General features: G+C 69.6%; 105 protein-coding genes, 1 tRNA gene and 1 pseudogene (1 of these 107 running past the window's edge). 59 read left to right on the top strand and 48 right to left on the bottom strand.

Annotated features, from left to right (window positions below; genetic code table 11):
- Positions 1-526: 526 nt before the first annotated feature.
- Genes LX16_RS23655 through LX16_RS23665 form a run of 3 tightly spaced genes read right to left on the bottom strand, consistent with a single transcriptional unit; the run spans position 527 to position 5140 of the window.
- A complete protein-coding gene (locus tag LX16_RS23655) occupies positions 527-2890 on the bottom strand; it encodes a transglutaminase TgpA family protein (RefSeq protein ID WP_147143647.1) in 2364 nt (787 codons plus the stop codon).
- Positions 2887-4179 (bottom strand): DUF58 domain-containing protein, encoded by a 1293-nt coding sequence (locus LX16_RS23660; RefSeq protein WP_147143650.1) that lies wholly within the window; start codon positions 4177-4179, stop codon positions 2887-2889. Before LX16_RS23660 ends, LX16_RS23655 begins: the two co-directional genes overlap by 4 nt.
- 7 nt (positions 4180-4186) lie before the next feature.
- Entirely contained in the window at positions 4187-5140 is a 954-nt protein-coding gene (locus tag LX16_RS23665; RefSeq protein ID WP_147144100.1) for an AAA family ATPase, read from the bottom strand.
- A 524-nt stretch (positions 5141-5664) separates the two neighbouring features.
- On the opposite strand from LX16_RS23665, the gene leuS reads away from it, so the two are divergent.
- Positions 5665-8502, top strand: a complete 2838-nt coding sequence (leuS, locus tag LX16_RS23670) for a leucine--tRNA ligase (RefSeq protein WP_147143653.1) — start codon at positions 5665-5667, stop codon at positions 8500-8502.
- A gap of 45 nt (positions 8503-8547) precedes the next feature.
- Here the strand turns inward: leuS and LX16_RS23675 are convergent, their stop codons facing one another.
- Complete coding sequence (locus tag LX16_RS23675; protein ID WP_425304441.1) at positions 8548-9147, bottom strand: lytic polysaccharide monooxygenase auxiliary activity family 9 protein; 600 nt, start codon at positions 9145-9147, stop codon at positions 8548-8550.
- 727 nt (positions 9148-9874) lie between these two features.
- Between LX16_RS23675 and LX16_RS23680 the strand changes: the two genes are divergently transcribed.
- The gene (locus tag LX16_RS23680; RefSeq protein ID WP_147143658.1) at positions 9875-12676 is read left to right on the top strand and encodes an AfsR/SARP family transcriptional regulator; all 2802 of its coding nucleotides are present in this window, start codon (positions 9875-9877) and stop codon (positions 12674-12676) included.
- Between the two features lie 13 nt (positions 12677-12689).
- Here the strand turns inward: LX16_RS23680 and LX16_RS23685 are convergent, their stop codons facing one another.
- The 17 genes from LX16_RS23685 to LX16_RS23765 form a co-directional block, all read right to left on the bottom strand.
- Positions 12690-13259, bottom strand: coding sequence for a phage tail protein I (locus LX16_RS23685; protein WP_147143662.1), 570 nt, complete (start codon positions 13257-13259; stop codon positions 12690-12692).
- Position 13260: 1 nt separating this feature from the next.
- The gene (locus LX16_RS23690; protein ID WP_147143665.1) at positions 13261-15198 is read right to left on the bottom strand and encodes a putative baseplate assembly protein; all 1938 of its coding nucleotides are present in this window, start codon (positions 15196-15198) and stop codon (positions 13261-13263) included.
- On the bottom strand, positions 15195-15617 hold the full coding sequence (locus LX16_RS23695) for a GPW/gp25 family protein (RefSeq protein ID WP_147143668.1): 423 nt from the start codon (positions 15615-15617) through the stop codon (positions 15195-15197). Before LX16_RS23695 ends, LX16_RS23690 begins: the two co-directional genes overlap by 4 nt.
- Position 15618: 1 nt before the next feature.
- A complete protein-coding gene (locus LX16_RS23700) occupies positions 15619-15900 on the bottom strand; it encodes a PAAR domain-containing protein (RefSeq protein WP_147143671.1) in 282 nt (93 codons plus the stop codon).
- A gap of 12 nt (positions 15901-15912) precedes the next feature.
- Positions 15913-17694, bottom strand: coding sequence for a VgrG-related protein (locus LX16_RS23705; protein ID WP_147143674.1), 1782 nt, complete (start codon positions 17692-17694; stop codon positions 15913-15915).
- 5 nt (positions 17695-17699) lie between these two features.
- Entirely contained in the window at positions 17700-18443 is a 744-nt protein-coding gene (locus tag LX16_RS23710; RefSeq protein WP_147143677.1) for a CIS tube protein, read from the bottom strand.
- Positions 18444-18447: 4 nt separating this feature from the next.
- Positions 18448-18888 (bottom strand): phage tail protein, encoded by a 441-nt coding sequence (locus tag LX16_RS23715; RefSeq protein WP_147143680.1) that lies wholly within the window; start codon positions 18886-18888, stop codon positions 18448-18450.
- A 19-nt stretch (positions 18889-18907) separates the two neighbouring features.
- Positions 18908-21181, bottom strand: coding sequence for a hypothetical protein (locus LX16_RS23720; protein ID WP_147143683.1), 2274 nt, complete (start codon positions 21179-21181; stop codon positions 18908-18910).
- Between the two features lie 3 nt (positions 21182-21184).
- Positions 21185-21343, bottom strand: a complete 159-nt coding sequence (locus tag LX16_RS23725; protein ID WP_147143686.1) for a DUF6760 family protein — start codon at positions 21341-21343, stop codon at positions 21185-21187.
- Positions 21340-21780 carry a hypothetical protein gene (locus LX16_RS23730; protein ID WP_147143689.1) on the bottom strand — a complete coding sequence of 147 codons (441 nt, stop codon included), beginning with the start codon at positions 21778-21780 and terminating at the stop codon, positions 21340-21342. Before LX16_RS23730 ends, LX16_RS23725 begins: the two co-directional genes overlap by 4 nt.
- Positions 21781-21784: 4 nt before the next feature.
- Positions 21785-22228 (bottom strand): phage tail protein, encoded by a 444-nt coding sequence (locus LX16_RS23735; RefSeq protein ID WP_147143692.1) that lies wholly within the window; start codon positions 22226-22228, stop codon positions 21785-21787.
- A 71-nt stretch (positions 22229-22299) separates the two neighbouring features.
- On the bottom strand, positions 22300-23811 hold the full coding sequence (locus LX16_RS23740) for a phage tail sheath family protein (RefSeq protein WP_147143695.1): 1512 nt from the start codon (positions 23809-23811) through the stop codon (positions 22300-22302).
- A 119-nt stretch (positions 23812-23930) separates the two neighbouring features.
- On the bottom strand, positions 23931-24638 hold the full coding sequence (locus LX16_RS23745) for an eCIS core domain-containing protein (RefSeq protein WP_147143698.1): 708 nt from the start codon (positions 24636-24638) through the stop codon (positions 23931-23933).
- Positions 24639-24777: 139 nt separating this feature from the next.
- Positions 24778-26775 carry an ATP-binding protein gene (locus tag LX16_RS23750; protein WP_147143701.1) on the bottom strand — a complete coding sequence of 666 codons (1998 nt, stop codon included), beginning with the start codon at positions 26773-26775 and terminating at the stop codon, positions 24778-24780.
- Positions 26772-27431, bottom strand: coding sequence for a Pvc16 family protein (locus LX16_RS23755; protein ID WP_147143706.1), 660 nt, complete (start codon positions 27429-27431; stop codon positions 26772-26774). The genes LX16_RS23750 and LX16_RS23755 overlap by 4 nt, the downstream gene beginning before the upstream one ends.
- Positions 27431-28054, bottom strand: a complete 624-nt coding sequence (locus tag LX16_RS23760) for a helix-turn-helix transcriptional regulator (RefSeq protein ID WP_147143709.1) — start codon at positions 28052-28054, stop codon at positions 27431-27433. Before LX16_RS23760 ends, LX16_RS23755 begins: the two co-directional genes overlap by 1 nt.
- A 412-nt stretch (positions 28055-28466) precedes the next feature.
- Positions 28467-30629: a DUF11 domain-containing protein gene (locus tag LX16_RS23765; protein WP_147143712.1), complete on the bottom strand. Its 2163-nt coding sequence runs from the start codon at positions 30627-30629 to the stop codon at positions 28467-28469.
- Positions 30630-30785: 156 nt separating this feature from the next.
- Between LX16_RS23765 and LX16_RS23770 the strand changes: the two genes are divergently transcribed.
- The 3 genes from LX16_RS23770 (at position 30786) to LX16_RS23780 (ending at position 35778) form a co-directional block, all read left to right on the top strand.
- Complete coding sequence (locus tag LX16_RS23770) at positions 30786-32069, top strand: COG1470 family protein (protein ID WP_147143715.1); 1284 nt, start codon at positions 30786-30788, stop codon at positions 32067-32069.
- Entirely contained in the window at positions 32066-33082 is a 1017-nt protein-coding gene (locus LX16_RS23775; RefSeq protein WP_147143718.1) for an NADase-type glycan-binding domain-containing protein, read from the top strand. The genes LX16_RS23770 and LX16_RS23775 overlap by 4 nt, the downstream gene beginning before the upstream one ends.
- A 335-nt stretch (positions 33083-33417) precedes the next feature.
- Positions 33418-35778 carry a HelD family protein gene (locus tag LX16_RS23780; RefSeq protein WP_147143721.1) on the top strand — a complete coding sequence of 787 codons (2361 nt, stop codon included), beginning with the start codon at positions 33418-33420 and terminating at the stop codon, positions 35776-35778.
- On the opposite strand, the gene LX16_RS23785 is transcribed toward LX16_RS23780, so the two are convergent.
- From LX16_RS23785 to LX16_RS23805, 5 genes are all read right to left on the bottom strand, one after another.
- The gene (locus tag LX16_RS23785; RefSeq protein WP_211354735.1) at positions 35691-37712 is read right to left on the bottom strand and encodes a beta-galactosidase; all 2022 of its coding nucleotides are present in this window, start codon (positions 37710-37712) and stop codon (positions 35691-35693) included. The genes LX16_RS23780 and LX16_RS23785 overlap by 88 nt on opposite strands.
- 49 nt (positions 37713-37761) lie before the next feature.
- A complete protein-coding gene (locus LX16_RS23790) occupies positions 37762-38496 on the bottom strand; it encodes a Clp protease N-terminal domain-containing protein (RefSeq protein WP_147143723.1) in 735 nt (244 codons plus the stop codon).
- 31 nt (positions 38497-38527) lie between these two features.
- Positions 38528-40231, bottom strand: a complete 1704-nt coding sequence (locus tag LX16_RS23795; RefSeq protein WP_147143726.1) for a BCCT family transporter — start codon at positions 40229-40231, stop codon at positions 38528-38530.
- 227 nt (positions 40232-40458) lie between these two features.
- Entirely contained in the window at positions 40459-40659 is a 201-nt protein-coding gene (locus LX16_RS23800; RefSeq protein ID WP_147143729.1) for a hypothetical protein, read from the bottom strand.
- Positions 40656-40925 (bottom strand): hypothetical protein, encoded by a 270-nt coding sequence (locus LX16_RS23805; protein WP_147143731.1) that lies wholly within the window; start codon positions 40923-40925, stop codon positions 40656-40658. Before LX16_RS23805 ends, LX16_RS23800 begins: the two co-directional genes overlap by 4 nt.
- Before the next feature lie 344 nt (positions 40926-41269).
- Between LX16_RS23805 and LX16_RS23810 the strand changes: the two genes are divergently transcribed.
- Together LX16_RS23810 and LX16_RS23815 are read left to right on the top strand one after the other, a co-directional pair.
- On the top strand, positions 41270-42082 hold the full coding sequence (locus tag LX16_RS23810) for a helix-turn-helix domain-containing protein (protein ID WP_158645718.1): 813 nt from the start codon (positions 41270-41272) through the stop codon (positions 42080-42082).
- Positions 42079-42255, top strand: a complete 177-nt coding sequence (locus LX16_RS23815; protein ID WP_147143738.1) for a DUF397 domain-containing protein — start codon at positions 42079-42081, stop codon at positions 42253-42255. The genes LX16_RS23810 and LX16_RS23815 overlap by 4 nt, the downstream gene beginning before the upstream one ends.
- Before the next feature lie 250 nt (positions 42256-42505).
- On the opposite strand, the gene LX16_RS23820 is transcribed toward LX16_RS23815, so the two are convergent.
- Complete coding sequence (locus LX16_RS23820; protein ID WP_211354736.1) at positions 42506-44053, bottom strand: gamma-glutamyltransferase family protein; 1548 nt, start codon at positions 44051-44053, stop codon at positions 42506-42508.
- 157 nt (positions 44054-44210) lie between these two features.
- On the opposite strand from LX16_RS23820, the gene LX16_RS23825 reads away from it, so the two are divergent.
- Positions 44211-45014 (top strand): HAD family hydrolase, encoded by an 804-nt coding sequence (locus LX16_RS23825; protein ID WP_147143741.1) that lies wholly within the window; start codon positions 44211-44213, stop codon positions 45012-45014.
- Positions 45011-45508 (top strand): hypothetical protein, encoded by a 498-nt coding sequence (locus tag LX16_RS27295; protein ID WP_211354737.1) that lies wholly within the window; start codon positions 45011-45013, stop codon positions 45506-45508. The genes LX16_RS23825 and LX16_RS27295 overlap by 4 nt, the downstream gene beginning before the upstream one ends.
- A gap of 9 nt (positions 45509-45517) precedes the next feature.
- Here LX16_RS27295 and LX16_RS23830 read toward each other — a convergent pair whose 3' ends face one another.
- Positions 45518-46240: a phosphotransferase gene (locus tag LX16_RS23830; RefSeq protein ID WP_211354738.1), complete on the bottom strand. Its 723-nt coding sequence runs from the start codon at positions 46238-46240 to the stop codon at positions 45518-45520.
- Complete coding sequence (locus tag LX16_RS23835; RefSeq protein ID WP_147143744.1) at positions 46237-46725, bottom strand: GNAT family N-acetyltransferase; 489 nt, start codon at positions 46723-46725, stop codon at positions 46237-46239. The genes LX16_RS23830 and LX16_RS23835 overlap by 4 nt, the downstream gene beginning before the upstream one ends.
- A 163-nt stretch (positions 46726-46888) precedes the next feature.
- On the opposite strand from LX16_RS23835, the gene pta reads away from it, so the two are divergent.
- The 3 genes from pta to LX16_RS23850 all read left to right on the top strand — a co-directional run bounded on the left by pta (position 46889) and on the right by LX16_RS23850 (position 51268).
- Positions 46889-48937: a phosphate acetyltransferase gene (gene pta / locus LX16_RS23840; RefSeq protein WP_147143747.1), complete on the top strand. Its 2049-nt coding sequence runs from the start codon at positions 46889-46891 to the stop codon at positions 48935-48937.
- On the top strand, positions 48934-50151 hold the full coding sequence (locus LX16_RS23845) for an acetate/propionate family kinase (protein ID WP_147143751.1): 1218 nt from the start codon (positions 48934-48936) through the stop codon (positions 50149-50151). The genes pta and LX16_RS23845 overlap by 4 nt, the downstream gene beginning before the upstream one ends.
- Positions 50152-50470: 319 nt before the next feature.
- Positions 50471-51268 (top strand): GNAT family N-acetyltransferase, encoded by a 798-nt coding sequence (locus tag LX16_RS23850; protein ID WP_147143754.1) that lies wholly within the window; start codon positions 50471-50473, stop codon positions 51266-51268.
- A gap of 4 nt (positions 51269-51272) precedes the next feature.
- On the opposite strand, the gene LX16_RS23855 is transcribed toward LX16_RS23850, so the two are convergent.
- Together LX16_RS23855 and LX16_RS23860 are read right to left on the bottom strand one after the other, a co-directional pair.
- On the bottom strand, positions 51273-52232 hold the full coding sequence (locus LX16_RS23855; protein WP_147143757.1) for an HpcH/HpaI aldolase/citrate lyase family protein: 960 nt from the start codon (positions 52230-52232) through the stop codon (positions 51273-51275).
- 32 nt (positions 52233-52264) lie between these two features.
- Entirely contained in the window at positions 52265-52960 is a 696-nt protein-coding gene (locus LX16_RS23860; RefSeq protein WP_147143760.1) for a TetR family transcriptional regulator, read from the bottom strand.
- A 276-nt stretch (positions 52961-53236) separates the two neighbouring features.
- Between LX16_RS23860 and LX16_RS27815 the strand changes: the two genes are divergently transcribed.
- The 4 genes from LX16_RS27815 (at position 53237) to LX16_RS23875 (ending at position 57160) form a co-directional block, all read left to right on the top strand.
- Positions 53237-54307: a DMT family transporter gene (locus tag LX16_RS27815; RefSeq protein WP_244615960.1), complete on the top strand. Its 1071-nt coding sequence runs from the start codon at positions 53237-53239 to the stop codon at positions 54305-54307.
- Positions 54219-55376: a glycosyltransferase gene (locus tag LX16_RS23865; protein ID WP_244615964.1), complete on the top strand. Its 1158-nt coding sequence runs from the start codon at positions 54219-54221 to the stop codon at positions 55374-55376. The genes LX16_RS27815 and LX16_RS23865 overlap by 89 nt, the downstream gene beginning before the upstream one ends.
- A gap of 5 nt (positions 55377-55381) precedes the next feature.
- Positions 55382-56095: a DUF998 domain-containing protein gene (locus LX16_RS23870; RefSeq protein ID WP_147143763.1), complete on the top strand. Its 714-nt coding sequence runs from the start codon at positions 55382-55384 to the stop codon at positions 56093-56095.
- A 108-nt stretch (positions 56096-56203) separates the two neighbouring features.
- Positions 56204-57160 (top strand): metallophosphoesterase, encoded by a 957-nt coding sequence (locus LX16_RS23875; protein WP_147143766.1) that lies wholly within the window; start codon positions 56204-56206, stop codon positions 57158-57160.
- Between the two features lie 558 nt (positions 57161-57718).
- On the opposite strand, the gene LX16_RS23880 is transcribed toward LX16_RS23875, so the two are convergent.
- Positions 57719-58027 (bottom strand): hypothetical protein, encoded by a 309-nt coding sequence (locus LX16_RS23880; protein WP_147143769.1) that lies wholly within the window; start codon positions 58025-58027, stop codon positions 57719-57721.
- Positions 58028-58487: 460 nt separating this feature from the next.
- Between LX16_RS23880 and LX16_RS23885 the strand changes: the two genes are divergently transcribed.
- Both LX16_RS23885 and LX16_RS23890 read left to right on the top strand, forming a co-directional pair.
- Entirely contained in the window at positions 58488-58730 is a 243-nt protein-coding gene (locus tag LX16_RS23885) for a DUF397 domain-containing protein (RefSeq protein WP_147143772.1), read from the top strand.
- Between the two features lie 291 nt (positions 58731-59021).
- On the top strand, positions 59022-59852 hold the full coding sequence (locus LX16_RS23890) for a Scr1 family TA system antitoxin-like transcriptional regulator (RefSeq protein ID WP_147144113.1): 831 nt from the start codon (positions 59022-59024) through the stop codon (positions 59850-59852).
- 108 nt (positions 59853-59960) lie between these two features.
- On the opposite strand, the gene LX16_RS23895 is transcribed toward LX16_RS23890, so the two are convergent.
- Complete coding sequence (locus tag LX16_RS23895; RefSeq protein ID WP_147143775.1) at positions 59961-60806, bottom strand: SAM-dependent methyltransferase; 846 nt, start codon at positions 60804-60806, stop codon at positions 59961-59963.
- 771 nt (positions 60807-61577) lie between these two features.
- Between LX16_RS23895 and LX16_RS23900 the strand changes: the two genes are divergently transcribed.
- A complete protein-coding gene (locus tag LX16_RS23900) occupies positions 61578-61775 on the top strand; it encodes a hypothetical protein (protein WP_147143778.1) in 198 nt (65 codons plus the stop codon).
- A gap of 168 nt (positions 61776-61943) precedes the next feature.
- Positions 61944-62138, top strand: coding sequence for a hypothetical protein (locus LX16_RS23905; protein WP_147143782.1), 195 nt, complete (start codon positions 61944-61946; stop codon positions 62136-62138).
- A gap of 48 nt (positions 62139-62186) precedes the next feature.
- Here the strand turns inward: LX16_RS23905 and LX16_RS23910 are convergent, their stop codons facing one another.
- A complete protein-coding gene (locus LX16_RS23910; protein WP_147143785.1) occupies positions 62187-62687 on the bottom strand; it encodes an ArsR/SmtB family transcription factor in 501 nt (166 codons plus the stop codon).
- 51 nt (positions 62688-62738) lie between these two features.
- On the opposite strand from LX16_RS23910, the gene LX16_RS23915 reads away from it, so the two are divergent.
- The 4 genes from LX16_RS23915 (at position 62739) to LX16_RS23930 (ending at position 65161) form a co-directional block, all read left to right on the top strand.
- On the top strand, positions 62739-63653 hold the full coding sequence (locus LX16_RS23915) for a S41 family peptidase (RefSeq protein ID WP_147143787.1): 915 nt from the start codon (positions 62739-62741) through the stop codon (positions 63651-63653).
- Between the two features lie 336 nt (positions 63654-63989).
- Positions 63990-64066: transfer RNA gene (locus tag LX16_RS23920), tRNA-Ile, on the top strand.
- A gap of 144 nt (positions 64067-64210) precedes the next feature.
- Positions 64211-64618 (top strand): hypothetical protein, encoded by a 408-nt coding sequence (locus LX16_RS23925; protein ID WP_147143789.1) that lies wholly within the window; start codon positions 64211-64213, stop codon positions 64616-64618.
- A gap of 42 nt (positions 64619-64660) precedes the next feature.
- Positions 64661-65161: a hypothetical protein gene (locus tag LX16_RS23930; RefSeq protein ID WP_147143792.1), complete on the top strand. Its 501-nt coding sequence runs from the start codon at positions 64661-64663 to the stop codon at positions 65159-65161.
- 833 nt (positions 65162-65994) lie between these two features.
- On the opposite strand, the gene LX16_RS23945 is transcribed toward LX16_RS23930, so the two are convergent.
- A complete protein-coding gene (locus LX16_RS23945) occupies positions 65995-66855 on the bottom strand; it encodes a TRM11 family SAM-dependent methyltransferase (RefSeq protein ID WP_147143796.1) in 861 nt (286 codons plus the stop codon).
- Positions 66852-67535, bottom strand: coding sequence for a hypothetical protein (locus tag LX16_RS23950; RefSeq protein ID WP_147143799.1), 684 nt, complete (start codon positions 67533-67535; stop codon positions 66852-66854). The genes LX16_RS23945 and LX16_RS23950 overlap by 4 nt, the downstream gene beginning before the upstream one ends.
- Positions 67536-67931: 396 nt before the next feature.
- Here LX16_RS23950 and LX16_RS23955 point away from each other — a divergent pair, with 396 nt between their 5' ends.
- Genes LX16_RS23955 through LX16_RS23965 form a run of 3 tightly spaced genes read left to right on the top strand, consistent with a single transcriptional unit; the run spans position 67932 to position 70542 of the window.
- Positions 67932-69341: a helix-turn-helix domain-containing protein gene (locus tag LX16_RS23955; protein WP_147143803.1), complete on the top strand. Its 1410-nt coding sequence runs from the start codon at positions 67932-67934 to the stop codon at positions 69339-69341.
- Positions 69338-70252 (top strand): phosphotransferase enzyme family protein, encoded by a 915-nt coding sequence (locus tag LX16_RS23960; RefSeq protein WP_211354740.1) that lies wholly within the window; start codon positions 69338-69340, stop codon positions 70250-70252. The genes LX16_RS23955 and LX16_RS23960 overlap by 4 nt, the downstream gene beginning before the upstream one ends.
- Positions 70253-70311: 59 nt before the next feature.
- Positions 70312-70542 (top strand): hypothetical protein, encoded by a 231-nt coding sequence (locus tag LX16_RS23965; protein ID WP_147143806.1) that lies wholly within the window; start codon positions 70312-70314, stop codon positions 70540-70542.
- Between the two features lie 47 nt (positions 70543-70589).
- Here LX16_RS23965 and LX16_RS23970 read toward each other — a convergent pair whose 3' ends face one another.
- The 5 genes from LX16_RS23970 to fxlM all read right to left on the bottom strand — a co-directional run bounded on the left by LX16_RS23970 (position 70590) and on the right by fxlM (position 77050).
- Entirely contained in the window at positions 70590-71552 is a 963-nt protein-coding gene (locus LX16_RS23970; RefSeq protein WP_158645719.1) for a thiopeptide-type bacteriocin biosynthesis protein, read from the bottom strand.
- Complete coding sequence (locus LX16_RS23975) at positions 71534-72733, bottom strand: lanthionine synthetase C family protein (protein ID WP_147143811.1); 1200 nt, start codon at positions 72731-72733, stop codon at positions 71534-71536. Before LX16_RS23975 ends, LX16_RS23970 begins: the two co-directional genes overlap by 19 nt.
- Positions 72730-75543 carry a lantibiotic dehydratase gene (locus LX16_RS23980; protein WP_147143814.1) on the bottom strand — a complete coding sequence of 938 codons (2814 nt, stop codon included), beginning with the start codon at positions 75541-75543 and terminating at the stop codon, positions 72730-72732. Before LX16_RS23980 ends, LX16_RS23975 begins: the two co-directional genes overlap by 4 nt.
- A gap of 75 nt (positions 75544-75618) precedes the next feature.
- Positions 75619-75801, bottom strand: a complete 183-nt coding sequence (locus LX16_RS23985; RefSeq protein ID WP_147143817.1) for an FxLD family lanthipeptide — start codon at positions 75799-75801, stop codon at positions 75619-75621.
- 34 nt (positions 75802-75835) lie between these two features.
- Positions 75836-77050, bottom strand: a complete 1215-nt coding sequence (gene fxlM / locus LX16_RS23990; protein WP_147143819.1) for a methyltransferase, FxLD system — start codon at positions 77048-77050, stop codon at positions 75836-75838.
- A 95-nt stretch (positions 77051-77145) separates the two neighbouring features.
- On the opposite strand from fxlM, the gene LX16_RS23995 reads away from it, so the two are divergent.
- Positions 77146-78501, top strand: coding sequence for a helix-turn-helix transcriptional regulator (locus LX16_RS23995; RefSeq protein WP_147143822.1), 1356 nt, complete (start codon positions 77146-77148; stop codon positions 78499-78501).
- Positions 78498-79301, top strand: coding sequence for a class I SAM-dependent methyltransferase (locus tag LX16_RS24000; protein WP_147143825.1), 804 nt, complete (start codon positions 78498-78500; stop codon positions 79299-79301). The genes LX16_RS23995 and LX16_RS24000 overlap by 4 nt, the downstream gene beginning before the upstream one ends.
- Positions 79302-79322: 21 nt before the next feature.
- Here the strand turns inward: LX16_RS24000 and LX16_RS24005 are convergent, their stop codons facing one another.
- Both LX16_RS24005 and LX16_RS24010 read right to left on the bottom strand, forming a co-directional pair.
- Positions 79323-79865: a hypothetical protein gene (locus tag LX16_RS24005; protein WP_147143828.1), complete on the bottom strand. Its 543-nt coding sequence runs from the start codon at positions 79863-79865 to the stop codon at positions 79323-79325.
- Positions 79866-79869: 4 nt separating this feature from the next.
- Positions 79870-80070: a DUF397 domain-containing protein gene (locus tag LX16_RS24010; RefSeq protein ID WP_147143831.1), complete on the bottom strand. Its 201-nt coding sequence runs from the start codon at positions 80068-80070 to the stop codon at positions 79870-79872.
- A gap of 190 nt (positions 80071-80260) precedes the next feature.
- On the opposite strand from LX16_RS24010, the gene LX16_RS24015 reads away from it, so the two are divergent.
- The 11 genes and pseudogenes from LX16_RS24015 to LX16_RS24065 all read left to right on the top strand — a co-directional run bounded on the left by LX16_RS24015 (position 80261) and on the right by LX16_RS24065 (position 91430).
- Positions 80261-80758, top strand: coding sequence for an SUKH-4 family immunity protein (locus LX16_RS24015; RefSeq protein ID WP_147143834.1), 498 nt, complete (start codon positions 80261-80263; stop codon positions 80756-80758).
- A 250-nt stretch (positions 80759-81008) separates the two neighbouring features.
- A complete protein-coding gene (locus LX16_RS24020; protein ID WP_147143837.1) occupies positions 81009-81713 on the top strand; it encodes a hypothetical protein in 705 nt (234 codons plus the stop codon).
- A gap of 48 nt (positions 81714-81761) precedes the next feature.
- Positions 81762-81918 (top strand): annotated as a pseudogene (locus LX16_RS28325) (SDR family oxidoreductase); the annotation flags it as partial.
- Between the two features lie 72 nt (positions 81919-81990).
- Positions 81991-82386, top strand: a complete 396-nt coding sequence (locus LX16_RS24030; RefSeq protein ID WP_147143840.1) for a hypothetical protein — start codon at positions 81991-81993, stop codon at positions 82384-82386.
- 101 nt (positions 82387-82487) lie between these two features.
- The gene (locus LX16_RS24035) at positions 82488-83510 is read left to right on the top strand and encodes a nitronate monooxygenase (RefSeq protein ID WP_211354741.1); all 1023 of its coding nucleotides are present in this window, start codon (positions 82488-82490) and stop codon (positions 83508-83510) included.
- A 437-nt stretch (positions 83511-83947) separates the two neighbouring features.
- Positions 83948-85042 (top strand): FecCD family ABC transporter permease, encoded by a 1095-nt coding sequence (locus LX16_RS24040; protein WP_147143843.1) that lies wholly within the window; start codon positions 83948-83950, stop codon positions 85040-85042.
- Entirely contained in the window at positions 85039-85833 is a 795-nt protein-coding gene (locus tag LX16_RS24045; protein ID WP_147143845.1) for an ABC transporter ATP-binding protein, read from the top strand. Before LX16_RS24040 ends, LX16_RS24045 begins: the two co-directional genes overlap by 4 nt.
- A gap of 5 nt (positions 85834-85838) precedes the next feature.
- Entirely contained in the window at positions 85839-86834 is a 996-nt protein-coding gene (locus tag LX16_RS24050) for an ABC transporter substrate-binding protein (protein WP_147143848.1), read from the top strand.
- Positions 86835-86942: 108 nt separating this feature from the next.
- On the top strand, positions 86943-87719 hold the full coding sequence (locus LX16_RS24055) for a class I SAM-dependent methyltransferase (protein ID WP_147143853.1): 777 nt from the start codon (positions 86943-86945) through the stop codon (positions 87717-87719).
- Positions 87720-87843: 124 nt separating this feature from the next.
- On the top strand, positions 87844-89595 hold the full coding sequence (locus LX16_RS24060; RefSeq protein ID WP_147143856.1) for an ABC transporter ATP-binding protein/permease: 1752 nt from the start codon (positions 87844-87846) through the stop codon (positions 89593-89595).
- Positions 89592-91430 carry an ABC transporter ATP-binding protein gene (locus tag LX16_RS24065; protein ID WP_147143859.1) on the top strand — a complete coding sequence of 613 codons (1839 nt, stop codon included), beginning with the start codon at positions 89592-89594 and terminating at the stop codon, positions 91428-91430. Before LX16_RS24060 ends, LX16_RS24065 begins: the two co-directional genes overlap by 4 nt.
- A gap of 84 nt (positions 91431-91514) precedes the next feature.
- Here LX16_RS24065 and LX16_RS24070 read toward each other — a convergent pair whose 3' ends face one another.
- On the bottom strand, positions 91515-92225 hold the full coding sequence (locus tag LX16_RS24070; protein WP_147143862.1) for a hypothetical protein: 711 nt from the start codon (positions 92223-92225) through the stop codon (positions 91515-91517).
- A gap of 101 nt (positions 92226-92326) precedes the next feature.
- On the opposite strand from LX16_RS24070, the gene LX16_RS24075 reads away from it, so the two are divergent.
- On the top strand, positions 92327-93058 hold the full coding sequence (locus tag LX16_RS24075) for a TetR/AcrR family transcriptional regulator (RefSeq protein ID WP_147143865.1): 732 nt from the start codon (positions 92327-92329) through the stop codon (positions 93056-93058).
- A gap of 93 nt (positions 93059-93151) precedes the next feature.
- Here LX16_RS24075 and LX16_RS24080 read toward each other — a convergent pair whose 3' ends face one another.
- On the bottom strand, positions 93152-93967 hold the full coding sequence (locus LX16_RS24080; RefSeq protein ID WP_147143868.1) for a class I SAM-dependent methyltransferase: 816 nt from the start codon (positions 93965-93967) through the stop codon (positions 93152-93154).
- A gap of 72 nt (positions 93968-94039) precedes the next feature.
- On the opposite strand from LX16_RS24080, the gene LX16_RS24085 reads away from it, so the two are divergent.
- The 3 genes from LX16_RS24085 (at position 94040) to LX16_RS24095 (ending at position 96816) form a co-directional block, all read left to right on the top strand.
- The gene (locus LX16_RS24085) at positions 94040-94636 is read left to right on the top strand and encodes a TetR/AcrR family transcriptional regulator (protein ID WP_147143870.1); all 597 of its coding nucleotides are present in this window, start codon (positions 94040-94042) and stop codon (positions 94634-94636) included.
- 307 nt (positions 94637-94943) lie between these two features.
- Positions 94944-95252 carry a hypothetical protein gene (locus LX16_RS24090; RefSeq protein WP_147143872.1) on the top strand — a complete coding sequence of 103 codons (309 nt, stop codon included), beginning with the start codon at positions 94944-94946 and terminating at the stop codon, positions 95250-95252.
- Between the two features lie 19 nt (positions 95253-95271).
- Positions 95272-96816, top strand: coding sequence for an alpha/beta hydrolase (locus LX16_RS24095; RefSeq protein ID WP_147143876.1), 1545 nt, complete (start codon positions 95272-95274; stop codon positions 96814-96816).
- On the opposite strand, the gene LX16_RS24100 is transcribed toward LX16_RS24095, so the two are convergent.
- Positions 96767-97633 carry a spermidine synthase gene (locus tag LX16_RS24100; protein ID WP_211354742.1) on the bottom strand — a complete coding sequence of 289 codons (867 nt, stop codon included), beginning with the start codon at positions 97631-97633 and terminating at the stop codon, positions 96767-96769. The genes LX16_RS24095 and LX16_RS24100 overlap by 50 nt on opposite strands.
- 131 nt (positions 97634-97764) lie before the next feature.
- Positions 97765-98325, bottom strand: coding sequence for a TetR/AcrR family transcriptional regulator (locus LX16_RS24105; protein WP_147143879.1), 561 nt, complete (start codon positions 98323-98325; stop codon positions 97765-97767).
- A 74-nt stretch (positions 98326-98399) separates the two neighbouring features.
- On the opposite strand from LX16_RS24105, the gene LX16_RS24110 reads away from it, so the two are divergent.
- The 11 genes from LX16_RS24110 (at position 98400) to LX16_RS24160 (ending at position 109332) form a co-directional block, all read left to right on the top strand.
- A complete protein-coding gene (locus LX16_RS24110; protein ID WP_244615962.1) occupies positions 98400-99404 on the top strand; it encodes an alpha/beta hydrolase in 1005 nt (334 codons plus the stop codon).
- Positions 99401-101233, top strand: coding sequence for an ABC transporter ATP-binding protein (locus LX16_RS24115; protein ID WP_211354744.1), 1833 nt, complete (start codon positions 99401-99403; stop codon positions 101231-101233). The genes LX16_RS24110 and LX16_RS24115 overlap by 4 nt, the downstream gene beginning before the upstream one ends.
- Entirely contained in the window at positions 101230-102939 is a 1710-nt protein-coding gene (locus tag LX16_RS24120; RefSeq protein WP_147143883.1) for an ABC transporter ATP-binding protein, read from the top strand. Before LX16_RS24115 ends, LX16_RS24120 begins: the two co-directional genes overlap by 4 nt.
- A 231-nt stretch (positions 102940-103170) precedes the next feature.
- Positions 103171-103893 carry a hypothetical protein gene (locus LX16_RS24125; protein ID WP_147143886.1) on the top strand — a complete coding sequence of 241 codons (723 nt, stop codon included), beginning with the start codon at positions 103171-103173 and terminating at the stop codon, positions 103891-103893.
- Between the two features lie 76 nt (positions 103894-103969).
- On the top strand, positions 103970-105583 hold the full coding sequence (locus LX16_RS24130) for an SMI1/KNR4 family protein (protein WP_158645720.1): 1614 nt from the start codon (positions 103970-103972) through the stop codon (positions 105581-105583).
- A 15-nt stretch (positions 105584-105598) separates the two neighbouring features.
- Positions 105599-106225: an SMI1/KNR4 family protein gene (locus LX16_RS24135; protein ID WP_147143892.1), complete on the top strand. Its 627-nt coding sequence runs from the start codon at positions 105599-105601 to the stop codon at positions 106223-106225.
- Complete coding sequence (locus LX16_RS24140) at positions 106222-106644, top strand: hypothetical protein (protein ID WP_147143895.1); 423 nt, start codon at positions 106222-106224, stop codon at positions 106642-106644. Before LX16_RS24135 ends, LX16_RS24140 begins: the two co-directional genes overlap by 4 nt.
- A gap of 89 nt (positions 106645-106733) precedes the next feature.
- Positions 106734-106943 carry a hypothetical protein gene (locus LX16_RS24145; protein WP_147143898.1) on the top strand — a complete coding sequence of 70 codons (210 nt, stop codon included), beginning with the start codon at positions 106734-106736 and terminating at the stop codon, positions 106941-106943.
- Between the two features lie 94 nt (positions 106944-107037).
- Complete coding sequence (locus tag LX16_RS24150; protein WP_147143901.1) at positions 107038-107778, top strand: hypothetical protein; 741 nt, start codon at positions 107038-107040, stop codon at positions 107776-107778.
- Positions 107779-107819: 41 nt separating this feature from the next.
- Positions 107820-108551, top strand: a complete 732-nt coding sequence (locus LX16_RS24155) for a hypothetical protein (protein ID WP_147143904.1) — start codon at positions 107820-107822, stop codon at positions 108549-108551.
- Positions 108552-108600: 49 nt separating this feature from the next.
- Positions 108601-109332 carry a hypothetical protein gene (locus tag LX16_RS24160; RefSeq protein WP_147143907.1) on the top strand — a complete coding sequence of 244 codons (732 nt, stop codon included), beginning with the start codon at positions 108601-108603 and terminating at the stop codon, positions 109330-109332.
- A 37-nt stretch (positions 109333-109369) separates the two neighbouring features.
- Here LX16_RS24160 and LX16_RS24165 read toward each other — a convergent pair whose 3' ends face one another.
- Entirely contained in the window at positions 109370-110719 is a 1350-nt protein-coding gene (locus LX16_RS24165) for a GntR family transcriptional regulator (RefSeq protein WP_147143910.1), read from the bottom strand.
- Between the two features lie 144 nt (positions 110720-110863).
- Between LX16_RS24165 and LX16_RS24170 the strand changes: the two genes are divergently transcribed.
- The 4 genes from LX16_RS24170 to LX16_RS24185 form a co-directional block, all read left to right on the top strand.
- Entirely contained in the window at positions 110864-112561 is a 1698-nt protein-coding gene (locus LX16_RS24170) for an ABC transporter family substrate-binding protein (protein ID WP_147143913.1), read from the top strand.
- A gap of 82 nt (positions 112562-112643) precedes the next feature.
- On the top strand, positions 112644-114140 hold the full coding sequence (locus LX16_RS24175; RefSeq protein WP_158645721.1) for an ABC transporter substrate-binding protein: 1497 nt from the start codon (positions 112644-112646) through the stop codon (positions 114138-114140).
- A 39-nt stretch (positions 114141-114179) separates the two neighbouring features.
- Positions 114180-115163, top strand: a complete 984-nt coding sequence (locus LX16_RS24180; RefSeq protein WP_147143919.1) for an ABC transporter permease — start codon at positions 114180-114182, stop codon at positions 115161-115163.
- A protein-coding gene (locus tag LX16_RS24185) for a dipeptide/oligopeptide/nickel ABC transporter permease/ATP-binding protein (protein ID WP_147143922.1) crosses the window boundary here: on the top strand, positions 115153-115343 show its 5' portion. It continues 1576 nt past the right edge of the window; 191 of the gene's 1767 nt are visible here — the first part of the coding sequence; it begins with the start codon at positions 115153-115155; its stop codon lies beyond the right edge, outside the window. Before LX16_RS24180 ends, LX16_RS24185 begins: the two co-directional genes overlap by 11 nt.

Consider the following 115343-nt stretch of genomic DNA (forward strand, 5'->3'; position numbering starts at 1 on the left):
CGCCCAGCCCTCGATCAACTTCGGCGACGACAAATCGAACTGGCGGGCAAGCTCCACCTTCGTCTCGCCCGCCAGGAACCGGCGAACGACTTCAAGCTTGAACGCAAACGAGAACGACCGCTTCGTCGCCTTGGCCACCAACGCTCCTCTACCGCGCACTTGCCAACGGTGATACAACCGCTTCACCGCCCACTCACTCACCGCCAACCGTGTTGCGACAGAACGTTCACCCCAACCGGCCTCAAACAAACCTATCGCCGCGACTTGCTGCTCCTGCGACAACGAACTCTGTCCAGCCATGACACTGCTCCCCAGAAATCGGAACTGAATTTCTCAGTCCAACTTCAGGGGAGCAGTTCATACAGAGGGCGGCCCTTTCTTCGCGTGAGGTGGCGCGCGGCCCGCGTGCCGCCACGGCAGCAGAACCGTCGAGGTCATCGCCGGCACCGCCGGCATTTGATGAGTCCGCCGTGATCCGAGACGTGCCGGCCGGTGGGGCGCCGCGTCAGGGCGACGCCCCACCGGCTCAGCCTGACCGGCGGCGCGTCAACCCGCTCAGTGCCGTGGGGATCCGGCTCGACCGTTCACGGAACCGGCCGACACCCGTCTGGAACCCCCGGCGCCAGCGGCTCAGGAGTGAATGCGGGAGCAGGTCGGCACGGACCCGGTTCAGGAGTGGTACGGCACGGATCATGCCGTGGCGTGCCTCCCGCAACGCGGTCGCCAGCGTCGTCCCGGAGGCCGGCCGCGGTGCGTACCGGGCGCGTTCCTCGGCGGCCGCCAGATGCCGCACGCCCGCCTCCGCCGCGCCGGAGAGACCGGCGGTGGTGATCAGGTCGCCCGAGGCCGCTCGGGGCGATCTGCCCGGGTCGATCGGTATCCCGAGGTCCTGGGCGGTCTCCAGCAGCTCGCGCCACGCGTTGGCCGAGGCCGGTACGGGCGCGCCGTCGGCGGTGGCGACCCGCCGTCGTCGCCGGACCACTCGTGCGGTTGCGGGTGTCAGCAGGACCACGGCCACGACGCCGGCGCCGGCGGCCCACCAGTGCCACACCGTCGGCAGCGGCCGTCCCGTGAACACCGACGCGGAGGCGTTCTGGCCGTTGGGCGCGGTCGGATCGGTCGGGTTCTGGCCGGGGTTGTCGGCCGGGTCGCCGTCGGGGCCGTTGGGGTTCTCACCCGGTTCCGAACTGTCCGGACGATCCGGGTCGGGGGCCCACTCGTAGTCGGCGGGGGTGCGGATGTTCGCCGACGGTGTCGGGTCGAACGGCACCCAGCCGTAGTCCTGGAAGTAGACCTCGACCCAGGCGTGGAAGTTGAAGTTGGTGAGGCGGAAGCCCTCCCTGACGATGTTGCCGCGGGTCAGGCCGATCGCGACCCGCGCGGGGATGCCCGCCTCGCGGACCATCCACGCCATGGCACCGGCGTACTGCTGGCAGAAGCCCTGCTTGTTCTCCAGGAAGTCGACGATCGCGCTGCCGCTCCAGCCGTCCTCTGTCGTCAGTTCGTACCGGAACCCGTTCGTCTGCGAGAAGTGGTTGTGGATCGCCATGACCCGGTCGTACGGGGTGTCGGCGCCCTCGGTCAGGTCCGCCACGAGTGCGGCGACCGTCTCGTTCTCGGGTACCGAGGTGTTGCTGCGGTACACCGGGCTGGAGTCGGGGACCGGTTCGGCGGTGTCGAGTAGCTCGGGGGTGTACTGGTAGTCGGTGTACTCGTACCGATAGCTCATGCCCTCGGTGGTGGAGGTGGACGAGGTCGCGGTGTTGCTCCGGGGGTCGTAGATCCACTCCTCGCCGGCCTCGATGAACACCGGGATGCCGTACAACGGCAGCGCGACGTCGGCCAGTCCGGTCGACGTGAAGGTGGCCTCCCACGTCTGGGACGGGACGTCGGCGGACACCTCCGGGGGGTTGATGCCCACCGTCACGGGTGTCGCGTTCTCGGAACGTTGCAGGTCGGGTTGGAAGCCGTCCTCCGTCAGCACCGACGCCGACCACATCTTCATGTAGCCGGGGCTGGGGTTGTCGGTGGTGACGATGCCCAGTTCGGTGGTCTGGCTCGCCTCCAGCGCGCCCTGGAGGGCGGCCACCGGGTCGACCCGCACGGGGGTGGTGGTGCCGTTGCCTCCCGGGCCGGAACCTCCGGGACCGTTGTAGAACGCGTCGATCAGGCCGGAGGTCATCCCGGGCAGCAGTCCCGGCAGGATCAGTGCGATCGGGATCGCCACCAGGGTCAGCCAGCGGCCGGTCGTGGCCAGCGGCGAGGGTTCCCAACGGTCGATGCCCCGGCCGTCACCGGAGAAGCGGCGGCCGAAGCCGCGCACCCGTTCGACGTTGTCGGTGAGCAGGACCCACAGGTATCCGGCGGCACCGGGGATGAAGAGCATCCACGGCACCTCGTCGGGGACGGTCGCCACGACGGCGACGTACAGGATCAGCAGCGGCAGGCCCGTGAGCGCGGCACTGCGCAGGATCGACACGCACAGGTCCATGAGGATCGCGAGGACGCCGGTGCAGATGGCCAGGAGGAACACCAGGCCGTCCGAGGCGACCACGGGGATGACCTGGTCCTGGATCTCGAGTCCGGCGCTCTGCAGCAGGGCCGCGAAGTGTTCCAGGGTGGCGTCGGTGGGGATCACCAGCAGGATCTCGCCGCCGCTCTGGAACATCAGCGTCAACAGCAGGACGAACGCGATGATCATCCCGGCCATCTGGACGACCGGCCCGCGCCGGAGCCGACGCAGTCCGTACGCGGTGCCGATGACACCGGCGACCATGATCAGGATCGGGCCGAACCACTCGAACAGCCCACGGAACAGCATGACGAGTGGTGCGGTGCCGAGCAGTAGCGCGCACCCCGCGACCAGGGCGGTGCTGCGACGGTCGGTCATCGGGGACCTCCTGAGACGGTCTCCGCCAACGCGGCGCGGTGGGTGAACCCCTGCGGCCCGTTGGCGAGGCTGCGCCAGACGTGGTCGAGCCGGTCACCGTGCCGGATCGGCACCACCCGCCACCCGGCCCGCAGCAGGTTCAGCATGCTGTCGTAGAACGCCTTGTCGGCGTCGGCGCGCGCGGCCTCCGGCAGGCTCATCCACGTGCTGGAGTCGATGAGTACCGCGACGCAGGTGGCGCCGCCGGCCCGGACGGCACCGAGCGCGGTGGCCTCCTCGGGGGTCATCATGCCGAAGACGCCCACGATCAATCCACTGTGGTCGCCGCGCCGGATCTGCTCCACGAGCGTCTCCATCTGGCCGTGCCGGCGGCTGCGTACCCCGGCGAGATGGTCGAGCATGACCCCCGACGAGTCGAGATCCGGTGACAGATCGACGGACTCGGACACCATCCGCATCTTGTAGCCCGACAACCGCAGGTGGTCGGTGATGCTGGCGACCGCCGCCACGGCCCACTCGAACGACGACGCCGGACCGTCACCCCGGAACCCCGCGGCCCGCAGGTCCATGACCACCGTGGCGCGTGAGTCCCACGGTTGCTCCTCCCGCCTGACCATGAGTTCGCCGGTGCGGGCGGTGGACTTCCAGTGGACCCGGCGCAGGTCGTCGCCGTGGCGGTACTCGCGGGTGGCGGCATCGTCCTCACCGTGTACCGCCACGGCCCGGGAACGGCTGTCACCGGCCCCGGCGAACTCGCCGGGCAACCGGATCGACGGCAGCGGCGTGATCGTCGGAATCACGGTGAGCCGGTCCACGCCCGGATAGGTGTGGGTCAACTCGATCAGCCCGAACGGATCGGTGATCCGGATGACGAGCGGTCCGACCTCGTATCGTCCCCGCTGTTCGGCCCGCACGGTGTAGGCGACCGCGCTCCCACCCCCGCCGGGCAGGCGTTCCAGCACCAGGCGGGGACGTTCGCCCAGCGTGTAGGGCAGCCGGTCCTCCAGCATCATCGTGCCGGTGGAGACCCGCGACTGGTTGCGCAGCCGCAGCGTCACCCTGGCCTCCTGGCCCATCTCGACCCGCGACGGGTCGAGGACCCTGGCGGCGTTGATCTGGTATCTGGTGCGGGCCATGACGGCGGCGGCCAGCAGCGGCAGGAGCCCCACCAGCAACGCCACCCGCAGCATGTCCTTCTCACCGATGACGAAGGACACCAGCACCAGCGCCAGGCCGATGGATATCAGCGACTTGCCTCGGAGCGTGAGGCCGCGCAATGCTTCGGCCACGGCGGCCTCAGCGCCCCGGCTCGGCGTTCACGGGCAGTCGACGGACCACGTCGGCGATGATCGCGTCGGTGGTGCGGCGTGCCAACTGCGCGTCCGACGTGGGGATGACCCGGTGTGCCAGCACCGGGACCGCCAGGTGCTGGATGTCGTCGGGTAGCACGAAGTCGCGGTGTTCGAAGGCGGCGACGGCCCGCGCGGTGCGGAGCAGTTGGAGGGCGGCGCGGGGGCTGGCCCCCAACCGCAGGTCCGGTGCCTGGCGGGTGGCGGTGACCAACGCGACCGCGTACTGCTTGATCGCCTCGGAGACGTGGATGCCCCGGACGGTCTGGATCATGCGCGCGACGGTGTGGGCGTCCACGACGGCCCCCAGGCCGTCGAGCGGGTCGGAGGCACCGTGGACGTCGAGCATCGCCAGCTCGGCCTTGGCGTCGGGGTAGCCGATGGCGACCCTGGCGGTGAAGCGGTCCCGTTGCGCCTCCGGCAGCGGGTAGGTGCCCTCCATCTCGATGGGGTTCTGGGTGGCGATCACCATGAACGGCGTCTGGAGGCGGTAGGTCTCACCGTCCACGGTGACCTGTCGCTCCTCCATGCACTCCAGCAGCGCCGACTGCGTCTTGGGCGAGGCCCGGTTGATCTCGTCGCCGACCACGATGTTGGCGAAGACGGCGCCGGGCTTGAACGCGAACTCGTGACTGTCCTGATTGAAGATCGATACACCGGTGACGTCGCTGGGAAGCAGGTCCGGTGTGAACTGGATCCGGCGGACCGAGCAGTCGATCGAGGTCGCCATGGCCTTGGCCAGTTTGGTCTTGCCGACTCCCGGGACGTCCTCGATCAGCAGGTGCCCTTCCGCCAGCAGCACAGACAACGCCAGGCGGACGATGGCCGTCTTGCCCTCGATGACCCGTTCGATGTTTCCGACGACCGCGTCGGTGGCCTCGTTGAACTCCCGGGCTGTCATCGCCGTGACGTGGGTCTGCGCCGTCGAGCCGATGGGGTGTGCTGTCACCGGCGTCCTCCTTACGAGTGTGGGGGTGGGCCGGTATGGCCCGGTGCGGGCCGGATCGGCCCTCGGGCCGCCGGGTCGGTTCGTGGTGGGTTCGCGCTTGCCGTCTGGATTTCCAACCTTCAAGACGCGTTGAGACGTGTTTCTGGTCGCACGTGGCCAACATTATGGCCGGAATGGTCATTTTTCAATAACGAGACGGCCGAGAGCCGGAGTAGCGGCAGGCACGATACGAACACGTTTCCGGCGTCCGCCCGCCGGACCGGCTCGTCCGCCGCGGGGTAGTGGCGTGGCCGGCGTGCCGAATCGTCGGCCGCCCGGCCGGAGGGGGTGAGGTACACTGACCCCATGACCAGGCGTGTGCTGCTTCTTATCGGGCCGTGCTGACGCGCAGCGTTACGGCGACAGCACGGCGACCCCTCCTATGCGAGGGGCATTTTTATGCCCGGAGAAGAAAACACCGACAAAGAGGACGAACGATGAGTGACACACGCGATGAGGCGGTGCCGCAGTATCGCTACGACGCGGCGATGGCGCAACGTATCGAGATCAAATGGCAGGACAAGTGGGAGCAGGCCGCGCCGTTCAACGCCTCCAACCCGGTGGGGCCGCTGGCGGCTCCGAACGCCCCCCGCGCCGACGGGCCGAAGCTGTTCGTGATGGACATGTTCCCTTATCCGTCCGGGGCGGGACTGCACGTGGGGCACCCGCTGGGCTACGTCGCGACCGACTGCTACGCCCGTTACAAGCGGATGGCGGGCTACAACGTCATGCATCCGATGGCCTACGACGCGTTCGGTCTGCCGACCGAGCAGTACGCGATCGCCACCGGTGAGCACCCCGCCAAGATCACCGAGGCCAACATCGCGACCTACCGCCGGCAACTGCGTCGCCTGGGGATGGGCTACGACACCAACCGCACCTTCGCGACCTCGGACCCGCGGTACTTCAAATGGACTCAGTGGATCTTCCTGCAGATCTACAACTCGTGGTACGACACCGAGGCCGACCGCGCCCGCCCGATCGGGGAGCTGGTGTCGCTGTTCGAGTCCGGCGCCAGGCCGGTGCCGGACGGCCGTGACTGGGCGGCGTTGACCGATGTGGAGCGCCGCGCGGTCGTGGACGATCATCGCCTGGTGTACATCAAGGAGGCGCCGGTCAACTGGTGTCCCGGCCTGGGGACCGTCCTGTCCAGTGAGGAGGTCACCTCCGACGGGCGCAGCGAACGCGGCAACTTCCCCGTCTTCACCCGCACGATGCGGCAGTGGATGATGCGGATCACCGCCTACGCCGACCGGTTGGCGGACGACCTGGACCTGGTCGACTGGCCCGAGTCCACGAAGCAGATGCAGCGTAACTGGATCGGCCGTTCCACCGGCGCGCACGTGGACTTCGCGACCGACGCCGGGCCGGTCCGGGTGTTCACCACCCGTCCCGACACGCTGTTCGGTGCCACGTACATGGTGCTGGCGCCGGAGCACGAACTGGTGGACCGGCTGACGCCGCAGAGCTGGCCGGCGGACGTGCCCGAGGTGTGGACCGGCGGGTACGCCACGCCCGCGGAGGCGGTTGCCGCGTACCGGGCGGAGGCCAAGTTCAAGTCCGATGTGGAACGCCAGGCCGACGCCAAGGAGAAGACCGGCGTCTTCACCGGCGCCTACGCGGTGAACCCCGCCAACGGCGAGTCGGTGCCGGTGTTCATCGCCGACTACGTGCTGGTCGGCTACGGTACCGGCGCGATCATGGCGGTACCCGGACAGGACGAGCGGGACTGGGCGTTCGCCGAGGCGTTCTCGCTGCCCGTCATACGTACGGTCGAGCCGCCGGAGGGCTTCGACGGCGGCGCCTACACCGGCGACGGCTCCGCGATCAACTCCACCGCGCCCGACGGGTTCAGCCTGAACGGCATGGCCGTGACCGAGGCCAAGGAGGCCATGATCGCGCGGCTGACCGCGCAGGGCTCGGGCGAGGGGACGGTCACCTACCGGCTGCGGGACTGGCTGTTCTCACGGCAGCGGTACTGGGGCGAACCGTTCCCGATCGTCTACGACGAGGCCGGCATGCCGGTCCCACTGCCGGAGTCGATGCTGCCGGTGGAGCTGCCGGACATGGACGACTTCTCGCCCAAGACGTTCGCGCCCGACGCGGCGGACACCGCGCCGGAGTCGCCACTGAGCCGGGCGGTCGACTGGATCGACGTGGAACTGGACCTGGGCGACGGCGTCCGCAAGTACCGGCGTGAGACCAACACCATGCCCAACTGGGCGGGTTCGTCCTGGTACGAACTGCGGTACATCGACCCGCAGGAGGACGACCGGATCGCCGACCCCGTCAACGAGCGGTACTGGATGGCGCCGGCCCGGCCGGGCGGCGGCGGTGGCGTCGACCTGTACGTCGGCGGCCAGGAGCACGCGGTCCTGCACCTGCTGTACGACCGGTTCTGGCACAAGGTGCTGTACGACCTGGGGCACGTCTCCAGCGTCGAGCCGTTCGGAAAGCTGTTCCACCAGGGCATGATCGAGGCGTACGCCTACACCGACTCCCGGGGCGTGTACGTGCCCGCGGAGGAGGTGGAGGAGGTCGACGGCGGATACGTGTGGAACGGTGAGCCGGTCACCCGTGAGTACGGGAAGATGGGCAAGTCCCAGAAGAACGTCGTCACGCCGGACCAGATGTGCGAGCGGTACGGCGCGGACACGTTCCGGCTGTACGAGATGAGCATGGGACCGCTGGACGTGTCGCGTCCGTGGGAGACGCGCGCGGTCGTCGGTTCGCAGCGGTTCCTGCAGCGTCTGTGGCGCAACGTGGTCGACGAGCGGACCGGCGAGGTCACCGTGGTGGACGAGGCGGCCGACGAGGAGACGCTGCGCCTGCTGCACCGCACGATCCGCGACGTCCGCGAGGACATGGACGACCTGCGGATGAACACCGCGATCGCCAAACTGATCATGTTGAACAACCACGTGGTCGGCCTGGAGCGGGTTCCCCGCGCGGTGGTGGAGCCGTTGGTCCTGATGACCGCGCCGTTCGCCCCGCACCTGGCCGAGGAGCTGTGGCAGCGGCTGGGCCACGACGGGATGCTGGCCAACGTGGACTTCCCCGAGGCGGACCCGGCGTACCTGGTCGTGGAGACCGTCACCTACCCGGTGCAGGTCAACGGCAAGGTGCGTGACCGTGTGGAGGTCGCCGCGGAGGCGTCTCAGGAGGACGTCAAGGCCGCCGCCCTGGCGTTGGAGAAGGTCGCCAACGCCCTGAAGGGCGCGGAGCCGAGGAAGGTCATCGTGGTCCCGGGCCGGATGGTGTCCATCGTGGTGTGAACCCGGGGACGGCCCGGCGGTTCGCCGCCGGGCCGTCGTCGTGTGTCAGGAGAACCGCACGTCGGAGCACTGGTAGAAGGCGTTGCCGGTGTCGGCGATCGTCCACACCGCGAGGATCAGGTGCGTACCCGAGCGGGACGGCATGGTGCCGGAGTGCGTGATGTCGTACGCCGGGCGGCTTCCGCCGTAGGGGACGGTCAGGAACGGCGTCAGGTCCAGTGCGGACCGTGTGAGCTTCTGCGCGGGGTTCCAGCCGGGTTTGGTGATGTAGTAACGGAAGTCGGTGGTGGCGTGGTTGACGGTCAGGTGCCACTTGAACTGGTAGGACTGGCCGCTGCGGACGCTGTTGGTGGGCCAGGCCCCGCCGCGCGGGTCGTCGAGCTGTGAGAAGCGGGAGAGTCCACCCGCGCACAGTGTGCCGTCGACCGGACCGGCGGACGGGAAGCCCTTCGGTCCCTCGACGCTCTGCGGTTCCCATTGGATCGGGCCGCAGTTGGTGACGACGCCCTGTTTGCAGAACAGTGAGCGGCTGATCGGGGCGTTGGTGTAGCCGTGTGCGGAGGCGGGGGGTGCGGCCACCAGTGCCAGGGCGGTGACCACGACGAACGCGAGGCCGACGACTGCGAGTCGGCTCAGTCTTCTTATTGCCATGGGCGAGATCTCCTCGTCTGCGGCCGTGCGCCCGGGTGGCGCCGGCGGCTCGGGAGGCCGGTGGTCCGGATGGCGGGACACCGGCCGCCAGAGATAGATGAATGTAAAGCTACCTAAGAATAGGGGCTGCCGGCCTGGATGTCCAGGGTGTCGGTGCGCGGCGTGGCGCCCGCCGGTGTCTGATCATCCACGTGCCCGCTCGTCCGAACGGGCCGACTCTCGAATACACACGGTGACCGTATTGTCAAAACCGGTCCCGCGCTGCTTCAATGGGAACAGACGCGACGGCCGCGCCGCACCGGGGCCGCCCGGGCCCCACAGTCCAGTGGGGACCTCGTCCGGTGCCGCGGCGGGCGTTCCGGCACACCTGATCGTCGATCGGCGCACGGGACACTCCTGACACACCGTGTTCCGGCCGGCGAGGGGCGTAGAGGCTCCCGTGTGGATGATCGGCGTCGTCCGCGTGCGAGCCCCACGGTTCCGGCCACGCCCCGAATCGGACCGATGTGTCAGGGGGGCCAGGGCGTGGCGGCGGATTCGGCACCCGCCCTGTCCAGGAGACTGCCGACCTGTGTAGGTGTGGACGGCGACGCCGTCCGGACGCACGGCGGGGCGCGACGGAGCGGTGTGCTCCCGGCCGTGTCCCACGGTGCGAGCCGGAACGGGCCGCGCCACCGGCCGACACAGCACTCGCGCACAGGACCTAAGTGGGGTGGACCTCATGCGTGGACCCGGACGCCCGGGCCGGGTCGGCCTGATACGGCGACGACTGCTCGACCGGATGGCCGCGTCACTCGACGGCGGTGCGGTCGTACTGTGCGCGCCGTGCGGGTTCGGCAAGACCACCCTGCTGGACCAGTACGCCTCGCTGATGGCGCAACCGGTCGCCTGGCTCGTCGCGGGTCCCCGGCACGTGGAACCCCACGGCTTCACCGTCGATCTGGTGCGCCGGCTCCGGCAGGCCCGGCCCGACCTCCCCGACACCTCCGACCTGGAGGAACTGCTCGCCGCCGACTCCGGTCCGGTGCTGCTGGTCATCGACGACGCGCACTGCCTGGGCGGCACCCCCGCCGAGGCCGTACTGGAACGACTGCTCGTCATGATGCCCGAATGGCTGCAGGTCGCCGTCGCGACCCGCCACACCCCGGGCATCAACCTGACCCGGCACGAACTGTCCGGTGTGGAGGTCATCACGTCGGAGCAGTTGCGGTTCCGGTTGTGGGAGACCGCGCAACTGCTCGACGAGGTGTACCGGGAGCCACTCCCGCCTTCGGACCTGGCGGCGCTCGACCGGCACACCGGCGGCTGGCCCGCCGGAATCCACCTGTACCACCTGTCGACCCGGGGCCGGGCGCTGCCGCAACGCCGCGCCGCCGTGGCGGCCCTGGACGGACGGGCGTCGGTGACCCGCAGCTACCTGGCCCGCAACATCCTGGCGGACCTGCCGGGACCGCTGCGGGACTTCCTGATCCGGACGAGCGTCTTCGACACGCTCACCGCGGCGCGCTGCGACCGGCTGCTGGGCGGCGACTCCAGTTGGCGGCATCTGGCGGAACTCGAACGCCGCCAGGCGTTCACCACCGGGGACGGTTGCGGCGGCTACCGCTACCACCAGGCCATGCGCTGCCACCTGCTCGCCAGCCTCGTCGAGGACCTGGGACACGAGGCGGCCCGCGCCTGGCATCGCAGGGCCGCCGAGCTGCTGCGGGAGGACGACGCGCTCGCCGAGGCCGCCCGCGCCTACGTCCGCGCCGACGACTGGGCGATGGCGCGCGCGATGCTGGAACGGATCGGCGTCGACATCGTCGTCGACGAACTCGAACCGTGGCGTGAACTGTTCCCCGACGCGCTGTTGGCGGACGACCCGTGGCTGTTGCTGGCCGAGGGCCGGCACCTGCTCGCGCAGGGGCGACTCCGCCCGGCCGTGCGCTGCCTGGAACGGGCGGCCGGACTGTTCAGCGACGAGGCGGGCCGGGCCCACTGCCACCGCAGCATCGCCACCGCGAGGATCTGGCTGCCCGGACCGTCCCGGGGCTTCGGCGAGTGGTCGGCCTGGCTGCGCGCCGCGACACAGCGGCACCCGGGCCTGATCGCCGCCCAGGCCGAACGGCTCGGCGGCGACCGGGGCCGCCTGGTGCGCGCGGTCGCCGGACTGCTGGCGGGCTCACCGGACGGCGAACGCCCGGTGCCGGACGGCGACTCCGAACCGGGGGGACCGGTCGCGTCCGCACTGCGGCTGTGCCGGTCGGTGCGGGACGTCGCGACGGGCCGGCTCCCCACCGGCACCGTACTCGCGGAACTCGCCGGTGACCTGGCTCCCCGGCTGCCCTGGCTCGCCCGGATGGCACGGCTGGCCGCCACCGTGACCGGCACCGAGCCCGACGTCAAGGCGGCCAGGCACATCGCGGAGGAGTGCGTACGCGACGACGACGACTGGGGAGCCGCCATCGCCATCGGAGTCGGGCTCTGGCTCGCACTACGCACCGGTACCGTGCAGCCCGACACCGACAGGTACGTCGCCGAGGACCTCGTCGCGCGATGCCGCAGGCTCGACGCGGCGGTCCTGGAGGCGTGGGCGCGGGCCCTGGAGGTGCGGGTGCTCGCGGCCGACGACGCCGACGACCTCACCGAGGCGGCGCAGTCGGCCGCCGCGTTCTGCCGGAAGGCGGGGGTGCCGGGGGCCGTGGCCCTGATCGAGGCCGTCCGCCGTCCCGAGACGGTGCCGGTCCCGGTGGTACGGGCAGCCGTGGCGCCCGCGCCCGCAGAGCCGGCGCGGAACGCCGTGTCGGTGTGGTGCCTGGGCGGTTTCCGGATGGAACGGGCCGACGGTCCACTCCGGTGGGACGCCGTGAAGCCCCGGGTGAGGGCACTGCTGCGGTTGCTGGCGTTGCACTCCCCGGGCGCGGTCCACCGTGAGGTGTTGGCGGAGGCGTTGTGGCCGGCGGCCTCCCCGCGGGTCGCCGCGCACAGTCTCCACGTGGCGTTGTCGAGCCTGCGGCAGTTCCTGGACCCCGGGGCGCCACGGGGACGATGCCGCTGGCTGGAACGGGAGGGCGAGGCGTACCGGCTGGTGTTGCCGGGTGGTGGACGTACCGACGTCGCCGTGTTGCGCGAGGCGATGCGGGCGGCGGCGGCCTGCGGCACCGACGCCCCGCACGCCGCCGGGCTGCAACGGGCGGTGCTCCAGGCGTACGGCGGTGATCTACTGCCCGAGGACGGTGCGGCGGAATGGGTGGTCGCGGAACGCGACCGGCTCCGGCGCGCCACGGCCGAGGCCGCGGTCACCCTGGCGCGCATCGAACTGCGCAACGGATCACCGGCGGCGGCGGCCTCGGCCGCCGGCCGGGCGGTCGCCGTCGACCGGTATCACGACGCAGCGTGGCGGTTGTTGGTCGAGGCACTGGATCGGCAGGGCGCGCACGCGGCGGCGCGGGACGCCCAGACCAGGTACCAGTCGGTGTTGGCGGAACTGGGCATCGCGTCCCCGGTCGCGGCGGGGCGCCGCCGCCCGGTCCGCGCCTGAACCGGCTCACCGGTCACGACGGCGGGCCGGGCACCTCCGCCCGGCCGTGAGCGACGATCCGCACCCGTACCGGGACGTGCGCGGGCACGGCGTCCAGGATCGCGGCCCGCAACCGTTCGGGGTGGACCCGCGACCCCGGAGCCGGGCGCACCCGGACCTCCACACCCGGAAGTTGGTCACCCGGCGGGTCGGCGCCCGGCTCACGCGACCACGTGCAACCCCCCGAGTCGACCACCTCCACCTCTCCGCCGGTCATCAACCTCACCTGGGCGGCCAGGCCACGGGAGGTGCCGCGCCAACGGTGCAACTCGACCGCGTTGCCCACCACCTCGCGTCGCCGCGCGTCGTCCCACGCGCCGTCCAACGGGAACGCCACCCAGCCGGCCAGCCACTCCAGGAAGTCCGGTGGGCACAGCGCCGGATCGAAGTACTGCGGCAGGCAGTCCAGGACGGTGAACAGCGGTGCCAGCACCTCGTCGAACGCCTCGGTGAACCGGGTCGTGAAGTCGTCGCCCAGGTACACCGAGGGAAGCCGGGCCGACAGTGGATGGGGCGTCGGTAGGCCCGGTATCGCGCCTCGCACCTCAGTCCCCCTCCGCGACGCGGACCTGGTGGCCGTAGGAGAACGCGAGGGCGTGCGGCGGCAGGTCGATCCGGGGGACGTTCCCGCCGCGCCTGCCGGTGATCGGGTCGGCGCCGAACAACTTGAGGTCCTCCACCAGGTCCACGCCCGGAACCCGTTGCAGCACCGCGTACACCTCGCCGGCCTGTACCGGCCGGCCGAACGGCCACCCGGCGTCGTCGGGTCCGCCGACCAGCGGGTTCAGGTACCGGTACAGGGCCGTCGTCGCCTGTTCCTCCAGCGACTCCGGGGACGTCCTGGGACGTGGGCGGAGCCTCGCCACCACCGTCACCCCCTGGTAGAAGGGCGGTTCCACACTGATCCGCGCCCCGAGGCAACGCCGCGCGTCGAGGTGTTCGGCGATCCGGGCGAGTGTGTCCTCGCGCGGGTCCAGTTCGGCGAACCGCGCCCGCACCGGATCGGCCACCGCGGGGACCACCAGCAGCCGCACCGCGCCCGGTTCGGCCTCGATCGGTACACACCTGACCCGGGCCGCGTCGGGCGCGGCGGCACGGGCGAGCTGTTCGTAGTCCTCCACGGTCACGGCGCGGTCCTTGGACCGCAGCACCAGGGGGCCGCGGATCGCCGCGTCCCGGACCGTCTCGCCGTCCACTCCGCCGGTCGCCGGCCTGCGGTTCGTGACGGCGGTGACGAAGGTGACCGGGTCGCGCTGCACCCGCAACCGGCCGCGCGCGACGTTGCCCGCCCGACCGCCGCCGACCCGGTACGCCACCACCCTGACCGGGGAACCCTTGGGCGGCACGGCACCGTAGTACCGCAGCGCGCCGTCGGGTTGACGCACCGCCGGACCGAACACCAGTTCACCGGCGACCCGGTCGACGGTGAAGTGACGGTCGTCCGGACCGGAGTCGGTGAAGCCGTCCACCTCCGACCACGCCTGCCGGCCGTCACCACCGGCGACCTCGACCACCGGCGAGTCCGCGGCGATCACCGGCCGATGCGCCAACCGGAACCGCTGACCGGGAACCCCCTCGGACAGTCCCACCACCTCGTCGGTGACCAGGCGGCAGTGTGTCGCCGGAACGGATCCGCCGATGACGGTCGCCGACGCGGAGGTCAGTCGCGGCGGCGCCTGGTAGAACGGCTGCCCCTCGGCCGGTTCGGCGAGTACACACCGGATCCAGCCCGCGCGGTGCCGGTCGACCAGGGAACCGGTGTGGCCGCCGGGAAGGTGCACGACGACGTCGCCCGGCCGGTTGAAGCCGCCGGTGGTGTCCCGGTCCAGTTCGCAGTCGCGCCACTCCTCACCGGTCCACGCCTGCCACCGCCACGGCGGATCCCGAGGATCGACGCCGACCCCCTCGACCCGGCAGTCGACCTGCAACAGCACGGCACAGCGCGGCGCCGCGTCGTCCAGACCGAAGTAGACGGCGTCCCCGGGGGCGGGGGTCTCGGCGAAGCAGGTGACGCCGGCCCGATCGGTCAGCGCCTCGGTCTGGTCGGTCGGGCGGCCACCCGAGGCGGCGGTCACCAACCGGGTCAGGGACCGCGGCGGTATGACCAGTTCACGGTCGGTCTGGAACACCTGCGGCGGCACCGCCCCGGACGCCTCCGAGGCGATCTGGCTGCCCTCGGGCACCGTGACCGGGGTCGGCTGCGGTGCCGAGAGCCAGTAGGTGACCTCGGTACGCGCGGCGGTGGGTGGGTACAGCCGTACACCGATCAGGTCGAGGAACCGCAGGTAGTTCGACTCGGGGATCCGGTTGACGCGGTACGTCAACTGATCGACCATCATCGCGAAGGTCTCGATGAGCGTCACCCCCGGATCGGAGACGTTGTGGTCCGTCCATTCCGGGCACTTCTGCTGCACGAGGCGTTTGGCCTCGTCCACCAGGTCCTGGAACCGGCGGTCGTCGAGGTTGGGCACCGGCAGGCTCACGTCGCGGCCTCCTTGTCGGGGGTGTCGTGGGAGGGGATCACGTAGAACGGGAACACCAGGTTCCGGCGGTCGTTGCCGCCGCGCACCGTGTACTCGACGTCGATGAACAGACAGCCGTCGGCGACCGCGTCGAACCGGACGACGACGTCGGTGACGGTGATCCGCGGTTCCCAGCGGTCGAGGGCACGGCGCACCTCGTAGGCGATCCGTCCGGCGGTGGCCGCGTCGGCGGGCGCGAACACCAGATCCGCGAGCGCGCAACCGAACTCCGGTCGCATCGGCCGCTCACCGGGGTTGGTGGCCAGGATCAGGTGCATGCTCTCCACCAGTTCCCGGTGCCCGGCGACCAGCGCGATGGAACCGGTCGAGTCGGTGCGCATCGGGAACGCCCAACCGGCGCCGACGAACTCCTCCGCCATGTCAGCCTCCTATCAAGACGGTCGGGCAGCCGGACAGGATCGGTGCGCCGCAACCGGACATGTCGCCCATCCTGGCCGCCGGCTTCCCGCCGACGAGTACCGTCGGGCAGCCCGGCGGCACGATCGGTGTCGGTGGATGCGGTGGCGTACCGGGGAACCCGCACGCGTGCATGTCGCCGACCGTGGCGGCGGGCATCCCACCGATGAGCACGGTCGGGACGCCCGGCCCGGTCACGTTTCCCGGGTGTCCGGTGGGGTCTCCGACCCTGGCGGCCGCCGGCATGGACTACACCTCTCAGTTGATCTTGACGATTCCGCCGCGCACGGTGAGCTGCCCGCTCGCGGACACCTCGCCGGTGGCCTGCGCGGCGACCTTGACCTGTTGGCCCGACACCTCGACCGACGTCTGGCCGGTCAGCTTCACCGACTGCCCCTTCAGTTCCAGCACACCGGTTCCGGCGTCCACCGTGACACCGACACCGGTCACCTTCACCGGTCCGTCGCCGAGCAGTTCGATCGTCTTGCCGGCCGGGTCCAGTCGCAGCTTCAGACCGCCGTCACCGGTGGCGACGAGCACCCCCGCGCCGTCCGGCGCGTCGACCAGCTCGACCCGGTGGCCGGTGCGGGACACCCAGCCGCGTACCGCGATCCGGCCGTCGCCCCCGTCCACGACCGGCACCCCCAGCGCGGGCGGCGCGTCCTCGCCGTTGTACAGGCCGCCCAGTACGTAGGGGCTGTTCAGGTCGCCCATGGCGAAGCCCGCCAGGACCTCGTCGCCCACCTCGGGGAGCAGCAGCGCACCCCGGTCGGCCCCCGCGCCCTGCTGCACCGTCCGTGCCCAGCCGGAGGTGAAGTCCTCCGCCAGCCAGGGGAACGTCAACTTGACGCGGCCCAGTGCCAGCGGATCCCGCACGTCGGTCACCACCGCCGGGACGAGACCCGTGAACGGCGCGGCCGGCACCGGCCGGTCCCCGTCGGTGATGCCGGTCAGTGACCGCACCCGGCGGCCCGACACCGTGAACGCCGTCGTGTACCCGTCCAGTTCACCGAACACGTGGCGACAGGTGGCCAGGGTGTACTTGCCGGTGAACGGTTCCCCCACCCCCGAGAGCGCCACGGCCGCCCCGGGAAGGAGCCGCGGGTTGCCGCGCGCGACACCGTCCAGCTCCACCGCGGCGTCCCCGATGAGTTCCGCGAGCCCGTCGGCGGTCGCCTGCAGGGTCTTGGGATCGTGCCGGGCCGGGTCGGCGTCTCGCAGCGGCGCCGCCCCGAACCGGTTCGCCAGCCCGACCGGGTCGGCCGCCGGCACCTCCGAGGACACCGCCGCGGGCACCGCGGTCGCCGAGAGCGGCTGCTTGTGCTCGTAGTCCCAGCCGCGCACCTCCACCTGCGGTACCTGCGCGGTGGCGGTCATGCTGGCCCGCAGCGAGATCAGGTTTCGGCCCTCCTCCAGCACCAGCGGGTCCGACGTGGCCGAGGCCGAGCGGCCGGGCGCGGCGGCGGGCGACCGGGGGAGCCGGAAGTGGAGCCTGCCCTCCGAGGCGGTGACCTGGGCGCCCACCGTGTCGGCCAGGTCGGTCAGGAACTCCCAGTCGCTCTGGTTCCGTTGGCTCAGTTGGGTGTGCGGGCGGCCGCCACCGGGAACCGGATCGACGGTCCCGACGGTCAGCCCGGCGCGGGAGCACACCTTCCGTACCACGTCGGGTATCGACATGTCCGGATACGCGGCGGTGCGCCTGCCCCGGCACAGCCGGTGCGCCAGGTCGAGTCCGCGCACCTCGGTGACGCTGCCGTGGACGTCGATGTCGAGTTCCACGGCGGTGATCTCGCCGGTCATTAGCGTCACCGGTGCCCCCGGTTCGGAGGTGTTGACCTTCACCGTCACGGTCGCGCCGATCTCGATCCCGGCGTCGGCGAGCACCCCGCGGTGGGGGTCGCGGAACCGCAGCAGGCACGAGTCCGGCAGGTTCAGGCTGCCCTCCACCCGGGTGTAGGCCAGTTGGTGGGCGACCGGAGCGGACAGCGGCCGTCCGCCGATCTCCACCAGGGGCGCGTTGGCGAAACTCTCGTTGGGCACCGGGCTCACTCCTCGGAGTCGTCGGCGGCCGGGATGAGCAGCCTGGTGCCGGTCGGCAACCGCAGCGGGTCGTCGATGTCGTTGAACACGGCGATGCGCCGCCACGCGCCGGCGTCGCCGTACGCCTGGTACGCCAGCGAGGGCAGCGTGTCCCCGGCGACCAGCACGTGCGACCGGCTCGCCACCCGGGATCCCGAGGTGGGGTTCTGTCCGGCGGTCTCGCCGGATATCTCCTCCAACGTGACGGTGCACAACGCCCGCACCGGGGTCCCGCCCGGGGTGAACAACGTGTACTTCGCGGTCACCTTCGACACGTAGGACGGGAAACCCGTCATCCCTCCCCAGTGGAATATCACCCAGGGCGGGACGCCGTTGCGGTCCTGGAGGCTCTTGGCGGTCGGGACGCAGCAGGCGAAGAGACGTTCGACGGTCTTGACGACCGTGTCGTCCATCCGTTCGGTGGCGTCGAGGAACATCTCCAGGTTCAGCTTCGACGGATCCGAACCGGTGAACTGCGGCGGTCCGCTGGAGGACGCGTTGCGCTGCGCGTCGCGCTGCCACTTCGCGTTCTTCTCCAGCGTCAACTCCTTGGGGTTGAACTGGAACTCGATCACGCCGAGGGAGCCGCCGGGCTGCGCGGCCGCCGAGCCGCCCGGCGGCGGCTCCAGCAGTTCCAGGTACGCCTTCTGCAGGCTCGCCTGCGCGTCCCCGCCACCTCCGGCGGCGGTGAAGGTCACCGGTGAGGTCATCGCGTCAGCCGCCCGCCCCGGGCGCCAGGAAGCCGTGATGTGCCAGTTCCAGGGTCTCGGTGGCGACCTTGGCCGACTCCGCCGACAACTGCGGACCGGTCCAGCGCACCGGCACCACGTCCACCAGCGACCACCGGGCGATCACGGTGCCCTCCAGGTTACGGGCCTCGATGGTGGCCGTCTTGCGGGTGACACCGGACGCCAGGGCCGCGAACCACCCCGTGATCCGGGAGCTGGCCTGGGTGACCGGCCGGGACAGTTTCACGTTGGAGTACTTGATCCGGGTCGGCAGTTGCCACACGGCCCCGTTGTTGCCGCCCTCCTCCCGCTGCTCCATGACGAACTCGCATCCGAGTCCGTCGCAGCTGTTGAAGGCGCCGAGGCTCTCGTCGTCGATGCTCACGACGAAACTCACCGCGACGGCGTCGGTGTCGACGTATCCCATGTGTCCTCCTGTCCCACGGTCAACCGAGTCGGCCGTGACGTTCACGTTCCTGTCGAAGTTCGACGCGCAGCCGCCGCAGCAGCGGCTCGAACAGTCCCGCCAGCAGCGCGGCCGTGTCCGGTGGCGACCCGCCGCCCGGCGCCGGGACCGCGTGGGTGTCTCCCGGTGCCGTGGCCGACCGGCCGGTGGTGTCGATCGGTGGCGACGCCGACGTCTCGCGCTGCACCGTCACCTCGACCGGCACGGCCGGGGTCACCGTGGCCGTACCGGCGACCGGTGGAGCGGGTGCCGGTGCCGGGAGCACGAGCGGCGTCGGCGGTGGAGCCGTCACGGGCGGCGAGGCCGCCGTCCTCGTGGCGGTGGCGGCCAGCAGCGACACCGAGACCGGGGGACCCGGCGTGATCGGCGGCCCGGCGGTCGGGCGGGCCGCGCCGGTGACCGCGCCGGGGGCGTGCCCGTATCGCTGTTCCCCGCCGGCGCCCGGCGTGTCCGGGCCGGAACGGCCGGTGGGAGGTGCGGCGGGCCACCCGATGACGGGTGCGGGATGCGGGGTGAGCGCGGGATGCGTCATCGCACGGTTCACCGACAGCAGCGGTGCCACCGGGCGGGGCGGCGGGGGGCTCGTGACGACGGCGGCCGGATCCGGTGCCCGGTCTGCGGTGACCGTCGTGACGGGCGGTGGGGCGCCGGCCGACCCGGCGCTCCCCGGCGCCTCCGCTGGGACGACCGGGGGCGGTGAGGCCATGACGAACGCGGCCGGTGCCTCCGCCGACATCGTCACGCCGCGTGGCGGATCCGGCGGGTCGGCGGCGGTGGTGGGTGGCGCGATCGACGACTCGCCGGGGGTGAGCGGTGGCGTGTCCATGACGCGTGAGATCACCGTCATCGGCGCGGCCTCGGCGACCGCACCGGTGCCTGGTGCGTCCGGCGGCGTGGTGGTGGTCGGGTCGTTCCCCCGGCGCAGCCGTTGCACCACCGGTGGTGCGGTGACCGGCGTCGGCGTCGGCGGTGCGCTGCCGGTCACCGGCTCGCTCACGAGCGCCGGATCCACTGCCGCACCGTCGATGCCGGAGCGGTGGCCGGGCGGCGTCGTGGTGAGTGGGACGACCGTCTCGGGGGCGGCGGGCGGTGAGGCGAGTGGTTTCGGCGCGACGGACACGGTCGGGTCGGTGAAGACCGGAGGGCCGATGCCGAGCCGGTGGGGGGTGGCCCGTTGCACGGCCGTCGGTGGGCGCGACGGTTCGGGGACGGGCCGGGGTGGCGCGGGGCGATTCGCCGGCCGTGGGACCGGCGGCGGCTCCGGTATCCGATGGACCGTCACCGGACGGTCCGGCGAGCTGGGGCGCGGAGTCGCGGCGGTCTCGGGCGGACCGAGCCCGGTGGACCCGATCGAGGGTGCCGGGGGTGGCGCCGGCGGCGTCGGGGAGACGACCGGTGTGGCCTCGGTCGGCGCGACCTCCGGAACAGACCGGCCACTTCGGACGGTCGGGGCGGTGGGCGTCGGCGGTACCGGTGGCGGCGGAACTGGAACTGGTGGGCCACCGACGTTCCGTTGCGCGACGGCGGGGACGGACGGCATCGCGGTGAGCGGGACGCCGTCCGTGGCCGGCGGCATCGCGGTGTGGTCGCGCGTCGTGCCGGGCGCCGTCTCGGTGGCGGCGGGCTCGTCGGCCGTGGGGGCGGCCGGTACCGGGGCGGGAACGCCCGCCGACACCGGCGGCACCGGCGTCACCGTCCCGCGCGACTCCGGCGCCGCCGGGCGCCGTACATCCGCAGTGGACGCCGGGTGTCGCGATACGACGACGGGACGCCCGGCCGGACCGGCCACCGGAACCGGCGGCGACGGCACCGTGCCGGACTCCCCGGCGGCGACGTGCGGCGGCTCCGGCTCCGTCGCCGTCGCGCCGTGGGGGCCCGGGGTGGCCGGCGACAGTACGGAACGGATCCTGCCCAGCAGTCCGGCGCCACTGCGCTGCACCGGGGTCCTGCGGGGCGGGACCGCCAGCGGGAGCGCGGGCGCGGGTTCGGCCGGTGTCCCGGTGCCCTCGGCGGGCGCGATCACACCGGAGGGCCCGTCGGGATCGCGGTCGTGCCCGAGCGGGGCGAGGTAGGCGGGTGATCGCCAACTGGCAAGCGAGTCGGTCATCCGCTGCACCGGATTGACCACCGGGTGGGCTCCCAGTACCGGGGTGATCGGGGGCAGGCCACGCCACTCACCCCGGTGCACCGGAAGCGGATCCGGTGCGGCACCGTCCTCACCGGAACGCCGGAACGGCCACCATGCCGGTGCCATGACTCACCTCCCCTCGCTGATGCGGGTGTTGATCCTGCCGATCTCGGTGACGTACCTGAGCCGGTCGGCGTGCTCCATGTCGAGGATCTCGTCGAGTCCCCAGTGGAAGTGGTAGGCGACGTACGCGATCTCCTCGTGCAGTCGGTCGCTCGCGTACGTCACGATTCCCCCAGGCGACCGCCCGACACGTCCACGTGGAAGCGGTGGCGGCACTCGGGGCAGTCGACGGCCGCCCGGGTGTGGCCCTCGGAGTTGATCCGCCGGTACATGTCCTGCAGGAACGCCAGGTCCGAGGCGAACAGGTTCTCGATCACGCCGACGTGCACGTCGGAGACGCCGCCGATGCGGGTCACCACCCTCGCCAGGAGGACCACGGTCAGATACGCGGAGTTCTCCCGGACCCGGTCGTCTCGCAACGGGACGAGTTCGTCGCGGGCGGTCGCCAGCCGCATCACGCCGTCACGGTGCAGCCTGCCGGTGTCGTCCACATAGCCGCGTGGCAGGACGAACCCGAACTCCGTGCGCATCGGCTCGGCCGGTGCGGCGGCGTCCGGGACGGAGGAGGCGGGTTCGTCCCTGACCGTCATGGTGCGCCGCATCGGCCTACTCGACTTCCATCATCTCGTAGGTGATGACCAGCTTCTCCGTCAGGACGCTGGTGTCGCCGGCCTTCAACGCCCCGATCTCCAGGCTCTTCGGCCAGGCGTTGGTCAGCTTGTAGCGTTTGAGCGGGTTGCCCTCGTAGTCGTAGACGATGACGGCGCCGCCCTTGCGGGCACTGGACATCTTGCCGAACTGGGAGTCCTGGACCCACTTCTCGAAGCTGGTGTCCTCGGTGAGGCCCCGCGTGAGGGTCACCTCACCGGCCTTGGGGCGGCCGGGCAGCTTCTTGAGCATGTACTTGCCGTCGGGGGAGTTCTGCTTGAGTTCGATGACGTCCTGTTCCATCTTCAAGCCGCTGACCTCGGAGATCTGCTTGATGACGATGCCATCCATCTCCAGTCCGAAGGAGTGGCCGACCGACGTGTCGAGTTCGGGGAGTGCCATTCGTTGTCACCTTTCGGGTGTGAGTCGGGCCGCCCGCGGCGGCTTCCGGGCGCCGCCGGTTACCGGGCGGGTCATTCGCTGACGAGGCTGGTGCCGCCGGACATCTGGGAGAGCCGGAAGATCACGAACTCGGCGGGCTTGACCGGTGCCACCCCGATCTCGCAGATGACCTGACCGGCGTCGATGCTCTCGGCGGGATTGGTGTCCCGGTCGCACTTGACGAAGTACGCCTCGTCGGGAGTGAGACCGAACAGGGATCCCTTCCGCCACTCCATGACCAGGAAGGCACTGATCGTGCGGCGGATCTTCGCCCACAACGCGTCGTCGTTCGGTTCGAACACCACCCACTGCGTGCCGCTGAGGATCGACTCCTCCAGGTAGTTGAACAGCCGTCGCACGTTGAGGTACCGCCACGCCGGGTCGCTCGACAGGGTCCGCGCGCCCCACACCCGGATGCCCCGGCCCGGGAACGCCCGGACGCAGTTGACGCCCAACGGGTTCAGCAGTTCCTGCTCCGCGCGGGTCAACTGGCTCTGCAACGCGATGGCGCCCCGCACCACCTCGTTGGCGGGTGCCTTGTGGACGCCGCGCTGCGCGTCGTTGCGCGCCCACACCCCGGCCATGTGGCCGCTGGGCGGTACGAACTCGTTGCCACCGGCGGCGGGGTCGAAGACCTTGACCCACGGGTAGTAGAGCGCGGCGTACTTGGAGTCGTAGCCGGCCAGGTCCACCCGCCAGTCCTTGACCTGCTGCGGCGACATGTCCGGCGGGGGGTCGAGGATCGCCATCCGGTCGCCCATGAGTTCACAGTGGGCGATCACGGCGAGTTGCACGGCCTTGACGGTCTCCAGGTCCACGGTACCGCGCTCGTAGGCGCTCATGAGGTCGGGGACGGCGACCATGGTGATCTCGTCGATCACCTCGAGTCCACTGAGGCCGGTGCGGTCGCCGACGTCCCCCACGTAGTCCTCCGGTTGGATCCGGCTCGGGGCGGCGGGTACGGGCGCCGGCGCGGCGAGCACCACGGTGCCCTTCTGCGGCGGGGTCGCCTGCCCGATCTCGGTGAGGGTGATCAGTTTGGACTTCTCCGCCACGACCTTGACCGCGTTGTCCTTGCCGCGCTTGGCGGCCGACACGCCCTCGAAGGACTCGGCGACCTTCCCGTCGCGCTTCACGAGCAGCGTGAACCGGTCGGCCGGGTCGTCCTTGCCGACGGTCACCTCGACGCTGAGTTCGCCCTCGGCCGACGGCAGGGCCGCCACCCGGTATCCGCCGAGTTCCGCCTGCGGCCCCCGATGGGAGGTCTCGCCGTTGCCGCGCGATCCGCCGACCCTGACGATGTAGCAGTTGCCGCCGCCGTTGAGGAAGTAGCCGTACACCGCGTGGGCGAGATAGCAGTCCTCGGTGAAGTCCCCGAAGGTCTGGCTGAACTGCGCCCAGTTGCCGACCAGGGTCGGCGTGTGGAACGGCCCCTGCGGGGCGAACCCCACGAACGCGGCCACCGCGGTGCCGACGCCCTCGATGGGCCGGGATCCGCTCTCGACCTCTTCGACGTACACCCCGGGCGACAAATAGCTTGGCATGCTGGCTCCTCGGTATCACTGTGGGATTCGATCGTGCGGCGTACCGCGCCGCCCGGCCACGGCCGTCGGGCTGGAACCCGGGGAAGCCCGGGCTGCCTGTTGGGGCACCGGAGCCGGGGTCAGGCGGACTCCTCGTCCAGGTCCTCGGTCTCGCGCTGCACCGCTTGCACCGCGGCCTCCTCGGGTTCCTCTTCGGGCACGCGCTGCACACCCGCCGGGGCCGCGGTCGCGGCGGAGGGGACGACCGGTGCGGGAGCCGACATCACCGCGTCGGCGGTCTGGGCGGCCTCCCGTTCGAACCGGTCACCGGGGTCGCTCACCTGGACTCCGCCGCCGACGTCCGTGCCGTCGACGGGACCGCTGCGCTGCTGCACCACGTGGGTGAGTTCGTGCGCCAGGACGTGGCGGCCGGAGTCCGAGCCGGGGGAGTAACCGCCGTCGCGGAACACGATGTCGGTGCCCACGGTGTACGCCTGGGCGTTGAGGGACCGCGCCGACCGGTCGGCCTCCGGCCCGGTGTGGATCCGCACGTCGCCGAAGTCGTGGCCGAACCGCTGCTCCATGTCGGTGCGGGTGGTGTCGTCGATGGCGGATCCGCCCGAGCCGATCACCCGGTGGACCAGTCCGGTGTCGGACTCGCCCTCGGCCATCGACGCGGTACCGGCGTTGCCGGCGACGCGTTGCATCCGCAGCATCCCGGCCGGGCCGAGCACCTCCGGGCGACCCGCGGCGGCAGCCGGGAAGTCCTGTGGCCCGGCGGATTCCGCCCGTGCGGCGCCGCGCCGGTCGGCGGCCTCGTCGAGGGCCGGATTGTCACGGTCCCGCATGATCGGTACCTCCCGAGGACGCTCTGGGCCTCCAGGGTGGAGCGTCCTCGGCGGCGCCGCCAGTGCCGGGGCGGCAGCGGGTGAGGCAGCGGCGGCGGCCCGTTGGGGCACCGCCGCCGCCCGCCGGTGGGCCGGGACGTCAACCGGTCAGTTGCAGATAGGGACCGAACTCGCGTTCCAGGCACAGCCGGCCGAGCTTCTGGTACTCCCTCGCGACCGCCTTCACCAGGTCCGGCATGGTGACGGGGCGGCGGCCGGCGGCCGCCAGGTACGCGGCCGTCACCGCCGCCGATCGGATGTGCCCGCCCGCCAGGTCGAAGGAGGCCGCCAGGAAGTCCAGGTCGACGCCCTCGTCGCGGGGGAGCCGGTCTCCGAGGCAGCGGTCCCACAACCGGCGGCGGTCGGGTTCGCCCGGCAGTGGGAAGTCCGCGACCACGTCGAGCCTGCGGGTGAAGGCGTCGTCGAGGTTGGCGCGGAGGTTCGTCGCCAGGATCGCCAGCCCGTCGAAGGTCTCCATGCGCTGCAACAGGTACGCGCTCTCCACATTGGCGTAACGGTCGCGGGCGTCGCGCACCTCCGAGCGCTTCCCGAAGATCGCGTCCGCCTCGTCGAAGAGCAGCACGCCGTTGACGCCGACCGCCTCGGTGAAGATGCGTTCCAGGTTCTTCTCGGTCTCACCGATGTACTTGTCCACCACCGTCGCGAGGTTCACCGTGTACAGGTCCATGCCGAGCTGGTGCGCGATCACCTCGGCCGACATCGTCTTGCCCGTGCCGGAGTCGCCCGCGAACAGGGCCGTGACGCCTCGTCCCCGGCCCGCGCCGGGCCGCATCCGCCACCGGTCGAGGACCTGGTCCCGGTACCGGGCGCGGTCGGCGAGTTCCCGCAGTGACTCCATCACCGGCTCGGGGAGTACGAGGTCGTCCCAGCCGACCGACGGGGTCACGCGGCGGGCCAACCGTTCCAGGCTCGCGGAGTTCTGCGAGCGCGCCCCGTCGCGCAGGTCCGCGCCCGTGACGTCCCCACCTCTGGCGCGCGCGGTGAGCACCGCCGCCCGCGCCGCGCGCCGGATCTGCGGACCCGAGAGCTGGAAGTGCGCGCACACCGCGACCGGATCCACCCGGCCGGCGTCCCCGCCGAGGGCGTCACGCCACACCGCCGCGCGGCGGGCCGGCGACATGGCGGAGGCGGCGGCCCGCAGTACCGGCCGGTCGCTCCACGACGGGTCCCACTCGCGGCGGCCGGAGAGGATCACCGCCACACCGGGGTGCCGCCACGTCCGCACCCACGTCGCCACCGGCGCGGTGTCGACCGGACCCGCCACCAGGACCGCGTCGCGCAACACCGCCTCCCGGAGCACCGCCACGACCTCGTCGGGGGCCGTGACCAGGCCCGCGACGTCGACCCGCAGCACCCGCCGGCCGAGCCGCGCGGCGGTGGCCTCGCCGACGTCCACTCCCGCACCGGGTTGCCGCTCGGTCAGGTAGGCGAGTCCGGCGCCTTCGGCCACGGCGGCCGCCACCCGTACCGACTCCTCGTCGTCGGGAGTCGCGACGCCGACGACCTCCACGGCCGGCAGCGACGGCGGGGGCGTGTCGTCGCCCAGCAGGTGCGCCACCACCCGGTCGGGCACCCTGAGCAGGCGGGACAGTTCCGGCCGGTCGAGGTCGGTCACCTCCACGAGTCCCGCCGTCACCAGCGGCGCCGACCCGTGAAGCCGAGAACGGGCGGTCATGTCGGCCTCGGGGAGACCGCACAGCCGCAGCGCGAGTCCGACCGAGACGCGCCGACGGGTGACGTCGTCGTTGAGGTAGCCGTAGAACTGTTCGAAACGTCCGTCCACATCGGGTGCCAGAGCCAGTAGCAACAGCTCGGCGTCCAGATCGGACAGGCGCGCGGTGCGCACCAGGGCGTCGAATCGCTCACCGGAGGGCTCGGGCGCGGCCGGCGCAGCCCACGGACTGCGGCGGTGCGCCAGCAACGCCTCCACCGTCTCGTCGGACAGGTAGAGCCCCCGGAACGGGTCGTCCGGGGCCGGATCGGTGCCGCGACGCTCCGCGACCGCCACCCGGATCCGTCGCTCGACCCCGGCCAGTCGCCGCAGCAGCGCGGGGACACCCGCGTCGCCGCCGTTCACCGGTGCGTCCGCCGTCTCACCATGGCGACCCGCGGCGGTGCGCCGTCCCGCGCCGCGTCCGGCGGCACCAGGTGGCCCACCGGTTCGTCGTCGCCCACCGTGATGCGCATGCCCTCGGTCGCCGGAGGTCCGGCGGCGACCCGGCGCGCGGCGTCCAGCGGCGACGACACCACCACGTCCAGGGAGGGTTTCAGCTCCCCGCCGAGCGCGGTCCAGACGTCGGCGAACGACCTGTCCTGCGGCGGCGGCAACGCCACACTCAACGGCACCGGTAGCCCCAGGGCCGCAAGCGATCCGGTGAGCATGGCGGGTGGCAGCGCCTCGTGCCGGATGATGCCGGTCAACAGGTTCGACAGCAGCCGGTGCTCGTCCTCGGGGCGCTGCGTCCACGCCGTCAACAGGTACGACAGCTTCACGTGGCGGGGCGGCGCGTACCTGGCGGTGACGGCGCCCTCGGCGTCGTAGGCGTTGACCAGGCCGCGTTGCCGCCGTTGCATGTCCTCGCGGATGTCGTACAGGTACAGGTTCACCGTCGGGGCGTTGCGGCGCGCCGCCCAGTCCTTCGTGGGCGCCTCGAAGGAGACCTCGACGGCCGGTTCGCCCAACGCCTCGTCGCGCACCAGGCGCCGCAGCGCCTCGTCGACCTCGTGGATCATCAGATCAGCCCGTTCCGCAGCGCGTAGGCCACCGCGTGCGCCCGGTTGCGCAGTTGCAGGCGAGAGGTCACGTCGTGGAGGACGTTCTTGATCGTCCGTTCCGAGTAGGCGAGTTTGCGGGCGATCTCGGCGGTGTCGAAGCCCTCCGCGACCAGTTTGAGGACCTCCACCTCACGGTCGGCGAGACCGGAGAACCCCAGGCCGCGCGGGGCCAGCACCTGACGCTGCAACCTGCCGATCTGGCTCAGCAGCCGCCCCAACAGGTCCGGTGGTACGGTCCCCTCCCCGTTGGCGGCGGCGGAGATGACCGACACCAGCCGATCGGCGGTCGCCTCACCGCGACGCACCACACCAGACACACCGACCTCCATGATGGTCGCCAGGTCGGAGTCGTCGATCCTGCCCGCGACCATCACCAGGTGCGGTATCCCGCCGCAGCGGAGGGCGCGCAACGCCTGGACCGCCATGGCGTCGACGGTGTCGCTGACCACCAGGGCCACCGCCGCCTGGTCGCGGGCGTCGGGTTCCAGCACCAGCACCTCGGGGCGGGGCCGGAGCTGGCTCGCCAGTCCGGCGTGACAGATCGGGTCGTGGGCGTGCAGGTACACCGGAATGCGGTTCATCTCGTCTCCCCAGGGCGGCCGTGTGGCGGGTCGGGCGGCGCCGCCCCACCGGCGGCGTGGGCGGCGAAACCGGGCCCCCCGTTGCCTTCACGGTCGAGGTGGACCGGTCCGCCGCCAGCATCGCGGTCGAGAACATCCCGGCAGTCAACGCCGAGTCAACCCGCAGTCAACGGGACGGTCCGTCACACTCCGAACGGCCGGTCTCACCGGCCGCTCATCCTCCGTTCGGACGCGATCCCGGAGGCGAACGGTTCAGACCTCTCGGATCTCTTTACCGTCCGGCTCGGAACGCTCAGGCGGCGACCGGCGGCGTCGCCGGGCTTCCCGCGCACCACACCGGTACGCACAAGACCCTTGTCGTTCATCCACCCGATACGCCCTCCCGGATGAGACGCCGATGATTCGGGAGCTCTCAATCCCGGCCGAGGACCGGTGGCTCCTGGTTTCCGGGCTGTACGAGGTATCCGGTGGTGACCGGTCCGAACAGGTCGCCGCTCACCGGTGCGGCCGTGAGCGTCCGGGTCCCGAGCCGGTCCCGGTAGAAGACCAGCAGCGGCAGCCGGAACGTCCCGTCGGCGCCGACCGTCACCGTGGAGGCCGCCGCCGGTATGCCCCGGTCCCAGGTCAACCGCACCTCCACGCCCGGTGGGAAGTCGGTCCCCGTCGCCGTGGTGACCCTTCCGGGCGGCCCGACGGCGGGGTTGACCCGCAGCACCGGCTGCTTCACCGTGACCACCGCGGTGGCGGTGTCGGCGATCGACAACGGGCCGGCCGGACCGGTGGAGGGGTCGTCGGCCGGCACCGGGGAGGATGGATCGGTGGAGGGGGTGTCGGTCGGCACCGGGGCGGGTGGATCGGTGGCCACCGTCGCGGTGGCGGTCTCGCGGTAGGCGTGCGACGTGGCCAGGGTGAGACGCACGACCGTCTGCCCGCCGCCGGGGATGTCGGCGAGCACGCACCCGGTGGGTTCCAGGCAGTCGCCGGGTTCGGTGACCGCGCCGGCCCGCAACGCCTCCGGCAGTGTCAAGGTCAGGACGACACCAGACGCGACCCGTGCGGAACCGTTGCGCACCACCACGTCGAGCACCACGTCCGGACCGCCCACATAGGCGGTCGTCGTCTCGGGGGCGATCGCCACCGCGACGTCGGTGGTGTCGTGGACCTCGATCGCGGCGACGGCGGTGTTGTCCTCGACGTCGGTGTCGGTGGTGAACGACCACACCTCCGCCGTGATCTTCCCGGCGCCCGGTGCGACGGCCGTGACGTCGACCTCCAGGATCCACTCGGCCCCCGGCGGCAGCGGTTCGCCCTGGCACTCGGTCCCCTCCGGAGTGCAACCGCCGGTCGGTGTCTTGACCTCGGTTATCGCGACCTGTTCCCCGACCGACAGGTCGAGCATCGGCACCGCCGTCACCACCCCCTCGTTGACCACGGTGACCAGCACCGTGGCGGACTCCCCGAACGCCAGTTCGGGTGGCGCGGTGACGGTCACTGCGAGGTCGGCGAACGGCTGCCAGGTCGGCTCGACCGCCAGGCCCGACGACACCAGCCGGGCCCGGGACACCTCGCCGGGCGGTGGATTCGGGTACACCCAGATCCCCGACGCGTCGGCGGCGTCGGACAGTCCGTGGAACGCGACGGCGGTGCCGTCGGGCGACCAGGCGGGCCGGCCCACGTCGTTCCAGGTCCCCGCCAGCGGCACCGGTGTCGACTCCGAGGTGTCGAGTGTCAGCAGCCGCAGCGACTCGCCGTCGCGGGCGTACAGCAACGCGTTCGGGTCCACGGGGGACCATGCGGGGGCACGGTCGTCCACCGGGAAGCACATTTCCCCGTTGCACTCGTTGAAGCTGAGCTGCGTCACCGGTTCGTCGCCGGTGAAGGGGAACCCGAAGTCGACGGCGTAGACGTGGCTCGACTCGGGGTCGGCCAGTGGCGCGAACCCGATGACGATCTCCTGCACCCGCGCCAACTCGCGCACGAAGGCGATGCGGGTCCCGTCGGGTGAGAACGTCGGCTCCGTGTCGTACGTGTAGTAGTCGGTCTCGTCCACGGTCTGGGGGAACGGCCCGTAACCGGTGTACTCGCCGGACTCCAGATCGACGACCATGATGGACGACACGTCCGCCCACCGGTCGGGTTCCACGGTGATCCGTTCTTGGAAGCTGACCGCCACGTACCGGCCGTCCGGGGAGAACACCGGGTCCCGGTAATGCTGGTTGTATCCGGGTGCGGGCAGCGGAAGGTCCGCGACCACACCGGGATCGGAGACGTCGGCGACGCTCACCGTCGTCGACGTCCCGGTCCGTCGCGTGTACGCCAGCCGGGTCCCGTCGGGCGAGAACGCCGGCCGGCCGAGGGCCGCCTCCGGTTCGTCCCGGAACAACGCGTCCCCGGTGCCGTCGGTGCGGATGGTCCGTATGTCGGCGGCACCCCCGGCGACGGCGTAGCCCAGCAGCCCCGGAGCCGCGACCAGCGGCACCGGGTCGGCGTGTGTGGGGATGCTCGACACCAGCAGCGTCGACACCATGACCAGCACCGCCGCCACTGCGGTGGCGGAGTAGAGCCGTCGTGGCACAGCACGTCCTTTCCCCGGTGGGCACTACGCTCGACTGTCACCCCGCCGCCGGCCCATCACCAGCGAACCCGGGAATCCGGCGGGGCATCAACCGGTGCCTGAAAGGCTTCCCGCGCTCCCCGTGTCCTTTCCGCCGCCGGCCTTAACTTCGGTGCCATGACCCATGCCATGCTCGGACGGCCCCTCGTCCACGCCGTACCGGGGGAGACGGCCGACACCACGTTGTCGCTGCGCAACACGACCGACGTCGTGGACACCTACCGGCTCTCCGTCGTGGGAGCGGCGGCCGGCTGGACGACGGTGGAACCCGCCGAGGTCTCGCTCTACCCCGGCGCGGAAGCCGAAATCCTGGTCACCTTCGGCCCGCCCCGTTCCTCGGAGGTGCCCGCGGGTGAACACGGCTACGCCGTCCGCGTCATGCCGCAGGAACGCCCCGACTCCGCGGTCGCCGTCGAGGGCCGCGTCGACGTCGCACCGTTCACGCGGACCACGGCCGACGTGGTGCCACGCACCTCGCACGCGGTGCGCACCGGTCGCCACGAGATCGCCGTCGACAACCGGGGGAACGTGCCGGTGGAGGTCGAGGTCTCCGGAAGCGACCCCGACGACCGCCTGGACTGCGACGCCAGGCCCGACACCCACGTGATCCCGCCCGGCCAGGCCGTCTTCACCCGCCTCCACGTGCGGGCGCGGAAACGACTGTGGCGGGGCCGGCCGGTCACCCACCCGTTCACGGCCGTCGTGACGGCACCCGATCCGGTGGGCGGGGAACCCGACCGGATACCCCTCGACGGTGCGCTCGTGCAGCGGCCGTTGATCCCCCGGAACGCGCCGCGCTGGCTGGCCGCGTTGCTGGCGCTCGCGGTGGCCCTGGTCGCCGTGTGGTTCCTCCTCCTGAAACCCGCCGTGGAGACCGCCGCCACCGAGGCCGTCGAGTCACCCATGCAGGAGTTGGCCGAGGAGATGGAGGCCGTGGGGGACAAGGCCGACGACGCCAAGACCGCCGCCGAGGAGGCGGAGGCCGCCGTCGAGGGCACCGAGGGTGAGGAGGAGCCCGCCGCCCCCGAGACGGTGGAGACCCCCGTGACGGTCAGGCTGGAGACCACCGTCCCCGACAACGGCACCGGCACCGCCACGCACACCGTCCCCGCCGAGACCGTCCTCGCCGTCACCGACCTGTTCCTGGAGAACCCGCAGGGCGACGCCGGGAAGTTGGAGGTACTGATCGGCGGGAAGGTGTGGCGGACCTTCGCCCTCGCCAACTTCCGTGACCTCGACTTCCACCACGTGACGCCGATCGAGGTGCCCGCGGGGCAGCCGGTCCAACTCCGGGTGACCTGTGAGACGCCCGGAGACCGGCTCGCGGGCGTCCCCGCCGACCGGTGCTTCACCGCCATCGCGCTCAGCGGCGTCAACCGGACCCGGACGGACGAGGAATGAGACGAGAGGCCGCCATGCTGTGTGAACGCTGCGGAACCCGGGCGAACGCCGACGAGCAGTTCTGCGGGGACTGCGGTGAGTACCTCGACTGGGACGCCGCCCGCGCCGATGAGCCGGCGCCCCCCGAACCGTCGGAGCCACCCGCCGCCGAGGAGGCCGCGGATCCGGAGCAGCCGGGACCGGTCGCGGTGCAGCCGGCTCCGGTGAAACCCGGGGAGGCGGTGAACCGTCCGACGTCGCCGGCGCCGGCCGCGTCGCGTCCGGAGGAGACCGGCGCCTCGTGCCGTTCCTGCGGAACCGGCAACGCCACGCATCGGCGGTACTGCCGTCGCTGCGGCACGGAACTGACGGCCCCCGCCGAACCCGAACGCACCACCTGGTGGGGGCGGCTGCTGGCCTGGTGGCGTGCCCGGCGGACCCACCCGGCGGGGCACCGCCGCAGGTTGACCCCCCGGCGGTGGGGCCGCGTGGTGGTCGTGACGTTGCTGATCGCCGCCGTCGTCGGCGTCATCGCGGCGTTCCCCGGCCGCCCGGTGGTCGACTGGGCGGTGAACTCGGTCATGGACCGGTTCTCCGACCGGGCGCCCGTCGTCCCCGTCGAGGTGACCGCGTCCAGTGTGGTCGGTGGCTTCGGGGCGGACGACGCCTTCGACGGCGTGTCCAACGAGTACTGGGCGCCGGATCCGGCGTCGGACGGCGTCGGGGAGTGGATCGAGGCACGGTTCGCCGAGCCGGTGCGGCTGGTCGACGTGTTGGTGTCGTCGGGGGCGTCCCGGGTGCAGGAGGACTTCCTCGGCCAGGCCCGGCCGGCCGGCCTGGAGATCACCTTCACCGACGTCGAGGGCGAGACCACGGTGGCGGAGGTGTCGTTGCAGGATTCCGCCGAGCCCCAGAAGTTCGGCTTCGGCGTGTCCGACGTGGTGTCGGTGCGGTTCACCATCACGTCGATGTACGGCCATGAACCTGGCAGGCACGTCGCGGTGGGTGAGGTGGAGTTCTTCACGCGAGCGTAGCGAGGGTGAAGCGGAGGTGTGGCACGCGAGCGTAGCGAGGGTGAAGCGGAGGTGTGGCACGCGAGCATGGCGGGCGTGAAGCGGAGGTGTGGCACGCGAGCATGGCGGGCGTGAAGCGGCCCTCGCCGCGTCTCCGGTCGCACCGGAACTCCGAGCCGGCGGGGGCGATGCGCGATTCGTTCGGGAATTCGAATGGGCGACTCGCCCGGTTTTGCATTCGCCCTATTCGGGGGCTAGATTGAACAGTTCGCGTCAGCGCGAACATGGAGCGCTGCGCCATTACCGCGAGTATGGGATAACGGTGAGAGAATGCCGTTCCCGGTTCATTCTAGCAGATGGGAAATCGATTGTCGCACCGGCCCGCCGACGCGCTGCATCCGGACCTGCCCGCCGAGCAGCGGTACGTGTCCATGTTGTACTCACGGCTCGACGACCTGCGGGAACGCCTGTCCGCGCGGCGTGACACCGCGCGAATGGAGGAGGACGAGACCCCGGGAAGGCTGACTCACCGGGACAATCTCACCGCCCTCTACAATCGGCGGCTCCGGCAACTCGACGCCGTGGAGAACGGATTGTGTTTCGGGCGGTTGGACACCGCCGACACACACCGGTACATAGGCCGTATCGGAATCTTCGACACCGCGCGGGAACCGCTGTTGATCGATTGGCGAGCCGACGCGGCCCGCCCGTTCTACACCGCCACGGCCGCCAGGCCCGGCGACGTGACGCGGCGCCGCCACATCCGCACCACCGGCCGCCGCGTCACCGAACTCACCGACGAGGTCCTCGACCTGGCCGCACCCCAGGACGGCCGCCGCACGATCGCGGGAGAGGCGGCCCTGCTGGCGGCACTGGAATCCGAACGCACCGGCCGGATGCGGGACATCGTCGAGACGATCCAGGGCGAGCAGGACGAGATCATCCGTGACGGGCTCGACGGCGTCCTCATCGTCGAGGGTGGCCCCGGCACCGGCAAGACGGCGGTCGCGCTGCACCGGGCCGCCTACCTGCTGTACGAACACCGCGCCCGGCTCGCGAGCCGCGGTGTCCTGCTCATCGGCCCCAACCAGACCTTCCTCGACTACATCTCCGAGGTGCTGCCGGGCCTCGCCGAGACCGACGTCCTGTTGCGGACGGTCGGGACGCTCTACCCGGGTGTGACCGCCGACCGGGCGGAGAACCCCGAGGCGGTGGCGGTCAAGGGGGACGTCCGGATGATCGAGGTGATGGCGGCGGCCGTCGCCGACCGACAGCGGCTCCCGGTGGAACCGGTGGAGATGGACACCGAGTACGGCACGCTGTCCCTGGACCGGGAGACGTGCGCGGTGGCGAGGGACAAGGCCCGTGCCACCGGACGGCGGCACAACGCGGCCCGCCCGGTCTTCGCGAAGGCGCTCGTCGCCGCGCTCGCCGAACAGGTCGCCGAGCGGATCGGCACCGACCCGCTCGGCGGCGACAACCTCCTGGACGCCGCCGACGTCGACGAGATCGCCGCGGAACTGGCCGGGGAGTCCGACGTGCAGGCGGTGCTGGACTGGCTGTGGCCCGTGCTGACGCCGCAGCAGTTGCTGGCGGGACTGCTCGGCGGCGAGGAGCGGTTGAGGACCGCGGCGCCCCACCTGTCAGCGGCGCAACGGGAGTCGCTGCGTCGTGAGCCCCACAGTGGATGGACCGTCGCGGACGTCCCGTTGCTGGACGAGGCCGCCGAACTGCTCGGCCTGCCCGACGACCGGGAACGGCGGGACGCCGATCGCAGGCGCGCCGAGGAACGCGCCGCGTACGCGCAGGGCGTCCTGGACATCGCCATGGGCTCCCGTTCCATCGACATGGAGGACGAGGACGACCCGGAGATCCTGATGGCCACCGACCTGTTGGACGCCGCGCTGCTCGGTGAGCGGCACACCGACACCGGACATCTCACGACGGCCGAACGTGCCGCCGCCGACCGCACCTGGACCTTCGGGCACATCGTGGTCGACGAGGCGCAGGAGTTGTCCGCGATGGCCTGGCGCATGCTGATGCGCCGCAGCGTCGCCCGCTCGATGACGATCGTCGGCGACCTGGCGCAGTCGGGTTCACCCGCCGGGACCACCTCGTGGCGGAAGGTGCTGGAACCATACGCGGAGGGACGGATCCGGCACCGGCGGCTGACCGTCGGCTACCGCACGCCCGCCGAGATCATGGCCGAGGCGGCGGTGGTGCTGGCCGAGATCGACCCGGCGTTGCGCGCGCCCGAGGCCGTGCGGTCCACCGGGGTGCCGCCGTGGCGCCGGACGGTGGACGCCGACCGGTTGCCCGCCGAGGTCGCCGGCCTTGCGACGGAGGAGGCCGCGCGAGCCGGCCGGGGCTCGGTGGGGGTGATCGCGTCGAGGCGTTTCACGCCGGGGGTCGCCGAGGCGGTGGCGGCGGCCGGCGACGCCGACCGGGTCACCGTCACCGCGGTGGACGGCGCCAAGGGCCTTGAGTTCGACGCCGTGGTGGTCGTCGACCCGGCGGGCATCGTGGCGGAGTCGGTGCGGGGTCGCAACGACCTGTACGTGGCACTCACCCGGGCGACCCAGCGGTTGGGCGTCGTCGACGTCGTCTTACCCGCCGAAGCGCGGACCGGTCACCGGGGCGGGAACGGGTCGCCGGTGACCGGTGGCCGACCGGTCGACAACCGCAGTAACGCGAAACCGCCGGGCGGCACCCGGTAGTCGCCCTCGGCGGTCTTGCCGGTCACCAGGTCGGTGCCGTATCCGCCGACCTCGGTCGGCTTGTCGCCGTGGTTGATCACGATCCGGTAGGTGTCGTCCTCGGTCTCCCGCACGATCGTCTCGATGTCCGGGTCCGCTACGGACGGGAGGATCCCCGTCTCCGCCAACAGGTCGGTGAAGTCGCCGTCGTCGAGCTGAGTGGACACGTACCACGCCCTGCCCGAACCGTACAGATGGCGGGTGATGGCGGGACGGCGGTCGAGCACCCCGCCGCGGTAGCCGCACAGCACCTCGGCGCCGTCGGTGTGGAGGTGCTCGGCCCACACCCGGCCGGTCGCGCCGTTCGACAGCCGTACCGCCTCACCCGGGGGCAGCGGATGGGGTTCCTCGCTGTGGACGCCGAGGACGGCGTGCAGCGCGCCGGGCCATCGACCGGACCGGATGTTGCCGTCGGGGTCGGCGACCCCGCTGAGGTACGTGACGACCGCGTCGCCGCCCTCGGACACCCAGCCGGTCAGGTTGTCGGCGGCGGCGTCGTCGGTCAGGTACAGCTGTGGCACGACGATCAGGCGGTATCCCGACCAGTCGGCGTCGGGGCGGACGAAGTCGGCGAGGACGTCGTGCCGCCACAACACCCGGTGGACCTGCCGCACCGCCTCCAGGTAGTCGAGGTGCGGGGTGGGCGCGCCGGGACCGGACAGGGCCCACATCGACGGCTCGTCCCACACGATGCCCACCGGCGCCCGGACCCCGGCGCCGTCCAGTTCCGCGAGACCCGGCAGCATCTCGCCGAGTCGGCACACCTCGCGGAACACCCGGGTGTCGCTGCCGGCGTGGGGGAGCATCGCCGAACGCCAGGCGGTGGCTCCGCCGCGAGGCGCCCGCCACTGCGCGAACATGACGCCGCGGGACCCGCGGGCGATGTGGGCCATGCTGTGTCGTTCCAGCCGTCCGGGTTCGATGTTGCGTGGTCCCCGCGGTGTGTGGAACAGCCCGGTCGACTGCTCCTTGAGTAGCCACGGCCCGCCGCCCGCCCACGAGCGGGCGAGGTCGGCGACGAAGGCGGTCTGTTCCTCGGCGCCGCGATCGTAGCGGTCGGGGAAGCTCGCCACCGTGACGACGTCGACCTCGGCGGACCATCTCCAGTGATCGGCCGGGACGGTCGTGCCGAGTTCGAAGGTGGTCGTGACGGGGACGTCGGGGCTGTACTGGCGCAGGATGGTCCGCTGTTCGGCGAAGTGGGCCAGCATCTCGTCGGACTGGAATCGCCGGAAGTCCAGCAGTTGCGCGGGGTTGGGCGTGTCGGTGGTCGCCTGCGGCGGCCGGACCTGCGGCCAGTCCGAGTAGTGCTGGCCCCACACGGAGGTGGACCAGGCGGCGTTCAGTCCGTCGAGGTCGCCGTGCCGTTCCCGCAACCACTCCTGGAAGGTGCGGGCGACGTGGGGGCAGTGGCAGACCGTCCGATATCCGTTGTGGACTGTCCACATGGTCAGTGCGGGGTGGTGCCGGTAGCGCGCCGCCAGTTCCCGGGTCAGTCGTGCCGACACCGTGCGGAACGCGGGCGCGGCGACGCAGTGCGCGTCGCGGCTGGCGTGGCCGTACCGGATCCCGTCGGGCCCCACCGGAAGCGCGTCGGGGTGCCGCATGCCGAACCAGGGCGGCGGGGAACCGGTGGGGATCGCCAAGATGACGTGGACCCCGTTGTCCACCAGCAGATCGAGCACCGTGTCGAGCCAGCCGAAGTCGTACTCGGCCTCGGCCGGTTCCAGGCGTGACCACGCCGACCCGCCGACGGTGACGAGGTTGACACCCGCCTGCCGCATGAGCGACATGTCCTCGTGCCACACGTGTTCGGGCCACTGTTCCGGGTGATAGTCGCCCCCGAAGCACAACCCGGCCACCCCGCGTGGCCACCGTGCCGCTGACTGGTTCACCGCACGAATGCTAATCGGGGGGCCGGGTGTGCCGCAATGGTGAGATCGGCTATTCGGCGTTCCGCCGGGCGGCGAGCCAGGACGCCAGCAGTCGTGTCACCTCGGCCTTGGCGGTGGTGTGGTCGATGCCGAGGTCCACCAGTGCCCGGGCGCCCGGATTGTCCGGTGCGGAGAGTGTCGCCAGCAGCAGGTGCTCGGTACCGACGTAGTTGTGCCCCATGCCGAGGGCTTCACGCAGGGTGCGGGTGGAGACGATGTCCAACGCCTCGGGGGACAGCGGCAGTACCTCGGAGGTGGGTTCGCCGTCCGGGGGCAGCGTCTCGCGGACCGCCCGCACCGCCTGTTCCAGGGTCACGTCTCCGGCGGTCACCACCCTGGTGGCCAACGCGTCGGCGTCGGCGAGGACGCCCAGCAGCAGGTGCGAGGGTTCCACGGCGGTGTGTCCCGCGTTCGCGGCGGACCGCTGCGCGGTTTCGAGTGCCGTGCGGGTGCGGTCGGTGAACCTGGTGAACATTGCCGGGTCGAGGGTCTCGGGCCGGTTGGCGACGAAACGTTTCTGGACCGCCTGCTTGGAGACGCCCATGTGTTGACCGATCTGGGTCCAGGAGGCTCCGGAGCGGCGTGCCCGGTCGACGAAGTGGCCGATGAGGTGGTCGGCCTGTTCGCCGAGCCGGTCGGCCAGCAGTACGGCGTCTGACAGGTGTTGGAGGGCGTCGCCGTCGGGTTGGCCCCCGGTCACGTGGTGGATGAGGTCGTCGAGTTTGACGGGAAGTGGTTCGCTCATGCGTCAACCATAGGTTGACGGCGCCGATTCGTCAATCGTCGGTTGACGATGAGTCGTCGGGCCGCCCCTTGATCCGGAAGTGCGGCCGCGCGCCACCCAACCGGATCCGGGGGCGCTGCGACGCCCCCAGCGCCTCACCCACCGCCGCCCGCACCGCGTCCGCCAGGCCGTGCGCGCCACGCCAACCCGCCGGACCCGCCCCCGGATCGGTGCGCAACTGCCGCATCAGCGACCAGCACAACAACAGCATGACCACGACGAACGGCAACGCCACCAGGATCGTGGCCTGCTGCAACGCCTCCAGGCCGCCCGCCACCAGCAGCACCGCCGCCACCGCGCCGATCAGCACACCCCAGACCACGACGAGCCACCGCCGAGGCTGCAACGCGCCCCCCGACGACAACGAACCCAGCACCAGCGACGCCGAGTCGGCACCGGTGACGAAGTACAGGGCGACCAGGACTATGCACACCACCGACGTCACCACATAGGCGGGCAGCGAATCGAGCAACCCGAACAGGGCCGCCTCCTCACCCTGTTCGAGGGTCGCGACCAGATCCGCCCGGCCCGTGGACTGAGTGCGGATCGCCGCTCCGCCCATGACCGCGAACCACACGGCACTGGCGCCACTGGGGACCAGTAGGACACCCACCACGAACTGACGGATGGTGCGGCCCCGGGAGATCCGCGCGATGAACGTGCCGACGAACGGCGCCCACGACAGCCACCACGCCCAGTAGAAGATCGTCCACGTCCCCAGCCAGTCCCCGTCCGAGAACGCCCCCGTCCGCGACGACATCCCGATCAGGTTGTTCAGATACCCGCCGACGCTGGCCGGCAACACGTCCAGGATGTACACGGTCGGGCCGAGCAGGAACACGAACACCATGATGAGGACGGCGAGCACCACGTTCGCGGTGCTGAGCCACTTGATCCCGCGGTGGACGCCGGACACCGCCGACACCACGAAGGCCGCCGTCAACGCGCCGATCAGCACCAACTCCAGTTGCCGGCTGTCCGGAACCCCGGCCACCAGATTCAACCCGGCGCCCATCTGCAACGCGCCCAGGCCCAGGCTGGTCGCCGAGCCGAAGACGGTCGCGAACACCGCCAGCAGGTCGATCGCCCGCGCCAACGCGCCGTTGGCGTGCCGTTCGCCCAGCAACGGCACGAACGCCGCCGACATCCGGTTGCCGAGCCGTTTCCGGAACGTCGCGTACGCCAGGGCCAGACCTACCACGGCGTAGATCGCCCACGGGTGAAGGGTCCAGTGGAAGAGGGTGTACTCCATGGCCGCCTCCGCGACCGCGCCCCGCTGCTCCGGGGACACCCCCGGCGGCGGCTCGGCGAAGTGCGTCAACGGTTCGGCGACACCGTAGAACATCAGCCCGATGCCCATTCCCGCCGAGAACATCATCGCCGTCCACGCCAGTGTGGAGAACTCCGGTCGTTCGTCGTCCTCGCCCAACCGGATGGCGCCGTACCGGCCGACGGCCATCACGACCGCCAGGACGAGGAACAGGTCGGCCGAGACGACGAACAGCCAACTGAAGTTCGCGATCACCCAGTCGAGGGCGGCACCGGCGGCGGTGTTCAACGAATCGGGAGACACGACGCCCCAGCCCACCACGGCCAGGATCAGTACCACCGACAGGCCGAAGATCACCTTGTCCGGAGACGGTGCGTCCTCGGGGGGACGCGCCGCCGCGTCCGGTTCGGTCGTCTGCTCGCTCATCGTCCCCCGCCATCCGGCGCCCACGGCGGGCTGCCGTCGCGCCCACTATGTCCAATCGCGCGACGAACGGGCAAGCGACGCGCCGGGGCGCGGCGTGGAGGCGGGTTCGTGGATTCGGCGCCGTCCCGGGTTCAGGCGACGAACCCGGGACGGCGGAGGCCCGCCGCCGGGAGGAATTGGGAACGGGCCGCTTTCGGTCGGTAGCGAAGCCGTGTGGCTCCTGGCTGCTACCGGCCGTGGTCGGGGGGACGGGCGACGGCCGCCGTGCCGGTGGCACGACGGAACGGCCGCACCGTCGCGAACGGGACGAAGCCGTCGCCGTCGCAGTGATGGCAGTCGATCGTCTCGAGGGGGAGGGAGTCCGCCTCACCGTCGAGAGGGGTCTTCTTGTGCCCCCGGCACAGGGGACACTGCACGCTGATGCTCACCGCTCGACTGCCCGTCCGTCGCAGGTCGCCCCGCGATACGTGTCCAGGGCACGTCGCTGCATCGCGTCGTACCACTCGGCGGAGCAGTGCAGCCACGTCACACCCCACGACGCGGTCGGGGTACCGGTGATGCCGCTGATGGTGCACAACATGGACCGGTCTCCGGGACCTTCGGCGTACACCCGGATGGTGTTGGGGGCGGCCGAACTGGCCACCGAGTATGTGCCGGAGGAATCCGAGAACCGGCCGTACTCGATCTCACGCATAACCGGAATCGCCGCCTGGGTTGTCGATCGGTGGATGAGGGGGACGGAGGTCGTACCGCGGAACGGGACGTCGGGGCCGGTTGCGTCATCTGAAAATCCGCACGGCTGAAACCGTGGCAGGCGGCGACCCCGACACCTACGCTGGTGAGACCATCCATGGCAACTCCTATCGTCAGTGGATGGCAGGGCGGTCGGCCATTTGGGTGGCGGACCGCCCGTCGTCGTCATGTGGACTTCCGCTCCGTCCACGTCCCGACGTTATGTGGCGACTGGCACAATGTGAAGCCGATACGACGTTTCCGTTGCGGAAGTGCCGTGACGGAAGTCTTGTGGCGGAAGGCTTCATGTCATTCATGCAACCCACTGTGGCGCGACGGGCGCTGGGCGCCTCGTTGCGGAAACTTCGCGAGGCGGCCGGATTCACCCGTACCCAGGCGGCACAGGCGATCGGATACAGTCCACAGACGATCCAGCGGATCGAGGAGGGCACCCAGGCCACACGGGACCATCAGGTCGAACGGCTCGGCAGGCTCTACGGCGCGCCACCGGCCCTGATGAGCGAGATGTACCGGTACGCCCTCGACGGGAACCGGCGGGGTTGGTGGCAGGCCCACAAGGAGGGCATCCCCTCCGAGTTCCCGCTGTTCCTGGAGGCCGAGCACGACGCCGAACGCATCTGGGTGCTGGAGACCGAGTACGTCCCCGGACTGCTCCAGACCCCCGAGTACCTGATGGCCGTCCAGGCGGCGCAGCCGCCGTTGCCGGCCGGCAAGGCCGCGGCGGTGCGGGAACTGCGATCCCAACGTCAGGGACTCCTGTTCGGTCGTGAGGAGCTTCCCGAGATCCGTTTCGTCATCGGACGGTCCGCGCTGGACTATCTGGACGGTCTCCCGGACGTGCGGAAGGGGCAGGTGGAACGCCTCGTCGAGATGTCGAGGCATCCCGAGATCGACATCCGGGTAATCACGGGACTCCACGCGGCGATGGCCGGATCATTCAATATTCTGACCCCGAAGGGAATCCCACAACCGTTCGCCTACGTCGATTCCGTGGACGGGTGTCGCTATATCGAAGACCACGCCGTAGTGTCGCTATACGAGCGAACATTTCGTCATGTCCGCTCGTCCGCAATCACACTGGAGGAATACCTGAGATGAAGCCAGGGAAGTGGCGCAAGTCCAGTCGTAGTGGTGGTTCCGGTGGCAGCTGTGTCGAGGCTCGCCTCAATGCAGGGGGTCCGGAGGTCCGCGACAGCAAACTCGGTGACGATTCACCGATCCTGAGCCTCAACCGCTCAGACTTTCTCGCGTTGCTCGACAGCGTGAGGTAACGCCCCGATTGCGAAACCGGTCCGCACTGGACGGTGCGGACCGGTTTCCGTGAGCGGTCCGCCACTCGAAAGATCGCAGCCGCAAACGGAATCGTCGCGTTAGGTGGACGCCCGGTTTCGGATTGTGGAGGCAATAGCGTCATCGACGGCACAACGCGTCAACCCGGATACCGAACGTCATTTCCGGGAACCGCCACAAACGTCACTGTGGGGAATCACCGACGCACCGTGCGGCCGTGGACGGCCGAGATCAGTCGGCCGCCACGGCGCCGATGACCGCACGCGGATCGGCCGCACCGCCGCGCATCTCGTCGTCCGACACCTCGATCAGGTGGGCATGACCGAACTGGCTCCCGGTCCGTTCGAGCCGGTGACCCAGATCCGCCAGGCCGTCCCACGCCTGCGGCGCACCCGTCTCCAGACAGGTCGGATTCGCGGTGGGCATGGTCCAGGTGTCGAAGCCGTTCAGGTTGCCCAGCCGGAACCTCGGCGCGCCGATCGCCTCACCCGGGGTCTGGCCGTGCCGCAGCAACCGGGTCAACACCTGCAGCAGGATCTGCGGCTGCGTGTCGCCGCCCATCGTCCCCGCCACGGCCCGCAACGTGCCGTCGGGACGCGTGACGACCGCCGGCACCAGGGTGTGCGGCGGCCGCATTCCCGGCCGGTACTCGGCGGGGTGACCGGGAGACAGATGGAAACCGAGCCCCCGGTTGTGGAGACCGATCCCGGTCGACGGCTCGAAGATCCCCGAACCGAAACCGGCCGCGTTCGACTGGATGAGGGACACCCCCATACCGGAGCCGTCGACCGCGCACAGATACGTGGTGTCACCGGGATCCGCCGGTGCCGACACCGTCCCGGCCCTCCCCGGGTCCACCCGCGCGGCACGCGCACCCACCTCACCCTCGGTGAGCAGCCCCGACACGTCGGCGCCGTCGAACAACCGGTCCGGCCGGTCGTACCCGGCCTGCCGGCTCGCCTCGATCAACAGGTGCGCCCACGCCGGGTCCGCCGGGTCGTCGGGCAACTCCAGGCGCTCGGCTATCGCCATGCTCAGCAACAGCAGGTAACCCTGCGAGTTGGGCGGCGCCGTCCACACGTCGTGGCCGAACACCCGCACCGACAGCGGCGTCGTCCACTCGGCGTTGTCCCGCGCCAGATCCTCCGGCGTGAACAGTCCCGGTGCGATCCGCGACAGTCCCCGCCCGAAGTCACCCCCGTAGAAACCCGACCGCCCGTCCGAGGCCACCGCGCGCAGCGCCCGCGCCACCCCCGGGCGGCGCACCCGGGCACCCTGGTGACGCGCCGCCACCAGGTCCTCGGCGCCCACGACGCCCTCCAGGGCGACCGACGACTGCGCCAGCAGCGGTGAGGCGCCGAAACCGTCCTCGGCGTATCCGGCGGCGGGCGCCAACACCTCCTCCAACGGCAGCCTCCCGTACCGGGCGTGCAACGCCAGCCAGCCGTCCACGCAACCGGGCACCGTCACCGACGCGACGTCGCCCCGCAACGGCATGGTGGTGTGACCGGCGGCCCGCAGGGCGTCGGGATCGGCACCCGAACCGGCAGGCCCGGACGCGTTCAACGCCGCGAGCGGCCGCCCCGGCACGTGCACCAGCGCGAACAGGTCACCACCCATCCCACACATGTGCGGTGCCGTCACGGCCAGTACGGCGTTGGTCGCGACGGCCGCGTCCACGGCCGAACCGCCCCGCCGCAGCATCGCCAGCCCGGTCGACGACGCCAGTTGATCGACCGAACACACCATTCCCGAAGTGCCGTAATACGTCGCAGTCACGCCACAGACGTTAGTTGCCGTTGCCGGGAGTCGGCGTCCGTGAAGATCACGGTTGTAGAACGATGCGGAGGCGGTACGACCGCCCGTGTCCGGCCCGGCGCGAACCGTGTCCGATCCGTGGAACCGGGTCACGCTCCGGACGTTCTACCGTTACCGCATGACGCCGCCCCGCCTGATCGCGACCGACCTCGACGGCACCCTCATCCGCGACGACCACTCGCTGTCGGCCCGCACCGCCGACGCCCTGGAGGTGGTGCGCGCCGCCGGGATCGGGATCGTCGCCGTCACCGCCCGGCCGCCCCGGGTGTTCGAGGAGCTGTCCGCCCTGCCGCACCTGCTCGACGCCGCGATCTGCGTCAACGGCGCGATGGTCGTCGCGACCGGCACGGGCGGGGTGCTGCGCGCCTCGGCGATCCCGGTGCCCTCGGCGAGGAAGACGGCCGCCGAGCTGCGTGCCGCGATCCCCGACATCACCTTCGGTGTCGAGACCGGCCGGGAGGTGGTCGCCGAGGCCGTGTACCGCAGGGTAGACCGGGTCGCCGACCGGCGGGTCATCCTCCCCACCCTCGACGAGGTGTTCGCCCGGGCCGACCCGATCCTGAAGCTGCTGGCCCACTGTCCCGGCCGGCACGCCGACACCCTGTTGACGGTGGCGCGCGGCATCGACGCACCGGGTGTGGAGTTCAGCCACTCCGGTGGCCGCGGGCTGCTCGAGATCAGCGCGGCCGGAGTCACCAAGGCCGAGGCGCTCGCGTGGTACTGCCGCTCCATCGGCGTGTCCGCCGCCGACGTCGTCGCCTTCGGGGACATGCCCAACGACGTCCCCATGCTGGTCTGGGCGGGAACGTCCTACGCGATGGGCGGTGCCCATCCCGAGGCGGTCGCGGCGGCCACCGGCCGCACCACCGGCAACGAGGACCACGGCGTCGCCCGGGTCCTGGAGAGGCTGCTCGCCCCATGACCGACGTCGCGTGGATCCGGTGGTGGCATTCGCTGCCGGCCCCCGACCGGGAACACATCGACCGGCTGGTGACCGAGGGACGGATGATCCACGCGATCACGGCGATCCGTTACGCGACGTCGCCGAAGACACCGCTGTCCGAGGCCGTGGACCTGCTCGACTGGCGGTACCGGCGCCTGGACGTGCGGGCACCGGCCGGCGGAAGTCGAGAGCTCACCGTCCTGGAGAGGCCGATCCGCGACCACCCCGGACGGTTGACCGGCGTCGAGGCCGAATGGGACGCCGACACCACCGGTTGGTTCGTCACGCTCGTCGCCGTCATGGCCGACCCGGCGGACCGGCTGAGACTGACCGTGATCCGGGAGGGCGACGACCTGCGCCTCCTCGAATCCGAGGTCCCGCCGTGGCCGGAGCACGGCATCGCCGTCGATGTGGGGTCCCGGTTGGCGCACCGGTGGATCGTGCCGTTCCGGGCCCCACCACCGGGACCGTGAGGCCGCGGTTCAGTCCAGCTCCGCCAGCCAGTCCCGCAGCCGCCGCGACTCCGCCGCGGTCACATACGGATTCGCGAGCCGTTCCCGGATCGCCACCCGCAACACCGGTTCCGGGTCGTGGTCGGTGGCCGCCAGGAACCCCTCGATCAACGGTGCACGTGCCGCGTCGATCAACGCCGGGTCCACCTCCGGTGGAGCCGCCACCCGTAGCAGTACCACGGTGTCGGCGACGTCCAGGGCCGGGTCACCGGCGGTCGCGTTGCTCCAGTCGAACACGACCGGTCCGCGGTCGGTCAGCATGACGTTGCCCGGGTGGAGGTCCAGGTGCAGTACGGCCCCCTCGCCCAGCCACTCCGGAGCCGGAACCGCGTGCAGCCGGTTGTGCAACGCGGCCAGTGCCGCACCGTGACCGGCGGGGTCGCCGCCGGCCAGCATGGCCGCCATCATCGGTTCACCGGTCAACCGTTCCATGATCAGGTCCCCGTCGGAGACGCCGAAGACCTCCGGCACCGGATAACCCGCCTCGCGCAGGTACCGCATGATCCGCACCTCCGAATCCGGTACCGGCCGGTCACGGTACCGACGGAGCACCCGGGTCTCGTCCAGGGCATACACGTCGGCGTCGCGGCCGCGACCGAGAAGCGTTGTGCGGTCGTGGCCTGGAAGCGACGTGCGGTCGGGAAGCTCGGCGCCCGCGCGACCGGATTCTCCCGTGCCCTCGACGTGCGTCATCGCCGTGCCGTCCCGGTGGTGAGCCGCATGCGCATCGACGGGTCCGTGGTCCGGGTGAAGCCCAGCGCGGTGTACATCGGTTCGGCCTCCGCCGACGCCCGCAGGTCGAGCCGGTCCACGCCTCTCCCCGCGAACCAGTCCATGAGCGCCAGCATGCAGGCCCGCGCGTGGCCTCGGCGGCGGTACGGCACGTCGGTGCAGACGTTCGACACGTAGCCCACCAGCCCGGAAGGGTTGCCGGGAGCCGGAAGCCGCTGCTGGATCGTCCCGGTGGCGCAGGCGGCCAGGGCGGCGTCGCCGGCGTCGACGACGAACACCATGATCCGCGGTTCCGGCTCGGCCAGTTCTCTGCGCAGCATCCGTGCCGCCGCGTCCCGCCACTCCTGCTCGGCGATCCCGTCGGATCCCATCGAGTGGTGCATCAACGCCCGCAACCGGACGATCTCGCCGGCGTCGTCCGGCGACGCGGCACGTACCTGTGTCATGCCGAAGAGTCTACGGCCGCCGCCACGGCACCCCTCGTCCCTTGTGGTCGACGCCGGATGCACGAGAACGTGGATCTCGTCGTCACCTCGCCGACGTGTGAGCCCCGGACCGACTTCACCGGTGTGGGGCCGCGCTCTCGACCCGCGCACCTATGGTGGTGCGGTGGCCAGAAGCGTCTACATCGCGGCACTGGATGTCGCCAGCGGTAAGTCCCTGATCGCGTTGGGCGTCACCGAACTGTTGACCCGGCAGACCGGCACGGTCGGGGTGTTCCGTCCGGTGGTGCGCGACCGTGACCGCCCCGACCGGCTCCTCGGGCTGCTGCGGGAACGCTTCAGCCTCGCCGGAGAACCCGGCGACGGTGTCGGCGTCGACTACGCCCGGCTGCGCGCCGACCCCGACGCCGCGCTCGCCGAGATCGTCGACCGGTACCACGCCCTGGCGGACCGTTGCGACGCCGTCCTCGTCGTCGGCACCGACTACACCGACGTCGCCTCACCCACCGAGTTCGAGTACAACCTGAAGATCGCCGCGAACCTCGCCGCGCCGGTCCTACTGGTGGTCACCGGAACCGGCCGCAACCCCGCCGCGATCGCGGCGGCGGCCCGGCTGGGGCGCGCGGAGGCGGCGGCCGCCCACACGACCGTGTGCGGCGTCATCGTCAACCGGGTCGCGCCCGCCGACGTCGCGGCCGTCAGGAAGGCCGACCCGGACCTGTGGGCGTTGCCGGAGACACCCGCGCTCACCGCACCGACCGTCGGCGAGTTCGCCGCCGAGATCGGTGCGGAACTCCTGCTGGGCGACCCGGAACTGTTGGGGCGGACCGCCACCGGCCTGCTCGTCGCCGCCATGACCCTCCCCAACATGCTCGACCACCTGATGCCCGGCGCCGTCGTCATCACCCCCGGCGACCGCGCCGAACTGCTGCTGGGAATCCTCGCGTCGCACCACAGCGCCACCGGAGCGGTCAGCACCGGCGTCGTACTGACCGGCGGGCTGCGACCTCCCGCGCAGGTGACCCGCCTGATCGCCGACAGCACGCTCCCCGTCCTGTCCACCGACCTGGACACCTTCGAGACCGCGGCCCGGCTGTCCGACGTCCGGGGACGCATCACCGCGTCCTCGCCCGCCAAGGTCGCCACCGCACTCGGCCTGTTCGCCGACAACGTCGACACCGACGTCCTCGCCGAACGGATGCGGCTGGCGAGGTCGGCGGCGGTGACCCCGTTGATGTTCGAACACGGACTCATGGAACGCGCTCGCGCCCACCGCCGCCGGATCGTCCTCCCCGAAGGCACCGAACCCCGGATCCTGCGGGCCGCCGACACGATCCTGCGGCGCGGCGTCGCCGACCTCACGCTGCTCGGCGACCCCGACGAGATCCGCGCCGCCGCCGCGGTCCTGGGAGCCGACGTCTCGGCGGCCGACCTGCTCGACCCGGCCGAGCCCACGTTGCGGCGACGCTTCGCCGACGAGTACCACCGGTTGCGCGCCCACAGGGGAGTGAGCCCGGAACAGGCGTACGACACCGTCGTCGACGTGTCCTACTTCGGAACCATGATGGTCCACGAGGGACTGGCCGACGGCATGGTGTCGGGCGCCGCGCACACCACCGCGCACACCATCCGGCCCTCCTTCGAGATCATCAAGACCGTCCCCGGCACCGACGTCGTGTCCAGCGTCTTCTTCATGTGCCTCGCCGAACGGGTCCTGGTGTACGGCGACTGCGCCGTCATCCCCGAACCCACCGCCGCGCAACTGGCCGACATCGCGGTGTCCTCCGCCGCGTCGGCGGCGGCGTTCGGGGTCGAGCCCCGCATCGCGATGCTGTCCTACTCCACCGGCGACTCCGGCGCGGGCGCGGACGTCGAACGGGTCAGGGAGGCCACCGCCCTCGTCGCCGCCAGACGGCCCGACCTGCCCGTGGAGGGACCGATCCAGTACGACGCCGCCATCGACGCCGAGGTGGCGTCCGCGAAGCTGCCGCACAGCGCCGTCGCGGGCCGCGCCACCGTGTTCGTCGTGCCCGACCTCAACACCGGAAACAACCTGTACAAGGCGGTGCAGCGCACCGCTGGCGCGGTCGCGGTCGGACCGGTCCTGCAGGGACTGCGCAAACCGGTCAACGACCTCTCACGGGGCGCGACCGTGCACGACATCGTCAACACGGTGGCGCTGACCGCCGTACAGGCACAGGAGGCCGCCGAATGAACCGTCGCGTGCTCGTGCTCAACTCCGGATCCTCGTCGGTGAAGTACCGGCTCCTGGACCCCGCCGACGGCGGCATCGTCGCCGGCGGAATCGCCGAGGGCATCGGTGAGCCCACCGGACGCCTCACCCACCAACACGGCGGCACCGAGGCCGTCGACGACGACCCGATCCCCGACCACGAACAGGCACTGCGGCGCGTACTCACCGCGTTCCGGGACCACGGACCGGACCTGGAGTCCGTGCCGCCCGCCGCCGTCGGCCACCGGGTCGTCCACGGCGGCCGGCGATTCAGCGACCCCACCGTCGTCACCGACGAGGTGTGCGCCGCCATCGACCGGCTCACCCCGCTGGCGCCACTGCACAACCCCGCCAACCTCACCGGCATCGAGGTGGCGCGCAAACTCTTCCCCGACGTGCCGCACGTGGCCGTGTTCGACACCGCGTTCCACGCCACGATCCCCGCCGCCGCTCACACCTACGCCGTGCCACCGGAGTGGCGTGACCGGCACGGCGTCCGCCGGTACGGCTTCCACGGCACCTCCTACTCCCACGTCGCGCGTGCCGCCGCGGCCGAACTGGGCGCCGAGGTCACCGACGTCAACCTCATCGTGCTGCACCTGGGCAACGGCGCCAGCGCGTGCGCGATACGCGGCGGCGTCTCGGTGGACACCTCGATGGGCCTGACACCGTTGGAGGGCCTGGTGATGGGCACCCGCAGCGGCGACCTCGACCCGGCGGTCATGATGCACATGCACCGCGCCGCCGGAATGTCGGCGGTCGAACTCGACCACGCCCTGAACCACGAGTCCGGCCTGCGGGGCCTGGCCGGCGACAACGACATGCGGCGGCTGCGGGCGCGCGCCGATCGGGGCGACCGGGCCGCCCGGCTGGCCCGCGACGTCTACTGCCACCGGATCCGCAAGTACGTGGGGGCCTACCTGGCGGTGCTGGGACACGTCGACGCGATCGTGTTCACCGGCGGGGTGGGGGAGAACGACGACGGGATCCGGGCGGGCGGCCTCGCCGGGCTGCACCACCTCGGAATCGCACTCGACGCCGAACGCAACGCCCGGGGCGAGACCCGGGTCTCGACCGTCGCCTCACCGGTGGCGGTGCTGGTCGTGCCCACCGACGAGGAGCTGGAGATCGCCCGGCAGTCACTCGCGGTCCTCGACGCCCGGAACCGACCCGGCGACGCCGCGCCACCGGAGTGAACCCGCCGCGGGCCGGCCCGCGGCCGGCGAGGTGAGGGCTTTCCCACAACCGGGCACCGGTATCCCGACGCTCACACGCGCCGGCGGCGAGCCGTTCCCACCGCCACGGCGGACACGGCCCCGTCGCGCCGTCGCACACCCGGCGACGGCGACATGCGTTGGCGTCCCGCCGGATCGGGCCGACGCGCCGGGCACCGGCCCGGGTCCACGGCACGGCATCCGGTGACGGCCGAGCCGCCTCCGCGGGCGTCAACCGGATTTCCCGGGGCGGTCGCCGACGGGCGGACGCCCGCCGTTCCAGCGGCTATGTTCGGTTGTCATGAACGTGACGATCACCCGGCTGTCGCAGTCCCCGGACCTGGCGACCCCGATGTGGCAGATGCCCGACACCTGGCCCGCCTTCGTCGCGGAGGACCTGGTCGGCTGGTCGTACTTCACGAGGATCCCCACCACCTTCGCGGACTTCGTGCTGGTCGCCACCGACGACACCGACGGCGAGGTGGTGGCGCGCGCGTTCAGCGTCCCCTTCGCGCTGCACGTCCCGGGCAGGCAGACCCTCCCCAGCGGTGGTTGGGGCCGGGTCATCCAGTGGGCGTTCTCCGACGCACTCCGCGGCCGCGACACCGACACCGTCAGCGCCATCGAGATCACGGTGCGACCGGACCGGCAGGGCCGCGGGCTCGCCGGCCGCATGCTCGCCGCGATGCGCGACAACGCCACCGACCTCGGGTACACCGAACTCGTGGCGCCGCTGCGGCCCACCCTCAAACACCTCGAACCGCACGTCCCGATGCCCGAGTACGCCTACCGGGCCGACGACGAGGGCATCCCCTTCGACCCGTGGATCCGCACCCACCTGCGCGCGGGCGCGGTCATCGACTCGGTGGCGACGCACTCGATGGTCGTGGCGGGTTCCCTCGCCCAGTGGCGGGAGTGGACCGGGCAGCCGTTCGACACCGACGGACCGCAGGTCGTCCCGCAGGCGCTCAGCCCGGTGAGGTGCGACCTCGCCGAAGGGTACGCCGTGTACGTCGAACCGAACGTGTGGGTCCGGCACGCCCTCACCTCCACGGGGGACGTCCCGGAGGCGCCCGACGGCACACCGCCCGCCGCCTGACCGGTCACCGCGGCGGCGTGAACACCGAACGCCGCCGCAACCCCGCCCGCCGGCCCTTGGCCGCCACCACCAGCGCCATCTTGCGGGACGCCTCGTCGATCATCTCGTCGCCCAGCATCACCGCTCCGCGTCGGCCGCCGGCGTCGGAGGTGTGCCACTCGTAGGCGTCCAGGATGAGTTCCGCGTGGTCGTAGTCGTCCTGGCCCGGGGAGTAGACCTCGTTGGCGGCGTCGACCTGTGCCGGATGCAGCACCCACTTGCCGTCGAAACCCAGCGCCGCCGAGCGGGCCGCCGACTCCCGGAACCCCTCGACGTCACGGACCTGCAGGAACGGCCCGTCGATCGCCTGGACGTCGTTGGCGCGGGCCGCCGTCAGGATCCGCATCAGCACGTAGTGGAATGCGTCGGCCGAGTAACCGGGCGGCTGCTGTCCCACCGCGAGCGACTTCATGTTGATCGACGCCATGAAGTCCGCCGGTCCGAACACCAGTGCCTCCAGCCGGGGTGACGCCGCCGCGATCTCGTCCACCCTGGACAGGCCCGCGGCGTCCTCGATCTGCGCCTCGATGCCGATGCGGCCCACCGGCAGCCCGACCGCCTGTTCGATCTGGGTGAGCAGCACGTCGAGCCACCGCACGTGCCCGGCGTCGCGCACCTTCGGCAGTAGCAGGCAGTCGAGGTTCGCGCCCGCGCCCTCCACGACGGTGACGACGTCCCGGTAAGTCCACTGTGTGGTGACGTCGTTGACCCGTACCGCACGCACCCCCGCCCGCCAGCCGCCTCCGTTGAGGGCCTCGACGATCCGCGACCGGGCCGCCTCCTTCTCCAACGGCGCGCAGGCGTCCTCCAGGTCCAGGAACACCTCGTCCACCGGAAGACCCCGCGCCTTCTCGATGAACCGGGCACTGGAACCCGGCACCGCCAGGCACGAACGCCTCGACCGCCACCGGTCCACCGTCGACATACTCACTCCTCACCCCGGCCGTGTCACGGAACTCAGTTCAGGGCGTGCCGGACCGCGTCCAGCACCTCGTCCACACCCGACCCCGCCTGCGTCACCGTCACCACGACCCGGCGGTCCGACATCCGGCGACGCGGATCCACCAGACCGTCCCGCACCGCCCGCAGCGCGTGATCCAACTGCGCCATCGCGTCACCGGTGCCGCCGCCGCGCAGCCACCGTCGCAACACGTGGTTGTGCGCCGCGACCACCGCCGCCGCCGACACCTCCGCCATCAACGGCGCGTCCGGGGAATCCGGGCTCGCCGAAGCCGACGGGTGCGCCAGCAGGTACTTCGTGAACAGCCGCTCGTAACGCGACACCACGGCGATCTCCCGTTCCCGCAACGCCGGTACCTGCCGCAGCAACCGGTAACGTGCCACCGAGACCTCCGCCTCGGCCGCGTACATGCGCAACACCTCGCGGATCGCCCGGCACACCACGGTGATCGGTTCCTCGCCGTCGCCCTCGGCCTCCAACACCAGCGACACCTTCACCAGGGTGCTGTCGTGGTCGGGGAAGACCGCGTCCTCCTTGGTGGGGAAGTAGCGGAAGAACGTCCGCCGCGCCACCCCGGCCGCCGCCGCGATCTGATCCACAGTGGTCGAATCGTAGCCGTTCTCCGCGAACAGGCTCAACGCCGCAGCCGACAGAAGCCGCCGGGTCCGAGCCCGACCCGATACACCCACCATGGGTCACCAGGCTACCGCCCGGCGACCGCGTCACCGCCACCCCCCGGGGGTGCCCACCCGAGACCCGAAACCCCCCGTGACCTGCGGGCATCAGGGGCGACTCAGGGACACGTCAGGGTCACCGGTTCAGGGCCGCGACCGGGACGTTCCCCGATGTGCCGCGTCCCGATTTCGCCGAGGCTAACTGGCAGACACCCGAAGCCGACACGCTGTCGGCGGAGCCTCGACAAGGAGCCCACAGATGCACCGCTCACCGCACTCGTCACGGCGGACACCGTGACCTGGCAGGTGGTGGCCGCCGTCGTGGGAGCCTGGGCCATCGCCATCGGCGCCGCCGCCCAGGAACAACCCGCCACCGCCGCCTCCGGCCACGCCGTCGGAAGGCTCGGACTGGTGACCCAACTGCTCCGCAGCCCCCGCTGGCTGTGGGGCGGCGCGATCACCGTCGCAGGGATGATCCTCCACCTGGCCGCCCTCACCAACGCACCACTGACCGTCATCCAACCACTGGGAATCAGCGGACTGCTGGTGGCGGTGTGGGTGTCGGCGCGGTGGCGGGCACGCCGCCTCACCCGCCTGGAGATCGCCGGAGCGATCGCCGTCACCGCCGGACTCACCGGACTCGTCGGCGCGCTCCCGCACGACACCTCCACCGCGCCACGCATCGGCGACACCGAACTGCTGTGGCTGTCGGCGGTCATCGTGCCACTGTCACTGGTCACCACACTGTCGGCGGCACGCATGAGCCCACGCTGGCGGGCCGGGATCCTGGCCGCCGTCGCGGGCACCTGCTTCGGCGTCACCGCGGCACTGGTCAGGGTCGTCGCACACCGGCTCCCCGAAGACCCCGCACAACTGTGGCACTGGCGGACCGCCGTGGCGGTCTACCTGCTGTGCGTGGGCGGACTCCTCCTGCAGAACGCCTACCGCGCCGGCCACTTCGGAATGTCCTACTCACTGCTGTTGATCTCCGACCCCGTCGTGGCCGCGGCCGTCGGCGTCGTGTTCCTCGGCGAGGCACTTCCCGGCACCGTCCCCGGCGCCGTGGTCGCGACCGTCTCGGCGGTCGTGACCGCCGCGGGCGTCGCGGTGCTGGCCCGCCGGGCACGCGCACCCGGCGACCGGCCACTCGACCCGACCCACGTTCCCACCGATCCGTCCGTCAAGGAGTACCACGATGTTCGACCAGATGTCCCCAGTGCTGGACCAGCCCGTCCCGTCGTACCCGGCGCCGCCGACCGGAGGACGCCGAATCCTCATCGGCACCGACACCTACCCGCCGGACGTCAACGGCGCGGGCTACTTCACGCACCGGCTCGCCACCGGACTGGCGGAACGTGGCAATGACGTCCACGTCGTCGCGGTGTCCGACACCGGGAAGCCGTACCGGCACGACATGGACGGCGTCACCGTCCACCGGCTCCGCTCCCGTTCGGTCGTGGTCTACCCCGACCAGCGCGCGGTCCTGCCCGGCGGTACCTCCACGGCGGTGCAACGGATCTTCGACGAGGTGAAACCCGACGTCGCCCACCTGCAGTCCCACTTCGTGGTCGGACGCGCCTGCATGCGGGTCGCGCACCGCTCCGGCGTCCCCGTCGTCGCCACCAACCACTTCATGCCGGAGCCCCTGCTGTTCCACGTCCCGGTCCCGCAGCGGGTCCGCGACTGGGCGGCCACCCGGGCCTGGCACGACGCCGCCCGCTTCTTCGCCCGCGCCGACCACGTCACCACACCGACCCCGCTGGCGGCCAAGACCTTCGCCGACCGCGGCTTCGACGGAGACATCGACGCCGTCTCCTGCGGCATCGACCTCACCCGCTTCCGTCCCCGCGACACCGACGCCGCCACCGCGCGCGCCCACTTCGGGCTGCCGGACCGCGCCACCGTCGTGTTCGTCGGGCGGCTCGACCAGGAGAAGCGCATCGACCAGCTCATCCGGGCGATGCCCGCGCTGCGCCGCCGCCACGACGTACAACTGGTGGTCGCCGGAGTCGGGCCCGCCCGCGAGAACCTGCTCGCGCTGGCCGCCGACCTCGGAGTGTCCCCCTACGTGCGGCTGCTCGGCTTCGTCCCCGACGAGGACCTGCCCCGCGTCTACCACACCGGCGACGTGTTCGCGATCGCCAGCGTCGCCGAACTCCAGTCGATCGTCACCCTGGAGGCGATGTCGTCCGGCCTGCCGGTCGTCGCCGCCGACGCCGTGGCCCTACCCCACCTCGTCACCGAGGGACACAACGGGCACCTCTTCCCACCCGGCGACGTCGACGCACTCGGCCGCCACATCGACCGGATCCTCTCCGACCCGGCGACCGCCGCCGCCATGTCCGTCGCCGCGCGCCGCATGGCGTCCCGGCACGAGATCGCCGCGTCCCTGGCCCGCTTCGAAGCCATCTACGACGGACTGACGGGGCGGTGACGGACATGACCGCACCACAACCGGCGGCACCGTGGCAGACCGTCGTCGCGGCGGTCGGCGGTGCCGCCGCGGCGGTCGGATTCCTCCTACTCCACCTCGTCATGGCCGACAGCGTCGACCCGATGGTGCAACCCGTCAGCAGCTACGCGCTGCGGGCCCCCGGCTCGATCCTGTTCCCCCTGGGCACCCTCGGGCTGGCCGCGGGCTGCGCGGCACTGGCGGCCGCCGGCCTCGGACTCCCACGCCAGCGCCCGGTACGCGCACTACTGGGCCTCGCCGCCGTCCTACTGGTCCTCGTCGTGGTGTTCCGCACCGACACCGGAGACACCGTCACCTCGACGGCGGGGGAGATACACCGCTGGTCGGCCGGAGCCGCGTTCGGCGCGCTGCTCCTGGCGGGACTGGCCGCCGACCGCGCGATGCGTTACACGACCGTGGACCCGTTCCTGCGGCGCCTGTCACGGGTGCTGGCGGGACTCAGCCTCGTCGCCCTGGCCCTGACCGCCCTCAACACCTTCCTACCGGAGTTCGCCGACGGCGCGAGCTGGCGGGGACTGCCGCAGCGGATACTGCTGGCCGTCGAGACCGGGCTCGTACTGTTGTTGGCCCGCCTACCGATGGCCGCCGAACCGCCGCCCCGGCCGCTCTCCTGGCTGCCGGAAGCCACCCCCGACGCCCGCCCCGTGGCCGTGGCACCGCGCGTCCCCGTCCGATCCTGACCCCGCCGGCCCGACCGCCGGCGGGGCAGGTCACCGCCGGTCACTCTGATGCGAAAGTGTGGCTGTTCCAGCGTGGCGGCCCCGCCACCGGCGCATTACCATCAGGCAATGGCCTCCGACCCCGCACTCCATGTCGTCAGTGACGTGCACGGGCACTACGACGCGCTCGTGGCGGCGCTGGGCGACGCCGGCCTCGTCGACGGCTCCGGTCACTGGAGCGGCGGCAACGCCCGGCTGTGGTTCCTGGGCGACCTGTTCGACCGGGGCACCGACGGTACCGCGGTCGTCGACCTGATCATGCGGCTCGCCGACGAGGCCGAGGGCGACGGCGGGCTGGTCGACAGCCTGCTCGGCAACCACGAGGTCCTCATGCTGGGGGCGCGCCGGTTCGGCGACGACGACTTCGCCGACGAGGACGGCAACTCCCGCAACTTCATGATGTGGTGGCATCTCAACGGAGGTCAGGACGACGACGTCGCCCGCCTGACCGACAAGCAGATCAACTGGCTCCAGAACCGCAAGGTCATGACCTACGCCGCCGACCACCTGCTCGTGCACACCGACACGGTGGAGTACGCCGCGTACGGCCGCAGCATCACGGCGGTCAATCGCGCCGTCCGCAAGATCGTCAAGTCAGCCGACCACGAGAAGTGGTGGATGCTGTTCCGGAGGCTGACGATCCGTCACCGCTACGAGGCCGAGGACGGTGCCGTGCAGGCCGCCGCCATGCTCGACTGCTTCGGCGGCAGCCAGATCGTCCACGGCCACAGCACCATCCCCGACCGGCTGGGGATCCCCGGCGACCAGGTCGTGGGACCCCGCCGGTACTGCGAGGCCCTGGCGCTGTGCGTCGACGGCGGCATATACCAGGGCGGCCCCTGCCTGGTGGTGTCGCTCCCGGTCGATCCCGCGCTGCTGCAACCCGACCCGTCACCGACGTCGCCCGACACCGCCGCGGAGCCGGAAGGGGAGACCCGCCGGTCGAACTTCGAGGGTGAGGGCGGGGCCGACACCGACGCCGTCACCGCGGCGGCGTTGGAGGTGGCGACCTCCGACGCCGATTGAGATGTCGCCCCGCCGTGGCGGGGCGACGTGTCCGTTCAGAGGCCGTCTTCGACCTTGCTGTCCTGCTGTGCGTCGCCCGATCGGCGCCTCGCGGCGTTGTCGCAGGCAGCGCCGCTGAAAGACCGGTGCATACAACACCGGTATGTACGGACCCTCCAGAGCATTGCGTCCTCCGCTTGCGAACGCACTCGACCAGACACCGCTCGCGACGAACGAGGACCAGAGACAGCCTCTGCGACACCCGCCCGGTGTCGCCGCGCGACGTTAGTCTGGACGGGGGAAGCCCCCACCGGCTTCCCCCGTCACTCTCATCCGGTGACGGATCGGGGAGACCCCCACCGGTCTCCCCGATCACCCCACCCGGAGCACCCCTCCCGGTCCCACCGACCGGAGCGATGCTCCATCGGTCGGAGAAGGCGGTCCCACCTGCCTTCCCGACCGTCCCACCCGGAGAGTCCCGCGCGGCCCCCACCGGCCGCCGGACCCTCCCCGGCGGATCGGGGGAGTCCCCACCGGCTGCCCCGGTCCGCCAGTCGAGCGAAGTCCTCGCGCGCGATGTCAGTAGAACCGCGCGGTGTAGATCCTCCCGTTCCGCACCCACGCCAGGTGCAACGCGGCGAACATGTCACCGAGTATGTCCTCATCGGACAGGCCGTACGTCTTGGCGACGCAGCTGCCCCGGTAGTGCCACAACAGGCCGGCACGAACCTCGTCGGCGCCGGCGGTGTGCCTTCCACACGGGAGGCCACACCGGTAGACCGGGCCGTCCGGAGCCGTGTCGATCGACATCGTCTGGTGGCAGGAGGAACTCCACAACTTGTCCGCGGTGGCCAAGTCCAGCAATGCCGGGGAGTGTCGTTCGACCATGGCACCAAATCCCATCTGGTCAGGCGCGGAACCCGTCGGCCGGAGCCGACCGGTCGCTGAGAAACGGCGAAACGGTGAATCTGTCCGGGTGCCGCGCCGCGCCGAAGAGCCGTGGGATCGCATCAGGACGATGCGGAACCGGCCGGCTCAGTGGACGAACGCCGCCGCACGAATCGGTATATGCGGATCGTAGTCAACTGTTCCTTCACTTGTCGTGCATTGTCACACCCATCATACTATGCATCGACGCCGGGCAGATGCACGTGCATGGGCGCGTGCAGGCGCACAATCGCGATATGCCACTCTAATGGGTGACCAGAGATGGGACGTCGCCCGGCGCCACCAGGTCACCGCGGCCGTGAGCCTGCCCTTCCCGCCCGGAAGGGCCACGGCGGCAACGACTCCGGCGCGACCGGGCGACGTGGCTGGTCAACCGCATCTCAATTGGAAGGAACCACCGATGAGCGAGTTCTACAACGGCATCCCGGCGGGCGACCTGCCGTCCACCGTGGTCTGGCAGAAGAGCGGCCGCAGCAACCCCAGCGGCAACTGCGTCGAGATGACCGCGCTGCCCACCGAAGGCACCGTCGCGGTCCGCAACTCCCGCGACCCGCACGGGCCCGCCCTCGTCTACACCGTCGACGAGATCACCGCGTTCGTCCAGGGCGCCAAGGACGGCGACTTCGACAACCTGATCCGCTGACCCGACCCGGCCGGCCGGTCAGGTGGGACGGTCGGCCGGGCCACCGCCCGGGTTCCGAGGCGCCCGCGACGCCTCGGAATCCGGGCGCAACCCTCCGCAGGCTCCCGTCGGTCCGATGAAGCACGGTTCGGTTACCTTTGGTCTGAAACGTCAGACGTCCCGGATAGCCTGTCGGCGTGACATGCTTGATCGAGGAAGTACACATTCAGGGATAGCCGAAACTCCGGAGGTCGGGAAGTGACAACGCCTTCTCCAGGGAGCGCCACTCCCGGAGGGCCGACCGCGCTGCGGATGTTGCTGGGCGCCCACCTCCGCAGGCTCCGCGAGGAGAAGGGCATCACCCGGGGAGAGGCCGGTTGGGAGATCCGGTCGTCCGAATCAAAGATCAGCCGCCTGGAACTGGGCCGGGTCAGCTTCAAGGTCCGCGACGTCGAGGACCTGCTCACCCTCTACGGCGTCGAGGAACCCGCCGAACGCTTCCGCTGGATCGAACTGGCAAAAGAGGCCAACAACCCCGGCTGGTGGCACCGCTTCGGCGACGTCCTGCCCAACTGGTTCCAGTCCTATCTCGGCCTGGAGGCCACCGCCACACTCATCCGCACGTACGAGTTCCAGTTCATCCCCGGACTCCTCCAGACCAAGGACTACGCGCGCGGCGTCGTCCTACTCGGCCACGGCTACGCCGGACGCGCCGAGATCGATCACCGGGTGGAACTGCGCGAATCCCGGCAGAAGATCCTCACCCGCGTGGATCCGCCCCGGTTCTGGTGTGTCGTCGACGAAGCCGCCCTGCGCCGCCCGATCGGGGGGCGCGCCGTCATGCGCGCCCAACTCCAGTCGCTCATCGAGCACTGCTCACTGCCCAACGTCCGCATCCAGGTCATCCCGTTCTCGGCGGGCGGCCACTCGGCGGCGGGCGGCGCGTACACGATCCTGCGGTTCGCCGACCCGGACCTGCCGGACATCGTGTACCTCGAACAGCTCACCAGCGCGCTCTACCTCGACAAGCCCGACGACGTCGACGAGTACACCGCCTCGATGGAGTCGCTGTGCGTGCAGGCGACCGAGCCGGACCAGACGCCGGCCATCCTGCGCGGCATCATCGACGAGCTGTACAGCTGACCCGATCCCGCATCCCGCGGCCGTGCCCGCGCACCGGCCACACCACCGGATCCCGGAGCACACGAAGGGTGGGTACGCGGCCCGACCGCGCACCCACCCCCACTCGAATCACGCCTTGTAGGCGATGCCCGCCATCATGATCCGCTGGTACGGTTCCAGTTCGGTCAACTCCGGCACCCTCCGGTCCGGCTCCTCGGGGAACCAGCGCGACACGAAGTCCAGGCCCGGGGGGATGAGCGGTAGACCGAGGAAGTGCTGCTCGATACGTTCCGGCGTGCGCACCCACCCGTTGCCGAGGCTCTCCAGGCCGGCGCGTTCGATCGCCTTCTGGTGCGGCTCGCCGGTGTCACCGAAGTCGGTGATGAACAGGTAGCTGCCGGGCGCGGTGGCGTCCATCAGGGTCCGGACCCACTCGTCCGGCTGCTCGTCGTCGTGGAAGTGCATGTGGAGTCCGACGACCATCAACGCCATCGGGCGGTCGAAGTCGAGCACCCGCCGCACCTCGTCGTCGGCCAGGATCTCCTCCGGCCGCCGCAGGTCGGCCGTGATCACCGTCGTGGATTCGTTGGTGGCCAACAGGGCCCGGCCGTGGGCCAAGACGATGGGGTCGTTGTCGACGTACACGACCTTGGCGTCCGGGTTGATCTCCTGGGCGGCCTCATGGGTGTTCTTCACCGTCGGCAGGCCACTGCCGATGTCGAGGAACTGGTCTATACCGGCCTTCCGGGCCAGGTACTGCACGCCGCGGACCAGGCCGGCCCGGTTGTCGAGCGCGACCTTCCCGGCCTCGGGCACGTGCTTGAGGTAGATGTCGGCGCCGACCCGGTCGGCCGCGAAGTTGTCCTTGCCCCCGAGCAAGGCGTCGTACACCCGCGCGATCGTCGGTTGCGAGATGTCGAAGTCCGGTTTGTAGCCCGGGTCGCCTACTGGCGTCGTCCCTTCGGTTGCGGTCATGGCGCACCCTCTTCTAGTAGGGAAGTCGTGACCGACATGGTACGTCACCCGGAGACGTTGCGCCCGACCGGATGCACGGTATTCGGAACGTGCATGCGCACGGCCGCAACCGATGCCGGTCACTCGCACGAGTGGTCGTCCCCAGGCACAACGAGCCGTCCGGCGAATGGTTATGGGCGCACACGATCGACGACACCGGTTCACCGGCGTGCTGTCCTCTATGGTGTGTTCACGGTCGCGGTTCCGTCGCCGCCGCGCGCGACGGTTCACATCGGCACAGGTCGATGCGGACGGTCCTCGGTGGTGGACAGCCGTGAGCCGGGCGGCGCCACTCCGGTGCGTACCTCCTCGCCGAGGAAACCGTCGCGGATGTGACCCCGCGCGGCGGGTGCCGTCGCCGTCGATTCGGGTCCGACCACCCGTGTCGACCTCGCCCCTGTCGATCCCGCCTTTCGGGGGCCGTCATCCACAACCGGGCGATTATCCACAGGCGGACCGCCGACGACTCGACAACCCACCATGATCGGAACTACGCTCGAAGTATGGGGCGGAGGTTGGAGGCCCCCATCCGCGCACCGGGAGGACCGCCGGACGCCGCCTCGTGCCGTCCCCGCTCTCCCCACGCGCACCCGCACGCCGCGCGCCGCCGCGTCATGCCGGCGCGATCGACTTTCCGGAACTCGTACGGAATCCGTGCCGTTTCCGTGGCGACCGGCGCCATCCTGGTCTCCGGCGGCCACGAGGCCGTCCCGTACCGACAAGGAGACACGGATGCGGATCGTCCACCGGCTCGGTGACCTGCTGCTCGATCGGGTCCTCATCGGAGTGCCCGCCTCGGCGGGTTGCCCGACCGAGACCTACACCGACTGGGACTGCTACTACGGCAGGATGCGGAAACGCACCTGCACGGTCATGGGTAACTGCACCACGTCCTGTGGTTCGTGGACCCAGACCCCACTCGCCTGCTGATCCACCCACCCGGCGCCGTCGACAACAGCCGGATCCGGTGGGCGGTCGCGCCGCGCGGCGTCCACCGAGGGCGACCACCGATCACACGTATCCACGGCGGTACGTGTACGGACGTCTCGACATCCGTGATCGTCCCGCCACATCTCGAAACCCCGGAAGGAACCACTCATGAGTCTGTTCGAGAAGTTCGGCGACGGCATGCTCGCCCGTCTGGTGCCCACACGCCAGGCGGCGGCCGGCTGTCCGCACGAGACCTACTACGAGTACCGGTGCAATCAGGGAAAGCGACAGATCCGGACCTGCACGGTGCTGTTGAACTGCACCTCGTCGTGCGGCACCTGGCGCACCTTCGACCTCTGCTGAGGTGATGCGGCCGTGGGACGTGTCTCCTCGTCCCACGGCCTCCGGCGCTCATCCGGTGGCGTCGTGGTTCTCCTGGTACATGGCGACCAGCACGCCGTGGCGTTGCGGTTCTCCGTCGTCGGAGGACAGTTCCTCGGTGATGCGGTGGAGTTCCTCGCGAAGCCGCCGGGCGTTCTCCGGGCTGAGCCGGACGTGACGCAGGACCAGGAGCGGTTCCTCGGTGGCGCGGCTGAGTTCGGTGGCGACGCCGCCGAGCAGCGCTGCCGTGGCGTCGGTGGCCGACGGTGTCAGGTCGATGCGGGCGGCGGCGCGGCGGTAGTACTGCTCGGTGCCGCCCCGTACTCGCCGGCTCTCGCCCGGAGTCACCAGTCCCGCGTCCTTCAGCACCTTGAGGTGGTGGGCGATGGTGCCTTTTCCGGTGCCGAGCCGGGCGGCCAGTTGACTGAGGGTCGCCGGTTCTCCCAGTTGGAACAGGATCCGTTGCCGCAGCGGGTTTCCCATCGCCTTGTACTGCTCGGGGGTGGTGATCTCCAGGTGACTGTGACTCATTAAGCGTCCAATCTTCTTGACTCTTCCGGCTCTGGCTGCTGTACTGACCGCATGGAGCAGAATCTCATCACGCAGCTGACCGCCGAGGCCGCCGGCCTGATCCGCAAGCACTACGTCTTCCCCGACATCGGGGAACAGGTGGCCCGCGTACTGGAGACCGCCGACTACGGGCAGGCCACCGGGCCCGAAGACCTGGGAAGCCGGGTCACCGCCGACCTCCAGTCGATCAACGGAGACAAGCACCTCCGCCTGAAGTTCCACGCCGAAGAACTGCCGGACCTGCCGAGCGAGGAACTCATGTGGAACCAGCTCCAACGGGAGGCGGCCCGCGACCTCGACGGCATCGCACGCCTGGAACGACTCGACGGCGGTATCGCCCTGCTCGAACTCGGCCCGCTACTGTTCCCGCCGCCGCTCACGGGCGCCGCCGTCTGCGCCGCGATGAACCTCGTGGCGGGCGCACGCGCACTGATCCTCGACCTGCGGAACACCCTCGGAGGTAGCCCCACCGCCGTCGCACTGATCTGCAGTTACCTGTTCGGCGACGAACCCGTGCACATCAACGACTGCTACGACCGCAGCACCGACCGGATCAGCCAGTTCTGGACCCAGCCCTTCGTGCCCGGCCCGAAATTCGGCGGCGACAAGCCGCTGTGGGTGCTGACGAGCGGACGCACGTTCTCCGGGGGAGAGGAACTCGCCTACGACCTCCAGCAACTCGGTCGTGCCGTGATCGCCGGTGAACGCACCGGCGGCGGCGCACACCCCCGCATCGGAATCCGGGTGCATCCGCATCTGGAACTGACCGTGCCGACCGGCCGCTCGATCAACCCGGTATCGGGGACGAACTGGGAGGGGACGGGCGTCGTACCGGACGTCGAGGTCGCCGCCGCCGACGCGGAGGAACTGGCCAAGACCCGGCTGCGCGAGGAGCTGTCACAAGGCGCCGAGGCGGGCACGCCCTGACGCACCGGCCGTGAGGCCGGGGACGACGGCCCCGAAACACCACGCCGGGCGCGGCCTCCCGTTTCGGGGGCCATGCCCGGCGTGAGGACGCTTCCCCGAAACAGGGGGTGTGAAGGGATCGGGCGCCCCGGTGATGGCCCTGGGGATCTCGCGGTGACGACGTCACACGACGTGCGGTGGCCGGTCGTCCGACCGGCCACCATTCGCGCAAGGGCTACGTCACCTCGGCGTAATCCGTGGTCCTTCCGGTCCACCACCGCCACCGCGTCACGGATGGCGTCCGACGGGGCGGGGCGAAGGCGACCGCCGCGACCGGACGGTAATATGGCGCAGCGAGGGGCGGTAGCTCAGCTGGTTAGAGCAGCGGACTCATAACCCGTCGGTCGTGGGTTCGAGCCCCACCCGCCCCACCATGTTTGACCTGCGGTTACACTCATTACAGGGTCTGGATTGGTGTCCGTTTTGTCCGTGGGTGAGCACGTGGTGGGCACATGCTCGTGCATACGTTTCGGTGTTTTTGCGTTTCTGGGCACTATGGACGCTGTCTGGTTGGCGGCGTGGCGGGCCAGTTCCGGGTAGACGTGCTGGTAGGTGTCGCGGGTGAATGCGGCGGTGGCGTGTCCGCATTCTTCTTTGACGATGGTGATGTCGCATCCTGCGGCGAGCATGAGGCTGGCGGCGCCGTGCCGGGTGTCGTGCAATCGTATCGGTGGCAGTGGCATGGCCAGGGCGACGTCGATGGCGCGGTCGGTGACTTTATGGGTGTTGCGGATGCGTTCCCGGGTCCATTCGTCTTGGAGGAAGCGACGGCGGATGGTGGCGTGCCGGGTGAGGAACCGCTCGAACTTCTGCGAGATCCATTCCGGGTCCAAGGCGGCCCCGGTCGGGCCGGTGAACAACCGCCCCGAACCCGCCCAGGCGTCATCCAGTTCCCCTCGACGGTGTTGCTGACGGCGGACGTGTAGGGCCAATACCTCGTTGGAGACGGTGTCGAGGGCGAGGCTGCGTTGGCTGGTGTCGCTCTTGGTGTCGTCCCAGTCCTCATCACCCCAGTCATCGGCCTCCTGTTCGACGCCGGTGTGGGTGTCCAGGATCAGCAGTTGTCCTACTCTGGGATCGAAGTCGTGTTCGGCGATACCGGCGACTTCGGAACGCCGCAACGGTTTGTAGCAGATGAGGTGCCACAGGGCGTAGTGATCGTCGTCGAGGACGAAGTCGAGGAAGTTTCCCGTCTGGGCGGGTGTCCACACCATCACCTTGGCAGGCTTCTTCCCGGTCTCCAACCAGGTCCGGACCCTCGCATCGGTCCACACCAGTGGGCGGCGTTTCCGCGGCTTGGGCAGCTCGACGTACTTGGCCGGATTGTGCCGCAGTTTCTTCTTCCGAATCGCATCATTCAATGCGGACTTTGCGGTGGTGTGAACATGCCGAGCCGTAGCGGCACTGTGGCTGCGTTTGCTGTTGTTCGGTGCCGGGCGGGCTTCCAGCAGCCGCCGCAGTATCGGTGACGGGCGTGCGCCTTCGGCGAGGCGTCCGATCTGGCGCATGGCCTCGAACAGTTCTTCGAAATGCCGGTCCCGCAGATCACACATCCGCACATGCCCCAGCCCAGGCTTCAGGTAGAGCCGGATATGCGAGCGATACCCCCGCAGCGTCGTCGCCGACAAGGTCCGCCGACCCGCCACCCACTCCTCGAGGTAGTCACCGAACAAGTCCCGGCACTGCCCCGCAGCAGCACCGTCAGCGACTTGTCCCATCGCTTCCCTTAGCCCGCTTTCGGCATCGTCCTTTGTTGAGAACGGACCGATACGTTCTTGCCGTCGCTCACCTTTCGATCCTGGTGGCAGGTCGTACCTGCCCCACCAGGTTCCGTGGTCCTTGGACTTTCGTTTCTGGCATTTGGTCCCGTACTGCTTTCCGGTGTCGGGGTTCTGGCACCCGCATCGGCGGAAGACGTAGCCGCTCATGTTTCTCCTTCAAGGGAAGGTCATCTATTCGGCGGCATCAGCGGGGCGTGGCGGGTATAGGTCCAGGAGTCGCCATAGTGCGGCGGTGGGGACCAGGTAGGTGCGTCCGGCGCGTATCACACGGCACGGGAACGTGTCGGTGCGCGCCAGGGTGTATGCCTTGGTACGTCCGATGCCCAGGACACTGCCCGCAGTCACCACATCGATGACCGGCGGCAACGCCAGCACATCGACACACGACCAACCACCCCCATCAGCTCCGGCTGATACCACATCGGACGGTAGCTCTGCGCCGGACGAAGGACGAGTTCGCCCAAGCCGTTCCATGCCAGGATCGGTGTCCGGCCCGGTCGACTCCCTCGGCGGGATCGCGGTCATACCGTCCGCCTTCCGAACACGAGGATGTCTTCGTGGACGATGAGGTGGGCGGGTCGGCCGTTGGCGCGGGCTTGTCGGGTGTTGTGTAGTGCGAAGAAGGTGTGGTGTGGTTCGAGTGTCTGAGTGTGGTGGTTCCAGCGGGCGAGGATCGCGGCGCAGCGTTGGGTGATGGCCAGGCCGGCGGTGGTGGCGGCGTCGACCATCATGGAGGGGAAGTCGACGAGGCGGCCTTGTTCGACCCAGGGGCGTACCGCCAGGACCAGGAGCCCGTCGGGTGCCAGGACTTGGCCGCAGGCGGTGAACACCTCGGTCAGGCCGTCGATGAGTGCGGGTAGGCCGCGGTGGGCCAGTTGCGAGCGGTCGTTCCGGTGTGGCCCGTACCGGTTGGACAGTTTCAGGATGCGGCCTTGCGCGTTCTGCCGGACGCGTCCGTGGGTGAGTTGGCCGTACGGTGGTGAGGTCAGGATCAGCTTCACCCGGCCCACGGCGTCTTGCGGCAGCAGTACGGGTAGTTGTCTGGCGTCGCCGGTGATGACGTCGGACGCGGGTGCGTCGGGGACGCGCTGCCGGGCGAGGTAGAGGTTGGCGGCGGCGGTGCCCGTCCACGCCGGTTCGTACTCGATCCCGATGGCGGGGCGGCCGAGTTCGATGGCTTCGACCAGGGTCGTGCCGATGCCGCACATCGGGTCGACGACGAGGTCGCCGGGCGATGTGTATGCGGCGATGGCGTGTCTGGCGATGTGGGGGAACATCTTCGCGGGATGTTCGATGGACGACCTGGTGTACCGGTGAAGGCGCTGGGTGCGGGGCGAAAGTTGCCCGCACGTCCACACCGTGGTGATGGGCTGTCGTGTCACCGGCCCTCACCTCTGCGGGGTGCCGTACCGGGCGTGGTGAACAGGAAGACGTCGAGGTGGGCGCGCCGGTGTCGTCGTATCGGTGCGGCGATGGCGCGTTGCCAGGCGGAGACGGCGGCGTCCAGTACGGGGGCGCTCGTGGCGATGACGTGTTGAACGTAAGCCATGCCCGCAGACACCGCCTCGCGGATCATCCGGGCATGCGCCGCCGCGTTCCCACCGGCGCAGGCCACCGCCACCACACCGCCGGGCGCTAGCGACGTCCTAGCCGCCGACCAGAACGCCTCGCTCCGTGTCGTGGCCGCGTCGGTGGTCAGAAGCTGCGCAGAGCCGGCCAAGTTGACCAGCCGGGTGGAGAGGTTCTCCGACGTCACCGGCTCCACCCTGCTCAACGCCTGAGCCGAGGTGTCCAGACCCTCCCACGCCGTCCGCGCGGCCTGGACCTCCTGGCGTCGGCACAACAGCACGACCCGGCGGCCGGTGATGGGGACCTGTTTCCAACCGGCACTGAGCGTCGTTACCACCAGGTCGCCGCGCTGCGAGAGGTCACGAACCAATGCCTGCTGCAGCTCGGCGAATCCGAGCGCGTGCGCCCACACCGACAACGGCACATCCACACCGCGCGGAACCCCGGGCCACCTCGCGGCATCCGGCTCGGCAACGGCGAGCAGTCGCTCCACCCGACGGGCACCACGACCCCCACCACGGTCGGGTTCTCCCCCAAAACGATCCGACATCATCACCACGCCGCGCAACACCACGCGACCCTGAGCTAACCGAAGAACCACCACCGGTAACGCCTACACACCATTGACACCCGCGTTACGCGAAGCGACACCACGCCCCCACCGAATTACCACCGGCTACACCCTCGTCCGATAGACCTCGAACGAACTGAGCGGCACCAAAGCGCATCAGGAAACCGAAGCGACTCCACAAGCGAGCGTAGGACCACTGTGGCTGCAGCCCGCTGATTCGTTACAGCTGTAACCTGGACCACACACTGAGGGGTCGACAAGTAGCCAACCGGACAGCCGACGTTGGAACCGGCTGTCTGATGCGTACAAGGGGATGCCATGCCATTTCCAGCCAAGCCGTTGAAGCCCGAGGCCGGGCCGGTGGAGTGGTTTGGTGCCGAGCTTCGACACCACAGGATCAAACTGGGCCTGACCCAGGACGGGCTGGGACAGAAGGTCTACACATCGGGCGCCACCATCGGCAAGATTGAAAAAGCCCAGCGTCGATGTTCATTGGAACTGGCAGAAGCACTGGATGCCGCATTGGCGACGGGTGGAGTCCTTGCACGGGCATGGGTGCTCACTGTTCCTCAACCGGACAAGCGCTGCGCTGAAGCGGACAAGGACTTGCCGTCGAGTCGAAGTTCTGCTGACTCTGACAGGATCACCTTGACGACGGAAGCAAGCGGTACCCCAGGAGCATCAATGCAGCGTCGAACCTTTGCCGCCGCCCTCGGTGCAACGGTGCTGAGCGCGGCGGTCCCGCTGGTGCAGCGCATTGACGATGTATCCACGGCCTGTCTGGACATGGCACGTCACCAAAGCGTCGGTGCTTCGGATGTGGCACGCCTTCATGCAGTACACGACTTGTACCAGTCCCTCGACCATCAGTTCGGGGGCGGAGCGGTCAAGGAGAGCCTTGAGCGTGTCACGCAGGCGGCATCGACCCTTCTCAATCGAACCCACAGTGAGCACGTTCGTCGACCGTTGTTCACTGCGGTCGCCAAACTGCGTCTACTTGCCGGTTGGACCGCCTTCGACATGTGTGACCACTACACCGGTCAGCGTCATTTCGCCGCAGCGGAACGGCTGGCACTAAGCGTGGGGGACTTCAACCTGGTGGCATTCGTTCGCTATCGACAAGCTCGCCAGTTGCAACACCTACAGCACAACCTCGACGCGGCTGAAGTGCTGCGCCATGCTCTAGAGGACCTTCAACCCGAACCGGCCGTACGCGGTACGAGAGCCATGCTTCATGCGACTCTCGCAACTTCCCTGGCGGCGATCGGAAGTGGTGACGCGGCTTGCGCCATGCTGGATCTAGCGAGCGATGAATTCGATGGCTTCTCGTTCGAGTCCGCGCCGGAGTGGTTGGGATGGCGTAGCCGCGGGGAACTGTATGCCCAGTACGGCCGGGTATACCGGGATCTAGCACGCAGCGATTCGCGCTTCGGCCAGCAGGCCGTCGAATGGACTTCGCGAGCCATCGATGGATTCGACGATGGCATGCAACGCAGTAGTCTGCTCAACCAGACGGGATTGGCCTCCGCGTACTTCCTGGCGGGGGAGCCCACGATGGCATTGGGAGTCGCCGAGCGCATTCTTACGGCGCGGGACTCGGTCACGTCCGGCCGGATCGGAGACCGTATCGCCAATCTCCATCGAGATGCCGTCCATTGGAAGGGGACACCCGAAGTGACGGAGTTTCTTCGGCAGGTCGACTCATTGCCGACCAGGGCTGCACGATGACGAATCGCAGGTTCGGCCTGGAGCGGATGAGGGCGGCCCTGGCCGACGTGGTGGCAGAGTTTGGATTGGATGGCGGCGACAGCGAACTGCTCTACCTCGGGAACAACGCCGTATTCTTGCTTCGCCGGGCAGAGGCGGTGGTGCGGATCACTCGGTCCACCACACTCCACGAGCGGGTTCGCAAAGGCGTACGTCTTGCGCGCTGGCTGGAATCGGTGGAAGCGCCGACCGTTCGACTCGCTGACCTGTCACCGCAACCGGTCCAGACGGGCGACCTCCTGGCTACCATATGGAGGTATATCCCCGATTCGGGCGGCATTTCTGTCGAAGACCTCGGGCGAGTATTGCGTCAGTTCCATGCGCTGGACCCCACCGCTGTCGATCTGCCGAGGTGGGACCCGGTGGGAACCGCCCGCAGGCGCATCTCGGACTCCGAGGCGTTGACCGACGAGCATCGCCGGTTCCTGCTGGAATGGTGTGACCGCCTTGAACCTGAAGTCGAGGCCCTTAACGAGTCCACACCACCGCGTCTAATTCACGGTGACGCTCATGTGGGCAACATGCTCCGGGGGCCCGACGGTGAAGTCGTACTTTGCGATTTCGACTCCTCCTGCGTGGGGCCTTCTGGAGCAGACTTGGCCACGCCGGCGACCGCCGAGATCTGGTTCCAGCGCTCAGGAATGCATGCCCGCCTCGCTGCCGCCTATGGACGGGACATCACCTCCGAACCGGACTGGCCGGTCTTGCGGCAGGCACGCGAACTCACCTACATCGCCGGTGGTGCACCCTTGCTGGATAGCAGTCCCGGTATCGCCGAGGAGTTCGCACACCGCATCAACTCGTGGATGAACCGAGACACCAGCAGGCCGTGGACGCCCTGGGCGAGATTGAGCGTTAGCTCGCAGCCTTGATGAGCGCAGGGAGTCGTCGAATGAGTCGCAATCGGCAGTGCGTGACCGACGATCCCGACTTGAACGATGAGCTGATCGAACGGTGGGCCGACGACGACACCCCGCAGGGTTTCGAGCGGTACCTGTACTCACGTGGCATGTACCCACCTGGCTATGACTTTGCGATCGAGTACGACGTCGAGCTGTACTACCCGCCCGGAAGCGACGAAGGCGTCCTCGCATGGAATACCAGCCGATTCGGCGTCCAGGGGGACCAGGCCGACGAGACCAGGATGAACCCGCGCAACTGAGCGACTAGCGAGCTGCAACGGTGGCAGGTCTGTCATTGCCGGGCGCTTCAGTCATCTTGGAGAATCGCCATGGCGGCAGTGTGGCTGAGCAGTGCTTGGACGTGGGCTGGCAGGCCGAGTCGGTTCCAGTGGAAGATGACGTGGTGAGCCATTGTGGCGCGAAGACCTCGATGAAGCTCGCCTGTCGTGGCGGCTTCGGACAGGTCATTACCGGTGTTGTAGAAGGCTGTAGCCCAGCTGGTCAGGTGTGGGAGGCGGAGTGCGGCCGCGCCGGTACGGAGTAGCGACTTCACATCGTGGCTGAGCTTTTCGAGCTGCTGGCCGGTGATGGCGGGGTCAAGCGGCCTCAATTCGGCGACGCGACGCCAGACATCGCCTCGTTCGTACCAGTCCAGGCCGGCACCTTCGTGAAGACTGTTGCACAGCAGGAGGCTGGTTTCCCTGATACCCAGCGCGGCTGCCGGGTGGGAAGGCTGGAGGATGTGTCGGCAGTCGGTGGTGAACAGCCGGTGGGCAATGGCCATACCGGTTCGTCCGCCGAACGCTGCGGTTTCAGGTTCGTAGCGTGTGGCGAACCAAGCGGTGGTATGACCGGTGTTGAGTAGGTTCACCAACGTTTCTTCCAGTCGGATCCTGACGGATTCGGTGTGGGCGGGTGTCGGGGCGATCCGGAAGCGCCAGTGTGGGTGCTTCCTTATGAACCACCAGGCGGTGATGGCTTCAGCGGCCTCCAGCTTCGTCATGATGGGGAGTAGCTCGGAGGTGGCGATCTTGTCGGCCTCAGACCAATCAGCCCATTCGATGTGGGCTTGATACCAGGAGCGGTCTGTGCGGTCGTCGAGCGCGGCAAGGCCGGCGGCGTGATAGGCCTCGGCGGCTGCCGCGAGGTGCTCTTCTGGAATGTTGAGTGAGTCGGCCAGCTGACGAGGATCGGCGCCAGCAGAGAGTCGTTGTATGGCAGAAGCGAGTGCTGACGAAGCTGACGATCGGTTCAGATGAGTAGAAGGCATGCTTCCCATCCCAGCGTCGGTGTGGTGGTGTCGTGGTGAAGACGAGCCAACGCAGCACCTGCGGCTCCGGTCAGCAAGCTGTGCTCCCTCGTCGTTTGCGCTTTCGCGAACTGCTGGGCGAGGTCGGCTGTCAGTTGTTGCAATCGAGGTGAGGCGGAGTCCTTGGCGGCATGGACTGCGGTGAGATAGGCGCCGGCCCATCCGTGGCATATACCGACGTCTCGAAGTTGGTGGGTGTAGCGCTCATGACTGAGACTGGCGATCAACACGCTTTCTGACCACCGCTTCAATGCGATGTCCGAGCGGGCGATTCCCGCGAGTTGAAGAGCACGAGCGATGCCGGGGCTGCCGTAGCACCACGAGGGGCGCGGCGGATGCGAATGCGGGATCGTGTTCTTGTCGCTGGTCCAGTGCGGCCACCAAGTGCCGTCGGCATCGTGGCACGCGGTTTTGCGTAGGTGCGCGGTGATGCGGTCGATGGCGGTGTCGTGCCCATCGACTCGGACACCGATTTGGTACGCCAGGGACAACAGTGCCAGCGGACCTGTGATGCCGTGGGCGATGCCGTTGTTGGCGTGTCCACCCGGTGTCGGCAGGGTGGGATCGGGGTCATGGTCAACCCACCAGCCGGGCATCCACCGCCCGTCGAGACGTATCGGCTGGGTCAAGGCGACCAGGAAACTGAGGATCCGTTCCAAGGCGGTGTCAAAGGGACGGCACGACAGGAGGAGTCTTCCGAGCCCGGTGAGCCCTGTGATCAGATCGTACTCACCGAAGCAGGTGGGGCGTTGTTGCGCGATTCGGGTGAGCCCGTCGTCAACTCGGCGGTGCGCAGACTTGGTGACGTGGGGCAATAGCTCGTTGAGGTGACGCCGGTAGCGTCCGGGGAAGGCCCTGTCGGCCATGTGCAGGAGGAAGGTGACCGCAGGGGCACCGGCGTACAAGCCGGCTGCGGTGCCAGTGCTGATGGGTCTGGCTGTTGTCGCCTGGATCCAACGGTGTGCTGTGGCCCAGTACGCGGGGTTCCGCGATGCGTACTGCACCCAGGCCAGTGCGATTCCTGCGGCACCCTGCCCCAATGACTGTGCCGTGGGGGCCGTCGATTCGCCAGTCGGCACGGGCGGTACATCGCCAGGCATCGCGGTATGCATGGTCTGCTGGACCAGAGGCGGATGACTCATGGGCGTGCCTTATGGAGATTTCGTGCGGCCACAGCGCGGGCGACCCGCTGGATGGCTCGTTCGCGGTTCGCATCGACGCCGATGCCACGGATGACGTGATCATGCAGCAGCGACCTCAGCACCGTGTCGGTTGGCCGACCGACTTCACGGCGGTACTCGGTCAGTGCGTTCCTTCGGGCGTTCCAGGTCTCGCGAAGCCGGGGAAACGCCGATGTGTCATCGGCGATGTGGAACGCCTCGGCTTGTACGACCCGGTCGACGATCACGGATTGGTGCGGAAGTACGTTGAGCAGCCATTGCCAGCCTTCGGGAGCCGACGGGGCCAACGACTCGGCAATGTCTATGAGCGAGACAGCAGTGATGGCGTCGATCGGTGCTTCGGAGGCCAGAGCCCGTATCGCTGCCGCGCTGTCAGCTGTGAGCACGGGTTCGAAGATCGGTTTCGGGCCGTATCGTCCGACGGCTGGTCGGTAGCCGATCAGACGAAGTTCAGCGGCCAGGTCGACTTCGTGCAACCTTGTCGCCCAGTTCGACACAGTGGCGGTGACCTGATGTGCTTGGGCGTTCCTCGCGCGGATGTAGAACCGGAGAAAATGATCGCTATCGGGGCGGGCGTTGTCATGGCACCGCGTAAACCACCAAGCGACCGCATGGCCAGCCACCATTTGTAGAAGGGCAGGGACCTGACTCGTCAGTATCTCGTCGTACCCGCGGTGATGGCCGACGATTTCGGCGCAGACGACGCCGCTGTCGCCGCCGGGTGGGGCCGCCGAGGGTGTGGCGACCGGAACCGTCGCCAGCGTCGGCGGTGAGGTGGACGTACGAAGTGTCGCCACGAATGTGCAAGCCCGGCCGGACCACCCTGATGTCGGTACGGCTTCGGTGAGTTCCAGTTTGCCGTCGCTGGCCAGCCGGGACCGAAGGAGCGACAGATCCGCCTTGGCGTCCAGATCCAGTGGAAGTGCCGTACCTTGGCTGATCATCTCCACGGTTCGGGGAAGTCGCCAGTGCTGCCGCCATCGGGTGAACGCGGTGGCCCAAGCGGTGATGTCGGTGGGAAAGTCCTTGGCGAACATCAGCCACCGTGCCGCTGAAAGGATGGTCCGACCGGTGCGGACTCGGGGCAGGTACGGCAAAGTACGGGCCACACCGTAGTCGAATGGTCCCCACCAAGCCCAGCCGGCGGACGTCACCTCCGCCAAGAACCTCGCCATGGGAGGTGTGTGGACTGCGGCGTCCAACGCGTGAAGGGCATAGGCGAGGACCTGTCGGCCGGTGGAAGCCTGCACAAGGTGCAACTGCGTGGAATCCGCGACCACCGCCAGATCGTCCAACCGGATTGTCTCCACGTCGGAGGGAGGGTGTTCACCAAGCGGTATGACATGTGGAAGGACGACTGGTACTGCTGTGACGTTGCCGTTTCGAGCGCGCCTGGGCGGGAACGACAGCTGTGCGACGATCACATCATCGCGCAGGTATGAGTCGCGGAATTCCCCAGATAGACCCGGTAGGAGTTCGAGGAAGCGACCTGTCAGTGAACTCTGCGGCCGAGGCAGACCGGTGAGATGTAGCCGGAAGCGCCCGGCATCCACTTCCTCAGCCGAATCCGCTGCCACGCTGAACAACGCCTCCACCCGAGGCGGGAACACCATGTCGCAGTGGGTGCCGGTGGCGATTCGGTCGACGTCGGCGTCGGTCAGCACAATCTCTTCGCGCCGATCGAGCATGGCGGATTGCAGTAGATCGAGTACCGCGGCATCTCGGTCGGTTACCACTCGTTGCGCCTTGCGGCGGGGGGCGTCCAGGAAACCGACGGGATATCCGAGCCCGCCGTTACCTACAAGGCCCTGAACACCGACCATCACTCCGGCACCGTAACGTTCGTGGAACCGCTGCAAGTAGTCTCGCCAGGCCACGGTGCCATAGGGCGAAGCCGTCAATCGAATCAGGCGGCCGGCAGCTGTTTCCAACTCACGGACGACCGACGCAGAAAGGGCGATGTCGGCATCCAACGCGACGTGAACCGACTTGCCTGTAACCGCAGAGCATCCTTCCCGAGGTGACGGGGGCGCCGTCATCGCGCGCTTCGCGGTGCTGATCAGGGCGCCACACTGGACGAGCCGGCCGATCAACTCGGTGATGCGATGGCCCTCCGCCTGCGGGAAGCGTTCCTGTATTCCGTCCTTCAACTCGCTGACGGCCACCGGGCGTGCCGACAAGTCGAGAGCGCCTTGTACCGGACCGGTGATTCGGATCTGATTCTGGCTGGTGACCCCACGGTCGATGTCTCGCTCGTTGGCCGACATAGGCACCCAGAGATGACCGTTACGACGTGTCGCGAGGTTGTTCGCGCACACCATCTGAAGTGCCAATGCTGCAGGGTCCCGGTCAAGCTGATCGGCGCTGTGGTGGATCACATCCCAATCGCCGCCGGCACGGACAAGATGGTCGTCACCGAACCGCACCTTCGTCGCGCTCGCCACCTTGACGGAGGCGACCCCGGCGAACAACCCGAACGGTGTGGTGCGGCGCTGCCAACGCAGGACGTAGGCGTACACCGACCGAAGGAGTTTGCACGACGGCGCTACCCGTCCAGCGAGCACATCCTCTATTCGGCTGACGAGGGACGCAGAGGCGGAGCGAAACGCCGCCGGTAGACCCGGTGTCCGCCACAACCGCACCAGCCAGTCGCCTCCCTTGGTCGCCGCTTCTGCCTCGTCGTCGAGAGCGAACTCGGGCATGGGGAGCCCGGCATCGAGCGTTGTGGCGCGTGCGTAGATCGGCCCGGCGTACTCGTAGATCGAAGACATTGGACTCGCTTCTTCACTTCGGTCGGCCTCGGGGTTCCCCGCCACCCCACCGCGGCGGGGAACCCGGTTCGGGGGTCAGAAGGGGTTGTTGGTGGCGCTGTTGCAGGCGCTGGTGGCACAGGTCGAACCACACCCGTCAGAGGTGTCACACCGCAGTTGCGCGATCGGTTCGAGGCTCTCCACCACCGTCAGATTGAGCGTGAAATCGTCGTCGAAACTGATCGACGGTTGAAGATCGGCCAACATGGTGTCGGACATGTGAGTTCTCCTTCAAGTGGGAGGATGGATATCGCTACGTCCAAGACAGGACGACGTTCCGGTGGTGCTTGTGGATCACGTGCCCCTCCGGAAGCTCTGAGGCGGAGTCAGGCCGTGGCCACACGGTGATGGCCGGGTCGACTTTTCCGGGGCGAAGAGCGTTCCACGCTTCGATCTGGTCGACCATCTGCGCGGCGGCGACTCGGGCATTGGATCCGAACGCGCTCGCTCCGAATGCGAACAACCCGTCAGCTCGGCGCCGGGAAACCAGGTAGGCGAATGAGTCACCGGCGACATGGGCCAGTCGGAACCGGTGTTCGTCGTGACCGACGAGCTGCTCGCCCGCCCCCGGAGCAACTGTGAGAAGACAGAAATGTGGCAGTCGGGCCGCCAGGTACAACTCCAGCGAGTCAAAGGACTCACCGGCCCTCGTGGTCACATCGGTCCACTCCACGGCCCGTTCGGTCGCCAGTACACCGTCGAGCGCCGTCATGTCGGCTGGTGTGTTGTCATCATCGAACCGCAAGCCGATGTCTTTGCCCTGAAGAAGGAAGAGCCGTTCCTCGTGGGCATCTCTGCCCTGCATCTGCACGAATCCGCACACCTCGGCCGACGTGGCGGCAAGGTGGCCGTTGTCGGGTATCAAAGCCAGGGAGCGGGTGATACCGCGAAGCCTCAGCGGCACCACGAGCCGGCCGTTGGCCGCCAGGCGCTCGGTCCAGAGCGGCGGAATATCCCAGGCTCCTACGGTGACGATGATGCGATCCCAAGATCCGTCGTCAGGCAGCCAGGACGTCGCATCGGCACAGACCACGTCGACGTTGTGGTCAAAGCCGGCGGACTTCAACATGGCCGCTGCACGTGCGGTGACCTCGTCATCGATGTCGATGCTCGTGACATGTCCGCTTTCGCCGACCAGCTCGGAGGCGAGCGCGGCGTTGAATCCGCCCGAGCCGATCTCCAGGACACGCATGCCCGGCTCGATCGAAGCCTGTTCGAGCATGAACGCCTGGATCTCAGGTGCCGAGACGGAGCTGATCGCCACACCGTTGGCGTCCCGCTTGGTGATGACGGGATCCCGTGGCGAGTACACCTCGGCCAATGGGTTGTTGGGTGCGAATACGTGCCGTGGAACTGCCCGAAAGGCGTCGGCCACCCGCTCACTTCTCACCGCGTTCAGTTCTCGAAGTTTCGCGATCATCGCCTCGAGGTGTGTGCCGACTGTGGAGGAACCCTGCTGTTCTGCCATGGATGTAGCCTGGACCACACACTCAGCAGGCGACAAGCACCTGAACCGGACAGCGTGTTGCCACCGGAATCTGTCCGCTTCACCCAGGGGGACGCATGCCGTATCCGGCCAAGTCTTTGACGCCAGAGGCGGGACCCGCACAATGGTTCGGTGCGGAACTGCGCCACCACCGCATACAGAAGAGGTTGTCTCAGGAGGAGCTGGGCCGTCGTGTCTACGTCTCCGCCGCCACGATCGGCAAGATCGAGAAGGCCGAACGCCGGTGTTCTCGTGAATTGGCCATCAGCCTTGACGGTGTTCTTAACACAGGAGGCGTTCTCGCCCGCGCGTGTTCGTTGCTCGATCATCAACCGGACAAACCGGCTCATGAAACCGATACAAAGCCCCGAGCGGCTGTCGACGACACGACGGTCATGATCGGCTCTCAAACGTTGCCGCAGTCCTCGGCCGCGGTTGACGAGTTCAGTGAGTTCGGTCGTCGTATGTCGTGTTCAGTAATGCCGATCGCGGTCTTGGAACAACTCGAACTCGATGTGGAACGGCTGGCTGAGTCATATATGACCACGCCTCGCCCTGTGCGGCAACGCCGACTGCAGCAAGCCCGCAACTTCGCGTTCACCGAAATAGAACGGAACCGGACACCACGCCAGTTGCGTCGCCTTCACCGCGCCGCGGCGCAGTTGTGCGGTTTGGAAGCGCACTCCTTGATGGACGGCGGCTACGTTGCCGAAGCTGCGCTGGTGGTCGCCACCGGTTGGATCTGTGGAAAGGAATGCGGTGATCGCGACGTTGCAGCGTGGCTCAAGGGCGTCCAATCGCTCATCGCCTACTGGGCTGGTGACAACCGAACTGCGATGAGCATGGCTGCGTATGGAGCCTCGCTGACTCGTGATGGCAGTGTGGCGGTGCGACTTCCAAGCCTGCTCGCCAGGGCGGCAGCCGCATGCGGCGACGCCTCAACCACCTATACGGCGCTTTCACAGGCTGAGGCGGCTCGGGAGCGTATTGACGGCGCACAGGATGGTCGCCGGGGCATGTTCGACTTTCCCGCCGCCAAGGAGGCGACCTACGCGGGGACCTCTCTACTGGCACTGGGCGACGGTCATACAACGAAAGCCGTCGCGTTCTCGCAACGCGCTATCGAGCTGTATACCGCGCCTGCGGTTTCGATCACCGCCTCGATGTCGGTGCCGGATGTCCTAGCTGCCCGGCTTGATCTGGCAACCGCTCACCTGCGGGTCGGGGAACTGGACGGTGCCGCCGAACAGATCATGCACGTCATGGCGGCCGACGCGGAGAACCGTACTGCAAGCATCCGAAAACGGGCGGGCCGGTTGACCATGACCTTGCTCAACTCACCATACGCCGACGCCACCATCGCCAAGCGACTGTCCGAGCTGCTTCGGCAGCTGACTGTCACTCCCGCCGCGCAGAACGGTCGGACGACATGACCGACCGGACTACCGACCCAGTCGTGCTCGGCTCGGCATACGCCGACCAACGTGACCTGCGGGCGAGACAGGACCTCTACAGTCACCAGCACCCGCGATTCGATCTGCCCCGGATAGTGGGCGAACTCATTCGAGACCGATTGCCTCGGACGCCGAGAGTCGTTTTCGATATCGGCTGCGGGAACGGTACATACCTGTCGGTGTTGCGAAGCTGGTTTCCCGAGTCGTTGGTGGTCGGTATGGACCTCGCTCCGGGAATGCTTGCTCCTCAACTCGGCCCGAATGTCGTAGCCGATGCTGCATACCTACCAGTGCGGGCTGCGACGGCCGACGTGGTCTTGGCCATGCACATGCTGTACCACGTTGAGGAGATCGGCGCCGCCACCGCTGAAATGCATCGAGTGCTTGCTCCGGGCGGGATCGTGGTGGCATCGAGCAACGCCAGGGATGACAAGGCCGAACTCGACCAGCTGTGGACCGAAGCCGCCGGCCTGGTGCTCGGACGGCCCGGCCCCAGCCGTATCGCTCTATCGCGTCGGTGCTCACTGGAAGCTCTACCGACGTGGCTGGGCGGTTTCACCGACATTCACACCCACCACCTACGTGGCACCATCGAGGTGACGTCCCCGGAGCCCGTGCTCGCGCATCTGGCGTCGTACCGGTCGTTCGCCGAAGACACAAAGGTGCCGTTCGAACAGACCGTCTCGGCCGCCGAGCGGCTGTTGACCTCGCGGATCCGGCGAGACGGCTTCTTCCGCATCACCTGTCACAACGGGATCGTGGTAGCCACCCGGCAATGATCGAGCTGCCACCTGCTGCTGTCAGTGTGGTGTGCTGGTGTCGTCGGCAGGGTCGATGTTCCAGGTGGTGGGGAGGGCGGTTTCGCAGAATACGCAGGTGTAGTCGGCGTCGCGCACGATGTTGTGTCGGCTGCAGCCGGGGCAGCGTCGGAAGTGGAGTTCGTGGGTGAAACCCGGTGGTGGTGTGAGTCCTGCGTGTTCCAGTGCTTCGGCTACGTGGGGCCATGAGGTGGTGTCGGGGCAGTATCCGGTGGAGTGGTTGCTGACGTGCGGCACGATCCATCGGGTCGGTTCGCGGGTGAAGCCGATTTCGCCTGCGCTCAGTACCGGTTGTCCGGCTGCGCAGGTGATGTGTTCGCTGCGGCGAGGTGCCAGTCGCAGGACACCGTCGAGGTCGATGGTGAAGGTGAACGGCTCGTCCAGGTCTTGCCGGGATTGTTCGCCGATCCAGGTGTCGAAGTCGCGTGCCGAGGTGATTCGGCGGCCCTCAGCACCGGGCCGGACGGTTGCTTTCAGCGCAGGTGGACCGACATACCTGTATCGGCGTGTGGGCCCGCGTGTCATGCGGTCACCGGTGGCGGTCGCATTCCCGTAGCAGTGCGTGCCACTGGTCCCCGGTCATCGTCAGGTACGGGAAGCCGGGGTTGTTCCCGAGCGTGGAGTCCCGTACGACGACGGTCTCCGGTGTCGCCGCCACCTCGACGCATTCTCCGTTGCCTGCGCTGCGGCTGCTCTTGCGCCAGCGGAGCTCATCAGGCAGCGCGTTCATGGCTACGTCCTCCTTCTGAACCGATCGGCGACCTCGCTCACCAATCGTAGCGAGACATCGGGAACCAACGCCTTGGCGCGAAGATGGTCGAAGGCCAGCGCAAAGCGCGCCACCTCGTCCCTCACTCCATGCGCCGCGACACAATGGAACCGCGACAGCAGATTCCGATCGGTGGAGTGAGGAAAGGCAGATGATGTACGTGCGTTACCGCGTCCAAGATCTGAAGTCACTATCGGACGATGCGGCTGTTGAGTCTCTCGTCACCATCGGCTTGCCTCGCGAGCACCTGTTGTTCGGATACTCGCTGCCGTTCTTGCATCGGGTTGACGGTTACCTTGCCATTGGCGCTGGGGGCGATGGAGTGGACTTCTGCGTCAACGTGCGAACAGGTCAAGTCGTGACTGTGTGTTCTCTTGATGGAAGCGTCTGGCACGTGAACGACTCCGTCTCGCAGTTCGTCGCGAGCCTGAACGCCTTCAGTGAAGGCTTCCCGTATGGGGTTGTCAACGGTGATCTCGACGATGCGGATGCAGCACTCGATGAGCGCGAGCGACTCACGGACGGGTTCAAGGCCACACTGCTGGAGATCGATTCCTCGGTTCTTCGGCAGGACCCCGGCTACTGGTCCTCGATTTTGGATGACATCGCCATCGGCGACTACTCGGAGGACTTGGAGAGCTCCGAGTAGTCGATTGTCGGCAGGCGCGTGATTCATTGTGTCGGCAGGATTGGAGGCATCGTAGATGCTGCAGACGAACGACCGGCCCGATCGAGTGGAGTCTTCGATCGTTCCAACGTGAGCGGACACTGGGGGTTCAGGCTTCCCGCACCGGTGTCGGGCGTTCCGAGGTGGTATCGGTGGTGGTCCTGAGGTCGAAGGGTCATGGGTTATGGGTCGTGTGGAAGGGCTGGAAGAGGAGTCGGTGTTGCGTGCCGCCATGGCCGAGGAGTTGGCCAGGTGGGACGCCGCGGTGGATTCGACGGCCGCGGCGGATGCGTCGTTGTCTTTTCTGGAGGCGGCGTATGAGTACAGCGGCGATGCGATCAATGCGGTGACTGCGGAGGCGGTCAGTGAGATGCTGACGCGGTTGCGTAGCGACGGTTACCGTTGGCGCGCCGAGGTGCTGACGTCATTGTGGTGTTTCGGTTCCGCGGTCGGGGTGTGGCGACGTATGGCCGCCGGTGCGACGAATGTGTCGTATGACGAGAAGGTGGCGTGGGAGGACCGGGTTGAGGAGCGGGTCGCCGACGGGGTTGGTGAGTATCGTCGGCTGGTTCATGACGCCGATCCTGAGGTGCGTTCGATGGCGGCCCTGGTGTTGTCCTGTTCCTCCACCGACGCGCATCGGGATTTCGACCTGTTGGAGAAGGCGTTCTCCTCCGAATCGGTCGAACTGGCGAGGGCGTGTTTCGGTGAGGCGACGGCGACACTGGGTCGGCGTTACGCCCACGATGCCGACCTGCGAGACCGTGTGGAACGGTTCCTGGATGCGGCCCTGGACACGCAACCGGATCTGGTGCGCTTCCGGATCGCACTGGCCTTCACCGATGCCCCCGCGAATCCCTGGTCTGACCAGGCCAAGGCATGGGAGAGGAACGCCGACGTGAAGGATCGCCAGACCAGGTGGCCATGCGAGGTCTGAGTCCCCCGCCGCCGCCTCGTGATTGTGTCGCTCCGGTAGCGCGGTCTGAAGGGGCGTGCGAGGGTGATCGCCCAGGAACCCGTCGGGAGGATGGGGCGGCCGGAGGAGATCGCGTCGGGCGTGCTGTGGTTGTGGCTCGGACCTGGGTGGTTTCGCCATAGGGCACGCCTTCGTGATCGACGGCGGTCAAACGGTCGGCTTGTGACCGCGCCGCCCGGTGGTGCTATCGGATCATCCCCGTCGATCGGTGAGGGCCGGTGCCGTGCATGCTCGTCCCATGAGGGCACGTGTGAACGTCACCGCGAAGAACGGGGATCGATATGTCTTCCGGCTGAACCGGGAGCACCGGGACATGATCCGCGCGTGCGTGGGGTTGATGGCGGATCTGCGGGTTCCGGACGAGGTCCTGGCGGTGCAGGTGGGCTGTTCGAGAGAGCGCCTGACAACCCTGTGGCGGTACATCGGTTCCATCGACGCGGACGGTCCGACCGAGCTGTCGTTGCGGGAGGCGCACATCGTGCATTCCGCGTTGCTGTCTTCGATCGACTGCTTCCGTTCAGAGGAGGACTTTCACGGCCACCTCGGGTTCTATCGAGACAACGTCAGGAGGTTGGGCCTGGCACTCGCCGAAGGCGTCGGCGGATTCGAATCGGGCGATTTCGACGGTGTCTGAACGGCCCGGTCGGCGGATGTGCAGCTAGGATGGCGTGACCGGCCGGGCCTGGTGTGCCGACGTGGATGTGGTTCGGTCGGCGGTGAGCGGGAGGGTGATTCGTGGCGGTGCTTCTGGACTGTCCACTGCCGATCGTCGGAGCGCCGATGGCCGGTGGTCCGACGACGGTGGCGCTCGCCGCCGCGGTGGCCGCCGCGGGCGGATTCCCGTTCCTCGCCGGTGGTTATAAGACCCCTGAGGCGCTGGCGGCCGAGATCGAGCAGCTTCGCGCCTTGGACGTTCCGTTCGGTGTGAACCTGTTCGTGCCGTCGCGGCACCCGACCGACACCGCCGCGTTCGGCGCCTACGCGGCCGAACTGGCGCCGGAGGCCGAGGCGTACGGTCTTCGGCTCGATCCGGTCCCCGTCGTCGACGACGACCACTGGGCGGAGAAGCTGCGGATGCTGGGGCGCGACCCGGTGCCGGTCGTGTCATTGACCTTCGGGCTACCGGAACGCGGCGACGTCGAGGCGTTGCGCGGAGCCGGCGTGAGCGTGGCGGCGACCGTCACGAGTCCACCGGAGGCCGTCGAGGCCCGCGCCCTGGGGGTCGACGGCCTCGTCGTGCAGGGCTCCGACGCCGGAGGGCACAGTGCGATCTTCGATCCCACCCGCGACCCGGAGCCGGTGGACACGGCCGAGCTCGTCAGGGCCGTCGCGGCGGCGGTCGCCGGCCTGCCGTTGATCGCCGCTGGGGGAGTCGACGGGCCGGAGGCGGTCCGCGCCCTGCGGGACGCGGGCGCGCAGGCGGTCGCGGTGGGGACCCTGTTGCTGCGTACCGACGAGGCGGGGACTTCGGAACCTCATCGGGCCGCCCCCGTCGACCCGTCCTTCGACCGGACCGTCGTCACCCGGGCCTTTACCGGAAGGCCGGCTCGGGCGTTGCGCAACGGCTTCGTCGACCGGCACGGTCGATCGGCACCGACCGCCTACCCCGCGGTACACCACCTCACCCGTGCGCTGCGGCAGGCCGCGTCGAAGGCGGGGGACACGGACCGGATGCATCTGTGGGCGGGAACCGGCCACCGGCTGGCCCGTACCGGTCCGGCCGCCGACGTCGTCCGTGGTCTCGCCGCCCGGTGGTGACCGGCCGCCGTCACGTGGTCCTTCCGGTGCCGCACGGCGCCCTCGACCCCGTAGCGGCATGACCCACCGCTGACCGCGTCGCTCGTCACACGTCCCGGACCGGTCGCGTCCGCATAGGACGGAATGTGTCCGGGACGCCGATCCGCCGTGGACGGCCGTATGCCCACGGTGCGAGCATCTCGGTCCGGTCCGGCCGTTCGCCGGCGCCGATCGACGCCGGCGAGACGGATGGCGCCACCTCGGCGCGGCGGTTCCCCTGTGTTGCTTGCGAAACCGGAATCCGCATCCGTGTTCTGCCCCGGTGCGCCGGTATGGGGAGAGTCGCCCGGAGTGACGGTCCCGTCTGAGACGGCGGCCACCGTCGAGGTGGGTGCCGGTCGCGCAGGATCCATCGCCTTACGATAACGACAATCGTTTTCACTAGGCGGAGAGAAGTCATGAGCCCACCCCTCGTATCGGCGCAGGCCGACGCCCGCCGACGCGTCGGCGTGTCGTCCTTCGGTACCGCGCTGGTCGTACTCGCGCTGCTCATACCCGCGACGATCGTGCTGTCCGGATCGGTCGGCGTCACCGAGGTGTCGTTCACGGACTCCCTGCGGATCCTGGCGGGACACCTGCTGCCCGGCATGCCCTGGATGACCGACGGATCGCTGACGCCGCTTCAGGACCAGGCGGTGTGGAGTTTCCGCCTCCCCCGCACCCTGCTCGCCGGCGTCAGCGGTGCCGGTCTCGCGCTGGCGGGGGCGCTCATGCAGGCGGTGGTGCGCAACCCGCTGGCCGAGCCCTACATCCTGGGAGTCTCGGCGGGCGCCGGGCTGGGAGCCGTACTGGTCATCACGCTAGGTTCCGCCGCGGTCGCCGGTCTGGGGCTCAGCACGGCGGCGTTCGCCGGAGCCCTCGTCACGGGGCTCGTCGTCTACCTGTTGGCGCGGCAGCACGGGATGATCGCGCCCACGAGACTGATCCTGTCGGGCGTGGCCATCGGCTCGCTGCTGAGCGCGATCACGAGCTTCCTCACGTTGACGACCGAGGCCCAGAACGTGTTCAGCGTGCTGTTCTTCCTACTCGGCAGCGTGTCGGCGGCCGAACTCGGCGACACGGTCCTTCCGGCGCTCGTGCTGCTGGGTGTCGCGGTGTTCGCGATGGCCCAGGCGCGCCGCCTCAACGCGCTCCTGGCCGGAGACGAGGTCGCGACGGCGTTGGGCGTCGACGCCGACCGCCTCCGGAGCCGGCTGATGGTGGCCGCGGCGCTGCTGACCGGGGCGGTGGTGTCGGTCAGCGGCGGCATCGGGTTCATCGGACTGGTCGTACCCCACGTCGCCCGGATCCTCGTGGGCTCACACCACCGCCGGGTCCTGCCGGTGACGATCCTCGGTGGCGCGTTGTTCCTCATGCTGGCCGACCTGCTCGCCCGCTCGGTCGCCGAGCCGACCGAGGTGCCCATCGGCATCGTCACCGCGGTCGTCGGCGCGCCGTTCTTCCTGTGGCTCATGCGGCATCGACGTTCGGCCAGGGGAGGGATGAACCGATGAGCCTCGACGTCGTCGGTGTGTCGATCGACCGAGGGGGACGGACCGTCGTCTCGGACGTCGGATTCCAGGTGCCCCGGGGGCGGTTCGCCGGACTGATCGGACCCAACGGCTGCGGCAAGTCCACGCTACTGGGCGGCTGCTATCGGGCACACCGGCCGACCACGGGTGAGATCCGACTGGACGGCCGCGACGTGTGGAGGGAGCCGCGTCGACGGGTGGCGCAACGGATCGCCGTCATGGCACAGGACAACGCCGCCGACTTCGAGATGGACGTGTTCGACACCGTGATGTTGGGACGCGTGCCGCACCAGAGCGGTTTCGGTGCCGACTCCGCGTCCGATGTGGCGATCGTGGACGAGGCGCTCGCCCGAGTCGGTGCCACGGCACTGCGTCACCGGCCCTTCGCCGCCCTGTCCGGGGGCGAGAGGCAGCGTGTGCTGTTGGCCAGGGCCCTGGCACAGCAGGGCGAACTGCTCGTGCTCGACGAACCCACCAACCACCTGGACCTGGCGTTCCAACTGGACATCATGCGGATCGTCGCCGGGACGGGACTGACCACCGTCGCGGCCCTGCACGACCTGAACCTGGCCGCCTCGACGTGCGACCTGGTGCTGGTGATGGCCGCCGGCCGACTCGTCGCCCGGGGCCACCCGGATGACGTCCTCACTCCCGAACTGATCGGGGACGTGTTCAAGGTCGGCGCGCGCCGGCTGCGACACCCCGACACCGGGGGACTGCTGTTGGCGTTCACCCCGTTCCCCTCATCCACTCCCGAAAGCCCTGAAAGGTGAACACGATGCGATCGACTCCGCTTCGACTCTCCCTGGCCGCCGTCACGGTGGTGACCCTGGCCGGTTGCGGAACCTCCGTGAGCGACCCGGACGACCGGTCCGCCGGCGGGCCCACGGTGACCGTCACCAACTGCGGTCGCGAACTGCACTTCGACACGCCGCCGGAGGCGGTGGTGGGACTGAGCCCGTCCCAGACGGAGCTGCTGCTCCGGCTCGGCCTGGCGGACCGGATGGTGGGTCAGGCGCAGACCTCGACGGCCCCGTTGCCGGACGACCTGCGGCAGTCGGCCGCCGACGTACCGGTGCTCAGTGAGGACGCTCCGCCGGACCGGGAGACGCTGCTCGACGCGGAACCGGACTTCGTCTTCGCGCCGACGGCGTACGAGTTCACCGCCGAACAGGGGTTCGCCGACCTGGCGCAGCTCGACGAGGCCGGGGTGGCGGCGTACATCGCGACCGGGGGCTGCGCCGAACGGCGTATGACCGGGACCGTGGACGACCTGTTCACGGACCTGCGCAACCTGGGTGACATCTTCGGGGAACCCGAGCGGGCGGCGGAACTCGTCGACGCGGGTGAGGCCGCGCTGACGGACGTCGCCGACCGTATCGAGGGGCTTGACGCCCCCACCGTGGCCCAGGTCTATGTGGAGGGTGAGACCCTGTCGGCGATCGGCGCCGGTATCGAGTACGACGTCATCGCCAGGGCCGGGGGCGACAACGTGTTCGGCCCCGAGGACCCCGCCTTCGCCGACTTCTTCGCCGCGCAGTTGAACCCCGAGGCGCTCGCGGAGGCCGACCCGGAGGTGTTGGTGTTCAGTGTCCACGACGCCGATCACGAGGCGGCGACCGTGGAGTACCTGCGTGCCACCTTCCCGGATCTGGCCGCCGTCCGTGACGACCGGCTGGTGGGGGTCTCCGCCTCGGACATGTTCCCCGGGACGCTCGGCAACATCGACGCGGTCACCCGGATAGCCGAGGCCCTGTACCCGCAGGCGTTCTGAGCGGTGGGAAGCGGTGGGCGGAACGCGAGTCCGCTAAGTTACAATGACAATCGTTTTCAATAAGCCGCGAGACGTGTTCCGCGGGCGCAGACGTGAAGAGGAGTTCCGGTGAAGGCGGGCGAGATCTGGCAACTCGGTGATTACTCCACAGTGGGAGCCCGATGGGCGCGGGCCGGTGACCGGCTGGTCGCCGACACCGTGGCCCCGGGCGACCGGGTGCTCGACGTGGCGTGCGGCCCCGGCGGCATGGCCGTGACCGCCGCCCGGCACGGCGCGAGCGTGACCGCCGTCGACGTGTCCCCCACACTCCTGGACGTCGCCAGGGCGCACGCGGCACGACACGACGTCGGCGTCACCTGGCTGGAGCACGACATGACGGCGATGCCGTTCCGGGACGCCTCGTTCGACGTGGTGCTGTCCGCCTTCGGCGCCATGTTCGCGCCCGACCCGGTCGCGATGGGCGGGGAACTGTGCCGACTGTGCGCACCCGGCGGGACGGTCGCGGTACTGGCCTGGACACCCGACTCCGTCTTCGGGCGTTTCGGTCCGATGGCGGGAAGCCGGATGCCGCCCGGCGGCGACCGCCCCGCGATCGAGGAGTGGGGCCGTCCCGAATCGGTGAGGCGGTTCCTCCCTGCGTCGTGGACGGTGGAGACCCGCGAACTCGGTGTCGACGTCCGGTGGCCGACCCGCGCACAGGCGACCGCCGAACTCACCGGACTGGTCCCCGGATGGGTGCTCGTCAAGGCCGCCCTGGCACCCGAGGACTGGCGGGACCTGGTGGCCGAAGTGGACGCCCTCATGGCCGAACAGGGCACAGAGGACGCCGACGGTTACACCGTGCGGGCCGGTTACCTGGAGACCCGCGCCTCGCCGCCCGCATGACCGGGTGCGTGCACCTGCCTGATGACCGCCGGCCGATCCCACCGTATCCCTCCGGGGTCGGCCGGCACCCCCCTCTCCACTCGACGACACCACCCGTTTGACGCCCCTCGCCCCTGGAGCCCCCATGTTCGTCAACCGCACCCTGCTCGGCTTCGCCAGGCCCGCGTGGCCGAGCCTGACCCTGACCGTCCTAGCCGGAGCGGCGGCCTCCGGCGCCGGAATCGGTGTGGCGTTCTCGCTGGCGGCCACCGTCTCCACGGTGCTCGGTGCCCGCCAGACGACGGCCGACATCACCACGCCGCTCCTGCTCACCGCCGGTTTCACCGTCGCGCGGGCCGGGTTCCTGTGGCTTCGGGACCAGTCGGCCACCACGACCGCGATCACCGTCAAACGACGGATCCGTCTCGAACTCATGGAGAAGGTCTTCCGGTTGGGGCCGCGCCGACCGGGCCGGCGTGGCGCGGGGGAGATCCGCGCCAGTGTCGTCGACGGAGTGGAGGGCGTCCAGGCGTATGTCGGCTTCTACCTGCCGCACCTGGTCGTCACGCTGCTCGTTCCGGTGACCCTCGTGGGGATCGTCGCCGTCAGGAGCCTGCCGGTCGCGCTGGTCATCGCGGCCGGTGTCGCGACGGTCCCACTGGCGCAACGCCTGTGGAGCAGGCTGCTGGGCGAACGCGCCCACGTCCACTGGGACGCGTTCGCCCGCTACGCCGCGAAGCTCACCGATTCGGTACGCGGCATCACGACGCTGGCCTCGTTGGGCGCCGCGGGGCGTCGTGCGACGGCGCTGGCGGTGGAGGCCGAACGCCTCCGCGAGGCCACCAACGCGAACCTGCGGTCCTCACTGGGCGTGTCGGTCGTGACCGGCGCGGCGATGAGCATCGGAACCGCCGGGGCCACCGTGCTGGCGGCCTTCGAGGCGGCGGCCGGGCGGTTGGCAGTCGGTGACGTCGTGTTGGTGCTGTTCCTGGCGGTCGAGTGCTTCCGCCCGCTCCAGGAACTCCAGAACTACTGGCACGAGGGCTTTCACGGGGTCGCCGCGGCGAAGGGCATCCAGGAGATCCGCGACGCCGAACCCGTGGTCGCCGACACCGGCCGTCTGGTGCCGTCCGAGCCGATCCGGGCGCCGCGGATCACCTTCGACGACGTCACCTACCGGCACCCCGGCTCGGACCGCGACGCGCTGAGCGCGGTGTCGTTCAGCGTGCCGGGCGGTGCGACACTCGCCGTGGTCGGCAGGTCCGGAGCCGGTAAGTCCACACTGGTGCAACTGCTGACCCGGGACGTGGACCCCTCGGCGGGCAGGGTCCTCCTCGACGACACCGACCTGGTCGCGTACCCGCTGGCGGTCACCCGCGCCCTCGCCGCGCGGGTCTCCCAGGACATCGTGCTCCTCGACGGCACCATCCGGCAGAACGTCATGGCGGCCCGCCCCACCGCCACCGAGGCGGAGTTCACCGATGCGGTGCAACGGGCCAGGGTCGACGAGTTCGCCGGCGACTCCCCCGACGGCTACGACGCCGCGGTGGGTGAGGGGGGAACGCTGCTGTCGGGCGGTCAGCGGCAACGCGTCGCGCTGGCGAGGGCGTTGTTGGCCGACAGTCCGGTCCTGGTGCTGGACGAGGCGACCTCCGCGCTCGACGCCGAGAACGAGGCCGTGATAACCGACGCCGTGCACGACGACCGGGGCCGGCGGACGACCGTCATAGTCGCGCACCGTCTCTCCACGGTCGTCGACGCAGACTACGTCCTGGTCCTCGACGAGGGGCGCGTGGCCGAGTTCGGCCCGCCCGCGCTCCTCGCCGCCGCGAACGGCCATTGGGCCGCGCTACTGGCCGCCCACTCCTCCGGACTCGACGAGGCACTCACCCGATGAACCCGACACCCGATCTCCACCCCACCCTGCCACCCGGCCGGACACTGGCGAGTTTCGCCGGCCTGGCTCAGGCCCTCAAGGGCTGGTGGCCTCCCTACGTCTTCGCCGTCGCGATGAACGTCGTCTCGCTGTGCGCCGCCACGGCCGCCGCCGCCCTCGGCGCGCTCGCCGTGTCCACCGCCGTCGTCGGCGGTGACCGGGACCCGTCCCTTCACGCCATCGCGCTGCTGGTCGCCGTGGGTGTGGTCGCCCGGGGACTGAGCGGCTGGCTGGAGTCGTGGGTCAGCCACGACCTGAGCTTCCGCATGATGGCCCGGGTCCGGATCTGGATCTTCGGCGCCCTGGCGCGGGCCGCCCCCTCGGTCACCGCGCGCCGTCGCACCGGAGACCTGACGACCACCGCGATGACCGACGCGGAGGCGTTGGAGATCTTCTACGCGCACTCGTCCCTCTACATCGTCTCGGCGTTCGTGACGACGCCCGTCCTCATCGCCGCGACGGCCGTCGTGAGTCCGTCGGCGGCGTGGGCGGTCACACCGGTGCTGCTCGTCGCGGCCGGTTTCAGTCTCGCGATGCGCGGTGCGGCCAGGCGTGACGGCGCCGAGATCCGTGCCTTGATAGCCGCCATCGGGGCGGAGGTCGACGAGAACATCGGCGCCGTCCGGGAGATCGTCGGCTACTCGATGGTCGAGGAGCGGCTACGGCGGCTCTCGGCACTCGACGACGCCCTGGCGCGAGTGCAGTCGCGCAACGCGCGTCGCGCCGGTGTGGAGAGCGCCGCCGCGGGTGTCGTCTCCGTCCTGGCGACCCTGGTCGCCGCCTGGGTCGGCGTGACACAGGTGAACTCGTCCACACTGGATCCCGTGTTCCTGCCGGTGCTCATCACCCTGGCGGGTGCCTCGTCATCGGCGATCGTGCAGTGGATCGGCGTGACCCGGCACTACGGCACCACCGGCGAGGCCGCCAGGCGGATCGACGAGATCCTGTCCGCTCCACCGCCGGTGGATCGATCCGGTACCGCCGTCGCCCCGGCCGGGGCCACGGCCGGCGTGGCGGCCGTCGGTGTCTCCCACAGCTGGCCGGGTGTCACCGCCGACCACCCGGTGACGCCGGCGCTCGTGAACGTGGACGTCGAGATCGCGCCCGGGGAGCACGTCGCCCTCGCGGGCCGGTCCGGAGCCGGCAAGTCCACACTCGGTGCCCTGGTCGCCAGGTTCATGGACCCCGACTCCGGTCACCTCACCGTCGATGGCGTGGGACTGACCGCGTTGTCGCCGCGGGCGCTCACCGAGACGGTGTGCCTGGTGCCGCAGGAGGTGCACCTGTTCCAGGAGAGCGTCCGGGACAACCTCCGGATCGCCACCGACCGGTCGCCGACCGACGCGGATCTGTGGGAGGCCCTGGAGACCGCGCACGCTGCCGAGATCGTGCGACGGATGCCGGACGGCCTCGACACCGTAATCGGTGAACGTGGCGACACCCTCTCCGGTGGTGAGCGGCAACGGCTCGCGCTCGCGCGGGCGGTGCTGCACGGTTCCCGCGTCCTGATCCTCGACGAGACGGTGAGCCAGCTCGACGTGGTCGCCGAGCGGGACGTCCGCGACTCGTTGACGCGCGGCACCGGTGATCGCACCACCATCGTCATCGCGCACCGGCTCTCCACACTCCTGGCGGCCGACCGGATCATCGTCCTGGACGCCGGAAGGGTGGTCGGTCAAGGCGACCATGCCGCCCTGATGCGGGACTGCCGCCAGTACGCCGACCTGGTGGGGCCGCAGTTGCGGGCCCTCGCACCGGCGGCGGCGCGGCATACCGGCGGAGAGCCGCGCCGGTGAACCGATCCGGGGGCCGGAATCGCGGCCGGTGCCGCCGTCGATCCCGTGGCGCGTGGCGGTCGGCCGTCGCGCCTGATCGGCGGGTCAGGACGGAAGTCGTCGTGGCGTCGCCGTTCGGGGGTGTCGTCGGCGCATGCGGAGGGCGATGAGGACACAGGCGGTCACCGCTCCCGGCCCCCAGCCGATCGGCGCGACGGCCGACATGAGGGTGAAGTCGTTCATCATCAACGCCACCACGCCGAACAGGCAGAATCCCGCCGACAGCGCCAGCGTCAGCGTGACGGCCCGGTCCAGGCGCGAGCTCCCGAAGGCGGGTATCAGGAGTAGGCAGGCGATTCCGAAGAACAGCCCCCAGCCGGCCACCTCCAGCGCCATGGTGAGCGAGGGCCACTCGTAGGGCAGGAACCATTCGAGTCCCGCCGGCCCGCCGTGTTCGGCCGCGTAGTGCACCGCCGTCAACGCGATGAACCTGTTGAGGACGACACACACCGACATCATGGTGACGCACGACAGCGACGCCAGGCTGAAGACCCGTCGTCCCGGCGGCGTCGTGGCGTGGACGGCGGCCCAGAACGGCACCAGTGCCAGCGCCATCGCCATCACCAGTACGTGCAGCAGGGTCGAGACGGGTTCGGCGGGCGGGAAACCGCCCTGCGCGAAGGTCACCCCGACGCCGGCCACGTAGGGGACGCCCAGGGCGATGAAGACGACCGCGGCGGTGACGCCCGTCCTCACCGCGAGCCGTGGGTCTTCGAGGGACCGTGAGGTGTCGGGTGTGTCTGCCGTTGCGGGCACGCGTACCTCCGAATTGTGAATGAGATGATCGTTAATAGCGAATCCGATTCGCTATTATATGGTGACCGTGACAGCGGCCGACGAGTGGCGGGGGGAGCACGGTGAACGAGGCGGAACTGCCCCGGGCGGTGGCGTTGGCATGGGGTGTGTCGTCCCGTCGCCGACCGGGCCCGAAACCCCAGTTGACGCTGGACAAGGTGGTCCGCGCCGCGATCGGGCTCGCCGACGAGAAGGGCCTGGCCCACGTGTCGCTCGCGGAACTGGCCGCGAGGCTCGGCTGCGCGACGGCGTCGCTGTACCGGCACGTCGACTCCAAAGAGGACCTGCTGCTGTTGATGCGTGACTTCGCCGCGCGGCCGGACCGGGAACCGCCGGGCGAGGGCGATGGGGACTGGCGTGCCGCGTTGGAGGGCATCGCCTGGGCGATATTCGACCGGTACCGGCGGCATCCGTGGGTGCTTGAGATCCCCACGACGGGACCACCCACCATGCCGGGCGAGTTGCAGTGGGGTGAACGGATACTCGCGGCCCTGGCGCCCACCGGCATGACCGCCGCGCGGAGACTCCGGGCCGTGACCCTCCTCAGTGGTTACGTGAGGGAGCAGGCCCGCCTCGCCCTGGACCCCGTCATCGCCGGCGACGGGGGAGAACCGGACGACCCCGGACCCGGATACGCCGAGATAATCGGCCGGGTCATGACCCCCGACCGGTATCCGGCGTTCTGTCACGTGTTCACCGAACTGATCGCCGAAGCCCCGGTCGGCTACGACCGCGCCGACTTCCGGTTCGGGCTGGACGTGATCCTCACTGGCCTGGCCGAACAGATCCCCTGACCGGACGAGTGGGGCACCGCGGGGACGGCCGGTGTCGCGGCTCCGCGGGGTGACGTCCCCATCGGACCGTGCGCCGCCCGCCGCGGCACCGGTTCACGCGGCGACGCGTACAGCGGTGACCGCCAGCGTGGTGTACCGCATGGTGAAGCGTCCGCCGAGGGAGTCGACGGCGCGGCCGACCGCCTCCAGGACCTCGGCCAGCCGGTCGGGCGCGAGCCCGGTGAGGCCGCCGGTGGTGGGCAACAGGTCCAGCCACTCGTCGCGGGTGTAGGAACGTTCCCAGTCGAACCGCCACTGTTCGGGATCGTCGAACCGTCCGGCCTCCCGGATGGTGTCGGCGATCTTCTCGTATCCCGCCCGGTAGAGGGCGAGCGGCCGCCGGGCGGGTCGGTCGCCGAAGGGTGAGTCCGGGGCCACGCGCCGGTACGCGGCGGCGAACGGTTCGGCGACCTCCGGCGGTGGTTCGTAGACGTGTCCGAAGATCGCGAGCCGCCCGCCGGGACGCAGTACGCGGGCGGCCTTGACGGCGCCCTCCGCCGGGTTCACCCAGTGCCACGACTGGGCGGCGACGACGGTGTCGAACAGTCGGTCGCCCGGCCGCCAGTCCTCGAAGGTCGCGACCTCCACCTCCAGTCCGGTGGCCCGGGCGAACTCGGCCATCCGGGCGTCGGGTTCGATGCCGAGTACGGCGCATCCGGCGGCTTGGAAGGCGCGGGAGGCGATGCCGGTGCCGCATCCCACGTCGAGGACCCGTCGACCGGTGGCGCCGTCGCGTATCCGGGTCACAAGTTCGCGGGGGTATCCGGGTCGGCAACGGTCGTAGCGGTGCGCGTCGACGCCGAAAGACTCGGCCATCCGGCGGGCGGTGTGTGGTGTGGGTTCCGGGTGCTGCGACGATATAGTGGTCATGTGCCCACTCTAGTGGGCGATTGCCCATTAGTCGAGTCGTCGGGTGGACCGGCGACACCGAAGGGGGCCGGAGTGCCGACCGGAGTACACCTGCGTGACGCGCGGGGCCAACTGTTCGACGCCGCCGAACGCGTCCTCCTGCGCGACGGACCGAGCGCCCTCACCAGCCGCGCCGTCACCGACGAGGCCGGCTGCGCCAAGGGGGTGCTGCACCGGCACTTCGGCGACTTCGACGCGTTCCTCGCCGAACTCGTGAACGACCGGGCGGCGCGACTCCGGTCGCAGGTGGACTCGTTGCGGGAGTCCGTCGGCGCGAACACGGTGGTGGAGAACCTGACCGGAGCGATGTCCGTCCTGTTCGGACCGGTTCCGATGGCGATCATCCCGCTCGTCACCTTCCGGGAGGCGTTGCGCGCCAGGCTGCGCAGCGACCGCCCCGGCGGTGGCGTCGCGATACTGGCCGAGGCCACCACCGCGATATCGGCCTACCTTCGGGACGAGCGCGATCGGGGCCGTATCGACGCCGGCGCCGACATCGACGCGCTCACCCTGTCTCTGGTCGGCGGCGGGCACCTGCTGTTCGCCGGACACGACCCCGGCCCGCCCGGCCCCGAGGCCGTCGAGGGCTTCGTGGCCGCGGTCCTCACCAAGGCGCAGCCCGGCGGCTGAACGGATTCCGCCCTGAAGCGGGACGCGGTTCACCCGCTCGGCCGCGCGGCCGACGCCGCCCGGTGGTGTGGTGAAGCCGTCGACTGCGCAGATCAGGGCGCGCGATGGCCGCGGCTTGCGGCCTGCTTGCCGTGCACTTGCGACACGTGAAAGCCGAGCGGTTATCGCCGTTTTGTCCGATTCTCCTGTCGGCTTACGGCCTTTGCGCTCCATAAGGTCGAAGTCCCATCCCTTGAAGGTTCGAGCCGCGTTCGTCGCGCGACGGCACAGCGGCCCGACGACGACCCCTTCGTCCATAGGAGACGCGATGCTGCTGAAACCGGACGTCATGCGTGATGTCGCCGATCGGATCGATTCGACCGGCGACGCGATGAGAAGGGCCGCCAAGGCGCGGGCCGACGCCATCAAGTCGGCACGGGAGGTCCCCGATGGGTTCGTGACCGGAGACGCCGCCGGCCAAGTCGCGACCGCTTGGCTGGCCGGTGTCGACGGCAGCGCCGCGTCCCTGAAGCGGGCCGCGACCGCCGTCTCCGCGACGGCTGATCACTTCAGCGACACCGACGAGGACAACGGCAGTTCGCTGATGTCGGTGATCCCCCCGTTCATTCGCCCGTAGACCTGCAAAGGAGCGTCCAATGGTCGGCTACATCGACCTGATCCGCGTCGACGTCTCATCCTTCACCGAGTCGGCCGCCGCCTATGAGGCCCTGGCCGGCGATCTCAACGACCAGGCCGATGCCATCAAATCGCATGCCGACCTGCTGTCCGACGCCTGGACCGGTGACCAGGTCGGCGGAGTGGCGGCCACCACGCTGCTCAGACGGAAGGCCGAGGACGCCGCTGCCGCCGCCGACGACATGGTCGCGATCGCCGAGACGTTGACGGATCTGGCCGACACCGTCACGCGATCCAAGGCGGCCCTCAAGAAGGCCGCCGCCGATGCGGTCGAGCTGGGCGGGCGGGTCGTGATCAGCGGTGTGGGGGAGGTGCACGAGGCGTTCACCGGTAACGGCCACCTCGACCGAATGGACGTGGGGAAACAGGTCGATGCCATCCGGAAGGCCATCGACGACGCGATCACCAAGGCCACCGAAGCCGACGAGACCGCCAGATTCTCGCTTCTGGCGGCACAGCCGCCGTACACGGTCATTCCCGTCGGAACCCCCGCCACGATCGCGGGTGAGTGGTGGAAGGAGATGACCGACGCCGAACGCGAGTGGATGATGAGGAATCGCCCCGAAGTGATCGGGAAGCTGGACGGTGTTCCGGCCGACATCCGAGACCGGGTCAACCGTCGGCTGCTGGATGCGGAGATCGCCAGGCTGGAGAAACTGGCGGATGAGGAATGGTTCAGCTCCGACACCGAAGAGCAGTTGGCCGCTCTCAAGGCGATGCGTGACGCCGGTGGTGACGGCGGGCCCCGCGCCTACATCCTGTTGTTCGACACCGAGGGCGATGGACGGGCGATCGTGAGTTTCGGCAACCCCGACACCGCCGACAACGTCGTCACCTACGTCCCGGGAATGAACACCGCGCTCGGAGACTTCGACGGTCCCGACGGCCATCTGGATCGCGCCCGGATACTGGCCGACCAATCGGCCGAAGTAGACGGAAAGGACACTACTGCCAGTATCGTCTGGTTCGACTACGACGCGCCGGAGTGGGGAGAGGCCGTGTCGCAGTACTCGGCCGAGGAGGGATCGGAGAAGCTGCACAACTTCCAAGAAGGACTGCGCGTCACACATGAGGGTCCCGAGTCGACGAACACGGTGCTGGGATACTCCTACGGTTCCACGATGGTCGGCGTCACCGCGAGAGAGCACGGTCTGGACACGGACAAGGTCATCTTCTTCGGCAGCCCCGGTACCGGGGTCGATGTCGCGACCGATCTGAAGATCGACGGCGACGGGGACGGGAAGCCGGACGACCATACGATCTACAGCACCGAGGCTTCCAACGACACGTGGATCACCAGGTACGGGCCGCATGGAAACCGGCCGTTCGACCCCGATGGAGACGGCGACTTCGGTGGAAAGTCCTTCACCAGCCGACCGGAAGGTCACACCGGATACTTCCTGCCCAGCCAGATGAACGATCCGAATGGTGCGATCACCAACGCGGTCAAGATCCTCACGGGTAAGGGGACCATGACCACACCGTCGGAAGCCAACGGCTACTAGTGGTGGTGGTGCTCCGGCCGCCCGGACGGCCCGCGTTCAAGACCGGAGCGCCACATTCACCGGACCGGTGCTCGCGGAATCCGCCCGACGGCGACCGCGCCGGTAACTCCGGCGTGGTGGCCAGGTAGACCGTGTTGGTGGCGTCGCGGTCCTGCAGCGGGTTGGGGAAGGTGACCACCTCGGCCCGTACCGAGTCGAAGACCGCGTCGAGCGTGGCGAGGAAGTCGGAGTCGGGCGGGTCGTTGGACCACAGGGCGAACACGCCTCCGGCGCGCAACCGGTCCCGGAGCCGTTCGAGGCCCTGGACGGTGTAGAAGTCGCCGTTGGCGGGGTCGAGCAGGTGCCGGGGGGAGTGGTCGATGTCGAGCAGCACGGCGTCGTACCGGTGGTCCGGTGCGGCCGGGTCGAAGCCGGTGCGGGCGAGCGCGAAGAAGTCGCCGTGGACGAACCGACACCGCTCGTCCCGGGTGAGGCGGATCGCGTCGGGCAGCAGTTCCCGCCGGTGCCAGTCGATGACGGGCGCCAACGCCTCGACCACGGTCAGGCGGGTCACGCGGGGATCGTCGAGGACGGCGCGGGCGGTGTAGCCCAGCCCCAGGCCGCCCACGACCACGTCGAGGCCGTCACCGGACAGTTCGGCCAGTCCCAGTTCGGTCAAGGCGATCTCGGCCGCGGTGAACAGGCTCGACATCAGGAACTCGTCGCCGAGTTTGACCTCGTACACCTCGGTGCGGACGACCGGGTCGAAGCGGCGGCGGAGACTGACCTCGCCGATGGGCGTCGGCTGCCAGTCGAGTTCCTCGAATCGGAGACCCATGGACTTCCTTCCCGGTCGGAGTGACGCGCCGACCGGGAACACCGGCCGACACCGCGGACCAGTCTCGCGCACGGCGTGATCCGGCGGCGGGCGGCGGTGCCGCACCGGCGCGTCCGGCGTGCCGGAGGCGGTCAGTCGAGGACGCGCAGGATCATCTCGACCAGGGCGTCGACGTCGGCCTCGGCCATGGGTTCACCGGTCATCCCCATCCGGTGCAGCAGTGTGCCCATGGCGACGTCGATGAAGAACAGGACACGGTGTTCCGGCTCGTTCAGCGCCTCCTGGAGGATGAGCCGGTACGGGTCCTGCAGCCGGGTGGACAGGATGTGTCGCAGTGACGGATCGCTCATCGCGTCGGTGAACACGCCCGCGAACGCCGGCCCGACGCCCGGTTCGCCGATCTTCGCCGCGCCGTACCGGATCGCCGCCGCCATGATCTCCGACCGGTCGAGGCCCTCCAGTGGAATCGGCCCGAACGCGTCCACCAGGCATGCCGTGATCAGCGCGCCCTTGGACGGCCAGCGGCGGTAGATCGTGGTCTTGGCGACGCCCGCCGCGGCGGCGATCCGGTCGACGGTGGCGCGGGTGTAGCCGAGTTCGTGAACCGTCCTCAATGTAGCCGAGAACACCTCCGCGTCGACGCTGGAGCGTGGGCGGCCGGGGGGTCTGGCTGATGCGGTGTCTCGGGCCATGGTCACACCATAGCGAATTGTGCTACCGTCGGTATCGATACCGCCGGTATCGAAATATCGACCGAGGAGAAGCCGTGAACCACGCTCCCCGAAACCGGAAACCACCCCTGGGCATCCGGCTCATGCACCTCGTACGCAGAGACCCCGACGTGTCGGCGATGTCACCCGACGAGGTGGTCGCGTTCGCCGCCTCCCAGATACGTCTGGCGGAGTCCCGCGCGGCGCGCCTGCTCACCGGCAGGCCCGCGCGCGGCGTCACCATCGGCTGGGAACACCTCGCCCGGCCCGACCGTGACATCCGGGTCCGGGTCTACCGGCCCACCGCAGCCACCCCGGCACCCCTTCCGCTGCTGCTCCACGTACACGGCGGTGGATTCATGGGAACGGCCGTACAGTGCGACTGGATCAACAGCCACCTCGCCGCCCGGTTGTCCGCGGTCGTCGTCTCCGTCGAACACCGGCTCGTCGCCCCCGGCGTCCCCATGTCGGCCGCCGTCGACGACGGTTGGGACGCGCTGCGGCACCTGGTGGAACACGCCGCCGAGTGGGGAGTCGACCCCGCGCGGTTCGCCGTCGCGGGGGAGAGCGCCGGGGGGATGATCGCCGCGATGACCGCCATCCGGGCCGCGCGCTCCGGCGTTCCGCTGCGGGCCCAGGTACTGGTGAACCCCTGCGTGGACCTCACCGCCACGGCGCTCGACCACCCGTCGATGACCGAGTACGCGGACACCCCCACCCTCACCGTCGAGCGGCTGAAGGCGTTCCGGCGGCTGGCGGTGTCCGGAGACGCCGACGCCCGCGGAATCTCGCCGCTTCACGCCGACGACCTCAGTGGACTGGCTCCCGCCCTCGTGGTGATCCCGGTGCTCGATCCGCTCGCCGATCACGGACGCGTCTACGCCGACCGGTTGCGCGAGGCCGGAACCCCGGCGGAGGTCAGCGAACACGACCACGCCGGACACGCCTTCATCAGCATGCCGACCCTCGTCCCGCAGGCCAAGGACGCCCGCGAACGCATCACCGGCTTCCTGCGGACCCACCTCGCCGCCACCGCCGCCCGGGGGACGAGGACCCCGTGACCACGACCAGTCACGCCGGCGCAACTTCGTCCACTCCGGACACCGGTGCGCGGATCGGCCCGCTGCTGCGCCCCCACGTGCCGTCCTTCGTCGCCGTGGTGGTGCTGCAGACGATCGGCGCCGTCGCCGGTCTCGCGCCCCTGCTGGCGGTCGCCGAACTCGCCCGGACGCTCACGGCACCCGGCCCCACCGACCACGGCCACGTGTGGTTCCTCGTGGCCGCCGGCGCCGCCGGGATGCTCGCCCGGCTCGTGTTCACCGCCGCGTCCTCAGGTGTCGCCCACCTGCTGGACGCACGAGTCCAACTGGCGTTCCGCAGAACCCTGGCCCGGCGACTCGGGCGGGTGCCGCTCGGCTGGTTCTCGCGGCGGCGCACCGGTGAACTGGCGAAGGTGGTCGGCGAGGACGTCAGCGCCGTACACCCCTTCATCGCCCACACCCCCGGAGAACTCGTCTCTGCGTTCGTGGTCCCCCTGGTGTCCCTCGTGTACCTGTTCACCGTCGACTGGCGGCTCACCCTGATCACGCTCATCCCGGTCGCCCTCGCCGTGGCACTGGTCCCGCTGATGATGACGCCGAACCGGTTGCGCGAACAGGAGGAGTTCGACACCGGAACGGGCCGGATAGCCGACGCGGTGGTCGAGTTCGTCCAGGGCATCGCCGTGGTCAAGGCATTCGGCGGCGCGGAGCGCGCGCACCGCCGTTTCCTCGTCGCCGTGGAGGACTTCGTCTCGGCGTTCCTGCGTATGGTGCGCGGACTCGCGAAGGTCGCCGCCGGCATGCAGGTCGCGCTGTCCCCGCCGTTCGTGCTGCTCGTCGTGCTCGCCGGCGGCACCGCCCTCATCACGGCCGGCGACATGGCGCCCGCCGACCTGTTGCCCTTCCTGCTGCTGGGCCTGGGGCTCACCGCCCCGGTGGCGGCACTCGGTCACGGCTTCGACGACATGCAGGCGGCCCGGCGCGCGGTCGGCCGCATCGCCGAGGTGCTGCGTGAGCCGTCACTGCCGGAACCCACCCACCCGGTGGAGCCCCGAGGACACCGGGTGGAACTGCGCGACGTCCGGTTCGGTTACGGAGCGACGCGATCCGGCGCCGCAGAGGGCGAGACCGGCCGCGAGGTGTTGCGCGGCGTCGACCTCGTGTTGGAACCCGGGACCGTCACCGCCGTCGTCGGGCCGTCCGGCAGCGGGAAGTCCACACTGGTCACACTGCTTCCCCGGTTCTTCGACCCCACCCACGGCACGATCACGATAGGCGGAGTCGACCTGCAGGACCTCGCCGGTGACCGGCTCCACCGCCTCGTGTCCTTCGTGTTCCAGGACGTGCGCATGCTGCGCGCCTCCATCGCGGACAACATCGCGCTGGCCGTACCGCACGCCGACCGGGCCGAGGTCGTCCGGGCCGCGCGGCTCGCCGGCATCCACGACCGGATCACCGCCCTGCCACAGGGATACGACACCGTCCTCGACGGAGGCACCCGGCTATCCGGAGGCGAGACCCAACGCGTCGCCCTCGCCCGCGCACTGCTGGCCGACACGCCGATCCTGGTCCTCGACGAGGCGACCGCCTTCGCCGACCCGCAGACCGAACAGGCGGTCCGGCACGCCCTCGCGACCTGGCAGGGCGACAAGACGATCCTGGTCATCGCCCACCGCCTGGAGACCATCGCCGACGCCGACACCGTGGTGATGCTGGACGACGGGCGGATCGTGGAACGCGGAACCCCCGCCGAACTGCTCGCCGCCGACGGACGGTTCGCCGGGTTCTGGCGCCACCACCCGTCCGCCAGCCTCGTCGCGCCCCGCCCCCGAGATGGAGGAACCCGATGATCCGCACCCTGCTGCGCGTGCTGGGCGACCGGTACGCCCGGCCCGTGCGGCGCACGATCGCGCTCATGACGGTGACGGCGGTCCTGGAGGGACTGTCGTACGCCCTGCTGGTGCCCGTCCTGCACGCGCTACTCGGCCCCGAACCCGCCGACGCCGTACCCTGGCTCACCGCCTTCGCCGGTGCCGTCGCCGTATACGCGGTACTGCGATACCTCAGCGACCTGTCGGGCTTCCAGGCCGGAACCACCCTGTTGCGCGGCGTCTACCACCGGCTCGGCGACCACCTGGCCCGGCTCCCGATCGGCTGGTACGGCGCCGACCGGGTCGGTGAACTGTCGGTACTGGCCGGGCGCGGCGTCCTCCAGGCGATGAGCGTCATCGCGCACCTGTTGGCGCCGTTGATATCCGCCTGCGTGACCCCGTTGACGATCGTCGCCGTGATGACCGCCTTCGACTGGCGGCTCGGCCTCGCGGCGGCGGCGGCCGTACCGGTGGTGGCGGTGATCCAGTGGTGGAGCGGACGCGCCACCGCCGCCGTGGACGCGCAGCGCGTCGCCCGCGACGACGAGGCGGCCGGCCGGGTCGTCGAATACCTGCAGGCGCAGCCGGTGCTGCGCGCCGGAGGCAGGACGACCGAACGGTTCCGCCTCCTCGACGACTCCCTGGCCGACATACGGCGCAGCTCCCGACGCGCCACCCGCGCCGCACTCCCCGGCCTGGTGGGGCTCGCCCTCACCGTCCAGGCGGCGTTCACCGGCCTGCTGACACTCGGCGCGCACCTCGCCCTCGGTGGAGACGTCGGTGTCCCCGAGCTGCTGACGATCCTGGTGCTGGCGGCCCGCTGCGCCGACCCCCTGCTGTCGCTGACCGACATCGCCGGACAGGTCCGGGCCACCCGCACCGAACTGACCAGACTGGACCGTGTGCTGCGCACCCCGCCGCTTCCCGAACCGGACGACCCTCTCACACCGGAACGACACGACCTCGCCTTCGACCGCGTCACCTTCCGGCACGGCGACCACACCGTACTCGACGACGTGACGTTGACACTCCCGGCGGGACACCGCCTCGCCGTCGTCGGTCCGTCGGGATCGGGGAAGAGCACACTGCTGCAACTGATCGCGCGGTTCTACGATGTGGACGAAGGCGCCGTCCGCATGGGCGGTGTCGACGTGCGCGCCATCGGATCCGAGACGCTCACGGCGCAGATCGCCGTCGTCTTCCAGGACGTCTACCTCTTCGACGGCACCATCGAGGACAACATCCGGCTCGGCAGGCCGGACGCCCCGGACTCCGACGTGCGCGCCGCCGCGACCGCGGCACGGCTCGACGAGGTGATCGCGCGGCTCCCGGGAGGTTGGGCGGCCGACGTCGGAGAGGGTGGCGCGTCGTTGTCGGGCGGGGAACGCCAGCGGGTCGCGATCGCCCGCGCCCTGCTGAAGGACGCGCCCGTCGTGTTGCTCGACGAGGTGACCTCCGCCCTCGACCCGGTGAACGAGGCGGCGGTACACGAGGGAGTGGAACGCCTGATGGCGGGACGGACCGTGGTGACGGTCGCACACCGGTTGCGGACGGTCCGGCACGCCGACCACATCGTGTTCCTGGACGATGGTCGCGTCGTGGAGCAGGGCCGCCACGAGGAGCTGTTGGCACGCGGCGGCCGGTACGCCGAGTTCTGGAACGTCTCGACGGCGCCGGTCGGCTGACCGCCGCCGGAACATCCGAGCGGGTTCCCATGTGGTGCGGGTGGCACCGATCGCCGCCACCCGCCCATCACCCGGCCGCCGGCCGCGGCGGTATCCGTGGTCGGCTTGAGTACGTGGTATATCGCACCCGAGGTAGCCGCGACGGGCCGCCCGGCGCCGGACCGAAGCACTCGACGCCCACGATGCCGGTCGTGGCCCGGCTGTGCGTCCCGGTCGCATACAGTGCCGCCCATGGGCTTCGATGTGAGCGTCGGACTGTTCCTGTGCGTCGACGACGCCGACGCGGCACACTGGCCCACGGCCGAACGAGAACGGTGGCTGGCCGAGCTGAACACCGCGCTGCGCGCCCTCGGCCTGCCGGAGCACCGGGAACCGCGCTCACCGGCCGACGTCGAACCACCGTGGGAACCGGCTTCCGACCCCTGCCACCTCGGTGCCTCGCTGGGCTCGTACTCGTCCCACGGCCGCCGCGTCGAACGGCTGGACTGGTTGGCCCGGCACGTCGCCGTGTTGGGAACGGCTCCCGCCACCGATCCGCCCTACGAGGCCGGGGTGTACCAGGCTTACGACGACCTGCCTGACCGCAGCAGGACGTTCGACCACCTGTTGGCCGCCTGCGGCCACGACGCGGTGATCCTTCCCCGACACCTCGACGAGGTGCTGTGGGCACCCGGCACCACAGAAGCGATGTGGCTCGTCTCGGCCTCCCGGATCCGCATCGAGGCGGCGGCACTGGGACACGTGCTCCGGTACCCGGGCGAGACCGGTTCCCCCGGCACCGACCCGATCACCGGTGAACCGATCGCCGGCGACCACTTCGACCACCTGACCGGACACGTCGCCGACGACGCCGAATCCTGGCAGCCGTGGGCCGAGGTGCACCAGCTGTGCCACCGCCTTCTCGCCGCCGCCCACGACGTCCTCCGCACCGGCGCACTCGGACTCACCGGTTGAGACGCCGGCGATGTCGTATGTCGTGAGTAGCCTTGCCCGACCCACCCCGGCCACGGACGAATCGAAGGAGCGCGACGTGCGCGATGAACAGGAGTGCGAACGTCTGCTGATCGAGCGGGTGGCCGCGACGGGGGCGCACCTCGTGCATGCCATCGCCCGTCCCGGCTCCGTCGCCGTGCGGAGTTACGACGAGAACGGCCGCGGCATGGGGAGCCCACGGATCTTCGGTCTGGTGCGGGCCATGCGGGAAGCGTCGTCGGACGGGCGGCGCCATCTCGTCGTGGAGATACGACGTCGCGCGGACGGTTACACGGTCAGTCGTTCGACGGAGCTGGAGTCGCTGTCCCCCGTGCGACTGGTGCTCGACCCGGACTACCGGTATCCCGGCCATCCGCTCCCCGGAATGCCTCGGCCGGCGGGCATCGACGTGACCGACCGTCCCACGGATCCGGTCGTGCTCGCCGAGACCACGGCCCTGGTCGAGGAATTCGTCGCGCTGTACACCTCGATAAAGGGCCGCGCCCCCGACTTCGGTCGCGGCAGGACCGAGCGGGAGATCGTGGCCGCCGAGACCGAACTGGGTTTCCGGCTGCCGGAAGAGGTGCGGGCACTGTACCGGGTCGTGGAGTGCGATCCGGAGGAGTACGGGCTGCTGGGAGCGCAACGGCTGCTGCCGTTGACCGCTGTCGTGGAGTGGTACCACGAGGGCGGTCCGGGCGTGGCTGTGGGCGAGGATGGGATGTTCCCCACCTGCGCGGTCGTGTTCGAGGCCTCTCCGGCGGGCCACGTGCGCCGGTTGTCGCGCAGCGACTGGTGGGTGACGATCACGAGTGACCCGGGCTGTAACTACGGGGCGATCGACCTCGACCCCGGCCCGCGGGGCCGCCGGGGGCAGTTGTTCGAGTTCGGTCGTGACTTCCACGGACCGGTCGGCTACATCGCGGAATCGGTGACGGTGGTGTTGCGGCAGGTCGTCGAGGCACTGCGCACCGGTGCGTACGAGGACCCGGACAGCGAGGATCCGTACCTGGAATTCGACGACGGCCTCGGCCGGTCGGCGGAGACCGATCATCACAGGTCGGTACGGATGGGGGGACGGGGAGTCGATGACGTGGTCGCGGACCTCGTCGACCCCTCGGAGGTACAGGCGGTCTATCTCAACGACGGGGACGTGATCGGACTGGGCGGACTGGCCCCGCTACCCCTTCTGCGGGAGATCTCCGTCAACCGGGCGAACCATGTCACGACGACACTGTCGCACGACCAACCGGTGGAGGCGTTGAGCATCGACGCGCGCACTGTGGACCTGGAAGGGCTCGCGGGACATCCGACGCTGTGGAGCCTGAAGTTGACGGGTGTGGAAGAGGCGGTGAGTGTCGAATCGCTCGCGGCCGTACCGCAGCTGGCGGAGTTGGACCTCTCCGGAGTCGAGGTTCGTGACGTCGAGAGGCTCGGTGAGCCGATGTTCTCCGGGTTGCGGGTGCTGACGCTCTCGGCCGAACAGTGGGGCAGGCTTCGCGAGGTGAACGGCGTGCCCACCGGTCTGGCGGCCGCGAGCATGACGGGAGTGAACGCCCTGGACGACGCCGTGGCCTGGGCCGGTGGGCTTCGGGGCCGCGCCGGTGGAGGTGTGGGGCCACGGCACGGGGTGGGACACGACGGGGATGATGTGCCCGGTGGTCCCCTCTGAACGGTAGGAGCCGTGGTGAATCCCCTGCTGCGTGAACTGTCCGATGTGCTGTGTCCCGGGATGCGGATTCCCGACGAGATCCGGCGGCTCTACGACTGGATCCATGCCAACGGCGCCGTGAACGACTCGTGGGGACTGCTCACCGGTACCCTCGACGCCGAGTCGGACGTGTCGCCCGCCTGTGGCATCGAGTTCCGCGCCGAGGGCTGCGTGGACCTGGAGCACTGGTTCGGCACCGCCGATCCGGCGGTGATCCGGCGGGTGTGCGTGTTCGCGGCGACCGGTGGTGACGGTTCGCGGGCGGCGTTCTGGCTCGACGACGAGGGGCGGCAACGGATCGTCCACATGGGTTCGGGTTCGGGCTCGACCACGGTGTGCCTGTTGGGTGAGACACCGCTGGACTTCCTTCGCCTGCTGGCGGTCGGTTACCAGGAACTGTGCTGGTCCGGGGCCTGGTCGGCTCCGGCGCTCGACTACGACGACGAACCGGTCGGCACCGACACCGCGTACCGGCGGTGGCTGGAGGCGGAGTTCGGGGTGACCGTCCCGCAGACGGGTCTGGAGGTCGCCACTCCGGTGGAGATGGCGGACACCGACCCGCGGGACCCGTTCGCCCGGTGGCTCCTGACGGTCGAGGGATGACGGTGAACGTCTCGCCCGACGGTCCCGGCACCGACTCCCGGTCGGCGGGGTCGCGGGAGGACGTGGGCATGCGGTATGTGCGGATCGCGCCGATCGTGGAGGACGGCTGGTTCAAGGGCTACTTCATGGATGCCGAGGGGTATCTCGCGGCGTTGCCGGGTTTCGCGGCGGCGTTGCCGCCGGGTGCGCGGGAGTACGCCGAGGACCCGGCACACTACTACTTCTTCGGTGATCGCTGTGTCAGAGGCTGTCTTTGGTCCTCGTTCGTAGCGAGCGGCGGTCCGGTCGAGTGCATTCGCAAGGCGGAGGAGGTCCTGCGTACCGGTGTTGTACGCAGGATCCTCCGACAACGCCGCGAGGCGCCGACCGGTCGTCGCGCAGTAGAACAGCAGGATCGAAGACAGCCTCTCAGGACCTGACGCTGGAATCGGCGCATACGACGCAGCGGGACGGGGCGGTGTCGCTGACGTTGCGGTTCGCGCCGAACCGGTTCAAGCATTCCGAGCCCTTGACCATCCGTTATACGGGGGTCGTGGAGTACACGGCGGCGGCGTACGGCACCGAGTGGTGGGGGAGTCGTCGACCGGGGCCGGTGCAACTGGACGAGGTGTTGCCGCATGAAGCCGGTTGCCGCCACGACATCGCGCTGATCGGTGGCCGGGTCCGGGTCGTCGCCGCGGACCTGCGTGCCGAGTGGGGTGGGGCCGCGCGGGGTTGACGTGCCGGGCGTGCACGGTTCCGGGCGGCGGATCGATGCGTCGCCCGTGCATCCCGCGGTCACGATCGGAGTCCACATGTGGAGGGAGACGAGAGTGAAGCGGACGATCGGTGCGGTAGTCGCCGCCGCCGTCATGGCGGTGTCGGCGGGTTGTGACGGGCTCGGCCCGTTGGGATCCGATGCCGGGGCGCCGGAGGAGGCACCGAAGACGCACATCGTTCTCATGAGCCGGGACGGGTGTGAACTCCTGGAGGACATCACGCCCGTGCAGGAGTACCTGGGAGTGACGGCGATCCGGGGTGACGGCCTGATGAGCAGCGACTACGCGGCTCAGGAGACGCCGTCGTGCCAGGGCATGTTCGACCTGGCCGCCTGGAACGACTCCGACAGGCACCGGGGCGACGCGACGGTGTCGGTGTCCGTGACGACCCGGTACACCGCCGAGGAGGTGGCGGGGGAGTACCGGTCGATGATCGACCAGTTGACGCAGGGGCCGTCGCCCATCGAGTTGGAGGGCGCCCAGGAGGGTGAGGTCGCCGGTGAATGGGACGAGAGCTACTTCATCGCGGGCGAGCTGTCGGACAGCTACCACGTCTACCTCTTCGCACGGTACGACCACTGGGTGCTGCGGGTGAACCTCGACGTGTCACCCGATCCGGGGGTCGCCGAGTACGAGCGCGACCCGGAACGTTACCCCGACAGCAGTGCCGAGCAGATGGCGGCGTATCCGTTCACGATGCCGGAACTGTTGGAGTGGGCCACGACCGAGTACGCGCCACAGACGCAACAGTCGATACTGGACCTGTTCGCCATGTCGGAGAAGGCCTCGGGTTGACCCCTGTCGGAGTTCTCCATTTCACACTGAGAGGTTGTCGAATGACCGACTGGTCTTCGCTGGGTCACGCCTACGGTTCCGCCGAGGACATCCCGGAGAAGTTGGAGCGGCTTCGCGCCGCTCCGACGAGCGCACTGTGGACGGACCTGTGGTCGGCGTTGTGCCATCAGGGGACGGTGTACTCCGCGAGTTACGCCGCACTCGACTGGTTGACCGACACCGCCCGGTCGTCCGATCCGGAACAGGCGAAATCCGCGCTCGCCCTGGCCGGGGCGATCCTGGGAAGCGACGACCGCCCCGACGGCATCGAACAGATCCGGGCACGGTACGCGCCGCAGATCGGTGTCATGTCGGACATCACCAGGCGCCACCTGTCCACCGAGACGGCGTACCTCGAATTCGTGAACCTGTTGGAGACGATGCTGGAACTGGAGGGCGCCGAGGGCTGGCCCTCCCGGCTCCTGTGGGGGATCCGCTCGGAGGAGTACGAGATCGACTGCACCTCCTGCGACGAGTGCCTGCACATCATCCTGGGTGCGAAGGGCTACACGTATTCCACGGAACGCGACGGGCCGGACGGGGAACCCCGGCAGCGACCGCTGTACCCCGCCTCGCCCGCCGACCTGACCGGTACCCGGCGGCGGATCCATGAGCTGGCGGTCTCACACGGGCAACCGAAGCTGGCCGAGATGCTCACCTACGCGTTCGGTGAGGCCGAGTGCGCCGACTGCGGGACCCGGATCGCCATAGCCGACGAGCTCGGTGTGGAATGACACCGGTGGCTCCGTCCCGTGCCGCCGGCCGAGAACGCGGGGTGGTCACATGATCGACTGGTCCTCACTGGGGCACGCGTACGGTTCCGCCGAGGACGTTCCGGCCCGGTTGGCGCGTCTGGAGTCCGCGCCGACGGATGAACTGTGGGACGACCTGTGGTCGGCGTTGTGCCATCAGGGGACGGTGTACTCGGCGAGTTACGCCGCCCTCCACTGGCTCACCGGGATCGCCGGGGCGCCGGACCGGCGGCAGGCCGTGTACGCCCTGGCCCTGGCCGGGGCGATCCTCGGCAGTGTCGACCGGCCCGTCGACGCCGGGGACGTTCGTTCCCGGTATGCCGGGCAGATCGAGATCCTCCGGGCGACCGCGAGCCGGTACATGCACGACGCGGAGTCCGACGGCGAGTACGTCGACCTGTTGGAGACGCTGCTGGTGTGCGAGGGGGCAGTCGGGTGGCCGGAGTCGCTGTGCCGGGGTCTGCAGACGGAGGAGTACGAGCTGGACTGTCCCGGTTGCGGAACGTGGATGTTCGTCGCCCTGGGGCGGCGGGGGACGTTCACGACGGTGGAGGACTACGCCCTTCGCGACGACGTGGACTCGCGGCCGTTGATCCCCGCGTCACCCGACGCGTTGACAGGCGTCGGCCTGCGGCTGTACCGGCTGGCGGTCCGGGACGAACGGTTGCGGCTGGCCGACATGCTGCTGCGGGCGTTCGGTGAGGCGCACTGCCCCGAATGCGACACCCGGTTCACCGTCTCGGACCTGCTGATGGCGGGTTGAGGGCCGGCGCGGCGTTCGCTCGCGCCGGCCTCCGTTTTCAGGCGCCGCCGGCGAGCCGCGGGTCGCAGGCGGCGGCGATCTCGTCGGCCAGTTCCTCCAGCCCGGTGCCCCGGGCGGCGGCGTTGACGCTGATGCGCTGTTCCCAGCGTGCGCCGGGCCGGAAGAAGGAGCCCGGGTGTACCACGATGCCGCGCGTGCTGAGCCGGGTGCAGACCGAGTGCTCGTCCGGCACGCGCAGCCAGATCAGCGGCGGGGACGCCTCCTCCACCTCGTGTCCCCTGCGGCGCAGTGCCTCGGCGAAGGTGCGGTAACGACGGTGGATCTCGGTGTCCCACGCCCGCAACGCCGCCAGGGTGTCGGGGTCGGTCAGCAGGTACGCCTGGGCGAGCTGCATGATCCGTGAGACGTACCGGGAGGAGTAGGACAGCCGGTTCCACAGGACGTCGGTGAGCCGGGAGTTGCCGCCGACCACGGCCTGTCGCATGTCGGCGCCGAAGGCGAAGTTGAACGAACGGGTGTGGAGCACCTGTTCGGGCAGTCGGGAACCGAGTGACGAGGAGCCGCCGCCGAGCGGCCAGGTCTGGTCCATCTCCAGGACCGGGATGGTCCCGTTCAGTACCTCGGCGGCCTCGGCCATCCACTCCTGGGTGACCGATCGTCCGTTGGGCAGTGAGCGGTTTGGCTGGTACACGAAGGCCGCCGGTTTGCCGATGAGTGCGCGACGCAGGTCCTTCAACGAGGGGCCGGCCTCCTCCCAGGGAATGGGGACCGGGGTCGCGCTGAGGGATTCGAGGATGTCGAAGACCCGGGCGATCGTCGGCACCGCGACCGCGACGCGGTCGCCGGGTCGTACCAGCGCGGCCAGGGACATCTCCAACGCGTCGATGGCGCCGTGGGTGGCCAGGAACGACTCGGTGTGGAACGGCCAGTCGGGGGAGACGGCGTCCCGCAGTTCGGGGGTGATCTGTTGGGCGAACTGGTTGCCCACGTCCGGGTGGCGTACGGCGTAGTCGAACGCGCGGCTCAGGTCGATCGGCGGCATGTCGCCACACCACAGGTTGCCGAGGTCCACCGGCATGGTGATGGATGCGCGGATCATCGATTCGTAGCGTTTGGCGTGGGGTGGTGTCGGTTGGCCGATGACGGTGGTCCCGCCGCGGCGTTTGCTCTCGACGAGGCCCTGGGCCTGCAGCTCGCGCCATGCCTGGCCCACGGCGGATCTGCTCATGCCGAGGGAGTCGGAGACGGCGCGGATGGTGGGCAGTCGCGCGTGTGGGGGGATGCCGCCGGTGCTGATGAGGTCCGCGACCGCCCGGGTGAGGGCTGCGGCGGTACGCAGGGTGACCGCTCGCGTGATCGTGGTGAGGAGCGCGGCTTCTGTCTCCATGCGGTCGGTGACGCCTTTCTGATGTGAATATGTCCATGGACATAAGAACTATAAGGCAGGGTTAAGTCTAGCTATAGTCACAACCACCGCGGGATGTGACGTCGGTGTCGCACCTACTGATTCGCTTTTCTCCCGGAGGAAACCATGACGCGGATTCGTCGTCTCTCCTATATCGCCATGGCCGCCGCATTGTCCTTCACCGCGGCGGCGTGCACCTCCCAAGGCCCGTCCAACGACGCCCAGAACCAGACCGAGACTCAGGACGTGGTCGCCGGCGGCGAGATCACCATCGCCGCCACCAGCCCCATCACCGACTGGAACCCGATCTCGGCCAACGGCGACACCACGGGCCAGCGTCAACAACAGTGGCCGTTGTACCCGCACCCGTTCCTTACCCTTCCCGACACCAGCGTCGTGATCAACGAAGCCCTGTTGGAGAAGGCCGACGTCGTCGAGACCGACCCGATGACCGTGGAATACGTGCTCCAGGACGGCGTGCAGTGGTCGGACGGCACGCCGATCGGCGTGGACGACTTCGTCTACACCCAGGCCGTCCAGGACCCGTCCAAGTGCGCCGAATGCCTCGCCGCCTTCACCGAGGGATACAGCGACATCACCTCCATCGAGGCGAGCGAGGACGGCAAGACCATCACCATGGTCTACTCCGAGCCGTTCTCGGAATGGCGCGCGTTGTTCAACTACATCCTCCCGGCGCACGTCGCCGAGGGATACGGCGACCTGGCCACCAGCTTCAACGAGGGCTTCTCGAAGAACGTGCCGGAGTTCTCCGGCGGGCCCTACATCATCCAGGACTACACCGACGGCATCTCCATGACGATGGTCCCGAACCCGAACTGGTACGGGGAGGGTCCCAACCTGGAGACCATCACCACCCGGTACATCACCGGACAGGGTGAACAGCTCACCGCCCTCCAGAGCGGAGAGGTGCAGCTGGTCTACGCCACGCCCACCGTCGACACGATGGACCAGGCGCGGCAGCTGCCGAACATGACCATCAACACCGGCTCCACGCTCACCTACTACCACCTGGGCATGAAGACCACCGGTGACGTCATGAGCGATCCCGCCCTGCGCAGTGCCATCGCCACCGCCCTCGACCTGGGTGACATGCGGGAACGCACCATCGGCCAGTTCGCCCCCGACGTCCCGCAGATGAAGAGCTCGGTCTACGTCCCCGGTCAGCAGATCGGCGGCCAGGAGGCGTACCGGGACAACATGACCGACCTGGGCATCGGCGCTGGCGACGTCGAGGGCGCCATCGGGATCCTGGAGGACGCCGGCTACACCATCACCGACGAGCAGTTGATCCAGCCCGACGGCACCCCGCTGCGCGACCTGAGCTTCCTGACTCTCGGCACCGACGTGCTGCGGATGGAGGTCGCCCAGATCGCCCAGCAGCAGCTCCTGGCACTGGGCATCACGATCAACATCGACGCCGCCGACGGCGCCCGGTACAGCCCCGCGCTGCGGGAGGGCGACTTCGACCTCATGGCCACCGGGACCGCGCTCGACCTCGGTCCGCTGTCCATGCAGCAGTGGTACGGAACCGACGCGCCGCGCTCCTTCGGCTACTCCAACCCCGAGGCCGACGCGCTGCTGGAGGCCGCCGCCTCCGAACTCGACCCCGCCGCGCAGATCGAGCTGATGAACGAACTCGACCGGGTGCTGCTCGGTGACGGCGTGGTCCTGCCGCTGTTCGGCACCCCGATGATGGCGGTCTACCCGAACACCTACGGGAACATCTTCATCAACCCGAGCAAGTACGGAACCACCATGAACGTCGAGGAGTGGGGCCTGCTGGCGGAGCCCGGCACGTCCTGACGTCCCCGGCCCGGCGGCCCCCGACTCGCCGCCGGGCCGGTCCATCCCCTTCGAATCCGCTTCTTCCAAGGCGAGGATCCCCGTGACTGAAGAATTCATCGTGGTCACCCCCCACGACGCCCTCGAGTTCAACGACGTCTACCGCAACACCACCGGAAGCGCCGGATACCTGGCGTGCAACAACATCTTCAACCGCGTGGTGCTCAACGAGTGGAACGAGATCAACGCGTTCCCCGACCTGGCGACCCACTGGGAGTGCCTGGACGGGGCGACGCGGTGGCGGTTCCACCTCAACCAGGCCGCGCGCTGGCACGACGGCGTGCCGGTGACCGCGCACGACGTCGCCTACACCCACACGCACGCCAAGGAGATGGGCTACACCGGCGGCCGTTTCATGCGGGACGTGGAACGGATCGTCGAGGTCGGTCCCCACACCGTCGACTACCACCTGTCGGCGCCCAACTCCGGTTTCCTGGTGCTGCTGGGCAACTTCATCTTCACGCACATCCTCCCGGCGCACCTGTTCGAGGGCACCGACTGGGCCACCAACCCGCACAACCTGAACCCGGTGGGGTCGGGGCCGTTCCGGTTCGCCGAGTGGATCCCCGGTGACCGGATCGTCATGGAGGCGGTCAAGGACCACTGGGGGCCACGCCCGGAGATCGACCGGTTGATCCTGAAGATCGTGCCCGACCGCGAGGAGTGCGTCCGGATGGTCGCCCGCGGCGAGGCGCACTACTTCCCGCAGGACACCCTCACCAAGGACCGGCTGCACCTGCTGGAGGGCGCCACCGCGAACATCGAGGTCATGAAGGACCCCGGACCGGGGATGGCCCTGCTGGACTTCAACCACCGGGACCGGCTCTGGCAGGACCCGCGCGTCCGGCAGGCCGTGGCGCACGCCGTCGACCGTTCCGCCATCGCGACCCTGGCCGACCCGGGCGTGTCGCAGGCGTGGCCGCACTACCTGCTCGGCTCCACCGAGTGGGCGTTCAACCCCGACGCCAAGGCCCCCGACCACGACGTGGAACGGGCGAGGGAACTGCTCGCCGAGGCGGGTGTGGCCGACCGGCTCGCCGACCGCACCCTCACCCTGTACTACATGGAGCTCTTCGACGGGCACCGGCCGCTGGCCGCGATGCTCGCCGAACAGCTCGCCGCGGTGGGGATCAAGACGACCGTCGAGGGCCTGCCGTCGCCGGAGTGGGCGGCCAGGGTCAACCGCGACCACGCCTTCGACCTGGTGATCGTCGGCGGCGCGCTCACGCCCGACCCGGAGATCACGTCACCGAAGTACTCCTCGGGCGGCGACGGCAACTTCGCCGGGCACCGCAACCCCGACGTGGACGCCGCCTACGAGGCGGCGCGCGGTGTCACGACGCTGGCCGAGCGCGGCGAACACTACCGGCGGCTCCAGGCCGTCTGGGCGCGCGACAACGAGTGGGTGCCGCTGCTGTGGTACGGCACCTACTTCGCGCGCAGCGCCGACTTCTTCGGCTGGTCGGACCAGGTGGCGTACTCCGTTCCGTGGTGGCACTGGGGCCGGATCCGGCGTGTCGCCGGGCGTTCGGCGGCCTGACCCGCGTTTCCTTCACACGAAGAACCTAGGAGGAACCCGATGGCGTGGATGATCCTGCGCAGAATGCTGAGTGCGGTGGGCGTGCTCCTGCTCGCCTCGATCGTCATCTTCGTGGTCATCGCCGTCTCCGGTGACCCCCTGGCCGACCTGCGTGACAGGCAGCCTCCCGTGCCGCCTTCGGTGATCCAGGCCGAGGAGCAACGCCTCGGCCTGGACCTGCCGCTGCACGAGAGATACCTGAACTGGGTCGGCGGACTGTTCCAGGGCGACCTGGGGCCGTCCACGATCGCGACCCGCGACATCGGCGCCGAACTCACCGACCGTATCGGTGTCACGCTGCGACTGGTCGTGGTCGCGGTGGTCATCGCCCTGATCCTGGCGTTGATCGCGGGCACGGTCTCGGGACTGCGGCAGCGCCGCTTCCCGGACCTGGTGCTGACCCCGATGACGTTCGTGATGCTGGCGCTGCCGTCGTTCTGGATGGCGGTGCTGTTCAAACAGTGGGGCATCTACTTCAACGAGCAGGTGGGCGCGTCGGTCTTCGCGACCGTGGGCGCCAACTCGGTGCCACCACCGCAGGGGTTCGTGCCGTTCCTACTGGACTCGGCGGCGCACCTGGTGCTGCCGACGCTGGTGCTCATCCTGGTCCACTTCGCGGCGTGGAGCCGGTACCAGCGGACCGCCATCGCCGAGTCGCTGGCCGGCGACCACGTGAGATTCGCGGTCCTCAAGGGACTGTCGCGGGGTCGGGTGGTGCGCAGCTACGTGGTGCGCCCCGCACTGGTGCCCATCATCACCGTCGTGGCCCTGGACCTGCCGGTCCTGCTGTCGGGGGCGGTCATCACCGAGACGGTCTTCCAATGGCGCGGCATGGGCGGGTTCCTACTGGAATCGATCAACCTCCGCGACGGCAACGCGGTCCTGGCGTGGCTGCTCATCGCCGCCTTCGCCGTCGTCGTATTCAACCTGATCGCCGACCTGCTGTACGCGATCGTGGATCCGAGGGTGCGTTATGGCAACTGACACCGTCCCCACCGACGAACCCGCGACCGGCGGCAACGGCCGCGGCAGGGTCATCCTGCGCCGGTTCCGCCGGCACAAGCTGGGCGTGGCCGGTCTCGCCGTACTGGTGCTGCTGGCGCTCGTCGCCGTCGTGGTGCCCCTGGTGTGGCCCTACGGGCACGGCGAGATCACCCCCGACCT

Source organism: Stackebrandtia albiflava (assembly GCF_007994225.1).
Classification (GTDB): Bacteria; Actinomycetota; Actinomycetes; order Mycobacteriales; family Micromonosporaceae; genus Stackebrandtia; species Stackebrandtia albiflava.

Excerpts from the sequence above, each read along its gene's own strand:
- LX16_RS24050 (WP_147143848.1), top strand. The coding sequence starts at position 85,839 with ATGCGATCGACTCCGCTTCGACTCTCCCTGGCCGCCGTCACGGTGGTG.
- LX16_RS24165 (WP_147143910.1), bottom strand. The coding sequence starts at position 110,719 with ATGGAGACAGAAGCCGCGCTCCTCACCACGATCACGCGAGCGGTCACC.
- LX16_RS23710 (WP_147143677.1), bottom strand. The coding sequence starts at position 18,443 with ATGACCTCACCGGTGACCTTCACCGCCGCCGGAGGTGGCGGGGACGCG.
- LX16_RS24005 (WP_147143828.1), bottom strand. The coding sequence starts at position 79,865 with ATGACACGCGGGCCCACACGCCGATACAGGTATGTCGGTCCACCTGCG.
- LX16_RS23860 (WP_147143760.1), bottom strand. The coding sequence starts at position 52,960 with ATGGTGGGTGTATCGGGTCGGGCTCGGACCCGGCGGCTTCTGTCGGCT.
- LX16_RS24100 (WP_211354742.1), bottom strand. The coding sequence starts at position 97,633 with ATGGGTCTCCGATTCGAGGAACTCGACTGGCAGCCGACGCCCATCGGC.
- LX16_RS23905 (WP_147143782.1), top strand. The coding sequence starts at position 61,944 with ATGAGTCTGTTCGAGAAGTTCGGCGACGGCATGCTCGCCCGTCTGGTG.
- LX16_RS23730 (WP_147143689.1), bottom strand. The coding sequence starts at position 21,780 with ATGCGGCGCACCATGACGGTCAGGGACGAACCCGCCTCCTCCGTCCCG.
- LX16_RS23695 (WP_147143668.1), bottom strand. The coding sequence starts at position 15,617 with ATGGCGGAGGAGTTCGTCGGCGCCGGTTGGGCGTTCCCGATGCGCACC.
- LX16_RS23780 (WP_147143721.1), top strand. The coding sequence starts at position 33,418 with ATGGGAAATCGATTGTCGCACCGGCCCGCCGACGCGCTGCATCCGGAC.
- LX16_RS23700 (WP_147143671.1), bottom strand. The coding sequence starts at position 15,900 with ATGCCGGCGGCCGCCAGGGTCGGAGACCCCACCGGACACCCGGGAAAC.
- LX16_RS27295 (WP_211354737.1), top strand. The coding sequence starts at position 45,011 with ATGACCGACGTCGCGTGGATCCGGTGGTGGCATTCGCTGCCGGCCCCC.
- LX16_RS24160 (WP_147143907.1), top strand. The coding sequence starts at position 108,601 with ATGATCGACTGGTCCTCACTGGGGCACGCGTACGGTTCCGCCGAGGAC.
- LX16_RS24140 (WP_147143895.1), top strand. The coding sequence starts at position 106,222 with ATGACGGTGAACGTCTCGCCCGACGGTCCCGGCACCGACTCCCGGTCG.
- LX16_RS23790 (WP_147143723.1), bottom strand. The coding sequence starts at position 38,496 with ATGAGCGAACCACTTCCCGTCAAACTCGACGACCTCATCCACCACGTG.
- LX16_RS24080 (WP_147143868.1), bottom strand. The coding sequence starts at position 93,967 with ATGACCACTATATCGTCGCAGCACCCGGAACCCACACCACACACCGCC.
- LX16_RS24170 (WP_147143913.1), top strand. The coding sequence starts at position 110,864 with ATGACGCGGATTCGTCGTCTCTCCTATATCGCCATGGCCGCCGCATTG.
- LX16_RS23810 (WP_158645718.1), top strand. The coding sequence starts at position 41,270 with ATGTCATTCATGCAACCCACTGTGGCGCGACGGGCGCTGGGCGCCTCG.
- LX16_RS23915 (WP_147143787.1), top strand. The coding sequence starts at position 62,739 with ATGGAGCAGAATCTCATCACGCAGCTGACCGCCGAGGCCGCCGGCCTG.
- LX16_RS24020 (WP_147143837.1), top strand. The coding sequence starts at position 81,009 with ATGGCCGAGGAGTTGGCCAGGTGGGACGCCGCGGTGGATTCGACGGCC.
- LX16_RS24060 (WP_147143856.1), top strand. The coding sequence starts at position 87,844 with ATGTTCGTCAACCGCACCCTGCTCGGCTTCGCCAGGCCCGCGTGGCCG.
- LX16_RS23775 (WP_147143718.1), top strand. The coding sequence starts at position 32,066 with ATGAGACGAGAGGCCGCCATGCTGTGTGAACGCTGCGGAACCCGGGCG.
- LX16_RS23760 (WP_147143709.1), bottom strand. The coding sequence starts at position 28,054 with ATGAACCGCATTCCGGTGTACCTGCACGCCCACGACCCGATCTGTCAC.
- LX16_RS23975 (WP_147143811.1), bottom strand. The coding sequence starts at position 72,733 with ATGAGTCATCCGCCTCTGGTCCAGCAGACCATGCATACCGCGATGCCT.
- LX16_RS23735 (WP_147143692.1), bottom strand. The coding sequence starts at position 22,228 with ATGGCACTCCCCGAACTCGACACGTCGGTCGGCCACTCCTTCGGACTG.
- LX16_RS24000 (WP_147143825.1), top strand. The coding sequence starts at position 78,498 with ATGACCGACCGGACTACCGACCCAGTCGTGCTCGGCTCGGCATACGCC.
- LX16_RS24040 (WP_147143843.1), top strand. The coding sequence starts at position 83,948 with ATGAGCCCACCCCTCGTATCGGCGCAGGCCGACGCCCGCCGACGCGTC.
- LX16_RS23955 (WP_147143803.1), top strand. The coding sequence starts at position 67,932 with ATGCCATTTCCAGCCAAGCCGTTGAAGCCCGAGGCCGGGCCGGTGGAG.
- LX16_RS24180 (WP_147143919.1), top strand. The coding sequence starts at position 114,180 with ATGGCGTGGATGATCCTGCGCAGAATGCTGAGTGCGGTGGGCGTGCTC.
- LX16_RS24120 (WP_147143883.1), top strand. The coding sequence starts at position 101,230 with ATGATCCGCACCCTGCTGCGCGTGCTGGGCGACCGGTACGCCCGGCCC.
- LX16_RS23970 (WP_158645719.1), bottom strand. The coding sequence starts at position 71,552 with ATGCCTTCTACTCATCTGAACCGATCGTCAGCTTCGTCAGCACTCGCT.
- LX16_RS23740 (WP_147143695.1), bottom strand. The coding sequence starts at position 23,811 with ATGCCAAGCTATTTGTCGCCCGGGGTGTACGTCGAAGAGGTCGAGAGC.
- LX16_RS24155 (WP_147143904.1), top strand. The coding sequence starts at position 107,820 with ATGACCGACTGGTCTTCGCTGGGTCACGCCTACGGTTCCGCCGAGGAC.
- LX16_RS24095 (WP_147143876.1), top strand. The coding sequence starts at position 95,272 with ATGGTCGGCTACATCGACCTGATCCGCGTCGACGTCTCATCCTTCACC.
- LX16_RS23825 (WP_147143741.1), top strand. The coding sequence starts at position 44,211 with ATGACGCCGCCCCGCCTGATCGCGACCGACCTCGACGGCACCCTCATC.
- LX16_RS23815 (WP_147143738.1), top strand. The coding sequence starts at position 42,079 with ATGAAGCCAGGGAAGTGGCGCAAGTCCAGTCGTAGTGGTGGTTCCGGT.
- LX16_RS23900 (WP_147143778.1), top strand. The coding sequence starts at position 61,578 with ATGCGGATCGTCCACCGGCTCGGTGACCTGCTGCTCGATCGGGTCCTC.
- LX16_RS23795 (WP_147143726.1), bottom strand. The coding sequence starts at position 40,231 with ATGAGCGAGCAGACGACCGAACCGGACGCGGCGGCGCGTCCCCCCGAG.
- LX16_RS23655 (WP_147143647.1), bottom strand. The coding sequence starts at position 2,890 with ATGACCGACCGTCGCAGCACCGCCCTGGTCGCGGGGTGCGCGCTACTG.
- LX16_RS23830 (WP_211354738.1), bottom strand. The coding sequence starts at position 46,240 with ATGACGCACGTCGAGGGCACGGGAGAATCCGGTCGCGCGGGCGCCGAG.
- LX16_RS24045 (WP_147143845.1), top strand. The coding sequence starts at position 85,039 with ATGAGCCTCGACGTCGTCGGTGTGTCGATCGACCGAGGGGGACGGACC.
- LX16_RS24010 (WP_147143831.1), bottom strand. The coding sequence starts at position 80,070 with ATGAACGCGCTGCCTGATGAGCTCCGCTGGCGCAAGAGCAGCCGCAGC.
- LX16_RS23875 (WP_147143766.1), top strand. The coding sequence starts at position 56,204 with ATGGCCTCCGACCCCGCACTCCATGTCGTCAGTGACGTGCACGGGCAC.
- LX16_RS23680 (WP_147143658.1), top strand. The coding sequence starts at position 9,875 with ATGCGTGGACCCGGACGCCCGGGCCGGGTCGGCCTGATACGGCGACGA.
- LX16_RS23745 (WP_147143698.1), bottom strand. The coding sequence starts at position 24,638 with ATGCGGGACCGTGACAATCCGGCCCTCGACGAGGCCGCCGACCGGCGC.
- LX16_RS23665 (WP_147144100.1), bottom strand. The coding sequence starts at position 5,140 with ATGACAGCCCGGGAGTTCAACGAGGCCACCGACGCGGTCGTCGGAAAC.
- LX16_RS24125 (WP_147143886.1), top strand. The coding sequence starts at position 103,171 with ATGGGCTTCGATGTGAGCGTCGGACTGTTCCTGTGCGTCGACGACGCC.
- LX16_RS23835 (WP_147143744.1), bottom strand. The coding sequence starts at position 46,725 with ATGACACAGGTACGTGCCGCGTCGCCGGACGACGCCGGCGAGATCGTC.
- LX16_RS23985 (WP_147143817.1), bottom strand. The coding sequence starts at position 75,801 with ATGTCCGACACCATGTTGGCCGATCTTCAACCGTCGATCAGTTTCGAC.
- fxlM (WP_147143819.1), bottom strand. The coding sequence starts at position 77,050 with ATGGCAGAACAGCAGGGTTCCTCCACAGTCGGCACACACCTCGAGGCG.
- LX16_RS24065 (WP_147143859.1), top strand. The coding sequence starts at position 89,592 with ATGAACCCGACACCCGATCTCCACCCCACCCTGCCACCCGGCCGGACA.
- LX16_RS23895 (WP_147143775.1), bottom strand. The coding sequence starts at position 60,806 with ATGACCGCAACCGAAGGGACGACGCCAGTAGGCGACCCGGGCTACAAA.
- LX16_RS23960 (WP_211354740.1), top strand. The coding sequence starts at position 69,338 with ATGACGAATCGCAGGTTCGGCCTGGAGCGGATGAGGGCGGCCCTGGCC.
- LX16_RS23890 (WP_147144113.1), top strand. The coding sequence starts at position 59,022 with ATGTTGCTGGGCGCCCACCTCCGCAGGCTCCGCGAGGAGAAGGGCATC.
- LX16_RS23880 (WP_147143769.1), bottom strand. The coding sequence starts at position 58,027 with ATGGTCGAACGACACTCCCCGGCATTGCTGGACTTGGCCACCGCGGAC.
- LX16_RS24090 (WP_147143872.1), top strand. The coding sequence starts at position 94,944 with ATGCTGCTGAAACCGGACGTCATGCGTGATGTCGCCGATCGGATCGAT.
- LX16_RS23885 (WP_147143772.1), top strand. The coding sequence starts at position 58,488 with ATGAGCGAGTTCTACAACGGCATCCCGGCGGGCGACCTGCCGTCCACC.
- LX16_RS24030 (WP_147143840.1), top strand. The coding sequence starts at position 81,991 with ATGAGGGCACGTGTGAACGTCACCGCGAAGAACGGGGATCGATATGTC.
- LX16_RS23850 (WP_147143754.1), top strand. The coding sequence starts at position 50,471 with ATGAACGTGACGATCACCCGGCTGTCGCAGTCCCCGGACCTGGCGACC.
- LX16_RS23995 (WP_147143822.1), top strand. The coding sequence starts at position 77,146 with ATGCCGTATCCGGCCAAGTCTTTGACGCCAGAGGCGGGACCCGCACAA.
- LX16_RS23715 (WP_147143680.1), bottom strand. The coding sequence starts at position 18,888 with ATGGGATACGTCGACACCGACGCCGTCGCGGTGAGTTTCGTCGTGAGC.
- LX16_RS24015 (WP_147143834.1), top strand. The coding sequence starts at position 80,261 with ATGATGTACGTGCGTTACCGCGTCCAAGATCTGAAGTCACTATCGGAC.
- LX16_RS23980 (WP_147143814.1), bottom strand. The coding sequence starts at position 75,543 with ATGTCTTCGATCTACGAGTACGCCGGGCCGATCTACGCACGCGCCACA.
- leuS (WP_147143653.1), top strand. The coding sequence starts at position 5,665 with ATGAGTGACACACGCGATGAGGCGGTGCCGCAGTATCGCTACGACGCG.
- LX16_RS23770 (WP_147143715.1), top strand. The coding sequence starts at position 30,786 with ATGACCCATGCCATGCTCGGACGGCCCCTCGTCCACGCCGTACCGGGG.
- LX16_RS23870 (WP_147143763.1), top strand. The coding sequence starts at position 55,382 with ATGACCGCACCACAACCGGCGGCACCGTGGCAGACCGTCGTCGCGGCG.
- LX16_RS23805 (WP_147143731.1), bottom strand. The coding sequence starts at position 40,925 with ATGCGTGAGATCGAGTACGGCCGGTTCTCGGATTCCTCCGGCACATAC.
- LX16_RS23720 (WP_147143683.1), bottom strand. The coding sequence starts at position 21,181 with ATGGCACCGGCATGGTGGCCGTTCCGGCGTTCCGGTGAGGACGGTGCC.
- LX16_RS23910 (WP_147143785.1), bottom strand. The coding sequence starts at position 62,687 with ATGAGTCACAGTCACCTGGAGATCACCACCCCCGAGCAGTACAAGGCG.
- LX16_RS24105 (WP_147143879.1), bottom strand. The coding sequence starts at position 98,325 with ATGGCCCGAGACACCGCATCAGCCAGACCCCCCGGCCGCCCACGCTCC.
- LX16_RS23755 (WP_147143706.1), bottom strand. The coding sequence starts at position 27,431 with ATGATCCACGAGGTCGACGAGGCGCTGCGGCGCCTGGTGCGCGACGAG.
- LX16_RS23845 (WP_147143751.1), top strand. The coding sequence starts at position 48,934 with ATGAACCGTCGCGTGCTCGTGCTCAACTCCGGATCCTCGTCGGTGAAG.
- LX16_RS23855 (WP_147143757.1), bottom strand. The coding sequence starts at position 52,232 with ATGTCGACGGTGGACCGGTGGCGGTCGAGGCGTTCGTGCCTGGCGGTG.